Genomic DNA, 113,190 nt, shown 5'->3' on the forward strand with positions numbered 1-113,190 from the left:
CGTGAAGTCGCGGAGTTGGCGATCACGCATGAGCGGGCGGTCCGCACGATGGGGTCGATCGGTCTGCGACGCATCCTCGACGTCAGCGATCGTGACGCGCACACGTCGGTGCAGTGCTCGACGCTCACACACTTCGTCGCTGAACGCTTACGATTGCCGAATCCCAAGCGGCGGTTGAAGCAGGTGCTCGCACTGTCAGAGATGCACTCTGTGACCGGCGAGAAGTTGCCCGCGAAGTGCCCGGAGACCGCGGCGGCGATGGCCGATGGTGACCTCACCCACGAGCATGTGGATGCGGTGCTCGGCGTGATGGACAAGGTCCCGGCTGCGACGTCACCGGAGGTGCGGGAGAAGGCCGAGGAACAACTCGCCGACATCGCCCGCCATCATTCACCGAAGGACATCCACCGCGCGGGTGCGCGGCTGCTCGCCCACATCGACCCCGACGGTGCCGAACCGTCGGATCGTGATCGGGCCCGGCAGCGATCACTGTCCTTGGGCAACCAGGACCCGCAGCTCATGTCCAAGCTGCGCGGGAATCTGGATCCGGTTACCCGAGCCCTGTTCGAGGTGGTGTTGGCGAAGTGGGCCAAGCCCGGCATGAACAATCCTGACGACGAGGCCTCACCGCGCGGCGGGGTGGGCGACGACGGCATCGACACCGACGCACTCACCGCGGCCGCAGAACGGGATTCGCGGACCCAGCAACAGCGCAACCATGACGCGCTGAACGCGCTGCTGCGTGCAGCGGCCGACGGCGGGCTGCTCGGGAAGTCGCATCGTGGACTGCCGCCGCACCTGATCATCTCCATCACCGACACCCAACTCCGCGAACGCGCGGGGATCGGGCACACCGCAACCGGGACCGATCTCCCCATGAGCGAGATCATCAAACTTGCCGCGCAGGCTCAGATGCATCTGGCCGTGTTCGACGACATCACCGGCGAAGCCCTGTTCTACGGACGGTCACGCCGACTCGCGTCGGAGGCGCAACGGTTCGTGTCGTTCGCCCAGTACGGCGGCTGCTCGATGCCCGGCTGCCCGGCACCGTTCTCCCACACCGAAGCTCACCACGCCGAACAGGACTGGGCGCAGGGCGGATCGACAGACATCAGCGACCTCGCCCCCGCGTGCGGGCCGCACAACCGGGCCGTCCACGACAGGCCCGGCGGCTGGCAAACGCAGAAGATCCGATCCGGCCCCGACCGCGGGACATTCGGGTGGACCGCCAACGGCACCACCGACCCACCCAGAACCAACCACCTGCACCGACCGGATCAGATCCTGGCCGACCACGCACCACCCGACCCGGACGCCTCGCCGGTCGAGAACCTCCTGGCAGAGGTCGTCGCCCGGCAGCTGCCCCACGTGGACATCCGCTGGTGGCCGGACCGCGCTGCGTAGAGTCGCGCCCGTGACCCCGGACGAGATCGACTGCGTCGTCATCGGCGGCGGGCAGGCCGGACTGTCGGCGGGCCACTTCCTCCAGAGGTTCGGACTCGACGGCCGATTCGTCATCCTCGACCACGCTCCGGCCCCTGGCGGCGCCTGGCAGTTCCGTTGGCCCACACTCACACTCGCCGGCGCCAACCATGTCCACGACCTCCCCGGCTGGGGCCTCACCGAGGCACTCGGAACCGAGTGCGACGCGTGGCCCGCGGCGAGCGCCGTCGCCGACTACTTCCGGCGATACGAGGAACGCTTCGACCTGCCCGTCCGTCGACCTGTGCACGTGCGATCGGTCCGCCGAGCCGACGCCGAGACGTTCGAGGTCGCCGCGGTGAGCGCCGACGGCCCCTGCGTCCTCCGGACACGCACGGTGGTGAACGCGACAGGCACCTGGGACCGGCCGTTCATCCCCCACGTCCCCGGCATCGACACCTTCGCCGGACGCCAACTCCACACCCACGACTACCAGGACCCCCACGACTTCGACGGTGAGCGCGTGCTCATCGTCGGCGCGGGGATCTCCGCGGTGCAGCTGCTCATCGAGATCGCGCGCACCGCGGAGGACGTCACCACCTTCTGGTGCAGTCGACGGGAGCCGGAGTTCTCCGACGCACCGTTCACGCCCGAGGGCGGCCGCGAGGCCGTCTCGCGGGTGGAACGCCGCGTCCGCGCGGGCCTTCCGCCCACCTCGGTGGTGTCGGTGACCGGACTGTTCCGCACGCCGGCGATCGCTGCGGCACAGACCGACGGGATCCTCGAGTGGATGCCGATGATGGACTCCGTGACCGAGTCTGGGGTTTCCTGGACCGATCCCGACCGGCCCGACCTCGCGGTCGACACCATCTTCTGGAACACCGGGTTCCGCAGCGCGCTCGACCACCTCGCACCCCTGCGCCTCCGCGCCCCCGGCGGCGGCATCACCATGACCGGGCGCCTCGCCACGGTGGTCGCCGACGAGCCCCGCATCCAGTTGCTGGGCTACGGGCCGTCGGCCTCCACCATCGGTGCGAACCGCGCGGGTCGGGAGGCGGCGCGCGTCGTCGTCGACCTGTTGTCGAACTCCTGAACAGTACTAATCCGTCAGTCCACTGCTGGACAGTATGTTCAGTTGCCGGTACCGTCGTACACAGTGATCAGGGTCGAAACGACGGCTCACCCGCGGCGACTTGTGGGGCAGACAGCCACCGCCGGGCACCGGTCACGTCGGGGGCGTACGCGGTCCACTGGGTCGCGCGCGCATGGCACGGAAGCGAGCGGGCGTTCTGTGACTGCACTGTTCGACGACAACATCTATCCACCGGTCGAGGACGCCATCGACCCGGGCGTGGTCGCGTCCCTGCAGTTCGCGGGCGTCATCCGACAGCTCGCCTGCGCCGACGGCGACGACCGCGTCGCGTTGCAAGCCCTGATCGACGCCGCCCGCGAAGCGGTCCCTGCGGCCGACCACGTCTCGGTGTCGACGGTTCTCCACGGACGGCGCCGGCGTATCGACCTCGTCCCGATCATCGGGTCGGATGAGGCCGCCGACGACGTCGCCGTCATCGAATCGCAGACCCACGGCCCGGCGCACGACGCAGCGCGCACGCGACGTCCCGTCCTCATCTCCGACCTGACGTCCGACGTCCGCTGGCCGCTCCCGGTCAGCCAGTTGACGATGACCGGCATCCGGAGCGCCCTGATCGTGCCCCTCGGCGAGCCCCACCGCGGCGAGGCGATGGCCACGCTGCACTTCTCGGCCGACACCCCCTCCGCGCTGGACGCGTCGATGCCGGCCGCGTCCGTCGTCGGCGCGTTCGCCGCCATCGGGCTCGGTGCCGCGCGCCAACACGCCCAATACCAGGACGCCATCGCCTCGCGCGACCTGATCGGGCAGGCGAAGGGGATGATCATGGAGCGCTTCGGGATCTGCTCCGATCAGGCGTTCGCCCTGCTCACCCAGCTCTCGCAGGATTCGAACAAGGCCCTCACCCGCGTGGCACAGGACCTCATCGACGCCGAGGGCCTCGCCACCGAGAAGTGACCGGAGGGCGCTCGAGGTCAGCCGATGCGCTCGTACACCGTTGCGTTGGCGAGACCACCGGCCTCACACATGGTCTGGAGCAGGTAACGCCCACCGCGCTGCTCCAGTGCCGCCAGACCTGTGGTCGCCAGGCGCGCACCGCTGGCGCCCAGCGGATGGCCGATGGCGATCGCACCGCCGTGGACGTTGACCCGCTCGGGGTCCACACCGAGCTCCTGTTCCCAGGCCAGCACGACGGGCGCGAACGCCTCGTTCACCTCGAACAGGTCGATGTCCGACAGCGACAACCCGCTGCGCGCGAGCACCTTTCGGGTGGCCGGGATGATCGCCGTGAGCATCAGCAGCGGATCGTCGCCGGCCACGGCCACCGTGTGCACCCGAGCCCGTGCGCGCAGGCCGAGGTCGCGCGCCTTCTCCTCCGACATGAGCATGAGGGCCGACGACCCGTCGCTGATCTGGCTCGCCGCCGCGGCGGTGACGCGCCAGTCGATCTCGGGGAAGCGCCGCGCGATGCCCTCGTCGTAGAAGGCGGCTCGCAGGCCGCCGAGCTGCTCCAGCGTGCTCCCGGTCCGGATGCCCTCGTCCGCGGTCAGCCCGGCGATCGGAGCCAGCTCCGCGTCGAACAGGCCGTTCTTCGTCGCCGTGGCCGCCAGCTCGTGCGAGCGCAGCGCGAACTCGTCGATGGCGTGCCGTGAGATGCCGAAGCGGGCCGCGATGAGTTCGGCCGAGATGCCCTGCGCGACCAGTCCGTCCGGATACCGCGCGTCGAATGCGGACCCGTTCAGGTTCGTCGCGCCCACCGCCGCGGACCCCATGGGGACGCGGGACATGGACTCCACGCCCGCCGCCACGATCACGTCCGCCGACCCCGAGGCGATCGCCTGCGCGGCGAACGCGATGGCCTGCTGCCCACTGCCGCACTGCCGGTCGACACTGACCCCGGGGACCGACTCCGGATACCCCGCCGCCAGCAGCCCCCGCCGGGCGATGTTGAGGCTCTGTTCCCCGCTCTGGGTGACGACGCCGGTGATGACGTCGTCGATCTCGGCGGGATCGATCCCCGTCCGGTCGACGACGGCGCGCAGGCTGTGTGCCAGCAGGTCCACGGGATGGACGTCGTGCAACGCCCCGGTGGGCTTCCCCTTCCCGACAGGAGTGCGTACCGCGTCGACGATGACTGCGTTGGCCATGACGTCCCTCTTCCGGAGCTCACCCACTTCTGGGTGATGTTGTCGTTACCCAGACAGGTCTACGCCTCGCTGCTGACTAACGCAATCATGATCCAGGGGATGTGACCGGACAGACACGCCAGGTCAGCGGGTGCGACCACGAGCGCCGGGGCCGGGTGCGACGACGATCGCGTCGGCCGGGAGCGCCTGGTCCGCGTCGGCCGCCGTCACCACCGCGCGCACCTCCCGCCCGGACGCGCCGTCCGTGAACGTCAGCGGCCCCTCACCACCCCGCAGATGCGCATCACCCCACTGCGCGAGCGCGATCACCAACGGGAGCAGCTCCTCACCCGCCCGGGTGAGGACGTATTCGATCCGGGTCCGCGCCCCGGGCTCGCGATACGGCGCGCCGGCGACGATGCCGGCGTCCTCGAGTCGCTTCAGCGCGCGCGACACCGCGGGCGCGGACATGTCGACCCGGTCGACGAAGTCGTCGAAGCGACGGGTGCCGTAGAAGCACTCGCGAACGACCAGAAATGCCGCCTTGGTGTTCAACACGTCGAGGACCGCAGCGATGGAACATCTCTCGGTCGTCCACCGCGAGCGATCGGACAGTGCGGGCGCGAGGACCATCGCCGCCGGGTGGTCGGTGGCGGCTGCGGTCTGACCGTGCTCGCCCATGGGATCCAGACTACATAACCGCAACGTTAGTCAGACGTCTGCGGCCGCCGTGGTGAACATCTGTCCGTCGGAAACTGTTGACAATCTGTTGTGTTTTCCTAACACTGTGTTGCGTGAGTCCAGTCCGCCGGGGAGCGCTCCCCATCTACAACCGCATCGGCGTCCTGCGCGCCGAACGGCGGATGTCACGCGCCGAGCTCGCCGAGGCCGTCGGGATCAACGTCCAGTCGGTCGGTGCGCTCGAACGCGGCGACAACTACCCGAGCCTCGATCTCGCGTTCCGCATCTGCGCCGTCTTCGACCTCCCGGTCGAGGCCGTGTTCAGCCGCACCGAGTTCACGGCCATGTCCACCGAGCTCTACGCCCAGCGCAACGGGAGTACCCCATGACCGATCCGAACTCCGCCATCCCGGACCACCTCAAGCCCGCCATCTGGGTGCGCTACGAGGCCTGGCGTGTCCGGTACTACGAGAAGTCCCAGGCCAAGAACGCCCATCGACTCCCCCGGCTGCGCAACCGCCGCGGTGCCCGTCTGCTCGCCGGGGGTGTGATGGCGTCGCTGCTGCTGCTGCTCGTGGCCACGGCGCTCTCCTTCGTGACCCGGGGATGGTTCTTCGTCCCGTTCGTCCTCGGACTGATCGGCACGGTCACGTTCCTGCGCATGCTCGGCATCGTGACGGGGAACCTGGCCGAGGCGCCGGTCGCCTCGCTCGACGAACTCCAGCTGGCGAAACGGAACTCCGCGCGGTCCATCGGCTACATCGTGGTCTTCGCCCTGATGTTCGTGCCCTACCTCGGGCTGATCCTCGTCGGGTCCGCCGTCGACTCGGTCAGCGGGGGCACCGTGTACGGCTTCGGGATCCTGCTCATCACGTTCCTGCTCATCGGGACCTGCAGTCCCACACTGCTGCTCGCCTGGTGGGCCGACGACCCCGACCCCGAGGACTTCGCCGACCAGTTCCCTTCGTCCACGACCCACGACCTCGAGAGGAAGAGCTGACATGGGTGACCCCCTGATCATCGACGGTCTCACCAAGAGATTCGGCGACCTGACCGCACTGCGCGACATGACCTTCACCGTCGAGCCCGGCGAGATCTTCGGTTTCGTCGGCAGCAACGGCGCCGGCAAGTCCACCACCATGCGCATCGTCCTCGGTGTCCTCACCGCCGACTCCGGGACGGTGGCGCTCGGATCCCGGCCCATCGACCTCGCACTCCGCCGGCGCATCGGCTACATGCCGGAGGAACGCGGGCTGTACCCCAAGATGAAGGTGGGCGAGCAACTCCGCTATCTCGCCGAGCTGCACGGCTTCTCGCGCGCCGACGCGGCCTCCACCGTGCAGGACTGGCTCACCCGCCTCGGCATCGCCGAGCGCGTCGACGAGCCGGTCGAGAACCTCAGCCTGGGCAACCAGCAACGCGCACAGCTCGCCGCCGCCCTCGTCCACGACCCCGCCGTCCTCGTCCTCGACGAACCGTTCTCGGGTCTCGACCCGGTCGCGGTCGACGTGATGAGCGACGTGCTCAAGGAGAAGGCGGCACAGGGTGTCCCCGTCGTCTTCTCCAGCCATCAGCTCGAACTGGTGCAGCGGCTCTGCGATCGCGTGGGCATCATCGCGAAGGGCGAGATGCGCGCGCTCGGCGGTGTGGACGAACTCCGCTCGCGCGGCGGGTCGCAGATCGAGATCACCGGTCCCTCGACGGTCGACCCGTGGGCCGACGGACTGCCCGGCGTCACGGCGTCACGTCACACCGGGCCCGACACCACCGTCGTCGATCTCGCCCCCGGTGCCGACGATCAACTGATCCTCCGCGCGGCACTCGACCACGGCCCCGTCCGTCGGTTCACCCCGCGCACCCCCGACCTGACCGAACTGTTCCGAGAGGTGGTCTCGTCATGACCAGCACACTCACCGACACCCGCCGACCGAACTCCCCCGATCCCGGAGCGGACACCGGCGCGGCACACTCGATCGCCCTCGTCGCGCGGCGCGAGATCACGACCCGCGTGGCGACGAAATCGTTCAAGATCATCAACGTCCTGCTGCTCGCCCTCGTCATCGGCGGTCTGATCGTCGCGGCGCAGTTCGTCGGCAAGGGCGGCGACGACGCCCCGAAGATCGGTGTCGTCGCCGGTGCGGACTCGACGGTGGGCCAGGTGCTCCAGCAAGCCGGCCAGGCGACCGGCACCGGGGTGCGCGTCGTCCCGATCGCGACAGCGCAGGAGGCCCGCACCCAGGTCGAGTCCGGCGACGTGTCGGCGGCACTCGTCGCGAACGGACCCGGGTCGGGCACGGCGTTCACCGCCGTGACGAAGGACGGCCTGTCGGGCAGTGCCGAGACGCTCATCCGCACCGCGGTGGCCCAGTCCGGTCTGCGGACGGCGATCTCGGCGAGCGGCGCGAACCCGGCGGCGGTCACCTCCGCCGCCGCGGCCTCGTCGACGCTGTCGGTGACCGAGACGAAGGTGACCAAACCCGATGAGGGACAACGTCTCGCGATCGCCTACATCGGCGTGGTGCTGCTGCTCATCGTCATCATGCAGGGCGGCGGCATGATCTCCGTCGGCGTGGTCGAGGAGAAATCGTCGCGGATCGTCGAGATCCTGCTGGCCACGATCAAGCCGCTGCACCTGCTGTGGGGCAAGATCCTCGGCATCGGCGCCATCCTGCTGGGCCAGCTGGTCGTCATCGCCGGCGCCGGGTTGATCACCGGGTCGGCGACAGGACTGCTCACCGTGCCCACGACGGCCGTCTCCATGTTCGTCGCCGTCATCGTCTGGTTCCTGCTCGGCTTCCTCTTCTTCGCCACCCTCTACGCCGCCGCGGGGGCGATGGTCTCCCGCCAGGAGGAGGCGGCGTCGGCGACGTTGCCGCTGACGTTCCTCGCGCTCGGCGTGCTCTACGCCGGCATCTTCGGGATCAACGCCATCACCTCCACGCCGATGACGATCCTGTCCTGGATCCCGCCGTTCTCGGCGTCGCTGATGCCCATGCGGATCGCCACCGGCGACGCGAGCGTGGTGCAGGTCATCGGGACCGTGCTCATCATGATGGCCGCGTGCGCGGCGTCCACCTGGGTCGCGTCGCGGATCTACCAGCGGTCGATCCTGCGCACCGGGTCGCGGGTCAAGTGGTCCGAGGCCCTGTTCGGCGGATCGCACGAGTCGGCACCGAAGGAGCCGACGCCGGCGCGCTGACGCTGCGCGCCACGCGTAATCGCGGTGTAACGCAGCAGCAACGCGATGCTCCTACCGTCCCCGACATGACGCAGGAGCCCGCCACGACGACACCGGTGCCACAGCGGGTCCCACCCGCAGGCACCGGTGTCGACGTGTCGGGGCTGTCGAAGACGTTCGGTGGCCGGGGGTCGGCGGTCACCGCGCTCGAGGACGTCACGCTCGCCACCTCCGAGGGGTCGTTCCTGTCCCTGCTGGGTCCGTCGGGGTGCGGCAAGTCCACCGTGCTGCGCATCCTCGCCGGCCTCGAGACCCCCACCACGGGGACGGCGCTGATGAACGGCCGGTCCCCCCGCGACCTCCAACGCGACCACGGCCTCGGCATCGCGTTCCAGGACTCCGCCCTGCTGCCGTGGCGCAGCGTCGAGTCGAACATCCGGCTGCCGCTGCAGGTCGCCCGGATGCCCGCCGACGACGATCTCGTCGCCGAACTCATCGACCTCGTCGGCCTGACCGGTTTCGAGAAGGCCAAGCCGGCGACACTGTCCGGCGGCATGCGCCAGCGGGTCTCGATCGCCCGCGCGCTCGTCGTGCGGCCCACCGCCCTCCTCCTCGACGAGCCGTTCGGGGCCCTCGACGACATGACGCGCCAGCGGCTCAACATGGAGCTGCTGCGCATCTGGACGGAGAAGCCCGCCACCACGCTGATGGTGACGCACGGGATCGCCGAGGCGGTGTTCCTCTCCGACGAGGTCGCCGTGATGAGCCCCCGACCCGGTCGGATCATCGAGGTGCTCCCGATCGACCTGCCGCGTCCACGGGTGCCGGACATGATGCGCACACCCGAGTTCCACGCTCTGCACGACCATCTCAGCGGACTGCTCTTCGGGCACGGGTCCGAGCACACCCCGGCGCCCGCCACGCACGCATGACGTCGATCGCAGAACCCGGACTCGCCGGGCCGCAGCTGCCGGACACGCCCGGGGCTCTGTCATCTGGTGCGCGTGCTGCCGGTTCGCGGTGGGGCGCAGGCGCGGTCGGGATCGTCGCGGTGATCGCCCTGTGGACCGTCGCCGGTGTGTTCCAGTGGTTCCGCGGGACCATCCCGACCCCGCTCGCGGTCCTGCGAGCCGTCGGTGATCAGGGCACGGACTTCTACACGACCAACGTCATCCCGACGGCCGAGCTCGCGCTGCGCGGCTTCCTGTGGGGCAACGCGCTCGCCATCGTCGTTGCGCTGATCGTGGTGATCGTGCCGCTGATCGAAGGCCTCGCGACGCAGCTGGCGATCATCAGCTACTGCACCCCGCTGATCGCGGTGGCCCCCATCATCCAGGTCGCGTTCAGCGAGGTGCAGACGATGATCGTCTTCCTCGCCGCGATCTCGGTGTTCTTCACGACGATGATCGCCACGCTCACCGGATTGCGGTCCCCGAAGCAGGCCGACCTCGACCTGATCCGCGTCCACGGCGGCGGCGCCGTCGCGCAATTGGTGCGCATCCGCCTCATCGCAGCGCTCCCGTCGGTGATGGGCGCCCTGGCGATCGCCGCACCCGCCGCGGTGCTCGGCGCGGTCCTCGGCGAGTTCCTGTCGATGCCCGAGCAGGGCATCGGCCCGTCGATGATCCTCGCCCAGCAGTCGGCGCAGATCCCGCAGGTGTGGGCGATCGCGCTCATCGCCGGCGCCATCGCCGGTGTCGCCTACGGCATCATCGCGATCGTGGCCCGGTTCGTGGGACGCTGGGCCCGCGGCGAGGCGGTGTTCTCGTGAGCGCGACGGCACCCCGATTCCCCCACGCCGGCCCGACAGTCCGCTTCCTCGGCTCGCTGCTGGGGTCCCTGGTCCTGATCGTGGTGATCTGGATCGGGTTCCTCCTCGCGTTCCCCGACGTCGGACCGATCATCGGGCGCACGCCGATCGACGTCGTCGAGTACCTGTTCACCGCCTCGGGCGCCGGCGCGAACCGCGCCGACATCCTCGACCGTCTGTGGATCACGCTGGGCGACACAGGCATCGGGTTCGCCACCGGGATGGTCGCTGCTCTCCTCGTCGCGGGGGTGTTCACGCTGTCGCGCCCGACAGCACAGACGTTCATGCCGTTGGCCCTGCTGATGCGGTCGGTGCCACTGGTCGCCATCACGCCCCTGATCACGATGATCGTGGGGCGGGGCCCCGCCTGCGTCGCGGTCATGGGCGGGATCATCGTCTTCTTCCCGGCGCTGGTGTTGATCATGACCGGCCTCGCCGGGGCGCCCCGCCAGATCTCCGACGTCATCACCGCCTACGGCGGCTCACCGGCCACGACGCTGCGGATGGCGTCGCTGCCCGCCGCCGTGCCGGCGGTGTTCGCCGCCGCGAAGGTCTCCGTCCCCGGCGCGATGATCGGCGCCACCGTCGCCGAGTGGCTCGGCACCAACAAGGGCCTCGGGGCCAGCCTGCAGCAGGCACTCCCGGCCGCCGCCTACGACGAACTGTGGGCGTCGGTCGTCGTCATCACCGTCAGCTCGATCGTCCTCTACGCCGTCGTCGGGGTCGTCGAGAAGCTCGTGCTCACCCGCATGGGTTCCGTCGCCTAGTACGTACCGCCATCCGATCCGACACAGGAGTTCCCATGTCCCACAGCGTCGACCGTCGTTCTTTCCTCCGGTACTCCCTCATGGCCGGTGGTGCGACCGGCGCACTCGGTGTCTCGGGCCTGCTCGCTGCCTGCAGCTCGTCCTCGTCGTCGTCGGCGTCGGGCGCGGAGAAGGTCCAGCTGTCGTGGATCAAGAACATCGAGTTCGCCGGTGAGTACCACGCGCTGAGCAAGGGCTACTACAAGGCGGCGGGCTTCACCCCCGACCCCGAGCTGATCACCGGCGGCGGCGCCGGCACCGGCGTCGAGACGGGTCTGACGTCGAAGAAGGTGTGGACCGGCACCACCGCACCGCAGCTGACCGCACCGGTCATCCTGCAGGGCGCGAAGCTCAAGACCGTCGCCGCCACGTTCCAGAAGAACCCGTTCTGCATCATGTCGTCGGAGTCGAAGCCCATCACCACCCCCGCGGAGATGAAGGGCAAGAAGATCGGGGTGCAGGCGTCCAACGAGAACGTCTTCAAGGCCCTGCTGACCGCGAACGGCCTCACCGAGGACGACATCCAGAAGATCACCGTCCAGTACGACCCGACGCCGTTGACCAAGGGCGAGGTGGACGGGTGGGTCGCCTACACCACCAACGAGCCGATCACCCTGGCGGCGCAGGGGTTCGCGACCGCCACCCTGCCGTTCGCCGACCACAACCTGCCCCTGGTCGCCGAGACGTTCGTGGTGCGCCAGGAGACGATCGACACCGAGCGCGACAAGCTCAAGCGATTCCTCAAGGCCGAGGTCATGGGGTGGAACGACGCGGTCGCCGACCCGCAGAAGTCCGCGGAACTCGCCGTGAACGTCTACGGGAAGTCCCTCGGTCTGAAGATGGACGACCAACTCAAGCAGGCACAGGCGCAGAACCTCCTCGTCGCCTCCGCGGACACGAAGGCCAACGGGTTGCTCACCATGACCGAGGAACTGATCGACGCCAACATCGAGGCCCTGGCGAAGGCCGGCTATTCGATCAAGGCCGCCGACATCTTCGACATGTCGCTGATCAACGAGGTGCACCAGGAGAACCCGGACCTCAAGAAGGCCTGACGGGCAGGTCAGCCCAGACCTGTCACCGTCAGGACGATCAGCGCGACGTTGAGGAGGACGACCACCGCGGCGATCGCCGTCGCGGCCAGGCGGAGGGCACCGGAGTCGGCGAAGGAGCCCATCACCGACGGGTCGCGGGTGAGCCGACCGAGCGGGATGATCGCGAACGGGATGCCGAAGCTGAGCACGACCTGCGAGATCACCAGTGCCCAGGTCGGGTCGACACCGCTGCCGAGGACGATCAGCGCGGGGACGAGCGTCACGAGACGCCGGATCCACACGGGCACGCGGACCTTCAGCAGACCCGCCATGATCGACGCGCCGGCGTAACACCCGACAGACGTCGACGCGAGGCCCGACGCGAGCAGGCCCACGGCGAACACGATGGCCATGACGGGGCCCATCGCGTCACCGACGGCGCGCTGTGCGCCCTCGATGGTGTCGGTGCCGTCCCGCCCCTGCAGGTTCTGTGCGGCGAGCAGCAGGAGCGCGATGTTCACCGCACCCGCGATCATCAACGCACACACCACGTCCCAGCGTGTGGCCCGCACTAGTCGACGGCGGCGGGCGTCGTCGCGGGCGACCCCGTGGCGATCGATGACCAGGCTGGAGTGCAGGTAGATGGCGTGCGGCATCACCGTCGCACCGAGCATGCTCGCGGCCAGCAGGACGGTGTCGGTGCCCTGCAGTCGCGGGACCAGACCGCCGAGCACGTCGCCCGCTGACGGTGGGCCCACGACGAGCCCGGCGAGGAACCCCACGACGATGACCAGCAGCAGGGCGGCGATCACCGACTCGAAGGCGCGCTGTCGTTGCCGGGACTGGAAACCCAACAGTGCCAGCGAGATCACGCCGACGATGAGGCCGCCGACGACGAGCGGCAGGTCGAAGAGGAGTTGCAGGGCGATGGCGCCGCCGACGACCTCGGCGATGTCGGTGGCGGCGGCGACGACCTCGGCCTGGACCCAGAACGCGAGGCGCCGACGCCGCGGCAACCGTTCACCCAGCAGACCGGGGAAGGTCTTGCCGGTCACGATGCCCAGCTTGGCCGACTGGTACTGGATGACGACGGCCATCGCACACGCCACCACGAGGACCCACACCAGCAGGAAGCCGTACCGGGCTCCGGCGGTGACGTTCGCAGCGACGTTGCCCGGGTCGACGTAGGCGATCGCTGCGACGAACGCGGGGCCGAGCAGCGCTGCACCGGCGAACCGCGACCGCCGCGACCTCGACGGGGCGGGGTCGGTCACCTGCGTGTCGGTCACCGGCGGCATCGGTCCAGAGTGGCACAGGCACGGCCCGGTTTCAAACTGGGCGAAGAATAAGTTTCGGCTCCCCTAACTCAGGGAACCCGCAGGTCAGCCCTTCACCTTCTGGTAGCGGGCAAGAGCTTCCTCGCGTTCCGCCTTGTGGTCGACCATCGGCTCGGGATAGTCGTCGGGGCGGGCGTCCCCCGGCTGGTGGACGGCCTTGCCGGCGATGTCGGCGAGCTCGGGCACCCACCGGCGGACGAAGTCGCCGTCGGGATCGAACTTCTCGCCCTGGGTGGTCGGGTTGAACACGCGGAAGTAGGGCGAGGCGTCGGTGCCGCACCCCGCGGTCCACTGCCACCCGTGCTGGTTGTTGGACATGTCGCCGTCGGTGAGCTGCTGCAGGAAGTGTTTCGCACCCCACTGCCACGGCAGGTGGAGGTCCTTGACGAGGAACGACGCCGCGATCATCCGCAACCGGTTGTGCATCCAGCCGGACTCGTTCAGCTGACGCATCGCCGCGTCGACGATGGGGAAGCCGGTGCGGCCGTCCCGCCACGCCTCGAAGGCCTTCTCCGCCTCGGCACCGGTGTCGACGTCGATCTTGTCGAAGGCCTGGTTCCAGTTCCACCAGGAGCTCCGCGGCCAGTGATGCATGATCGTCGCGTAGAAGTCGCGGAAGCAGATCTCGCGGATGTAGCCGGTCGCACCGTCTTTCGTCGCCTGCTTCTTCTCCAGGTCGACGAGGTCGGCGAGCATCGTGCGGGGGTGGATGGTGCCGAACTTCAGATGCGCCGACATCCGGCTGGTCGCGTCGAGGTCGGGGCGGTTGCGGACGTCGTCGTAGTCGGCGACGGAGTGCTCGGCGAACTCCTTCGTGCCCTCGACGAACTGCTTCCACCGCGCGAGCGCCGCCGTCTCGCCCGCAGGCTGCGGCAGGTCCACCCCGGGGTCGGGGATGTCGGCGGCCGTCAACTGCGAGGACGTGACGTCGGACGGGTCGACCCATGTCGCCGACGACGTCCCGGTGTCGGCGGGTGAGTGCCACCCGTGGTCACGCCACGCCCGGAAGTACGGCGTGTAGACCTTGTACGGTTCCCCGTCGTTCTTGGTGAGTCGGCCGGGGGTGACCGCGTACGGCGACCCCTGCGACGCCAGCTCGATGTCACCGAGAGCCTCGGCGACGCGCTCGTCGCGCGCCCTGCCGTACGGCGTGTGATCGCTGGAGATGTGCACGCTGGTCGCGTCGACCGCCTTCGCGATCTGCGGGATCCTGTTCTCCGGCTTGCCCTTCACCACCAGCAGCCGCCCGTCGAGCTGCTCCGACAGGTCGCGCAGGGAGTCACCGAGGAACTGCACACGGCGCTCCCCCGCCGACGAGAGCAGCGTCTGGTCGAGCACGAAACACGCGAGGACCCGGTCGGCCGCGGCCGCGGCGTCGAGCAGGGACGGCAGGTCCGCGAGGCGCAGGTCGCGCCGGAACCAGAGGACTGCGGTGGTCGTCATCACCCCATCCTGCCGGAACGGTTCGGCACAATGGCCGCCATGACGCCACCGCCGAGCACCGACGCTGACGGCCGTGTCCGCGGCGATGTCCCCGTCGACGTCCTCGTCGTGGACGACGACCTCGACGTGCTGCACTCGCTCGAGCGCGGGCTGCGACTGGCCGGGTTCGGTGTGCAGACGGCCACCGGGGGCGCACAGGCCCTGCGCTCCATCACCGAGCACCGCCCCTCCCTGCTGGTGCTCGACATCAACATGCCCGACCTCGACGGCGTCGCCGTGGTCACGGCCCTGCGTGCACTCGGCGACGACATCCCCGTCTGCGTGCTCTCCGCACGCACCTCCGTCGACGACCGCATCGCGGGACTCGAGGCCGGCGCCGACGACTACCTGACGAAGCCGTTCGACCTCGGTGAGCTGGTCGCCCGGATCCGCGCGCTGCTCCGTCGGCGACCCGCGCCGTCGGAGGCACAGCCGGAGACGGTGGGCCGGCGCCTGACCGTCGAGCACGTGTCGGTCGACATCGACGCCCGGCAGGTCAGCAGCGACGGCCACGCCGTGGACCTCACCCGGCGCGAGTTCGAACTGCTCGTCGCCCTCGCCGAACACCCCGGCATGGTCCTGAGCCGGACACAACTGCTCAGCCAGGTGTGGGGGTACGACTTCGCCGCCGACACCAACGTCGTCGACGTCTTCATCGGCTACCTGCGGCGCAAGCTCGAGGCGCAGGGCCAACCGCGCGTGGTGCAGACCGTGCGCGGGGTGGGTTTCGTGCTGCGGTCGCGGCCGTGACCACCCCGTCCGCGACCAGGCGCCGCTCGCCGTCGCTGCGCACCCGCGTCACCGCGGCGGCCGCGCTGGTCACCGTGCTCATCGTCCTGGCCGTCGGCGCGATCGCCTGGGTGCAGGTGCGCGACAGCGCGTTCCGTGAACTCGACGCCCGCGTCGACACCCTCTCGGCGGCGTTCCAGCCGAGCCTGTCGGCCTCGAACACGAGCACCATCACGACGGGTGTGTCGGACGGCGCGCTGGCCACCGCCCGGATCGGGGGCATCGTGCTGCAGTCCACCGGGACCCAGATCCCCGCCCGCGGAACAGGAGTGGGCGACACGACGATCGACGGCACGCGGTACCGGGTGAAGACGGTGTCGGCGGTGAACTCCGGCCTGCTCAACGGCCTCGTCGTGTCCTCGGTCGCGGTCCCCGTGCAGTCCACCGTCGACCGCGTCGCGTCGCAGCGACGCGCACTGCTCTACATCGGCCTGGCCGCCGTCGCCGCGTCGGCCCTGCTGGCGTGGCTGCTCGGCGGCCTCGCGATCCGGCCGCTGCGACGTCTCGCCCGGCACACCGAGGTGATCCCCGTGGACGCCGGACCCGAGGCCCCCGAACGCGCCGCGCTCGTCGACATCCGGGGTGCGCGGGAGGCCGAGGATCTCGCGTCGGCGATGGAGTCGCTGCTGCGCCGGGTCGACGTCGAACGCGGGCGCACCCACGAGGCCCTCGTCACCGCCCGCGACTTCGCCTCGGTCTCGGCCCACGAGCTGCGCACCCCGCTGACCGCGATGCGCACCGACCTCGAGGTGCTCGACACCTTCACCCCCGACCCCGAGGCGCGCGCCGAGATCGTGCGAGATCTCCGTCGCGCGCACGCGCGGATCCAGGAGACGCTCGCGGCGCTGGAGAGCCTCGCCCAGGGCGATCTCGGCGGACGCGACCGCGTCGAGGTCGACCTCGCCGACCTTCTCGACCGCGTGGTCACCGAGGCGAGATCGCACCACCGCGGTGTCGAGGTGGAGCTCGTCTCCCCGCCGTCGGTCCCCGTCGTCGCCATCGAGACCGGGCTGCGGATGGCCGTCGGCAACGCGATCACCAACGCCGTCCGCCACGGCGAGGCCCGTCGGGTGCGGGTGTCGGTGGACGCCGCGGGCGACGGTGTCGCGATCATCGTCGACGACGACGGACGGGGTGTCCCGCCGGCCGATCGGGACCGGCTGTTCCGACGGTTCGAACGCGGCACCACCCGCCAGTCGGGATCCGGTCTGGGACTTGCGCTCATCGCGCAACAGGCCGCACTCCACGGCGGCTCCGCGACACTCTCGGAGAGCCCCTGGGGCGGGGCGCGCCTGACCGTCACGATCGCGCCGACACCGGCACATCGGTACGGTTAGGTCAGGCCGCACGGCCTCAGACCCAGGCACGACGCGTGCGGCCCACTCCCCCTCCGAGAGGAACCACCGATGACCGCACGGTCCGACTCCCGCCCGTCCTCGCTGCACCGCACCATCGCCCTGGGTGCCGCCGCGCTCGGCACCGCGGCCGCCCTCGCGTTCCCCGTCGCATCCGCGTCCGCCGCGCCCGAGGACCCGGCACCGCGTGTCCCCGGCACCACCTGCACCACCGATCAGCTCGAACGCGCGGTCCGCGCGACGTCGCCCGAGGTCGCCGGGTACCTCGACAACCCCCGGGTCCGCGCGACCTTCGAGCGGGTGGCGCTCCTTCCCGAGCCGGCACGCTCGGCGCAGATCAGCGCGCTCGTCGCCGAGGAGCCGCGGGTCAAGGTCGTCTACGACCGTTTCCGGCCGCTGATCGACCAGCGGATCGCGATCGCCCTGGGGTCCTGCGCCCGCTTCTGACCGCCAGGCTGTGAGACGCCGGGATCAGGCGGACTGCTCGCGCGCCAGCGCGGCCGCCCCCACGATCCCGGCGTCGTCACCGAGTGCCGACGCCACGAACCGCCGGTCCGGGTCCTCCTGGAGGACCCACGGCGCCGTGGCCGTGGCGACACGATCCGCCAGATCCTGACCCAGCTTCTCGACGAGTCCGCCACCGAGGACGACCAGCGGCACGTCGAGGACGTTCAGCGTCGACCCGATCGCCACACCCAGCGCGTCGATCGCCGTCGAGAACAGCTCCGTCGCAACCGGATCCTCGTCCTCGAGCGCCTTCTTCCACACCTTCGACGTGACACTCGCCTTGCCCAGTTCGTCGCGGATCGCGAACAGCCGGGTGGTGCGACCCGCCGCCTGCAACGCGGTCGCCGTCACCTCCATCTGCCGACGTCCCGCATAGGCCTCGACACACCCTCGTCGCCCGCAGCCACACAACGCGCCGCGCTCCTGGACCACCACGTGACCGATCTCGCCCGCCGCGCCGCGCGAGCCGCCGTACAACTGCCCGCCGATCACCAGCGCGCCGCCGATCCCGGTCCCCATCCAGACCCCCAGGGCACCGTCCGCACCGCGGGCGGCGCCGGCCACGTGCTCGCCGAGCAGCCCGACGTTCGCGTCGTTGCCCAGGGACACGGGCAGTCGCAGACGTCGGCCGAGTTCGTCCCCGATCTCGACCCGCTCGGTCCAGTGGGACAGATTCGGCACCGTCAGGACCTCGCCGCGGTGCACCACCCCGGGGATGCCGACACCGAGGGCGACGGGGTCCTCGTCCAGCGACGACACCAGATCGGCGATGGTGGACAACACGGCGTCGGGGCCGTCGGTCGGCGTGGGGGCCTTCGCCCGCGCGACCACCGAGTGGTCCGGGGCCACGACCCCCACCTCGATGTTGGTGCCGCCGACGTCGACGCCCGCCACCAGTCTCGCGCGCTTGGTCATCATCGCAGTCTGTCACGGGTGCGACATCCGCGGTGGCGGTCGATGTTTGAGCCGGGCCCGTCCCGGCCATCCGCCCCCGCATGACCGTCGAACCCGAACAGCATCTCCCCGTCGACTCCGAGACCACCGACCTCTGCGAGCAGCTGGCGGAGGTGGCGCAGCGCACCGGGCGGTCGATCGCGACGTGCGAGTCGTTGACCGCGGGCAATCTGGCCGCGCAACTGGGCCGCGCGCCGTCGTCGGGTGAGTGGTACGCGGGCGGGATCGTCGCCTACAGCCCCTCGGTCAAGCACTCGTTGCTGCATGTGCCGGACGGGCCCGTCGTCAGCGAGGACTCCGCCCGCGCGATGGCCCACTCCACCGCGACGATGTTCGGTGCCGACCTCACCATCGCCCTGACCGGCGAGGCGGGTCCGGACACCGACGAGGACGTCCCGGCGGGCACCGTGTGGATCGGGATCGTCGACCGGGGGCAGTCCTCGACGGAGCGGACCGAGTTCGACGGCGACCCCGCCGACGTCCTCGCCGCCACCGTCCACGCCGCCGTGCAGTTGCTGCTGCGCCACACGCAGGGCTGAGGATCCGGGAGCAACCGCCCGTCGGTACGACACCGGCGAGCCGAATACCCCTGCTCGGCGGTGTCGAGCCTGCGGTTGTGTTGTGATCTGGGGTGTGGACGACGACGAGTGGAACGAGCGGGCGCGGGGCGAGACACCCGTCGAACGTCTCGACCGCAACTGGTCGTCGCTGCTGCAGGAACTACGGGTCATCCAGACGGGGATCCAGCTGCTCACCGGGTTCCTGCTGACGCTGCCCTTCCAGGCCCGGTTCGCGGGGATATCGCAGCGGGACACCGCGATCTACCTGACGACCACCACCGCATCGGTACTGGCGACCGTGCTGCTGGTCGCGCCCGTCGCGATCCACCGGGTGCTGTTCCGTCAACATGCGGTGCACATCCTCGTCCGCTGGGCGAACCGCCTCGCGCTCTGCGGGTTCGGCCTGCTCGGCGTGGCGGTCGTCGGCGTGATCACCCTCATCATGGACGTCGTCGTCGATCAGGAGACGGGTCTCGCCGTCGGCACCGTGGTGGCTGTCGCCGCCCTCACCCTGTGGGTGGCGCTGCCCCTGTTCCTGCGGAGCCGGACACCGTGACGTCGCCGTCGACCGATCCCTCCGGACACGACCGTCCCGAGGACGCGACAGCGGGACGTTTCGTACCCCGCGGCAACCGGGTACACACCCACAATGATCTCGGATCCCCTGTGCGCGCAGCACGCTCGCGCAGCGTCGGGTCCATGACCGACCCCGACAGCCACGGCCCACCCCGCCGCCGCGACGTGCTCTTCAGCGGCATCCGTGAACTCTGTGAGACCGCGACGCGGTTGACGGGCGTCGACGGCGCCGCGATCGCCGTGTTCGGGTCCGCCGGCGACAACCGCGAGTTGATCTACGCCACCGACGCCACCGCGGCCCACCTCGACGACCTGCAGTTCACCCTCGGCGAGGGGCCCTGCATCGGGGCGTTCGCGACGCAGTCGAGCGTCCTGGTCGGTTCCCTGGACACCGACGAGGCGACGACGCACTGGCCCGTCTTCCGGTCCGAGGTCCTCCTGATGGGCGTCGGCGCGGTGTTCGCGGTCCCCGTGACCGTCGACGACTTCGCCGTCGGGGTCCTCGAGCTGTACCGCCGCCGACCGGGGGATCTGACGCGCGACGAGGCGCAGTCGGCCCAGGTCAGCGCGCGCCTGGCCGCGGCGACGATCCGGCGCAACGCCGACGACGTCGCGCGCAGCCCCCGCGACGTCGAGCACATCGTCGTCGACGAACCCGGCGGGCCGTTCGCCCGGGACGACGTACACGTGGCGACCGGCATCATCGCCGTACAGCTCGACATCGGCACCGAGGAGGCACTCGACCGGCTCCGCGCCGTCGCCTTCTCCCAGGGACGCCCGATCGGTTCCGTCGCGGGTGAGATCGTCGCGCGCACGGCGACTTTCACCGACATCGCGAGTCGGGACATCGAGGGCAGAGACATCGAGAGCAGGGACGACCAATGACCGACGACACCCCCGAGCGGCTGGACGGACTGCTCACGGGCACCGCGGTGGTCGCGGTCGCCGACATCGTGCACACCATGACCGGACCGTTCGACGTGGCCGCGGTGTTGGACGCCGTGGCCGACGCCGCGCGACGGGGTTTCGGCGCGTACTCGTCGAGTGTCGTCGTCCTCGACCGGTCGGGGCCGTCGCCGAGTGCGCATGCCGTCGCCGTCGCCGGCGACATCGATCCAGCGCTCTCCACCTGGGGCCCGGGACTGACCGCGGCCGGCGACGGGGCGGTCGCGGTGATCGGCGACCTCGGTGTGGAGAACGACCGCTGGCCGCGCTATCGCGCCGACGCCCACGACGCCGGGCTCCGGTCGGTCCACGCGTTCCCCATCCGGGTGCTCGCACAGCCGGTGGGGTCGGTCGTCGTGTACACCACCGAACCGTGGGGTGACCATCGGCCGGTGGTGCTGGGGCAGATGCTCGCCGATCTCGCGGCGCTCGCGTTGACCTCGGACGCGACGGGGTCGCGGGACGCGGTCGTCGAGACCGTGGTGGGTCGCCTGCTGCGGGACACGCGCACGGTGGGACTCGCCGTGGGCATCGCCGCGGAGGTGCTCGAACTCGATCCGGGCGCCGCCCGCAGGGAGTTGGCGCATCTCGCCGCGAGCCACCGGACGCCGTTCGCGATGCACGCCCGCGCCGTCGTCGACGCGCACGACCGGCGCGTGCCCGATCACGGGGGACTGCTGCGCGACCCGTACACCCGCTGAGCGGTGGGTGAGGTCTAGCCGACGCCGAGCAGGTCGATGACGAACACGAGGGTCTTGCCCGACAGGCGGTGTCCGGCGCCGGCGGCACCGTAGGCCTTCTCGGGCGGGACGATCAGCTTCCGGCGACCACCCGTCTTCATGCCGGGGATCCCCTCCTGCCACCCCACGATGAGCCGGTCGAGGGGGAAGTTCGCGGATTGTCCACGGTCCCAGGACGAGTCGAACTCCTCGCCGGTCTCGTACTCGACACCGACGTAGTGCACGTCGACCATGCCGTGCGGCACGGCCTCCTCGCCGTCACCGACGACGATGTCCTCGGTGACCAACTCGGTGGGTGCGGGACCCTCGGGGAAATCCACCTCTGGCTTGGTCACCTGACGTCTCCTGCGTTCATCTCGTCGTCGAACACACGGTGCGTTCTGTGACCGACTCTACGGCGTGCCGCTCACCCGATCGGTGCGGGCATCGCAACCGTGCGGTAGGCGCACGTGAGGACCTCACCGGTGACCGGGTCCGACATCTCGACCCGCCAGGACCCCGCGAACTGGTCCACCCCGCTGCGCATGGGGATGGTCCCCGAGACCAGGACGGTCCCCCGACGCAGGAGGCCGCGCTCACGCAGCACGTCGAGCCAGTACTGCGGCGCGAGCAGGTCACCCAGCGACCCCGACTGGATGAGGACGTCGTCGGCCCATGCACGCAGGACGATGCCGTCGAGGCGTCCGGCCACGTCCGCGAGGCGCCAGGCACCCCGGCCGACGACGTCCGGGGCCGCGTTCTTGCTCCAGGCGACGCTGTGGACCTCGAGGTCGCGATCGGTGTGATCGCACGCCACGGTGAGCAACACGTCGTCGTCGGTGTCGCCGAGGACCACCAGCGCCCACTCCGCCTCCCCCGACGTGCGCCCGTGTTGGACGAAGACCTCGTCGGTCTGCTGGGCGAGGTAGGGCGCGATCGGATAGAGCGCGGGGGTGACCGTCGGCGCGGGGACCCCGAGGTCCGCGAGTTCGGCGATGTGGGCGGCGACGCCCTCCTGGTCACGTCCGGCGTATCCGGCGTTGAGCACAGCGACGGGTTCCACGGACTCGGTGGACCCGTCGGGGAGTGTGAACGTGAGCATCGTGGGAGGCCCTCCTGGTTACTTTCTCGTTGCCGATAGGCCGAAACGCTTGCGCATACGACTTGTATACATCAAGTATGGGGACCGGACAACGGGCGAGAGCCGCACGGACGTCGAAGGAGCTGTGATGACCACACATGTCGCGGGGGACAGGAAAGGCCTGGCCAAGGCGTTCGCGGCCAGCCTCACGGGGACCGCGCTGGAGTGGTACGACTTCGCCGTCTACTCGGCCGCCGCGGCACTGGTCTTCCCGGACATCTTCTTCCCCGACAACGACCCGCTGACCGGGACGCTGCTCGCGTTCTCGACCTACGCGGTCGGCTACGTGGCACGTCCCATCGGCGGCTTCGTGTTCGGTCGGCTCGGCGACGTGATCGGCCGCAAACAGCTGCTCGTCATCACGCTGCTCCTCATCGGCGTCACCACCTTCGCGATCGGGCTCATCCCCTCCTACGCGAGCATCGGCGTCGCCGCCCCGATCATCCTGGTGGCGATGCGCTTCGCCCAGGGTGTGGCCGTCGGCGGCGAGTGGGGTGGGGCCGTCCTGCTCTCGAGCGAGTACGGCGACCCCCGGCGTCGCGGGTTCTGGTCGTCGGCGGCCCAGATCGGCCCGCCGGCCGGCAACCTGCTGGCCAACGGCGCACTCGCCCTGCTCACCGTCTCGATGACGGACGCACAGTTCGAGTCGTGGGGATGGCGCGTCGCATTCCTGTTCTCGGCGATCCTCGTCGGGTTCGGACTGTGGATCCGGTTGAAGCTGGAGGACACCCCGGTGTTTCAGGCGCTGCAGGAGAGCGGGGACCGCTCCGCGGCCCCGATCAGCGAGGTGTTCCGCACCCAGCTCCGCCCGCTCGTCGCGGGGATCCTCTCCCGCATCGCCCCCGACGTCATCTACGCGCTGTTCACCGTCTTCTCGATCACGTACGGCACCGAGCACCTCGACTTCGACCGCGGCGAGGTCCTCACCGCGATCCTCGTCGGCTCGGCGTGTCAGCTGGGGCTCATCCCCCTGGCCGGCGCCGTCTCCGACCGGGTCAACCGTCGGCTGGTCTACGCCGTCGCGGCCGTCGGCGGCGTGGTGTGGTGTGCCGTCTTCTTCCTCGTGATCGGCGGCAACTCGCTACCGCTGCTCATCCTCGGCGTGGTGGTGGGACTGGCGTTCCACTCGTTCATGTACGGCCCGCAGGCCGCGTTCGTCACCGAACAGTTCAGCGTGCGACTGCGGTCGACGGGCAGCTCGCTGGCCTACACGATCGCGGGTGTGTTCGGCGGCGCGATGGCACCGCTGATCTTCGTGTACCTGCTCGACCGGACCGACAGCTGGTTACCGATCGCCGGGTACATCGCCGTGGTCGGTGTGCTCACGCTGATCGGGTTGGCGTTCGGCCGCGACCCCGACCCGTCGGAGGACGAGCACTACGTGGCGATCCACGCCGAGACGACCCACACGGGGGCCGAGACCGTCACGCCCGCAGCAGGACTCCGAGCGTGACCTCCAGATGATCGTCGATCGCCGCGTGCGCCGACGCCTCGTCGCCCGCGGCGAGCGCGTCGACGATCGTCCGGTGTTCGGCGCACACGCGGTGCTGCCGGTCGGAGGCGCTGAACAGGGCGCTCACACCGACGCGGAGCTGCCGGGCACGCAGGCCGGCGTAGGTGCGGGAGAGCAGTTCGCTGCCGGCCGAGTCGACGAGTGTCTGATGGAAGCGGCCGTCGATCTCGATGAAGCGGGTCGCCGCGTCCGTCTCTCGCGAGTCGGCGAGCGCCTCCTGCTCGGCGAGCGCGACGGACATCGCGTCGACGGGTGCGCTGTCGTGCGCGAGGGCCGTGGTCGCGGCGTGCCGTTCGAGGACGCCGCGCAGGTCCATCAGCTCACCGATCTGACGCCCCGACATCGCCGGGACGTGGGCACCCCGCTTGGGGACCATCTCCACGAGGCCCTCCGACTGCAGCATGAGCAGCGCCTCGCGGACCGGGGTGCGCGAGACGCCGATCCGGGTGGCCAGGTCCTGCTCGTTGAGGAACGTCCCGGTGGCGGCCGGCGACGTGAGGACCTCGTCGCGCACGAACAGGTACGCCTTCTCCCGACCCGACATCGCTTGCATACGACATGTATATCCGTCTCCCACCGACCACACCAGGAGTGACACCGTGACGACAACCATCCGCGTCGGCCTCGCCCAGGTCTGCAGCAGCGACGACCCCGACGCGAACCTCGCCGTCATCGACGCCCACACGACCCGCGCCGCCGAGTCCGGGGCCGCGATGGTCGTCTTCCCCGAGGCGATGATGCGGTGCTTCGGCGGACCCCTGGCCGACGTCGACGAACCGCTCGACGGGCCCTGGGCGGACGCGGTCCGCGCGATCGCGGCCCGCGTCGGCATCACGATCGTCGCGGGGATGTTCACCCCCGCGGACGCGGGACGGGTGCGCAACACACTGCTCGTCACCGGCGGCGGTGTGGACGCGCACTACGACAAGATCCACCTGTTCGACGCGTTCGGGTTCCTCGAATCAGACACCGTCGCACCGGGTTCGGACCCGCTGGTCGTCGACGTCGCCGGCGTCCGGGTCGGGTTCGCGTCGTGCTACGACATTCGCTTCCCGGCCCTGTTCACGCGGCTGGCCGATCTCGGCGCCTCGGTGATCGTGGTCGCGGCGTCCTGGGGCGCCGGCGAGGGCAAGGTCGACCAGTGGACCCTGCTCGCCCGGGCGCGGGCCCTGGACTCCACCTCTCACCTGGTGGCGTGCGATCAGGCCGAACCCCGCGACGTCGTCGACTCCCCCGCACCGCGCGGGGTCGGCCACTCGCTGGTGGTCTCACCCACCGGAGCCGTCACCGATCACCTCGGGGAGGGATCGAAGATGCTCGTCGTCGACCTCGACACCGCCGACGTCGACGCGGTGCGCACCGCACTACCTGTCCTGCGGAACCGCCGATCCCTGTGATCGGCGGCTCGGCGGGACCGGGTCAGGACGACCGGGTCAGCGGTCGCCCATCCCGGTGAAGTCACGCTCGGTGTACCCGGTGTAGATCTGGCGCGGGCGGCCGATCTTCGTCGTCGGGTCGGTGTTCATCTCCTGCCAGTGCGCGATCCAGCCGGGCAGGCGGCCGAGCGCGAACAGCACCGTGAACATGCGGGTGGGGAAGCCCATCGCGCGGTAGATCAGGCCCGTGTAGAAGTCGACGTTGGGGTACAGCTTCCGCTCGATGAAGTAGTCGTCGGAGAGCGCGACCTCCTCGAGCCCCTTCGCGATGTCGAGCAGATCGTCGGTGACACCGAGGGTCTCGAGGATCTGGTCGGCCGTCTTCTTCACGATCGCGGCGCGGGGGTCGTAGTTCTTGTAGACGCGGTGCCCGAAGCCCATGAGCTTCACGCCGGGCTCCTTGTTCTTCACGCGCTTCATGAAGTCCGTGGTGTCGCCACCGCCGGCCTTGATGTCGTCGAGCATCTCGAGCACGGCCTGGTTGGCGCCACCGTGCAACGGACCCCAGAGGGCGTTGATGCCACCGGAGATCGAGGTGAACAGGTTGGCCTGCGACGAGCCGACGAGGCGCACGGTCGACGTCGAGCAGTTCTGCTCGTGGTCGGCGTGGAGGATGAACAGCATGTCGAGCGCCTTGACGATGGCCGGGTCGACCTCGTAGGGCTCGGCCGGAAAGCCGAAGGTCATCCGCAGGAAGTTCTCCACCAGCGACAGCGAGTTGTCGGGGTAGAGGAACGGCTGGCCGACCGACTTCTTGTAGGCGTAGGCCGCGATCGTCGGCAGCTTCGCCAGCAGACGGATCGTGGAGAGCTCGACCTGCTCGGGATCCTTGGGATCCAGCGAGTCCTGGTAGTAGGCGCTCAGCGCGTTGACCGCGCTCGACAGCACCGGCATGGGGTGCGCGTTGCGGGGGAACCCGTCGAAGAACCGCTTGAGGTCCTCGTGCAGCAGCGTGTGGCGCTGGATGCGGGTCGTGAACTCCTCCAGCTGCGACGCGGTCGGGAGCTCCCCGTAGATCAGCAGGTAGCTGACCTCGATGAAGGTCGACTTCTCCGCCAACTGGTCGATCGGGTACCCGCGATACCGCAGGATCCCGGCCTCACCGTCGATGTAGGTGATGGCCGACTTCGTCGACGACGTGTTGACGAAACCACCGTCGAACGTCGTCATCCCCGTCTCGGAGAGGAACTTGCCCAACGCGACGCCGGGGGCCCCCTCGGTGGCCTCGACTATCGGGAGGTCGAGTGCCCCACCCGGGTACTCGAACTTCGCGGATCGGGTCTCGGACCCGGCAGACACTGCTTCGGCGGACACTCGGGCCCCTTTTCGACTGGCTGGAACCGTCTTGTGAACGGTGGTCCAGGTGTGCGTATCCCTGCCTTCACGCTAGTCGCTGGACAGCTCACCCGCCCACGGAGGGTCGGCACCTGCCCGGGACACGGTGACCGCGGCGGCCCGGGCGGCGAACGACGCCGCACCGCGCCAGTCGTCGTCGGTCATCGACCGCACCGCCTCGACACCGAGGAGATCGTGCTCGTCGAGCCAGGCCAGCAGGGCTCCGACGACGGTGTCACCGGCACCGATCGTGTCGACGGTCTCGACCTGCGGCGCGGTCACCTCGACGGTCCCCACGCTCGTGGTCACGGAGATGCCGTCGGGCCCGCGGGTCGAGACCACCGCCGCCACACCGTGATCCAGCCAGTCCGCCGGGGTGGAGCCGGCCGGACCGTCCGCGAGCCACGCGGCGTCGTCGTCGGAGACCTTCAGGACGTCGACCGCCGACAGCCATCCGACGAAGCGTCGCCGGTAACCGTCCGGGTCGTCGATGACCGCGCTGCGGATGTTCGGGTCCAGCAGGACGAGCCGCCCGCGCGCGTGGTTCTCCGTCATCATCGCGGCGTACACCGACGCGCCGGGTTCCAGGACCAGGGACAACGTCCCGAACGCCAACGCGCCCACCGTCTCCGGGAGCGGACCCGGATCGGTCACCCGGCGATCCGCCGTGCCCTCGACGTAGAAGCTGTACTGCGCGGACCCGTCGGTGCCGATGGTGGCCAGGGCCAACGACGTGGGTGCGTCGTCGCGTTGGACGAGTCCGGTGTCGACGCCGGCAGCGGTCAACGAGTCGACGATCGCGTCACCGAAGTGGTCGGTGGACACGCGGGAACAGAACGCCACCGACGATCCCAGGCGACCGACGGCGACCGCGGCGTTGAACGGCCCACCACCGAGTGCGGGCTGCAAGGGCGCCAACCCGGACGTGTCGCCGGCCGCGGCAGCGCGCGCGTCGAGCACGAGGTCCACCAGGGACTCCCCGCAGACGACGATGCGTGTCACGCCGGCGCCCCGCGGTGTGCCAGACCCCACTGCCCGGACCATCGCTGGCCCGGCTCGAGGACGATGAGGTCGTCGCCGGAGGCCAGCGCGTTGGGCGGCGCGGTCATCGGCTCGACCGCCACCGCGCGTCCGCGACCGGGGAACCCCTGCCCGTGGTCGGGGTCGGCGGTGAACACCTGCGCCCACCGGAATCCCGTGTCCGTCCACAGCACCGTCGTGTCACCGTCGGGATCGGCCAGGGTCGACTCGTGCCGACCGTCGACCGCGGTCATGTCGGTGAAGGGGGTGTCCAGCCAGACACCGGCGAGCCCGCGGCCGGCCCGGAAGTCACGATCGGTGCCGGCGACGGGCGTCGGATCACCCTGCGGCAGCTGACGTTCGGGGTCCAGCGGGAGCGTCGACGCGGCGGGCAGCGTGAGGACGCAGTCGTCCACGGGGGCGTCGCCGGCGCGGACGAAGGTGTGGAAGCCGAGCGCGAACGGAGCCCGCTCCCGCCCGGCGTTGGTGACGGTCGCGGTGACGGTGAGTCCGGTGTCCTCGTCGAGCGCGTACTCGACGACCAGGGTGAGGTCGAACGGCCACCCGGCGTGGCGGCCGATCGGGACGCCGAGGGTCACGGCCCGCTCCGACGCGTCGTACAGCGCCCACTCGACGGTCCGCACGAAGCCGTGGTTGGCGTTGTTGCGCTCGGTCTCGGTGATCTCGAGCTGGTGGGAGACGCCGTCGAACGTGAACCGGCCGTCGGCGGTGCGGTTGGGCCAGGGGGCGAGGACGAGACCCGCGGACAGCGGGGGCTTCTCGTCGAGGGCGACCGACGGCGCCTCGGTCAGGAGCCGACCGCGATGGCGGACCTCGCGCAGACCTGCGCCCCGCGACACCACGACGGCCGAGTAGTCACCGGCGGAGACAGCGAACTCACCCACCCGTCGAGTCTGGCACATCCGTGGTGGACGCCCGCCCGGATACGGGCCGGGTGATTACGGTGGGCCCGTGCGCGAGACACCGGCCGGCCACGACGCACTGCTGCTCGATTTCGGCGACGACGACACCCCCTGGCGTGCGGCGCTGCGCGCCGGACGCCTGCTGCGGGCCGCCGCGCGGGACGGTCGCCTCCCCGACGTCGTCGACGTCGTGCCCACCGAGCAGGCCGTGATGGTGCAGTCGCGTCCCGGGCGGGGGATCGACCGGCTCGGCGTGCGAAGGGTGCTTCGGGACAGCCGCACCGACACGGAGGTCGACACCCGTCCCGGGGACGTGGCCGACGAGACGCGGATCGAGGTCCGGTACGACGGGCCGGATCTGCCCGACGTCGCTCGACGGCTCGGTGTCGACGTCGAGACGCTGGTGCAGACGCACACGTCGATCGTGTGGCGTGTGCAGTTCATGGGGTTCGCGCCGGGCTTCGGGTATCTCGTCCCGCACGAGCCACCGTCCACCGACCTCGAGCGGGCGCTGTGCGCGGTGCCGCGGCGTGCGCAGTCGCGGCCGTCGGTTCCCGCCGGGGCCGTCGCCGTCGCCGCCGGCTACTCCGCGGTCTATCCCCGGTCGTCGCCGGGTGGGTGGAACCTGCTGGGCCACACCGACGTCGTGCTGTGGGACCTCGAGCGCGACCCGCCCGGCCTGCTCGAACCCGGCCGCCTCGTCCGCTTCTGCGCCGCATGAGAGGTCGATGGCTGCGTGTGGTCTCCGCGGGCCCGCAGACGACGGTGCAGGACCTCGGTCGGACGGGGTGGGCGCACCTCGGCGTCCCGCTCGCCGGCGCCGCCGACCGGTCGTCGGCCGCGACCGCCAACCGACTCGTCGGGAACGACCCGCAGGCGGCGGTGCTGGAGGTGACCCTCGGCGGGTTCGTCGCCGTGGCGGAGGGTCCGGTGACGATCGCGCTCGCGGGGGCGCGCTGCGACGCGAGCGTCGACGGGACCGCTGTCGGGCACGCGAGCACGGTCTCCGTCCCGGATGGCGCGACGATCGCGCTCGGCACGGCCCGTTCGGGACTGCGCTGCTACCTCGCGGTGCGCGGCGGTATCGACGCGCCGGAGGTGTTGGGGTCGCGGTCCACCGACACCCTGTCCGGTCTCGGGCCACCGCCCGTCGCCGACGGTGATCGGGTCGCGGTCGGCGACCTCGCCGGTCCGTGGCCGTCGGAGACGACGGCTTTCGGTGACGTCGGGGACGGCGCCGGCGACGTCGTCCTGCACGCCGTCGCCGGCCCGCGCGACGACGCCGTCGTCGACCTCGCCGCACTCGCCGCCGGGGAGTGGGTCGTCGACCCCCGTAGCGACCGGATCGGTGTCCGACTCGGTCGCGACCCGGACACCGACGACCCGGCCGTCCGGTTGCTGCCCGGACGCGACGAGGTGCCGTCCGAGGGGGTCGCGCTGGGATCGGTGCAGATCCCGCCGAGCGGTGAGCCGGTGCTCTTCCTCGCCGACCATCCCGTCACCGGTGGCTATCCCGTGGTCGCGGTCCTCACGGCCTCGTCGACCGATCGCGCTGCGCAACTCGTCCCCGGACAGCGCATCCGCCTCCGACTCTGACCCGGACGCACCTCACCCACCACGTCGAGTGGGCGGTTGACGGCGTCGAGTGGGCGGTTGGCGACGTCGAGTGGGCGGTTGACGACAGGACCGTTGACGCCATCTTGAGACGAGAATACGGTTTCGTCTCATGACGTCATCGTCCGTGCGGCCGGCCATCGACGTCCCGTTCGGTCCGGGCTCGGCCAGCTGGCGCTTCTTCGGCGGCTGGCACGGCATGCTCATGGGGCTGTGGTCCGGGTCCATGCAGAACATGCACCCGAAACTCGGCGAGGCCGTCTGGGAGCACTCGGACTTCTTCGGCGAGCGGTGGCAACGCCTGATGCGCTCGCTCTACCCGATCATCGGCGTCGTGTTCGACCCCGACGGGGAGCAGACCGGGCACGAGATCCGCGACTACCACCGGGACATCAAGGGCGTCATGCCCGACGGGTCGCGCTATCACGCGCTCGATCCCGACGTCTTCTACTGGGCCCACGCCACCTTCTGGTTCGGCGCCGTGCGGTGCGCCGAGTACTTCGGCCCGCCGATCACCGAGGCCGACAAGCGCGTCATGTTCGACGAGTCCCGGGCCTGGTACGCCAGATACGGCGTCAGCATGCGTCCGTGCCCGGAGACCTACGAGGACTTCCTGGCCTACTGGGATCACGTGTGCCGCCACGTCCTGCGCGACCACCCGGCCGTACGCACCGTCCTGGACATCTCCGAACTCCCGCCACCCCCGTTCCTGCGCGGGCTCCCGGACGTGGTCTGGCGGCAGCTCGCGAAGCCCGTCGGACGCGGATTCCTCTGGGTCACGACCGGCCTCTACGACGAACCCGTCCGCGAGATGCTCGGCCTCACATGGACCGACCGCGACGAGAAGGTGCTGCGCCTCGCGGGTCGATGGTTCGACCGCGCCTTCCGACTGCTCCCCCACCGACTGCGGATGCATCCGCGTGCCCGCGACGGATGGGACAGGGCCACGGGACGACTCGCTCCGGGGACGTCACCGGTCGAGACACCGGTACGCAACCTGCCGCCCCGCGAGCAGTGGGGGTCGTCGATGCACTACTGCCCCGTGACCGCTGCCCGACGAGCGAATCTGCCGTGGGACCGCAGCGCCGAAAACTGAGGTAAGGGTTGCCTTTTCGGCATCGATGTCCGATTCGAAGGGTTGCCTGACCTTGCTGGTGCGATTCCGGCATCTCTCCTATCGTCACCGTCAGACACGCGGTTCGACGACCCGCATCGCGTGATCGCCAGCCCGATCGACCGCGACACCCGGAGGTTCTGATGGCCACTCTCGAGATGCCCAGCGTCAGCGAATGCAGCGTCAGCAGCTGCTCGTACAACCACGACGGCTGCCACGCCTTCGCCATCAACGTCAGCGGTGAGAACGGGACCGCCGACTGCGCGACCTTCATCCCGCTGTCGGTCAAGGGCGGCCTCGACGTCGTCTCCCCGCAGGTGGGCGCATGCCAGCGGTCGGACTGCGAGCACAACGCGAACCTCGAGTGCACCGCGGCCGCCGTCCGCATCGGCGCCGGCGAGAGCTCGGACACCGCGAACTGTCTCACCTACAGCAAGGGCTGATCGGGACACACGTCGCACGTCATCGCAGAACGCCCCGCCCTCACCGGCGGGGCGTTCTCGCGTCTGCGGTCCGACCGACTCCTCAGCGGCGCAACCGCGAGGGCGCGCGCCTGTCGTCCACCGGCCACGCCTGCGGCTCGGTCACCGGCCCGGTGCGCGTGGGCCCGAGCGTCAGGGCGGCGAACACGAGCGACGCCACGACGCCGATCGCCGCGACGATCGCGTGGCCGGTGTAGGCCGACCACAGCACGGGGCCGACCATCCCGACGACGGCGACAGTCGCGGCGGTGACCGGGCCCCACCCCGACTCGCGGGTCGACGTCGGCACCAGGACGAGCAGCGCACCCACCATGAACAGCGACCCGATCACGTCGCTCGGGCGGTGCGCACCGACCTCCATCAGCCCCTGCCCCACCAGCGTGACCCAGAAGGCCCCGACGACCGCGCCGAGCGGGGCGAGCGGACGCGGCGCCGCGCGGATCGCGGCCGCGACACATCCCGCCGCCGCCGCGGTGTGGCCGCTGGGGAACGTGTTGTAGGCGGCACGGATGATGTCGATCAATTCCGGCCGCGGCAGGATGACCGTCCGCAGGGCCCGCGCGACGACCACGCCCACCACCGGCAGGATCAGCAACGGGATGATGCTCGCGCGTCGACGGGACAGCAGGCCCAGCGCGACGACGACGATCCCGGCGACCACCCACAGGCGGGGGTCGGTGACGCGCTCGAACCCGATGCGATGCACCAGTTCCCGCCACGAGTCGGCGCCGTTCATCTCTTCGTACAGGCGCTGGTCGACGCGCTGGCCGGGCCGGGTCCAGACGGCGACGACGTAGACAGCGGCCATCGCCGCGAGCAGCAGCACGCTGCCCGTGATCCGCGCCGCCATCTCCTTCATCCGGGCAAGGCTACCGGCGGATCAGCGCGTGATCCGGTAGCGGACGAAGGCCGGCACCGCGAGCGCCGCGACCACCGTGAGCATCACCACAGCCAGACCACCCCCGGCCGTCGTGACCGCCACCCCGGCGACCGCCGCGACCCCGCCGTGCGCCACGTCGGCGATCCGCGGCCCCCCGGCGACGACGACGGTGAACACACCCTGCAGACGTCCGCGGACGTCGTCGTTGGCCGCCGACTGCAGCATCGACTGCCGGAACGCCGCCGAGGCCATGTCCGCCGCCCCGCCCACCATGAGCAGTGCGATCACGATCGGCAGCACGGGCAGCGCGTTGCCGTGGGCGAAGGCGACCGCCACCCCGGACCCGGCGATGGCCAGACCCCAGACGACGATGCAGATGATCACGGCGAGACCCTGCCGCTCGACCCGGGACACCCACCCCGAGAACACACCACCGACCACCGCGCCGGCACCGATCGCGGCGAACAGCAGCGCGAAGGCGATGCCGCCGTCCTCGGGTCCGCCGAAGTTCTCGTGGGCCATCTGCGGGAACAGCGCCCGGGGCATGCCGAAGATCATCGCGATGAGGTCGACGACGAAGGACATGAGCAGCACCTTGTGGCCCCGCAGGTAGCGGAACCCGTCGATGACCGACCTCAGGCCGGCCACCCGCGGCGAGGACGCGTCACGCTCCGGCTTCAGCGACGGCAACGCCACGACGGCCCACAGCGTGGCGAACAGGAAGATCGTGTCGACGAGATAGAGCGTCGAGTACCCGAGCTGCGGGATGAGCGCCCCGCCCACCACGGGCCCGACGATCGCGCCCGCCTGCATCACCGTCATGTTGAGCGAGTTGGCCGCGGGCAGGTCCGCGATCGGGACGATCTTGGGCAGGATCGCCGACTTCGTCGGCTGGTTGACCGCGAAGAACGCCTGTTGCACGGCGAACAGCGACAGGATGATCCACACGTTGTTCAGTCCGACCGCGGCTTGCAGCCAGAACAGCGCACTGCACCCGATGAGGCCGATGGTCGTGATGATGAGCAGCACACGACGATCGACGACGTCGGCGACGGCCCCACCCCAGAGGCCGAACACGACGAGCGGGACGAGACCGAACAACCCGGCGAGCCCGACGTACGCGGAACTGCCGGTGACGGAGTAGATCTGGGCCGGGACGGCGACGACCGTCAGCTGGGCACCGATGACCGTGACGATGTTGGCGGTCCACAGGCGTCGGAACTGCGGACTGCGCAGCGGCGCGGTGTCGGCGAGAAGACCCGCCATCAGGGCTGGAGCCGCGCGACGGTCCAGCCGTCGTCGGTGCGTGTCGCGCGCACGCGGTTGTGCAGCCGGTTGGCGCGACCCTGCCAGAACTCGACGACGCGTGGTTCGATCCGGAATCCGCCCCACCCGTCGGGCAGCGGGATCGGGCCGTCGTCCTCGGATGCGCCGAACCGTCGCTCGGCCTCATCGGCCCGCTGCGCCAGCGCTTCCCGCGACTCGATCGGTCGGGACTGGTCGGAGGCGACCGCACCCAACCGCGACCCTCGCGGCCGGCTGTCCCAATAGGCGGCGGTCTCGTCACGGTCGACGCGCACGACCGCGCCGCGCACATGGACCTGGCGTTCCATCGCCACCCACGGGAAGGTCGCCGACGCGACGGGGTTCGCGTCGAGATGACGGCCCTTGTCGGAGCCGAAGTTCGTGTAGAAGACGATCCCCCGGGCGTCGACCGCCTTGCAGAGCACGGTGCGGGTGGCGGGCGCGCCGTCGGGGTCGACGGTCGCCACGACCATGGCGTTGGGCTCGGGGACCTGCGCCGCGACCGCCTCGGCGAGCCACCGCTCGAACAGGTCGAGCCAGATCGGTTCGCCGGTGAGCCAGTCCGGCTCGAGGTCGTCGTCACCACCCGACCGATACCCGACCCGCATCGCCGAGACGTCCACCGCTTCGCCAGTCACGCGCATCGACGGTACTCCCGGTGGGGGACCTCCACCGGGACCGGTACTGCCTCCGCCCACGCGTTCTGTTCGGAACGCGCCCGTGGGGGTACCCCTGGATGCATGACATCACTGACAGACACCCCGACCGTCGACTCCGCCCGCCAGAACCTGCCCCGCGCACTCGGCGCGGCGACCGCCCTCTACAGCGCCGCGCTGCTGGTCCGGCCGTCGCTCCTGGCCAAGCCCTGCGGATTCACCACGACGAACGACGTCCCCCGCTCGGTGGCGGTGCTCATCCGCGGGATCGCCGTCCGCGATCTGGCGAGCGGTGCGGCGATGGTCGCCGCGCCGCACGGAGCGCCGCTGCGGACCGCGATCGCCGCGCGCGCCGCTTCCGACCTCGGCGACGCCGTCGTCTTCGGGACCGGACTGACCGGCCGACGCGCACCCAAGGTCGCGGCCTTCGCCGCGGCCTGGGGTGCGCTGTGCGCGGCGAGTGCGGTCGTCGCCCGCACCTGAGGATCCCTCAGCGCGCCACGACGACGTGCTCGTCGGGGACGCAGTGCGTCATCGTCAGACCGGTGACGTCGCGCGGACCGTTGTCGCCCAGTCCCTTCCGGCGCATCTCCTCCTCGTCGGAGAGGGTCTGGGACGGCAGCGGCTCCAGGTCACGGACGTCGTCGGCGGAGAGGCCGAGGCCCTGACCGACGCGGGCGCCGAGCTCGTCGTCGGCCATGAAGAAGTGCCACACCATTCGCTGCTGGACCTCCGGGACGGCCTCGCCGATGTTCGCGACCAGATTCGCGACGAGGTCGTCCTTCTCCCACTGCTCCAGCAGTTGGTAGCGCTCGCCGGCCTGCTGGTAGTCGTTGGTCAACGGGATGCGGGACCGCGTCACCCGACCGTGGATCTCGGAGCCAGTCTCGTCGGTCGACGGTGCCTGCGCCTCGCGCAGTCCCCCGGTGACCGACGGCTCGTAGTTCACGTGGGGGTTGGTGCCGCTGTCGTCGACGGAGTACATCATCGGTCCGCCCTGCTGGTTCGTCGCGACGTGGGCGTTCTTCGCCTGGTTCACCGGTAGCTGCAGGTAGTTCGGCCCGACGCGGTAGCGCTGGGTGTCGGAGTACGAGAACGTCCGCCCGACGAGCATCTTGTCGTCGGAGAACTCGAGCCCGTCGACCAGCACGCCGGTGCCGAACGCGATCTGCTCGTTCTCGGCGAAGTGGTGGGCGACGTTGGCGGTCAACGTCATCCGCCCGACGAGCTGCGGCGGGAAGTCGTTCTCGGGCCACACCTTGGTGTCGTCGAGGGGGTCGAAGTCGAGCTCGGGGTGATCGGTGTCGTCCATGAGCTGCACCAGCAGATCCCACGACGGGTGGTCGCCGGCCTCGATCCTGTCGTACAGGTCCTTGCTCGCGTGCCCCAGGTCGTTCGCCTGGATCGCGGCGGCGTCGGCCTCGGTCAGGCTGGCCACTCCGACCGTGGGGATCCAATGGTACTTCACCAGTTTCGTGTCACCGTCGGTGTTGACCCAGCGATAGGTGTTGACCCCGAAGCCCTGCATCGTGCGGTAGTTCGCCGGGATCCCCCGCGGCGAGAAAAGGTTCACCAGCATGTGGGTCGCCTCGGGCGTCTGCGACATGAAGTCGAAGATGCGCGCGGGTTCCTGCCGGAACGTGACGGGGTCGGGCTTGAGAGCGTGGATGACGTCGGGGAACTTCACCGCGTCCCGGATGAAGAAGACACCCAGGTTGTTGCCGACGAGGTCCCAGTTGCCGTCCTCGGTGTAGAACTTCACCGCGAACCCGCGGGGATCCCGCGCCGCCTCCGACGAGTCGCGGCCGCCGATGACGGTCGAGAAGCGGATGGCGACGTCGGTGCGCTTGCCCTCCTCGGCGAACAGCTTCGCGCGGGTGAACTGGGCAATGGGCTCGTCGCCCCACCGGCCGGTGGCCTCGAAGTGCCCGTACGCCACGGCGCCACGGGCGTGCACGACGCGTTCGGGGATCCGCTCGCGGTCGAAGTGACTGACCTTCTCGAGGAAGTGGTAGTTCTCCAGCGTCGCCGGGCCGCGGGCGCCCACGGTCCGCTGGTTCTGGTTGTCGTGGACCGGGTGGCCCTGGCGGGTGGTCAACACCTCGCGGTCGTCGCCGGGCGTCGGTCCCTGTGCTGCCGTGTCTGTCATGGGCGTCGGATGCCCACCCGGACGGGGCCCGAACCGTACGCGGGGGCGAGCACTACAGTCGCGGTGACAGCGTGGGGTTCCCGACGAAGGAGTCGAACCATGGCAGAGACCGCGACGACGACGCCGGCAGGCGTCCCCGACGACTTCGTCCCCGGACTCGAGGGCGTCACCGCCTTCACCACCGAGATCGCCGAGCCCGACAAGGCCGGCGGCAACCTACGCTACCGCGGCGTCGACATCGAGGACCTGGTCGAGAACAGGGTGACGTTCTCCGACGTCTGGGCCCTGCTCGTCGACGGTCGCTTCGGTGACGGGCTGCCCCCGGCCGAGCCGTTCCCGCTGCCCGTGCACACCGGCGACGTCCGCGTCGACGTGCAGGCGGCGCTGGCGATGCTCGCGCCCATCTGGGGCTACCGGCCCCTGCTCGACATCGACGACGCCACCGCCCGCGACAACCTCGCCCGCGCCTCGGTGATGGCGCTGTCCTACGTCGCACAGTCGGCACGCGGGATCCATCAGCCGGCCGTCCCGCAGACCGAGATCGACGGGTGCGACACGGTCACCGCCCGGTTCATGACCCGCTGGAAGGGCGACCCGGACCCCAAGCACGTCCGCGCCATCGACGCCTACTGGGTGAGCGCGGCCGAGCACGGCCTCAACGCGTCGACCTTCACCGCCCGCGTGATCGCATCCACCGGGGCCGACGTCGCCGCGTCGCTCTCGGGTGCGATCGGCGCGATGAGCGGCCCCCTGCACGGCGGAGCTCCGGCGCGGGTGCTGCCGATGATCGAGGAGGTCGAGCGCACGGGTGACGCCCGCGGGCTGGTCAAGGGCATCCTCGACCGCAAGGAGAAGCTCATGGGCTTCGGGCACCGGGTGTACCGGGCAGAGGACCCCCGCGCGCGCGTGCTGCGACGGACCGCCCAGGAGCTCGACGTCCCGCGTTTCGAGGTGGCCTCGGCACTCGAACAGGCCGCACTCACCGAGCTGCGGGAACGTCGCCCGGACCGTGCCATCGAAACCAACGTCGAGTTCTGGGCAGCGGTCATCCTCGACTTCGCCGAGGTGCCGCCGCACATGATGCCCGCGATGTTCACGTGCGGCCGGACCGCCGGCTGGTGTGCGCACATCCTCGAGCAGAAGCGCCTGTCGAAGCTGGTGCGCCCCGCCGCGCTGTACGTCGGCCCGGCCCCGCGTCGGCCCGAGGACGTCGAGGGCTGGGACTCGGTCACCACGCACTGAGCTCGCCTGCCCGTCGGGGCGGCGGGGCACGCCCACTACGATCGGCCCCATGAGCGACACCACGACGGCACAGATCACCATCCCCGCCGACCTCCTGCCCGCCGACGGTCGATTCGGGTGCGGCCCGTCGAAAGTCCGCCCGGAACAGCTGCAGTCCCTCGTCGACACCGGCGCCTCGGTCTTCGGCACCAGCCACCGCCAGAAGCCGGTGAAGAACGTCGTCGGACGGATCCGCGCCGGCCTCGCCGAGCTGTTCTCGCTGCCGGAGGGCTACGAGGTCGTGCTGTCCAACGGCGGCACCACCGCGTTCTGGGACGCCGCGGCGCTCGGCCTGGTGGAGAAGAAGTCGCTGCACCTGACCTACGGCGAGTTCTCGTCGAAGTTCGCGTCGGTGACGAAGAAGGCGCCGTTCCTCGACGACCCGACGGTCATCTCGACCGACCCCGGGACCGCGCCGAGCCCGTCGGACATCACCGCCGATCAGACCGCGGACGTCGACCTCATCGGCTGGGCACACAACGAGACCTCGACCGGTGTCGCCGTGCCCGTGTCGCGGCCGTCCGCCGCGGGTGACGCGCTCATCGCGATCGACGCCACGTCCGGCGCCGGCGGCCTGCCGGTGACCGTCGCCGACACCGACGCCTACTACTTCGCGCCGCAGAAGTGCTTCGCCTCCGACGGCGGCATCTGGGTCGCCCTGCTGAGCCCAGCCGCGCTGGACCGCGTCGCGCGCATCGGCGCCACCGACCGGTGGGTGCCCGAGTTCCTGTCGCTGCCGACCGCCGTCGACAACAGCAGCAAGGACCAGACCTACAACACCCCCGCCGTCGGGTCGCTGCTGCTCTTCGCCGACCAGATCGAGTGGATGCTGGCCCAGGGCGGACTGGACTGGTGCGTGAGGCGCACCGCCGACAGCAGCTCGCGCCTGTACGACTGGGCCGAGAAGAGCGAGTTCGCGCGGCCGTTCGTCACCGACCCGGCGCTGCGGAGCCAGGTCGTCGGGACCATCGACTTCGACGACTCGGTCGACGCCGCAGCGGTCGCGAAGACGTTGCGCGCCAACGGCGTCGTCGACACCGAGCCCTACCGCAAGCTCGGCCGCAACCAGCTGCGCATCGGCATGTTCCCGGCCATCGAGCCGGACGACGTGACCGCGCTGACCCAGTGCATCGACCACGTGGTCGCCGCACTCTGACGTCCCCCTCGGCCCGGCGTCGCGGGTCGCGGACCTGCGTGTCGGGCCCCTGCGGCCTCCCCACTGCACTAGGGTCGACAGAACCCCGAACTCTGGTGTGGTGAGGAGGGCAGATGCGCGAACTGCGTGTCATCGGCATCGATGCCGAGAGTGGTTCGGTGATCTGCCGCGACCCCGACTCCGGTGACGAGTTCTCCGTCCCCGCGGACGATCGCCTCCGCGCGGCACTGCGCGGCGACATCTCCCGGATCGGTCAGATCGAGATCGAGATGGAGAGCGCGCTGCGCCCGCGGGAGATCCAATCCCGCATCCGTGCCGGCGCCTCGGTCGCCCAGGTGGCGGCCGCGGCCGGTGTCTCGGTCGACAAGATCGAACGTTTCGCCCATCCCGTCCTGCTCGAGCGGTCCCGCGCCACTGAGCTCGCCGCGTCGTCGCACCCCCTGCGGATCGACGGTCCCGCGGTGTCGACCCTCGGCGAGGTCGTCGCGGCCGCGCTCGGCGCCCGCGGACACGACCCGGACGCCACCGAGTGGGACGCGTGGAAGGGCGACGACGGTCGCTGGGTGGTCCAGGTGGCCTGGCGTGCCGGGCGCTCGGAGAACCGGGCGCATTGGCGTTATCTGCCGGGGTCGAGTGGCGGGACGACCGACCCCCTCGACGAGATGGCCGACGAACTGACCGACGCGGACCTGTCGCGGCCGCTGAGCGGGACGGGATCGGTCGTCGCGCTGTCGACGCCGCCGTCCGCGCGTCCGGTACGCCCCGCACGCACGTCCGGACCCGGCGAGATCACCCTCGCGGCCGACGAGGTGATCCACGCCCAGCGCGCACGCTCACGACACTCCGACGACGACGGACACATTCAGCCGCCCGTCCCCGAGATCGCCCAGCCCACAACGGCGTTCGACGAACCCCGGCGCACCCGCCCCGTCGATGACATCGACGACCTCGACCCCGACGACGTCCCCACCCGTGACACCCCGCTGCGCGAGGAGCCCACCCCCGCAGCGGAACAGCCCACATCTGACGACCCGTCCGCGCGTCGGCCGCGCAAGGCCTCCCGGAAGCCGAGCGTCCCCGCGTGGGAAGATGTGCTCCTGGGAGTGCGCAGCAACGGCAATCAGTAGTACCCGAGGAGGGGCTCAGTGGGAGCGAACACAGGCATGCTGTGGTTCGTCGACAGCGAGGATCCCGTCGCCGACCTGCGATTCGGTGTCCGCAACGACGGCTCCGCCGCATCGCAGTTGGCCCAGGCCGCTGTCGGGGACGCCGTCCTGGTCCCCCGCGGCGAGACCACCCTCGACCGTGTCGCCGACGTCGCCCTGGACGAGATCGCTGTCGGATCCTTCGGTCGCATCGCGGTGATCGTCGGCGGACCTGTCGCCGTCGACCGCCCGTCGGGACTGTCGGAGACGGTGATCGGCGTCCGACCGGCGCGCACGGCCCATCTGATCGTCACCGACCTCGACCGGTCGTTCGGTGCGTTCGCCACCTGGGAGGACGGCACCCTGCGCCGCTCCTTCGCCTCCGATCCCGTCGACATCGTCGAGAACATCGGCCTGCCGTTCGTGTTCGAGCGGGAGTTCTGGGCGGGCGAACGCCCACTGCGCTACAACGAGGGCGTCATGCCCGATCCGCAGGCACTTCCGTTCCACCCCACCGAGTTCGCGGATCACGCGGCGTCGCAGTGGGTGGGTCTCCGTCTCACGCAACCGCATCCGGGTGATCCGCTCTCCCCCGCGCAGATTCCCGTGTCGCGCTTCGCAATCCGGCCCCCGGGTCACCAGCCCACGGCGCAGGACCACGAGACCGCCCGCGCGGGTCACGACGACCACCACGAGGCCCCGCCCGCAGCGGAGGCACCGGAACCCGACGTGTCCGCGCCGACGAAGGTCGCGCGGTGGTTCGGGTTCGGTCGCCGCTGACCGTCGGCCATCGCTGATCGTCGGACGGCGAAAATTCACGCTGAGGTCGTCGCACCCCACGAGTCCTGCGACGACATCAGCGATGAACAGATCATACGTTGTGGAAATTAGGGATCGTCAACTGTCGTCGCCGGTCTGAACTGTCACACCGCTGCGGCCAGTGTGGTCGCCGCCACCAGTCCGACGGCCAGACCGACCAGCGCACCCCCGCCGATCCAGCGGAGCGTCGGGCGTCGCCGCCAGACCCACGCCGACGGTCCGATGCCGCCGCACACCACCACCACGGCGACCACGCCCAGGAGACGATCCGTCTGGGCGACGACGCCGTACACCCCGGTCACGACCCCCGCGGCGATGACCGCCGCCACCGCCGCCAGCACCAGACCGGGGCCCCACGGGGTCGGTTCAGGCGACGACATGGTTCATTCTCTCCCCCGGCCGGGACTCGGTAGCGTCGAGGACATGGGTGTCGTGGTCGCGTCGAGGGGTGTCGTCCTGTGACGACGGCGGTGGTCGTCGGGTCCGGACCGAACGGGCTCGCCGGAGCCGTGCACCTCGCGAGGAGCGGGGTGCAGGTGACGGTCCTGGAGGCCGCCGACACCATCGGGGGCGGCACGCGCTCCGCAGAGCTGACCCTGCCCGGGCTGACGCACGATCACTGCTCGGCGTTCCATCCGCTCGGCGTGGGCTCACCGTTCCTCGCGACCCTCGACCTGCAGCGGTACGGCCTGCAGTGGGACCACTCCCCGATCGACTGTGCGCATCCCCTCGACGACGGCACCGCGGCCCTCCTCCACCGGTCCATCGACGCCACCGCCGACGGTCTCGGCCGCGACGGCCGTCGGTGGCGCGCACTGGTGGGACCTCTGGCGACACGGTTCGACGACCTCGCCGCCGAGGTCATGCAACCGATCGCCCACGTCCCCCGCCATCTGCTCGCCCTGGCGACGTTGGGGCCGCGCGCGCTGCCGCCGGCCACGGTCACCGCCCGTCTGTTCACCACGCCGCAGGGTCGTGCGGCGTTCGCCGGCGCGGCCGCGCACGCCTACACACGCCTCGACCGGCCCCTGACGTCGGCGGTGGGGCTGATGCTGGCCGCATCGGGCCACCGCTTCGGATGGCCTGTCGCGCGTGGCGGGTCCGCCGCGATCACCACGGCACTCGCGGCGATGCTCGTCGACCTCGGCGGAACCGTCGAGACGGGGCACCACGTCCGCAGCACCACCGACCTCCCCCCGGCCGACATCGTGCTGCTCGACACCTCCCCACAGGTGGCGGCCGACATCTACGGCGACGCGCTCCCCCGCCGAGTCGAGCGCGCCTACCGACGATTCCGCCGCGCACCCGGGGCGTTCAAGGTCGACTACGCCGTCGACGGCCCGGTGCCGTGGACCGCGCCGGGCGTCGCCTCGGCGGGCACCGTGCACGTCTGTGGCGACGCCGACGAGGTGTTCGCCGCCGAGAAGCTCGTCGCCCGGGGACAGATGCCCGAGCGGCCATTCCTCATCGTCGGCCAGCAGTATGTCGCCGACCCCTCCCGATCGGCCGGCGACCTGAACCCGCTGTACGCGTACGCCCATGTACCGCATGGCTTCTCCGGCGACGCGACCGAAGCGATCACTGCGCAGATCGAGCGGTTCGCACCCGGCTTCCGGTCCCGGATCCGCGCCACCACGGTGACGACGACCGCCGACTTCGCCTCCGGCAACCCGAACCTCGCCGGCGGCGACGTCATCGGCGGGTCGAACGGCGGACTGCAGGTGCTGCTGCGTCCTCGTCCGGCGATCGACCCGTACGCGACGGGCATCGAGGGGGTCTACCTCTGTTCGGCCTCGACTCCGCCGGGCGCCGGCGCGCACGGCATGGGTGGGTACAACGCGGCACGCTCCGCCCTGCGGAACCTCTGAGCGGTCACCGGGCGACGCGGGCGTAGAACGAGATCGCCGCGGCGGTGGCGACGTTGAGCGAATCGGTCCCGCGGGCCATCGGGATGCGTGCGCGGACGTCGCCGGCGCGCATCGCCGTCTCCGTGAGCCCTGGACCCTCGGCGCCCACCATGAACGCGACGCGGTCGGCGCCGACAGCCTCGGCGAGCGGGACCGCGTCGGCGTCCGGCGTCAGCGAGACGACGGTAAACCCGCGATCCCGTAGTCGGTGGAGATCGCCGGGCCAGTCCTCGGCGGCGGCGAACGGGACGAGCAACGCGTGTCCCATGGAGACCCGGACGGAGCGGCGGTAGAGCGGGTCCGCGCACCCTCGGCCGAAGACCACCGCGTCGACCCCCAACCCGGCGGCGTTGCGGAAGATGCTGCCGATGTTCTCGTGGTCGTTGACGCCCTCGAGCACGACGACGGTGTGGGCGTCGTCGACGACGTCCTCGACGGACAGTCGCTCGGAGCGACGCGCGACACCGAGCACGCCCCGGTTCAGGTGGAAGCCGACGACCTCGGCCATCACCTCGGCCGTGGCGCGGTAGAACGGGAGTCCGTCGACCGAGGGCTCCTCGAGGTCGACGGCGAGTTCGGTGAGGCGCTTGTCGACGCCGAGGAACGCGTGCGGGGTGAAGCGCGACGCGATCATCCGCTGCACCACCAGGACGCCCTCGGCGACGACGAGACCGCGCCCGGGGCGACCACCGGGGAGCACGGGCAGATCGGGGCGACGATCGACGGAGTTCAGGTCGCGGAAGTCGTCGACCCGCGGATCGTCCGGATCGACGATGTCGATGACGTCGACAGGCATCGCGTCAGTCTGCCCGACGCGGTCCGACCGCCCACCAGATGGTTCCTGCCGCCCGACAGACGGTTCAGTGGGCGGACGTGGAGGCCTTCTCGTCGGCGTCGATGCGGGCCTGCTCGCGCCAGGCGAGGACGCCGGCGGTCAGGGCGAGCACCGACACGACACAGGCGAAGACGATCCCGGCGGTGCGGACACCGACAGCGCGCGACAGCAGGCCCTCGGCGACCACCGGGATGCTGATCGCGATGTAGGTGATGACGAAGTACGCGGAGGTGGTCGCGGCCTTGCGGTCGGCCGGGGCGCCGGTCGCGATGCCCGACAGGCCGCGGGCGAACGCGACACCCTGCCCGAACCCGCCGACGAGACCGGCGGCGGCCAGCAGCTCCCAGTGTCCGGCGAGCAGCGTCGCCACCAGCAGACCCATGCCCGCGATCATCATCGCGATGGCGACGATCTCCGAGACGCGGTCGTCGAGTGTGCGGCCGGCGATCTGTCCCGCCAGTGAGCCGCCCATCACCGCGGCCACCAGCAGCGCCTGCCCGATCACCGAGTCGACGCCGGCGAACCGCGACGCGATGGTCGGTGCGAGCGCCGTGAACAGACCCATCACCGCGAACCCGGCGAACCCGAGGATCGCCGCCCGGATGAAGAACGCCCGGATCTCCGCGGGCACCGTCAGCGGCATGAAGCCCAGCCGCTCGTCACGGTGGCGACCGCGCGTCTCGGGCACCGCGAGCACGATCAGCGCGGCGACGACCATCAACCCGAGATGCACCCAGTACGTGGTGCGCAGGGGGTTCGGCGCCCAGGTGACCAGCAGAGCAGCGACGATCGGGCCGAGACCGAGACCGCCGATGGTCGCGAGGCTCGCCAGCAACGGGGCGCGCCTCTCCAGCCGGCCGCGCGCCATCTCGATGATCGCGACGGACGCCGTCCCGACGAAGACACCCGCCGACAGGCCCGACACCACCCTCGCCACGAGGAGGACGGCGGTGTCGTCGGCGAGCAGGAACACGACGTCACTGGCCGCGGCGAACGCGACACCGAGTGCGAGGACGGGGCGGCGACCCAGCACGTCCGACCAGGTGCCGAACGAGAGGAGAGCACCCAGGACGCCCACGGCGTACATGGCGTAGACGACGGTGACGGTCAGCAACGAGAACCCGAAGGTGCGCTCGTAGTCGGAGTAGAGCGGCGTCGGCATGGTGGTGCCGATCATCACCGTGGCCAGCACGATCATCAGCCCGGCGGTCTGTGGTGCCCGGCTGCCTGCGGTCGCGGTCGGGGCCGAGGAGGTGGTGGCGGTGGACATGTCCACATACAAGCCCACGGAGGTCGCCTCCATTCCGGACGGTTCGGGTACGACCCCCGCCACCCGATAGGTTGGGACGGTGACCGACTCCGAACTCGAACTGCGGCGGGCCACCGACGACGACTGGCCGGCGATCATCGCCGCGGATGCGCGTGCGTTCGCATTCATCCATCCGCTCGACGCCGAGGCGCAGGCCGACCTCCGGAGCAAGCTGCGCGACGACGACGTCGTCGTCATCTACGACCACTCGGGGCCCGTCGGTCCGGTGCTCGCCGGCGTCGCGATGTTCTACCGGATGACGCTGACCCTCCCGGGTGGCGCGCGGGTGGACCTGCCCGGCCTGTCGTGGGTGTCGGTGGCGGCCACGCACCGCCGTCGCGGGATCCTGCGCCGCATGATCACCGAGCTGTTCGACCAGTGGGAGCGGGAGAAGAGCGTGTTCTCCATCCTCACGGCCAGCGAGGCGACGATCTACGAGCGCTTCGGGTACGGACCCGCGTGTTTCGAGCAGCGGGCCGAGATCGACCTGAGGACCGCCGAGCTGCGGGAGCCGGCGCCGGCGTGGACGCCGGTGCGGTTCGCGACGGCCGACCAGGTCCGTGACCTCGTCCCGGACCTCCACGACCGCTGGGCGTCGATGAACCCCGGTGCGATCGTGCGGTCGCGGGTCTGGTGGAACATGATCTTCGCCGACCGGGAGATGTTGCGCGACGGACAGAGTGCGCTGCACTATCTCGTCCACCCCGACGGCTACGCCAGCTATCGCATCGCGCACGAGGGCGACAGGGCACTCGCGCGCGTGTCGGAGTTCTTCGCTGTCACCGACGCCGCGCACACCGACCTCTGGCGGGTGCTGCTCGGTCTCGACCTCATCCCGACCATCCACGTGTCGATGCCCGTCGACGACCCGCTGCCGATGAAGCTGACGAACCTGCGGTCCCCCAAGATGACCGCGCTCTCGGACTCGATGTGGTTGCGCATCATCGACATCCCCCGCGCGCTGACGGCACGCACCTACTCCGAGGACGTCGACGCCGTCCTCGAGATCACCGACGAGTTCCGCGGCAACGGTGGGCGTTTCGCCTTCACCGTGCGCGACGGTGTGGCCACCGTGTCGGTCACCGACGACCCCGCCACCGTGCGGATGGACGTGTCGGTGCTCTCCAGCATCTACCTCGGCGGCTACCGCGCGACGGAGTTCGCCGCCGCGAACCGGTTGTGGGCGTCCGACCACGCGACGCTCTGCGAACTCGACCAGGCGTTCCTCACCGACCGGAAACCGTTCTCGGGCACGTTCTTCTAGGAGGCACGTCGATGGACGACAGTCAGGCGTTCGCCGCGATCGCCGACGAACGACGGGTGCTCGCCGACGTCCTCGACGGCCTCGACGAGGGGCAATGGGCGACGCAGTCGCTCTGCAGCGCGTGGGACGTCCGGGGCGTGGCCGCGCATCTGCTGGGCCCGACCGTCACCGGCATCCCCGAGGTCATCTGGCTGGTCCTGCGCGCACGCGGGGACTTCGAACGGTCGAACATGGCGCTGACCGACCGGGTGGTCCGTCGGTACGGCGACGAACTCCCACAGATGCTGCGCGCGAACGCCGATCACCGGTTCACGCCTCCCGGGGGCGGGCCCCTCGCACCGCTGACGGACCTCCTGGTGCACGGGCAGGACATCCGCCGGCCGCTCGGGATCGGTCGCACGTTCGACCCCGACAGGATCTGCGCGGCACTCGACTTCCTCATGTCCCCCGCGGCCCGTCGAGGCTTCGCGCCGCTGCGCGCCGGTGTCCGGTGGGTCGCCGACGACGTCGACTGGGCGTCGTCGCCCGACGACCGCTCCCGTCCGTCGGTGCACGGGACCGCGGAGACGGTGCTGCTCACGCTCACCCGACGCGTCGGTGCCGTCGACGGCCTGTCGGGGGACGGCGTCGGCGTCGTCCACACCGCGCTGGCCTGAGACGCTCCTAGCGCACGCTCGGTGAGGGCACCTGCACGCCCGTCGGGAGCTCGCTGACGTCGCGGGCCCGACGGCGCGCCGCCGCCCCGAACACCACCGCGGCGACGACGGCCGACACCGCGCTGATCGCGCCGCCCACGACGAGCGGCGCGCGGGGGTCGGTGATCTCGGCGAGCCAGCCGAGCAACGGACTGCCCAGCGGTGTGCCGCCGAGGAAACACAGCATGTAGACACCCATGACACGACCGCGCATCGTCGAGTCCACCGACAGCTGCACGATGTTCATCGCCGACGTGCTGAAGGTGAGCTGCGCGGCGCCGAGCGGGATGAGGACGACGGCGACGAGCGCGAACGTCGGCATGAGTCCGGCGACGACCTCCAGCACACCGAACACCCCCGCGGCGAGCATCAGGTGGCGGACCCGGGACGGACGGCGTCGCCGGGCGGCCATCGTCGCGCCCGCCAGCGTCCCGACGGCGAGCACCGTCGACAGCAGGCCGTACCCGCCCGCCGACCCGGCGAAGGTGTTCTTCGTCAGCAACGCGAGCGACAGCGGGAAGTTGAGGCCGAAGGTGGACACGAAGAACACGGTGACGAACAGCGCGACGAGATGCGGGCGACCGCGGATGTAGTGCAGCCCCTCCACCACCGATGTCCGCCCGCGGGGGCGGTCGCTGCGCAGGAGGTCGTCGGTGCGCATCATCGCCAGGCCGACGAGGACGGCGACGAACGAGACCACGTTGACCAGGAACACCGGCCCGGTGCCGATCACGGTGATGAGCACGCCGGCCAGCGCGGGCCCGATGATGCGGGCGAGGTTGAACGTCATCGAGTTCAGCGCCACCGCGTTCGGCAGGTGCTCCGGGCCGACCATCTCGACGGTGAAGGACTGACGGATCGGGGCATCGACCGCGGAGATGCACCCGAGCGCGAACGACAGGATGTAGACCTGCGCCAGCGTCGCGACCCCGAGCGTGTCGGTGACACCGAGGACGAGCGCGCACGCCGCTATCGCGATCTGGGTGGCCATGAGCAGGCGACGCTTGTCGAAACGATCGGCCAGGGCGCCCGCGGGCATCGACAGCACCGCCGTCGGACCGAACTGGAGGGCCATCACGATGCCGATGGCCAGACCGCTGTTGCCGGACAGGTGCAGCACCAGCCAGTCCTGGGCGATGCGCTGCATCCAGGTGCCCACCAACGACACCACCTGGCCGCCGGCCCACAGGCGATAGTTGCGTACCCCGAGGGACGAGAACATCGTGGGCAGCGGCACTCGATCGATGATAACCGCCGCTAACGAGGGACGCCGACGCGTCCGCCGCGGTCAGTCGGTGGCGGCGACGATGCCGGACATGATCGTCACGGCGTCACGCAGGGTGGTGAGCTCGTCGGCGCCGAGCTTCTCGAGCTGACCGCGCAGCCACGCCTCCCGGGCGTTGGTCTCGTCGGTGATCACCTTCTGCCCCAGATCGGACAGGGTGACGATGATCTGGCGGCCGTCGGTGGGGTGCGGATCCCGCTTCACCATGCCGAGGTCGGCGAGGGAGGCGATCACGCGAGTCATGGACGGCGGCTGCACCCGCTCCTGGGCCGCCATCGCGCCCGGGGTCATCGGACCCATCTGCGACAGGGTGTTGAGCGCGGAGAGCTGGGTCAACGACACCGTCGAGCTGGCGCGACGACCCCGCAGGTGCCTGGCCAGTCGAACGACGGCCAACGACAGGTCACTGGCCAGATTGTCGTCTTTCCCACTCACGGGCCTAACAATAGGACACTGCAACTGGAATGCACGACGAACTACCGAGGTGAACACGCCGGGTATCGCGCCCGGTTCGCCCGTGTCCCCTGCACGGGGGACACGTCAGCCGTCGATCAGCGATTCGATCGGGCCCTTGGCGAAGTAGAGGACGAACAGGACGGCCACCACCCACAGGAGCGGGTGCACCGTCCGGATCTTCCCCCGCGCCGTCGCGAGGACCACCCAGCTGATGAAGCCGACACCGATCCCGTTCGCGATCGAGTACGTGAACGGCATGACGACGATGGTCAGGAAGCACGGCAGCGCCACCTCGAACCGGGTCAGATCGATGTGGCGGATCTGGGCGATCATCAGCGCGCCCACGACGACCAGTGCCGGTGCCGCGGCCTCGAGCGGCACGATCGAGTAGAGCGGCGTGAAGAACATGGCCACGAGGAACAGGACGCCGGTGACGATGTTGGCCAACCCCGTCCGCGCGCCCTCCGCGATCCCCGAGGCGGACTCGACGAAGACCGTGTTCGACGACGACGACGCGGCGCCACCGACGATCGCTCCGGCGCCCTCGACCGCGAGCGCCCGACCGATGTTCGGCAGGTTGCCGTCGGAGTCGGCAAGCCCGGCCTCGCGGCCCAACCCCGTCATCGTCCCCATCGCGTCGAAGAAGTTCGACAGCACCAGGGTGAAGACGAACACCGACGCCGACAGCACGCCGATGCGGACGAAGGCACCGAACAGGTCGACGTCGCCGACGAGCGACAGGTCGGGCAGGTCGCCGACGGCCTTCGGCCACTCGGGGATGTTCAGGCTCCAGCCCGACTTCCCGTTGCCGGATGCGGGCAGATCGGCGAACGCCTGCACGATGACGGCGATGACCGTCGTGACGACGATGCCGATGAGCAGGCCGCCGCGGACCTTGCGGACCACCAGCACACCCATGATGAGGACGCCGAGCACGAAGATCAGGGTGGGCAGGGTGGTGATCGAGTTGCCGTTGCCGAGGCCCACCGGGACGGTGGTGCCCGCCGCGTCGGGGACCCGGGTGACGAAACCGGCGTCGACGAGCCCGATGAACGCGATGAAACAGCCGATGCCGGCGGCGATGGACGCCTTGAGCTCGGTGGGGATGGCGGTGAACACCCGCGTCCGCAGACCCGTGACGGCCAGCAGCACGATGATGATGCCGTCGATGACCACGAGGCCCATCGCCTCGGGCCAGGTCACCTGCGGCGCGATGCTCACGGCCAGCAGGCTGTTGATGCCCAGGCCGGTGGCGATGGCGAACGGGTAGTTGGCGATCGCCCCGAACAGGATGGACATGATCCCGGCGACGAGTGCGGTGACCGCGGCGACGGCGGCGATCGGCAGGACGTTGCCGAGGACGTCGGCGTTGCGCCCGCTCCCGGCGACCCCGCCGATGATGATCGGGTTCAACACCACGATGTAGGCCATCGTGAAGAACGTGACCAGTCCGCCGCGGACCTCCTGGCCCACCGACGAACTGCGTTCGGTGATCTTGAAATACCGGTCGACACGACCACGGACGCCCTGCGGAGGGTCGGTGTGGGTGACCTCGGTGCTCGTCGCCGTCTTGTCGAGTTCCCCAGAGTGGAGCTCCTCCGACACGCCTACCTCCTCGCCTCCGTGGCGGAGGCACCCGGGGGCGGACGTTGTCCACCCGTCGCGGGGGACCTTACGCTGGCCGATGTGAGCACTAGCGACGGTCCGCAGCCCTCCGGTGCGCCCGGCCCGGACGAGCTGCCCCGGTTGCCGCACTGGCTCGCCGAGCCGGCGAACGTCGTCTACGTCGGGATGGCCTGCTGGCTGGTCGCGACGGTCGTCGTCGCGGCCACCGGCATCGGCAGCACGTCGACCCTCGTCAGTTGCCTGGTCGGCCTGGCGGTCGGCCTGTTCGGCACCACCGTGTTCACGGTGCAGCGTCGCGCGAGTCGTCGAGGCGACCGTTCCGCGCAGCGCGGCCTCGACTGAGCGCACCCGCCACACCCAGCGACAGCGCGACCCACGCCGCCCCGAAGGCCCAGCCGGCCACCACATCCGTGGTCCAGTGCACGCCGAGGTAGACGCGGCTCGCGCCGATCAGCAGTGAGGCGATCGGGGCGAGCAGGAGCACCGCCCGGTGTGCGCGCACCCACGTCGACGTCCGCCAGGCCGCGACGGCGACGAGACCGAGCACGATCGCGGACATCATCGCGTGGCCCGACGGGAACGAGTACGTGTCGATGGCGAGGACACGGAACCGCTCCGGCGGACGCGGCCGGCCGACGCCGTACTTCAGCGCCTGCATCAGGAGCCACCCGCTCGCCGATCCGAGCAGGACGGTGAGGGCGAGTGCGCGGTGTCGTCGCCACAGGACGATCGTCGCCAGCACCGCGATCAGGGTCATGGCGGCCGTGTTGCCGACCGTCGTGATCACGCGGAACGCGGTGGTCAGCCACGCGATGCGATGGTCGGCGACCCACTCGGTGATGTCGAGGTCGACCCCGGGCGTCATCGCGTGGCTCCCCCGCCCGACCGTGTGAGGTGGTGGACGCCGGCGTCGTCGACCCACCAGTCGGCGTCCACGACGGTGCGTTCGCCGTCCCGCTCCACGTCCAGTCGGAGCCGGTCGTGCACACGCACCTCGCCGGTGCGCGGGCTCTCGTCGCGGCCGACCGCGAACGCGACGGCGGTCGGATCGGCGTCCCAGGTGGTCGCGGTCCCCGGGTCGACCGGTGTCACCGTCACGGCCTCACCGGCGGTGGGGATGTCGAGCACCGTCGCCAGTCGCACGGCGTCGTCGGGCGTGGTCGGCGGTGTCGCGACGACGGCCTCGTCGCCGGACACGACCGCGAGGAACCAGGGTCGGTCGACGACGACCGCCGTGGACGTCGCGACGCCGGACAGGGTCCGGACACGGGTCGGCGGGTCGAGGCGGTCGAGGTCGAGATCACCGCGACGGTGCGCACGGACCAGCGCGGCGTGCGCCGCCGCGGCGACGCCGGGCCGGACGGGACGGTCGGGGTCGGCGAGGTGGTCGAGCACGACGGCGGCCAGATCGGTCGACCCGATCTCCGTGCCGGCCAGCGCGGGTGCGAACGCGGCGGCGTCGGGGTGGGCGGCGGGGTCGAGGACGCCGTCGAGGACGAGATCGTCGGGCGCACGCAGATGACCCAGCGGCACGCCGTCGAGCTCGGCGAACGTCCGCAGCCACCACGCGGTGTACCCGTCCCGGTCGGACAGCGCGGCCCGGCAGTCCTTGTCGGCGACGAGGAGGCTCAGCGCCTCCGGCCACCGGTCGGGGTCGACGAGGTCGAGGTCACGCACCGCGACCACCCGCTGGGGCTCGTCGGAGCGTGAGTCCCACCAGCGTTCCTCGTCGGGCAGGTCGTGGTCGGGGCCGATCGGCAGGTCGTCGGTGAGGACGGTGAAACCCCATCCGACCCCGACGCGCCGCAGCACGTCGGCACCCCAGGTCGCGACGACGCTGTCGGCGACGACCCCGAACGGCGCGTCCTCGACGAGCACGGCCGCGAACGGGCTGCCGGGGAGGAGGAGTTCGTCGGCGGGGCGGTCCTCGCCGTCGGCGTCGGGCAGCATCAGGCCGCCGAGCCACGACGGCGCGGTCGCATCGGGGTCGGCGGCCAGGAGTCCGAGAACGGCTGTCACGACGGAACTCTCGACGTCACCGTCGCCGACCATGGCCTCGAGGGCGGGGTCGGTGAGGACCTCGGACACCCCCACCCGCCGGGCACCGAGGCGGTCCAGCAGGGGGTGTTGCGCCTCGGGGTGCACGGTCGCGATCCAGTCGACGCTGATGTCGGACAGGGCGTCGGTGACGGGTCCCGCGGGTGCGTCGATCATCACCAGACCCCGCGCCCCGACCGACATCCGGCCGTCCGAGCGCGGGACGGGGACGGTCGCGATCGCCTCACGGACGTGATCGTCCCCGGCGACCTCGGCGAGCGCCTGATAGAGATCCCGCCACCACGTCGGCGGCTGCTGCACCCCGATCAGCATGTCGCACAAGGACTCCCAGGACAGCTCCTGCACACCCACCGACCGCAGCAGCGCGAGGCTCTCGCGGTCGCCGAGGGAGGGATGGCCGAGGTCGGCGTGGAGGAGACCGTCGACGATCTCCGCCAGCAGGTCGGTGACCGCGCGGGTGGCACCGGCCAGCACGACGGCGCGCGACGGCAGGACGTCGACCCCGGATGCAGTGGGCACCCACGGCGCAGCCGTGAGATCGGCGACGACGGCCTCGCGGAGCGCGGCGTCGATCGGCCCGGCGGGCAGGCCGGGGACGGGTACCGCGGCGAGCCTGACGTCGACGGCGAGGGCCGAGGCCAGCAGGTGGTATCCCACTGCGGCGGAATCGATCCGGGCCTCCGGGTGCAGCGTGCGACGGTCCGGGGTGAGGTCGACGTCGGCGACGCAGATCGCCGGGAGGGTGAGTGCGACGTCCGTCGTCGTCGGGGCGCGGAGGTGTTCGCGGCGCACAGGACGGGGTGCGGCGGGGGTCCCCGGCATCAGCCACCGGGCCCGCTCCCCCACCACCTGCACCCAGTGGCGGGTGCCGACGGTCACCACCTGGTGCAGTGGGTCGTCGACGTCGGTCACCGCGCGCTCGGAGACGTCCCCCGACACCGTGATCGACTGCAGCGCGGTGAGTTCCAGGAGCAGGGTCGTCGCCTGCTCGCGGGCGGTCTCGACGATCGACGTCCCGTCACCGCGCGGGGTGAGGACGATCTCGGTGTCCCATCCGTCGGCGGGCGGGGTCGGATCCGGCCAGGGCAGTCGGAGCATGGGCGCGCGCTCGACCGCGAGATCGGTGTCGGCGAGCGCCGCGTCGGTCCGGGCACGGCTGAACACCACCCCGCCGTGACGGGATCGGACCGCGACCTCGTCGGCGACGGCGGCGACCGCGCTGAACCCGACACCGAACCGGCCCACCGCGTCGGCGGTGTCCCGTTTGGCCGAGACCCGCAGTGCCGACAGCGATCTGACACCGTCCGCCGTCAGCGGTGCGCCGGTGTTGGCGACACGGACCGTGCCGTCCGGCTCCGATCGGACGTCCACCGAGCCGACGATCCCCGCCGCCGCGGCGGCATCGGCCGCGTTGGCGATCAGTTCGGTGACGACGCGATCGCGGTAACCGATGTCGACGAGATCGGCCTCGGCCGCCGCGTCCTCGGCGAGACGGGTCGGCGACGCCGCCCAGGACGCGAGCACGGCGGACCGCAGCGAGGCGGTGTCGAACGGGTCGGACGGACCGGACGGATCGGGCGGGGCGTCGCGCGGACCGTCCACCGCGGCGTCGATCAGGCGGGGTTCGCGGACGGGGAGTCGGCGCGTGCGGTGTCCGAGGGTGCGGACGCCACGACCTCGATGGCGCCGTCGTCGTACGCGTCGTACGCCGGGGAGCCCTCACCGGACGGCGCGACCGCGTCGGAGTGCGCACCGCACCCGTACTCGGCCGCGACGACCTGGCCGTCGGCGGCGTACTGGTTCGCGCACACCCCGAACGCGACCCGCAGTGCCCCGGCCAGCGGCAGGTAGAACCCGCAGGTGCCGCAGCTCATCCGGGTGGAGGACGCCATCTCGCTGTCGGGGCCGCGCTCGCCGGACCACCAGCGGTCGGCCGCGTCGTCGCGACCCTCACGGCTGAGCACCCGGCGGCGGCCCAGCCCCAGCGCGAGGTGGACGTCGGTGGCCTCGTCGAGCAGGCCGGTCGACTCCAGTTCGGCGACGTCGAGGTGGTTGGGCACGAGGCGCGGGTCGTCGGCGGGGGCGGCCAGCACGTCGCCCGGGCCGAGGTCGCCGGCGACGATCCGTTCCGACCACGGGATCCACTCGGGAGCGGTCAACGCCTCGGCGCCCGGCAGCAGCGCCACCTCGCTGACGGTGATCACCGCGTCCTCGACGGCGTCGGTCTCACCGGGACAGGTGGCCAGGACCGCGCACCACACCCAGCCGCGGTAGCCCGGCAGGTCGGCGGCGAAGTAGTGGGTGACCGAGCACTCGCCCTCGACGACAGCGTCGAGATGGTCACCCACCGACGCCTCGCCGACGGCCACAGCGGCGTCCCGGGCGGCGTCGACGGCAGCCGTCAACCGCTCCTCGAGGCGCGCGCGGATCTCGGGATCGACGGCGATCTCCGGGGCGGCGTCCCGGGCGGTGTCCTCCACGGTCGGGACGTCGGCCGACGCGGGTGCGTCGGTGTCGGTCACTGGGGTGTCGGTCACGTCGGTCTCCACCCCCTCAGTCTGCCGTATCCGGTCGCCGTCGTACCCCCGTGGGTCCCACGCGCCGGGGACATCCCGTGGCGCGTGGCGTGTTGGACGGCCTGCGGCGATGAGGAACAATGGAACGGATGAACCGGCCTCACGACCGACGCGCGGACGCGACCCGTCGTGTGCGCGGGGGCGACGAGACCCGGCGGATGCCCGGGGCGCCACAGCGTCCCGAGGAGCACCCGGGATCGGTCAACTACCCCGTCGACGAAGCGCAGCCGGGCGGCCCCCGCCGGAGCGGGCGCGTGCCACCGCCGCCCGTCCCGCCGCGCCCCGCACCACCGCACCGCGGTCCGTCGAAGGCCGACGCCTACCGTCCGCCACCGACGCGCAACCCCCATCTCGACCCGATCGACCCGGGCCAGGGTGACCCTGGCCACGACGAGCCCACCGACGACGCCCGCGAGCGGCGGGATCCGGTGGCCGGCGGCCGCGCGATGCCGCGCAAGCTCACCGTCACCCGGGTGGCCGCCCTGCGGGGGCGGGAGCTCACGTCGAAGGGTGTGGGCCGGGTGCGCCGCGCCGCCACCGCCGACGGGGCCGACCGCTCCGGTCTCACGGCGCTGACCCTGCCGGTGATCCTCAACTACGCCGTCGACGCCGCGATGATGGTCGCGCTGGCCAACACCCTGTTCTTCGCCGCGGCGAGCGCGGAGAGCAAGGGCAAGGTGGCGCTGTACCTCGCGTTGACCATCGCGCCGTTCGCGCTCATCGCGCCGCTCATCGGACCCATGCTCGACCGGTTGCAGCGCGGTCGCCGCATCGCGATGGCCACCACGTTCGGGATCCGTGGGCTGCTCGCGTTGCTGATCATGACCAACTCGGGGTGGGACGCCGCGTCGAACCAACTCACCTACGACCCGTGGGTCCTCTATCCCTGTGCGCTGGGCCTGCTGGTGCTGTCGAAGTCGTTCGGCGTGCTCAAGTCGGCGGTGACACCGCGGGTGCTGCCGCCCAGCATCGACCTCGTCCGCGTGAACTCGCGGCTGACGACGTGGGGTCTCGTGGCCGGCACGATCGTCGGCGGCGCCATGGCGGCCCTGTTCGAGACGGCGCTGGGACGTGTACTGCCACTGCACCTCCCGGGCGCGATGGTCCTGCTGCTGATCCTCGCGGCGGTCGCGTCGTACGCCTGCATGCGCATCCCGGCGTGGGTCGAGGTCACCGAGGGCGAGATCCCGACGACCCTGACCTATCACGGGGAACCCGCCGCACCCCGATCCGCGACCAAGGCGTTCACGCCGTCGGCGCTCGCCGCCACGATGCGCCAACCACTCGGCCGCTTCGTGCTCACCGGACTGTGGGGCAACGGGACGATCCGCGTGCTCACCGGCTTCCTCACGCTCTACATCGCGTTCTACGCGAAGTCGAACCAGGACAACCACTCCGGCTGGGTCCAGCTCGCGCTCATCGGATCGGTGGGTGCCGCGGCGGGTATCGGCAACTTCGTCGGCAACGCCGCCGGCACCCGACTGCAGTTGAAGAACCCCCAGCGGATCGTCGTCGCGTCGACGGTCGCGAGCCTCGTCGTCTGCGTGCTGGCCGCCGTGTTCGGGTCCATCGTGGTGGCGGCCCTGGCGGCACTCGTCGCGTCGGGCACGAGCGCGATCGGCAAGGTCTGCCTCGACTCGTCGATCCAGAACGACCTCCCCGACGAGTCCCGGGCATCGGCCTTCGGCCGGTCGGAGTCGGTGCTGCAGATGTGCTGGGTCGTCGGTGCCGCGCTCGGCGTGCTGCTGCCGCCCACCCTGTGGATCGGCTTCACCGTGGTGGCGGTCATCCTCGCCGTCGGTACGGTGCAGACGATCGCGACCGACCGTGGCGCGACGCTGGTGCCCGGGTTCGGCGGACGCCGACCGGGTCAGGCGCTGCCGACCGGGGCGATCGAGATCGACACGCAGGGTGGACGAGAGGAACGTACGTGGGCTCGCTGACGCGGGGCGAGAAGAAGTTCGGGCTCGTCGCGGGGGTCGTCCTGCTGGTGACCGCGGCGATCGTCGTGACGTCGGTGTGGTTGCTCACCCGCGACGGCGACGAGGAGTCGCCGTACATCCAGGCCACCACCGGCAGCGACCTCGTGCGCGTCGAGCCGACCATCTACTGCGGCATCGACCTCTCCGACTGCCGGCAGGGCACACCGGGCACGTTCGCCCAGCGCCTGTCGGTGCCGGTGGGCCGTTCCGTCCTGGTGTCGGTGGGCAAGGAGATCGCCACGGCGCCGTGGGTGCTGACGCTGGAGTACCTCACCCCGCGCGGGTTCGAACAGCGGTCGCAGCTGTTCACCCCGGATCAGAAGTACTCGTTCTCCGCGCGGTCCACCCCGGACGCGATGCTCAGCACCATCGAGGTGCGTCTGCCCTCGAGCCGGATCGACGAGTCGGGGGCACCGATCACCCGGGCGTTCTGGTCGGTGAACACCCTCCCGCCGGGCACCCGCGTGCCGCAGCGCTGACGCCGTCGGAGCGGGAGGTCAGTGGTCGAGCTCGCGGGCGACCGCCCGGACGACCTCGGAGATGCGTTGCGCGGTCTTGCGATCGGGGTAGCGACCCTTGCGCAGGTCGGGCTGCACCTTCGCCTCCAGCAGGGTGATCAGGTCGGCCACCATGCCGTGCAGCTCGTCGGGCGTGTGCCGCTTGGACGCCTCACGCGCGGCCTCACGGTGGTTCTTCGCCACGCTGGGCGCGGGGTCGAGCACGGTCACCGACAGCGCCTGCGGTCCGCGACGGCCCGCGGCCATGCCGAACTCGACGCGCTGGCCCGGCTTGAGCGCCTCCACCCCGTTGGGCAGCGCGCTCGACCGGACGTAGACGTCCTCGCCGTCGTCCTGGGAGAGGAAGCCGAAGCCCTTCTCCGCGTCGTACCACTTCACCTTGCCGGTCGGCACCGTGTCACCTGCACATCTCGTCGAGGTCGATTCATGACGAATGCGCCCACCTGTCGGGCCGGAAGGCCCGTCGGGGGACGCATCGATGTCCCATTCTACCGCGCGGGACGAGAAAGTCCGCAGTCGTCACGGGGTCGACCGCCGCGACGCCCGCCCGCGGTTGGCACGGCCGATCGTCGCCCGACTACCGTCGATGCATGCGAGATCAGACCGGCGACCGGCTCCTGTACGTCGCACTCGCCTTCTTCGCGGTCGGCCTCGTCGCGATCGTCACGATGTTCGCGGTCCCGGCGCTCGACGACGGCGTCCGTGCGCCGGTCTGGGTGTACGCGTTGACCCTGGGCCTGCCGATCGGCTTCGTGCTGGCGATCGCGTTCGCCCTCCGGTCGGGACGACGTCGTCGCGACCTCCTCGACGACGCTCACGACGGCGTCGACACCCGCGACGACAAGGGACCCCGATGACCGCCCGCACGTCCGTCACCCTCCAACCCGCCGACGACGGGGCCGCGCTGCGTCGCGCGTACAGCTGCTTCCCGTCCGGTGTGGTCGGGGTGTGCGCCGAGATCGACGGCACGCCCGTGGGGATGGCCGCGAGCTCGTTCGCCACCGTGTCGCTCGAACCCGCGCTCGTGTCGCTGTGTGTGCAGCACACGTCGAGCACCTGGCCGAAGCTGCGGTCGGCGCCGACGCTGGGTCTGAGTGTCTTCGCGGCCGACCAGGTCGCGCTGTGCAAGCAGCTCGCCGGCCCCTCCGAGCACCGCTTCGACGGGTTCGAGCCCCGCGTCGCCGACAGCGGCTCCGTGTTCGTCCCGGACGCGGCCGCCGTCCTCGACTGCACCGTCTACAACGAGGTGCCCGCGGGCGACCACGTCCTGGTGCTGCTGCGCATCGACGCACTCGACGCCGACCCGTCCGTCGAGCCGCTCGTCTTCCATGCGAGCACCTTCCGTGCCCTGGAGACCCGCGCCTGACGTCTACCCTGGTGGTATGACCTCGATCGGCCTCGGCATCCCGCTCGCGATGCCCCCGGGTGCGCCCGCCGCGCCGGCCGATCGCACGGAGATGCCGTCGGTGGGGCCGATGCTCGACACCCACGGCCGGACGACCCGCGACCTGCGCGTCTCCGTGACCGATCGCTGCAATCTGCGCTGCACCTACTGCATGCCCGCCGACGGCCTCGACTGGCTGCCCGCCGCCGATCTCCTGAGCGCCGACGAGATGGTCCGCCTCATCCGACTGGCCGTCGACGAACTGGGCATCACGGCGGTCCGCTTCACCGGCGGTGAACCGCTGGTCCGGCGGGACCTCGTCGACATCGTCGCCGCCGTGACAGCCCTGCCCGGTGCACCCGAGGTGTCGCTGACGACCAACGGCCTGTCGCTGCGGCGGCACGCCCGCGCACTCGCCGACGCCGGTGTGGCCCGCGTGAACGTCTCCCTCGACACGCTCGACCGCGAGCGGTTCGCCGCGATCACCCGACGCGATCGCCTGCACGATGTCCTCGACGGGCTCGCCGCCGCCCACGAGGCCGGGCTGCGCCCGGTCAAGGTCAACGCCGTGCTGCACCCCGACGGCGGACTCGACGACGCCCCGGAACTGCTCCGGATGTCTCTGCGCGAGGGCTACTCGCTGCGGATCATCGAGCAGATGCCGCTCGACGCCGAGCACCGGTGGTCGCGCGCCGCGATGATCACCGCCGACCAGGTGCACGAGCGCCTCTCCCGCGAGTTCGACCTCGTCCCCGACCCCGCTCCCCGGGGCGCCTCGCCGGCCCAGACGTGGCTCGTCGACGGGCACTGGGCGGTCGACGGCACAGGGCGTCGTGTGCCGGCGAAGGTCGGGATCATCGCGTCGGTGACGCGGCCGTTCTGCGGCGACTGCGACCGCACCCGTCTCACCGCCGACGGCCAGGCCCGGACGTGCCTGTTCTCGACCGTCGAGACCGACCTTCGCGGCCTGCTGCGGTCCGGCGCCGACGACGCGGCCGTCGCCGACGCCTGGCGCGTCGCGACCTGGGGGAAACTCCCCGGCCACGCCATCGACGACCCCGGTTTCCTCCAGCCCGACCGACCCATGTCGGCGATCGGCGGATGACCGCGGGCACCGACGCCCACGACGTCCGCGTCGAGGTGCGCTATTTCGCCGCGGCCGAGGCGGCAGCGGGCCGCGCGGGCGAGACCGTCGTGCTGCCCTCGTCGGCGACCCTGGCCGATCTCCGGGCGCAGCTCGGTGCCGACAACCCCGCCCTCGCCCGCGTCCTCACCCGGTGCTCGTTCCTCCGCGACGCCGTGGTGGTCCGCGACCACGACACCCCCCTCGCCGGCGCGACCGTGATCGAGGTGCTGCCGCCGTTCGCCGGCGGCTGACCGTCGTCGCAGCGCACGCCCGCGTCCGACTCGTCCGATGCATCGAGATCGTGTGCGACACAGCCCTTGTGACCACGCTCCGACGAGCACACGGGATTTCTTCCCGCAGCGTGTCGCAGACAGTGTGAGGTTCTTCACATCACGGTCCGGTCACGGATGGGACACGGGATGGGTATCGACGCTGTCACCAGCATGGACGCCGTCACACGTCCGACACATGGCCCACACAGGCGTGATCGTTTGTCACGCGAAGGTATGACGTCGCCGGGCAGAACACGTAGCGTCCATCTCGGCCGCACCTGTGGCCACACCACAAGCACACAGGCTCTTGTCCTTCGCGCCGAACCTCGTTCCACGGACAGGGCCTCGACAGACCAGCTTCAGGAACGAGGACGGGGGACCCACCTCGTCGACGGACACCAGACGGTGCACGGGGTCGACGAGGATCGGGGCCGGCCACAGGTCGGATCCCTTGGGGTGAAGCTCCGCGCATGCGGAGCCGGGCAACCTCTCAGCCCGAACCCGACAGCTCACTTCGCAGGCGCGTGGAGAGAGGAAGAACAACACCCATGTCCGGACGTCATCGCAAGCAGTCCTCCGCAACCCGCACCGCCGCCAAGGTCGTGCTCACCTCCGCCGTCATCGGCGGCGGCGCCAGCGCGTTCTTCGGTGTCGGGACCGCCTCCGCGGCCACCGACGACCAGTGGAACCAGGTCGCCCAGTGTGAGTCGGGTGGCAACTGGGCCATCAACACCGGCAACGGCTACCAGGGCGGACTGCAGTTCAGCCAGAGCACCTGGGCCGGCAACGGCGGCACCGAGTACGCGCCGACCGCCAACCAGGCCACCAAGGAGCAGCAGATCGCCGTCGCCGAGCGCGTGCTCGCCGGCCAGGGCAAGGGCGCATGGCCCGTCTGCGGCACCGGCCTCGGCGCCGCGACGCCGCGCTCCGCCCCGACCGACCTGCCGAAGGCGCCGTCGCTGCCCTCCGTCCAGGACGTGAAGGACCAGGCCGCGAAGACCACCGCGGACGTCAAGAAGCAGGTCGACGAGATCGTGAAGAACGCCCAGCAGAAGGGCAAGATCGATCCCGCGGTCGCCGGGCTCTGGGAGCAGGCCAAGAAGAGCGGCATCAACCTCTCGGCCGAGCAGATCGCCCTGTTCAACCAGAACAAGGGACTGATCCCCTTCCAGTGATCACCTCGGTGATCGGGTAGGCACCCTCAGACGAAGGGCCCCGCATGTGACCTCTGGTCCGTGCGGGGCCCTTTTCCATTCCCGACCACCCGCCCCTGCCACCCCGTCGAGTGGGCGGTTACAGACGTCGAGTGGGCGGTTACGGACGTCCGTTGGGCAGTCGACGTCCGCAAACGCCCAGTCGACGTCTCCAAAAGCCCAGTCGACGTCCGGTGAGGGGGGTCGGTCAGGCGGAGCCGACCCATTCGTCGGTGCCGTCGGCGAACATCTGGTGCTTCCACACCGGCAACGCCGCCTTCACGTCGTCGACGACGCGCGAACACACCTCGAACGCCGCCCGACGATGGTCCGCCGACACCGCGACGACGAACGCGATGTCCCCGATGGCGAGGTCGCCGACGCGGTGCGAGACCGCGATGGCCCGGGCGCCGTCGGACTCGGCGGCGATCCCCGTGACGACGTCGGCGAGGACCTGTTCCGCGGTCGGATGGGCGCTGTAGTGCAGGGCACGCACCGATCGTGCGCTGTCGTGGTCGCGCACAGCCCCGGTGAAGCACACGACGGCACCGGCGGCGTCGTCGTGGACAGCGCGCTGGTGGTCGTCGGGGTCGAGGACGTCGGCGGTGACGACGGCGCGCGTGACCCGCGCGCCGCTCACCGGTGATCGCCTCCGCGGATCTGGTCGAGCGCGTGGTCCAGCACCGGCTCCAGCACCGACAGGCCGTCGCGAACGCCGCCGGTGGACCCGGGGAGGTTGACGATCAGCGTCGTGCCCGCGATGCCGGCGACACCCCGAGACAGGACCGCGGTGGGCACGGCGTCCGACCCGGCGGCGCGCACGGCGTCCGCGAGACCGGGGATCTCCCTGTCGAGGAGGGGGCGCGTCTGTTCGGGCGTCGTGTCGGTCGGTGTGAGGCCCGTCCCACCGGTGGTGAGGACCAGCGCCGCGCCGGCGGCGACAGCGGCCCGCAACGACACCCCGACGGCGTCACCGTCGGCGACCACGTCGAGCGCCTCGACGACGAACCCGCGCTCGGTCAGCCACGCCTCGATGACGGGCCCGGTGCGGTCGGGGTAGGTGCCGGAGGCGGCACGCGTGGAGGCGACGACGATCCGTGCGATCCGCGCGTCAGTCACGCGTCCACCGACCGTGCTTGCCGCCGCGCTTCTCGACGAGCCGGATGTCGGTCATGCTCCCGCGGGGATCGAGGGCCTTGCACATGTCGTGCAGGGTGAGGCCGGCCACCGCGACGGCGGTGAGCGCCTCCATCTCCACCCCGGTGCGATCGGCCGTCGCGGCGGTGGCCGTCACCTCGACGGTCGAGTCGGCGACGTGCAGGTCCACCGACACCGACGACAACGCGACCTGGTGGCACAGCGGGATGAGGTCGGGTGTGCGTTTGGCACCCATGATCGCGGCGATGCGTGCCGTGGCGAGCACGTCACCCTTGGCGACGGTGCCGTCGGAGATGGCCGCGACGACCTCGGGGGTGGTGCGGAAGGTGCCCGCTGCCACCGCGATCCGGTGGGTCACGGGCTTGCCGCCGACGTCGACCATGCGGGCTGCGCCGTCGGCGTCGACGTGCGACAGCCGACGGGGCGCCGGGTCGGTCATGCGGTCAGCGATTGACCGTGGTCTTGGCGTGTGTGTACGGGAGCTGATCGACCGGGAGGGGGAACTCGGTCTCACCGAACGGAGAGAGAGCTCCGGAGATCGACGCCGCGAACTCCGAGACGGCGTGCTCGTGATCGCCCTCGTCGCTCTGGGGCCACCCGTTGTCGACGTAACGCTTCTTGCTGCTCTTATCGGCCACGGCGTCATTCTGCCATGAGGGGTCTCCCTATCATCGGTGAGATGACCTCGTCGGATCGTGCGTCCCGTCGCGCCGCGGCGGCCCCCGAGACCCCGACGACCCCGGTCACCCTCGCCGACGACCTGACCGCCCGCTCCGACGAGCAGCTGGTCGCACTGTTGGCGGCCCGCCCCGATCTCGCCAGTCCCCCGCCGGCCGGGACCGCGGTGCTGGCGCAGCGCGCGCTCGCCGCGCCGTCGATCAACCTCGTCGCCGACGACCTCGACCTGCTCGGCGTCGCGGTGCTGGAGCAGATCATCCGACTCTGCTCGGCCGCCGCGGGCCGGGGCGGCGCCGACGCACCCGACGTGGGGACGACCTCCGCCGACGACGTGCGGGCGGCGTTGACCGGTCGTGCCGACGACGACGCCATCACCGCCCGCGTCGACCTGCTGCGGGATCGCGCCCTGATCTGGGGCCCCGACACGGCGCTGCGCACCGCCGCGCACGCACCCGCTGCCCTGCCCGGGCGTGGCCTGCACCTCACGGGCCCGCTCGCCGGGGTCGACACCGCCGACCTGCGATCCCGCCTCGACGGTCTCGACGACCGCGAACGCGAACTCATCGAGACCCTGGCGCAGGGGTCGCCGCTGGGACGCACCCGCGATGCCGCCCCCGACGCCGACCCGAGCCGACCGGTCCCCCGCCTCATCGCGATGGACCTGCTGACCCGCGTGGACGACCAGACCGTGGAGCTGGCACCCGTCGTCGGCGCGATGGTGCGCGGCGAACGGACGTCGGGTCCCCGGGATCTGCGCGAGCCGCGCCTGCAGGCCGCCACCGACGCCGCGTCGGTCGCACCCGGGGGACGTCGGTCAGGGGCGAAGGACGTCGACGCCGCCGCCGGCGGTGAGGCGTTGGAGCTGCTGCGCCACCTCTCCGAGACCCTCGACGTCCTCGGCGCCACCCCCGCCGCCGTCCTGCGGTCCGGCGGGCTGGGCGTGCGGGAGATGCGTCGCGTCGCGAAGGCCACCGGCCTCGACCCGGCCCGTCAGTCGTTCGTCGTCGAGATCGCCTCGGCGGCCCGTCTCCTCGACAGCGGCTTCCCCGATCCCCCGATCGGTGCCGGGGAGGCGGTCTGGGCCCCGACCACCGCGCTGGACACCTACACCCACCAGCCCGCCGAACGCCGCTGGCAGACCGTCGTCGAGGCGTGGTGGACCATGCCGCGACGCGCCTGGCTCATCGGCGAGCCCGGATCCGAGGGCTCCCCCGTGCCCGCTCTCGCCGGCGATCTCCACGACGTCGCCGCACCGATGGAACGTCGGATGATCGTCGACGCGCTGGCCACCGCCGATCCCGGCACCTCCGTCGACGTCGACTCCCTCATGGAACTGCTGGCGTGGCGTCATCCGCGGTGGCAGCGCCGCCTGCACCGGCGGTCCGTCGACGCGACCCTCGACGAGGCACGGATGCTCGGGGTGGTCGCCCGGGGCGCGGTCTCGTCCGTGGGACGCGCACTGCTCGACATCACGACCGACCGCGACCCCCGGCCCACCGCACCGGAGTCCGACGTCGACAAGACGCTGCGCCTGGCGATGGCCGCGGCTCTTCCCGAGCCGATCGACTTCTTCCTCACCCAGGCCGATCTCACGATCACCGTGCCGGGACCGCTGACGCCCGAGCTCGCGGCGGAGCTGTCGGTGCTGGCCGATCTCGAATCCGGCGGCGCCGCATCGGTGTACCGCGTCACCGAGGACTCGGTGCGCCGTGCGCTCGACACCGGCCGCACGGGCACCGAGATCACCGGGTTCGTCGCCGCCCACTCCCGGACCCCGGTGCCGCAGTCGCTGGAGTACCTCGTGACCGACGTCGCCCGCCGCCACGGGCAGCTGCGGGTGGGTGTCGCGGCGTCGTTCGTCCGATGCGAGGACGCGACCACCCTGGCCGCGGTCCTCTCGTCGCCGGTGGCCGAGTCACTGGCGCTGCGGGCGTTGGCGCCCACCGTCGCGGTGTCGCAGGCACCGCTGCGACAGGTGCTCGACGAACTGCGCGGCGCCGGGTTCGCCCCGGCCGGTGAGGATTCCAGCGGCGCCCTCGTCGACATGCGCGAACACGGGGTGCGGCTGCCCGGTGGCCGTGGCCCGCGCCGCGCCCCGACACGTCGGCCCACCCAGATCGGGCCGGAGCGGCTCGCCGCGGTCGTGGACCGGATGCGGTCGCACGACGCCGCCGAGTCCGCGGTCCCCGCGCGGGGTGTCGCCTCCGTCCGGTCGGGCGGGGGCGAGTCCGCGACGGCGCTCCTGCAGATGGCCGTGCGGACCGGTCGGCGGGTGCGCATCGGCTACGTCGACGCCCACGGGTCGGCGAGCAAACACGTCGTCCTGCCCACGACGGTCGGCGCGGGCCAGCTGGTGACCGGACCGGCCGACACCGCCGACGAGGCCGCACAGCGTTACCAGTTGCACCGCATCACCTCGGTGGAACTGCTCGAGAACTGACCTGACCTGCGGCGACGTGGCCGCGACCGGCCCGCGCGCAGCGGGTGTGGACAATGGATGGGTGACCGAAGGCCCGCTGATCGTCCAGTCCGACAAGACCCTCCTGCTCGAGGTCGACCACCCGCAGGCCGGGGAGGCCCGCGCGGCCATCGCACCGTTCGCCGAACTCGAGCGCGCACCGGAGCACATCCACACCTACCGCGTCACCCCGCTGGCCCTGTGGAACGCCCGCGCCGCCGGCCACGACGCCGAGCAGGTGGTCGACGCACTCGTCTCGTTCTCCCGGTACGCGGTCCCGCAACCGCTGCTGATGGACATCGTCGACACCATGGGTCGCTTCGGCCGCCTGCAGCTGGTGAAGAGCCCGGTGCACGGCCTCACCCTGAACAGCCTCGACCGCGCCGTGCTCGAGGAGGTGATGCGCAACAAGAAGATCGCCCCGATGCTCGGTGCCCGCATCGACGACGACACCGTGATCGTGCATCCGTCCCAGCGTGGCCACATCAAGCAGCTCCTGCTGAAGATCGGTTGGCCCGCCGAGGATCTCGCCGGATACGTCGACGGCGAGGCGCATCCGATCGAGCTGGCGCAGGACGACTGGGAGCTGCGTGACTACCAGCAGATGGCGGCCGACTCCTTCTGGGACGGCGGCTCGGGCGTCGTCGTGCTGCCGTGTGGCGCGGGCAAGACTATGGTCGGCGCCGCGGCGATGGCGAAAGCCGGTGCCACGACGCTGATCATGGTGACCAACACCGTCGCCGGTCGACAGTGGAAGCGGGAGCTCATCGCGCGAACCTCGCTCACCGAGGAGGAGATCGGTGAGTACTCCGGTGAGCGCAAGGAGATCCGGCCGGTCACCATCGCGACGTACCAGGTGATGACACGGAAGTCGAAGGGCGAGTACCGCAACCTCGAACTGTTCGACTCCCGCGACTGGGGCCTCATCATCTACGACGAGGTCCACCTGCTGCCCGCACCGGTCTTCCGCATGACCGCCGACCTGCAGTCCCGCCGACGCCTCGGCCTGACCGCGACGCTCGTGCGCGAGGACGGCCGCGAGGGCGACGTGTTCAGCCTCATCGGACCCAAGCGCTACGACGCCCCCTGGAAGGACATCGAGTCGCAGGGCTGGATCGCTCCCGCCGACTGCGTCGAGGTGCGCGTCACCCTCACCGAGAACGAACGCCTGCAGTACGCGGTGGCCGAGGCGGAGGAGAAGTACAAGCTCTGCTCGACCGCCCACACCAAGGTCAACGTGGTGAAGTCCATCCTGGCCCGGCACGAGGGGGCGCCGACGCTGATCATCGGCGCCTACATCGACCAGCTCGAGGAGCTCGGCGAGGCTCTCGACGCCCCGGTGATCCAGGGGTCGACGAAGAACAAGGACCGCGAGATCCTCTTCGACCGGTTCCGCAACGGTGAGATCTCGACGCTGGTGGTGAGCAAGGTCGCCAACTTCTCCATCGACCTGCCCGAGGCGTCGGTGGCCGTGCAGGTGTCGGGCACCTTCGGCTCGCGGCAGGAGGAGGCGCAGCGCCTCGGACGGTTGCTGCGACCGAAGAAGGACGGCGGACAGGCGCACTTCTACTCGGTCGTCTCCCGCGACACCCTCGACGCCGACTACGCCGCACACCGCCAGCGGTTCCTCGCCGAGCAGGGCTACGCGTACCGCATCACCGACGCCGACGACCTCCTCGGCCCGGCCATCGGCTGAGCGTCAGCCCGACGTGAGGACGTCGGCGCAGTAGGTGACCGGGTTGGGGCGGCGGTAGCTGAGCTGCTCACCGGCGGTGCAGACGTCCGACGCCGACGACTCGACCCGCTGGGCCACCTTGATCACCGTCTTCGAGAAGGCGAGATCGGTGGCGGAGCAGTCGACCTCGGCGAAGTCGGTCACCGATCCCGACTGCCCGGGCAGCGAGTAGCACTTGCCCTCGCGGAGGTTCGGCGTGAGGCACAGCCGACCCTTGCCGCGCTGTGTGAGGTGCAGGGCGAACTCGTCCGCGCACTGCGCGTTCTCGTCGACCTTCTGGCCGATGTAGAAGCTGAAATCGTCGGACCCGCAGTCCGCCCTGTGAGGCGTCGCCTCGGAGCTGGTGCCCGACACGGTGATGCAGCTGCCGGTCGTCGCGTCGTCGATGTCGTTGATCTCGTGGGACTGGACGACGATCCCCGCGATCACCACGGCGATCAACAGCACGACGGAGATGACCGAGGCGACCACGACCCACTTCAGCCACGATCGTTTCCGCGGTGGCACCGGTGCACCCCAGGGCGGCGGACCACCGGGGAACTGACCGGCCGGGTTCTGGCCATAGGGGTTCTGTCCGTACGGGTTCTGGCCATAGGGGTTCTGTCCGTACGGGTTCTGTCCGTACGGCGGCGGGAACGACTGCGGCGGCTGACCCTGGTACGGCGGCGGATACGACGGGGGCTGGCCGAGCGGCGGATAGGACTGCGGCTCGGTGGGGCCGTTCCCGGGATCGGGCGCGCCGTAGCGGGGTTCGGACCCCTCGGGGCCGTCCTGGGGACCGGTCATGACCTCACCCTAGACCGGGCTCCGCGCACTCACCTCGCGGTCGTCGGCGCCAGACAGTAGGCGATGGGCCGCGGCCGCGTGGTGCCCCAGGCCACCTCGCCGGCGGCGCACCGCAGCACCGAGGTCCCGTCGGCGCGTCGGGTCACCGCGTAGATCGGGGAGTCCGACGCACCCGACACCGTCGAGCACCCCTTGCGTTCGTACCGCGCGACATGGCCGGCGGACGGCGCCGCCGTCGGGGTGGGCAGCAGATAGCACCGGCCGGCGCGCAGATCGGGGACCAGACAGAGCGTGGCGTCACCGACGGAGATCCGCACCGACGTCGCGACGATCGATGCGCCGGTCCCGCCCGGGCAGCTCGAGCGCCGCTCGGTGCGCGACGCGACGTAGAACGTCATGCCCTCACCGGTGCACCCCACCGTGTCCACGGCGACGGCACCGTTGCCGCGGTCCTGCACCACCACGCAGCCGCCGACGGCAGCGTCCCCGGACGCCCCCGCGGTCCCGCGCGCACCCACCGCGGCCACCACCGCGATCGCGACCAGCAGCGCGACGATGACGCCCACGGCGACGACCAACGGCCGGGTCGCCACCGACCGCCGGCGGCGCTCAGAGGTGGGCGCATCGGTGGGCACCGACCGACCCTACGGCCGGTGTCGCGCCTGTGACAGCCTGGACAGATGAGCACCGTCGCGCGTCTGGCGCCGTTCGCCACCACCGTGTTCGCCGAGATGTCCCAGCTCGCGCTCGCCCACGACGCGATCAACCTGGGCCAGGGATTCCCCGACACCGACGGTCCGCAGTCCCTGCTCGACACTGCCTGCACCGCGATCAGGTCCGGCGCCAACCAGTACCCGCCCGGCCCCGGCGTCCCGGCGCTGCGCGCGGCGATCGCGGCGCAGCAGTCGCGGCACGTCGGCCTCGAGTACGACCCCGACACCGAGGTGCTCGTCACGGTCGGCGCCACCGAGGCGATCGCCGCCGCGGTCGTGGGGTTGGTGGAGCCCGGCGCCGAGGTCGTGCTCATCGAGCCCTTCTACGACGCCTACGCCGCGGCCGTCGCCATGTCGGGAGGGTTCCGACGGTCGGTGCCGCTCGTCGCCGACGGAGACGGCTTCACCCTCGACCGCGACGCCCTGGCCGAGACCATCACCGACAAGACCGCGGCGGTCGTCGTCAACAGTCCGCACAACCCCACGGGGTCGGTCCTGTCCGACGAGGACCTCGCCGCGATCGCCGCCGAGTGCATCGACCACGACGTGATCGCCATCAGCGACGAGGTCTACGAGTACCTCGTCTTCGATGACCGCGTGCACCGGTCCATCGCGTCGGTGCCGGGGATGCGTGAGCGCACCGTGCGGATCTCCAGCGCGGCGAAGACCTTCAACGTGACGGGATGGAAGGTCGGATGGCTCAGCGGCCCCGCACATCTCGTCGCCGCCGCACGCACCGCGAAACAGTTCATGACGTTCGTCGGCAGCGGCCCGTTCCAGCCCGCGGTCGCCGGTGCCCTGGACACCGAGATGGACTGGGTCGACGCCAATCGCAAGGACCTGCAACGCAAGCGGGACCTCGTCTCCGACGCCCTCGCCGACATCGGGTTCGCCGTGCACCGCACCGAGGGCACTTTCTTCGTCTGCGCCGACCCGCGTCCCCTCGGCATCGACGACGGTGAGGCGCTGTGTCGGTCACTGCCCGGGACCCACGGGGTGGCCGCGGTGCCGGTCAGTGCCTTCGTGGACCGTCGCGAGCCGTGGCAGCACCTCATCCGGTTCGCGTTCGCCAAACGGGACGACGTCCTGCAGGAGGGCATCGAGCGACTGCGTCGCCTCGCGCCCTGATCACTCGCACACACGTTCGATCGGGGCGTAGACTGGCGGCATGACCTCCGCAGGCACCCAGGGGTCGTTGTTCGCCGCCGACGACGGCGAACCGACCGTCACCGCACTCGGCTCCGCTGTGCGTCGGCGGGTCCTCACCGCCGGGGCCTGGGTCGATGTCCGCCCCGGGTTCATCGACGGCGCCGACGCCCTCTTCGACCACCTGCGCGACGAGGTGCCGTGGCGTGCCGAACGGCGGCAGATGTACGACCGCGTCGTCGACGTGCCGCGGCTGCTGTGCACGTACCACGAGGACGACCCGCTGCCCCACCCTGTCCTCGACGCCGCCCGAGACGCACTGACCAGGCACTATCGCGCCGAACTCCCCGAGGGGTTCGCGACCGCCGGGATGTGTTGCTACCGAGACGGTTCCGACAGCGTCACGTGGCACGGCGACACGATCGGCCGTGGCAGCACCGAGGACACCATGGTCGCGATCGTGTCGCTGGGATCTCCTCGGCCGCTCATGCTGCGCCCCCGCGGAGGCGGGCAGTCACTCCGGTTCGTCGTCTCGCACGGTGACCTGCTGGTGATGGGTGGCAGCTGCCAGCGCACGTGGGAGCACGCCGTACCCAAGGTGACCGGCGTGGGACCGCGCATCAGCGTGCAGTTCCGCCCGTCCGGGGTGTTCTGACCTCAGATGTCGTAGGTGACGCCGGTCAGCTTCTCCGACGCGATCCACAGCGCCTGTGATACCGACTCGTCGCGTGCCTTCGAGAACGGCTTGGTCAGCGTCGGCGCGCCACGCAGGCCACCGAGGTCCTTCGGACCGTAGAACGCCCCCGAGGCCGCGTCGGGTGATGTCGCGGCATACAACTCGGGCAGCGCGCCGTTCGACGCCGACTGCCCCACGAGCCGGTTGGTCAACGACATGATGCGGTCGTACACCGACTCCGTGTGCGACTGCAGGTTGGTGCTGGCGTACCCGGGGTGTGCAGCCATCGAGGAGACGGTCGACCCCGACCGTCCCAGGCGGCGGGCCAGCTCGAACGCGAAGTGCAGGTTGGCCAGCTTCGACTGCCCGTAGGCGGTCCACCGCTCGTAGCGGCGACGGTCGTAGTTGAGGTCGTCGAGGTCGATCTTGCCTGTGGCGTGCGCGAACGACGACACCGTGACGACGCGGTCGGCGATCTTCGGCAGCAGCAGTCCGGTGAGGGCGAAGTGACCGAGATGGTTGGTGCCGAACTGCATCTCGAACCCGTCGGCGGTGCGGCCCTTGGGCACAGCCATCACACCGGCGTTGTTGACGAGGACGTCGACCTTCTCGACGGTGTCGGCGAACTCCCGCACCGACGACAGGTCGGCGAGGTCGAGACGCGCCACGGTGGCGTTCGCGCCGATCTCCCGGGCGACGGGCTGCGCCTTCTCGGTCGAGCGGCAGGCCAGGATCACCGACCCACCCGCGGCGCCGATCGCCTTCGCGGCCTCGGCGCCGAGCCCGCTGTTGGCGCCGGTGATCACGAACGTCCGGCCGGTCTGATCAGGGATGTCCTTCGCGGTCCACGTCACGACCGCGATCCTATGCTGCGTGCATGGACCGGGCACCCAGCTACGACTCCGTCGCGGCAGCGGCGGCGACCCTCGACGGCGTCGCGCACCGCACACCCGTGGTGACGTCACGGCTGCTCGACGAGATCGTCGGTGCCCGTCTGTTCCTCAAGTGCGAGAACCTGCAGCGCGCCGGTGCGTTCAAGTTCCGCGGGGCCTACACCGCCGTGTCGCGACTGCCCGCCGAGCGTCGCCGCGCCGGGGTGCTCGCCTACTCGTCGGGCAACCACGCGCAGGGTCTCAGCCTGGCCGCGCAGCTACACGACGTCCCCGCGACCATCGTCATGCCGCACGACGCCCCACCCCCGAAGGTGGCGGCGACGCAGGCCTACGGCGCGACCGTCGTCCGCTACGACCGGTACTCACAGGACCGGGTCGCGGTCGCCGCCGAGATCGCCGAACGGACCGGCGCGTCGATCATCCCGCCGTTCGACCACCCGGACGTCATCGCCGGGCAGGGCACCGCGGTCGCCGAGCTGCTCATCGACGTCGACGATCTCGACGTCCTGCTGGTCCCGCTGGGCGGGGGTGGGCTGCTCAGCGGGTCACTGCTGTCGGTCGGGGCGCTGTCGCCGAGCACCGAGGTGTTCGGTGTCGAACCCGCCGCCGGCGACGACGCGCTGCAGTCGTTGCGGGCGGGGCACATCGTCGAGATCCCGACGCCGCGGACCATCGCCGACGGCGCGCAGACCACACGCCTCGGCGACCGCACGTTCCCGATCATCCGCGAGCACGTCACCGACATCCTCACCGCCGACGACGACGCGCTGCGCCACGCGATGGGCCTGCTCGCCACCCGCGCGAAGCTCGTCGTCGAACCGACGGGTGCCCTCAGTCTCGCCGCGGCGATCGGCCATCGCGACCGCTTCGCCGGGGCACGGGTGGGCGTCGTGGTCTCCGGCGGGAACGTCGACACGGCCCTGTTCGCGACAGCGGGCTGACCTGCGACTGGAATACAAACGGACCGCGGTCCATTATAGGGACATGAAGAACATCGGTTTCCTGTCGTTCGGGCACTGGACGCCCTCTCCGCAGTCTGCGACGCGGTCCGCGGCCGATGTGCTGACCCAGTCCATCGACCTCGCCGTCGCGGCCGAGGAGCTCGGTGCCGACGGCGCGTACTTCCGCGTGCACCACTTCGCGCGTCAGCTCGCGTCGCCGTTCCCGCTGCTCGCCGCGGTCGGAGCGCGCACGTCGCGCATCGAGATCGGCACGGGCGTCATCGACATGCGCTACGAGAACCCGCTCTACATGGTGGAGGACGCGAGCGCGGCGGACCTGATCTCCGGGGGCAGGCTGCAGCTCGGCATCAGCCGGGGATCCCCCGAGCAGGTGATCGAGGGCTACAAGTACTTCGGGTACGCACCCGCCGAGGGTGAGACGGACGCCGACATGGCCCGTCGCCACACCGCGGTGTTCCTGCAGGGGCTCGAAGGTGAGGGCTTCGCCCAGCCCAACCCGCGTCCGATGTTCCCCAACCCGCCCGGCCTGCTACGCCTGGAGCCGCACTCGGAGGGTCTACGCGAGCGGATCTGGTGGGGTGCCGGGACGCGTGCGACCGCGGAGTGGACCGCTCAGCAGGGCATGAACCTGATGAGTTCGACCCTGCTCACCGAGGACACCGGCGTGCCGTTCCACGAACTGCAGGCCGAGCAGATCCGCGTGTTCCGCAAGGAGTGGCAGAACGCCGGCCATGTGTTCACGCCGCGGGTGTCGGTGAGCCGCAGCATCTTCGCGATCGCCGACGACCGCGACCGTGCGTACTTCGGCCGCGGCGGCCAGGAGTCCGACCAGGTCGGGCACATCGACGGCGGCATCGCGCGCTTCGGTCGGTCCTACGCCGACGAGCCCGACCGGCTGATCGAGCAACTCGCCGAGGACACCGCGATCGCCGAGGCCGACACGCTGCTGCTCACCGTGCCGAACCAGCTCGGCGTCGACTACAACGCCCACGTGATCGACTCGATCCTGACCCACGTCGCGCCCGCCCTCGGCTGGCGCTGACCGGAGTCGGCGCGGCCGTCAGCTCAGGCGGCCGCGCAGCACCGAGAGCGGCCGGCGGATCAGTCCGTCGACGAGGTCGGTGATGCTCATGTCGGAGTCGGACACGAGCTCGACGGGCGCGTGGATCCGGGTGGGTGTCGCACGACCCCGCAGGGTCACCGAGCCGACCGTCGTCCACTCCCAGCACTCGTCGTGCTCGACGGTCGTCGTCTCCTCGCCGTCGTCGTCGCGGTCGACCGACACGAGGCTGTCGAGTGCAGCCCCGCTGGCCAGGACATTGGACCGGCTCTGCTTGGCGACGTCGGCGAGGCGGGCGCACTCGTTCACCGGGTCACCGATGACCGTGTACTCGTAGCGGGTCTCGGCACCGATGTTGCCGGCGAACACACGCCCGCCGGACACACCGATCCCGACCCGCAGCGGGTGGATCTCCTCGAGTTCGGCGCCGAGCTCCCGGGCCGCGGCCAGGGCGGCGGCCACCGGGTCGGCGACGGCGTTGGGCGCCCCGAAGACGGCGAGAGCGGCGTCACCCTCGAACTTGTTGATGAACCCGTCGTGACGGGCGACGACGTCGGCGACGATCGTGAAGAAGCGGTTCAGGGCCGCGGCCACCGTCTCCGGGTCGGTCGACTGCGCGAAGCGCGTGGACCCCTCGATGTCGACGAAGAGGACGCCCACGTCGGTCTTGGAGCCGTGCATCCCGATGTCGGTGCGCAGCGCTCGCGCGGCGACCTCGGTGCCGACGTGGCGGGCGAAGAGGTCGCGCAGCCGCTCGCGCTCGGCGAGGCCGTCGACCATGGTGTTGAAGCCATCCTGCAGGACACCGAGCTCCGACGAGTCGTAGACGTCGACGCGGGTCCCGAAGTCACCCGCGGACACACGCTCGACGGCCTGCCGGATGTCGCGGAGCGGGTCGGTGATGGACCTGGTGACGAGCGCGATCGCGCGCACACCGCTGGCGAGACAGATGATGGCGAGCACGACGGTCGGGATGTCGAAGACTGTGTCGTTCGGGGGGACCCACCCGATCGCACGGCCGATGTTGAGCAGGACGATGCCGCCGAGCGGGACGCCGCTCACCGCCAGCCACAGGACGATCATGCGTTCGCGGACACCGAGGACCGCCCTCGAGGGCGGGGAATCGCGCATGGCGGTGGCCACGAGGGGGCGTCCCACGCGTTCGAGGATCATGTAGGTCGCCGCGCCGCAGGATGCCCCGCCGAGGGCGAATGCGGCCGCGATGACGAGGAGGTCGATCGCCCCGAGTGCCTCGCCCGCCACGGCGGCGTACGCGACGATCCCGGCGACCCACCCCACCCCGGTGACGACGACACCGGCCATCGGCATGCGCTGCAGGGCCGTGCGGCGGCGGGCGTCGGCCGGAGTCCCGGACAGGAACCACCGGATGTGCGGCCGCAGGACGGCGATGGTGGTCACGAGGTCGACGGTGGCGCCCACCACGAGTCCCCAGACGAGACCCGACACGCTCTGACTCCCGGCACCGAGGGTGAGGTGGCCGCCCGAGGTGACGAGGCCGACGAGCAGTGCGGTCTCCAGGGCGACGGCGAGGTTCGCGGCGATGATGCCGACGGTCGCCAGCGCCATCATGCGCGAGGCGTCGACGCGCCTGTCCCGCGCTATCTCGTGTCCGGTCATGGATCTGCTCGTTTCGGTCGGCGTGCGGTCGGGTGGACCCAACGCAAGTCGAGTTGCGAAAAGCCTACAGAACGCAACCACTGTTGCGTTAGGGTCATTCCGTGTCGTCAGCCACATCGGGTCACCGCCGCGGCAAGGCTGTCCGCGACGGGGTTCTCACCGCAGCACTGAACGAGCTGCTCAGCGTAGGTGTCGACGGTGTCACCGTCGCCTCGGTCGCCGAGGCCGCCGGCGTACATGTGACATCCATCTACCGACGGTGGAAGACGCGCGAGCAGCTCATCACCGACGCGGTGCTGAGTCATCTGGACCCGTTGTCGATCGAGGTGCCGGACACCGGCTCGGTCCGGTCCGACCTCGTCGCCCTGCTGTCCGCTCTCGACGAGTCCATGTCGTCCCCGCAGAACTGGGCGCTGTTGCGTCTGGCGACGATGCCGGTGGAGATCGACCGCCTCGAGGAGGCCCGCCGGCGGATGACCGCCGAACGCATGGACAACGTGGCGGTCATCCTCGAACGCGGCGTCGAGCGCGGGGAGATCGCACCCGGCGTCGATCACCGACTGGCGCTCGAGGCGATGTACGGGCCGGTGTACGCCCGCCGCCTCCTCACACACGAACAGGTCGACGAGGCCTATCTGGAGGGCCTCGTCGACCTGTTCTTGAACGGTATCCGAGCTCGCTGACTCACCGTCGCACGCCGAGACAGACCATCGCCATCTCGCTGCGCAGCGTCCGACGTTCCCGCTCGAGGCGTTCACGCCGGATGCGGTGATGTCGTTCCCGCTCGGCTCGACCTGTCACGCGCCGCGGTTGTCTCAGTGACGAGACGATGTGCGCGAGAACAGATCTGGGTGACACACGACCGGAGACGGCCGGCGCCGGGATGCGTGTCGTGATGACCATGGCTGCCTCCTCGATGGCGGTGTTCTGCTGACACCGAGGACGGTAGATCGGTCGAGATCACGCTGTCATCCGAATTATTCGGCGCTCAGGCGCTTTTGGTGGCCTCGATCTCGAGGGAGATGGTCACCTTGTCGCCGACGACGGTCCCGCCGGTCTCCAGCGGCATGTCGATGCTGATGCCGAAGTCCTTGCGGTTCAGCTCGATCGACGCCTCGAAGCCCGCGACCTCGCCGTGGCCCATGCCCGGGTTGACGCCGTTGAACTCCAGCGGCATCGACACCGACTGGGTGACGCCACGCAGGGTGAAGTCACCGGTCAACACGTAGTCGCCGTTGTCGCCGGTGACCGACGTCGAGACGAAGGTGGCGGTGGGGTGGTTGTCGGCGTCGAAGAAGTCGGCCGAGCGGATGTGGCCGTCGCGCTGCTCGTTCTTGGTGTTGATCGAGCGCACGTCGATCTCGGCGCGCACGGACGGGGTGCCGTCCTCGGCGATGGTGATCGCGCCGCTGAACGTGTCGAACGTGCCGCGGACCTTGCTGACCATGAGGTGACGGACCGAGAAACCGATCGCCGAGTGGGTCGGGTCGATGGTCCAGGTTCCGGCGCTGAGCCCGGCTGCGGTGGCGGTGGTCATGGTGACTCCTCGAGATGGGTGGGGCCGGCCTGCCCGGTCCGACAGGGAGCATAAGCGGACCACGGTCCGATTCATTCCACCACGTGACCGGGATCACAGTCGAGCACCTCGCGCACCCTGCGGGGCGGTCGTCCGAGCAGCTGCGACAGGAGAGGGTCGACCCCGGCGAAGTATCCCTGCTCCGCCGCCTGGAACATCCCCAGCGTGAAGCGCGCCTGCGGTTCGGGCATGCCTGCTGCCACCTTGTCGGCCACCCATCGCTCGGGTTCGACGACCTCGACGCGGATCGGGCGCCCGACGACCTCGGACGCGATCGATGCGACCTCGGCGAAGGTGTGCGCCTGCGCCGCGGTGAGGGTGACCGCGCCGTCGTGGGATCCCTCGTCGAGGAGGACGGCAGCAGCCGCCTCCGCGGAGTCCTCGCGCCATGTCCATGACACGGGGCCGTCCGCCGGGACGACGATGACGCCGGTCTCGCGCCAGGGCCCGGCGAGCAGGTCGAGACTGTGGGCGTAGAAGCCGTTGCGCAGCGACGTCCAGGGCAGCCCGCTCTCGGCGAGCAGGCTCTCCGTCGCCGCGTGATCGCGCGCCGGACCGAACGGACTGTCGGGCGCGGCGCCCTGATGACTCGTGTAGAGGACGCGACCCACCCGGGCCGCCACCGCCGCGTCGACGGCGGCACCGTGCAGCGCCACCGCGTCGGCGAACGGGTCGTTGGACGACACGAGCAGCAGCTGGTCGGCACCGTCGAACGCCGCAGGCAGCGACGAGGGATCGGCGTAGTCGCCGCGACGGACCTCGACCCCGCGGTCGGAGAACTCACGGGCCCGGTCGGGGTCACGCGTGACGACGGCGAGGGATGACGCCGGCACACGGTCGAGTAGATGCCGGACGGTGGCGCCGTTGAGAGCGCCGGTCGCCCCGGTGATGACGATCATGGTTCTCCTATCGATGACAACACATCGGCGATATCACCGATAACATCGACGGTAACAGAGAACCGTTATCGTTGGATCGTGACCTCCACCGACGACGCAGGCGCCCGGGACACCACCCGCGACCGGATCATCGGCGCCGCCGCCGAACTCCTCGCCGAGCACGGTCCGGCCGCCGTGACCACCCGTGGTGTGGCGCACGCGGCCGCGGTGCAGCCGCCGACGATCTACCGACTCTTCGGCGACAAGGACGGGCTGCTCGAGGCGGTCGCCGAGCACGTCATGGCGGACTTCGTGGCACGCAAGGCGGCGGCGGTGGCCGCCGACGACCGGATCGACCCGGTGGTCGACCTCCGCGACGGGTGGTTCCGGCAGGTCGAGTTCGGGCTCGCGCACCCCGCGCTGTACCACCTGTTCAGCGACCCCGACCGCGTCGCACGGTCGCCGGCCACCCGCGAGGGGTACAGGGTCCTCGCCGAGCGCGTTCGGCGGGTGGCGGCCGCAGGACGACTGCGCGTCGACGAGTCACGGGCCGCGGACATGCTGTCGGCGACCGGCAACGGCGCCATCCGGATCCTGCTGTCCACGCCGGACGCCTCCGCGCACTCCACCCTGGCCGACGACCTCTGGGACGCGGTGGCCGCCGCGATCCTGACCGAGGCGCCCGACGACACGACGGACGCCGTGACCGCGGCCGTCATCGCATTTCGCACGGTCGCACCCCACGTCACCGGTCTGAGCGACGCCGAGCGACTGCTGTTGACCGACTGGCTGGACCGCATCATCGCCACCGGGGGCGCCGCCGACGTCGGGTGATGCTCAGCGCCAGGCGAACACCGGCTGCTCGAGGTCGGCCACGCGCGTCTGACGACCCGCCACCACCTCGGCGAACTGGTAGATCACGGCCGCGGTCGGCGCGTGGATGAGCGCGTCGAGCATCGGCAACTGGATCACCGGACGCGGCGACTCCGGGATGGACACGAAGCGTGGTGCCACCGAGATCGCGTCCATCGACGCGAAGAAGAGCTGGGCGACCTCGTCGGGGTTGGGGGTGACCTCGCGGTCCGCTCCGGCCCAGCACACGATCGGGGTGATCACGAACCCCGACCGGGTGGCGTAGTCGTCGAGTCGCCCGAGGACGGCGTCTCGTCCGACGACGACGCCGATCTCCTCGTCCATCTCCCGCAGGGCGGCGTCCACCGCGTCCTCACCGGGGTCGATGCTGCCGCCGGGCAGCGCGTACTGGCCGGGGTGGGCACGCATGCGGTCCGGGCGCTTCATCACCCATATGCCGCACTCCCCCGCCACGCTCGTGACGGCGACGGCCACCGCGGCACGGCGCGCGTCCGGCAGATCGATGTGGTGGACGTCGAGTGCCGCCAGTCGTGCGGCGATGTCGTCGGGGGTCACCCGGTCACTGTGCACCCTGCGGCGTCGAGGCCCTCGGACCCCTCCCGTGCGGGATGGTCGATGTCGACGAGCCGACGGGCGACCACGGCGACGGGGGTGTTCGTCTCCTGTGACAGGCGGGCCAGGATGGCGAATGCGCGGTCGGCGTCGACGTCGAAGCGCTCCATCACCATCCCCTTGGCCTGCCCGATCACGTCGCGCGACGCCAGCGCCTGCGTGAACTGGTCCGCGCGACGGGCCGTGGACACCGCGACCGCGGCGTGCACACCGAGCAGCGACGCCAGCTCGGCGTCCGCGCGACGGAACGCGTGGCGACGTTCGGAGTGCAGCACCAGGATCCCGAGGTCGCGGTCGGCCAACGCGATGCGGACACACAGCATGGACTTGATCGGCGTCCTCGCGCGGACCAGCGCCATGAGGTCGGGCCAGCGGGGTTCGGTGTCGACGTCGTCGACGAGGACTTCCCTCCCGCCGACCACCGCATCGATGCCGGGTCCCGAGCCGGAGTCCCACTGGGTGTCGGCGAACAGCTGCGAGAGCTCCCCGCCGGCCACCGTCCGTTCGCGCCGCACGCGCCCGAACCGATCCCGGTGCACGAGCGAGAGGGACACGTGGTCGACCTGGGGGAGGATCGTCCGCGCCGACGCGGTGATGGAGTCCAGGACCTCGTCCATCGACGGTGTCGGACCACCCGCCCCCTGCGCCGCCGCCGACATCCGCGCGATCTCGGCGTGCGCGTGCACGGCCGGCGTCATCGCTGACAGCTCCTCGAACAGGTTGATCGAGTCGGTACTCACCACATCACCACCAGGGTTCGCGTCCGCCCCATTGTGTCAGCGCACGAACACAGCGGTCCAGCGTTTGACCGTATCCAAAGAATCACGCGTGCAACATGTCTGCGTCAGAGAACGGCGATGTGACCGTCGACCGTGCGTTCCAGGAGGCCGTCGTCCTCGAACGCCGACAACCATCCCTCCATCGGCCACCGGCCCCAACGCCTGTGGAAGATCGACGAATTCGCCACGATGTCGTCGAGGTGCTCGACCGGGGGGCGCGACACCGGGTGGTGTTGGTGGTACGCGTGCGCACCGCCCACCCACCGGATGCCGGTGCCATCCCGCACCGCCGTCGCGGCGAAATCGGTGTCCTCACAGCCGTATCCCGCGTACTCGGCGCAGAATCCCCCGACGTCGTCGAAGACCGACGGCGCCACCGCGAACGACAGCGACCAGAACAGGTCGGGATTCTCGGCGGGGACCAACTCCCCTGCAGCCGGCGCAGGGCGCGCCGGGTGCGGGTGGGTGTGTGCGGTCCAGTCGGCGGGCCAGTCGGCACCCGGGACACCCGGGGGCAGGTAGGTGACCGGGCCGCAGAGGATCTCGCCCGGGACACGCGCAGCGGCGTCCGCATATCGGGCGATCAGGTCCGGGCCGGGGATGCAGTCCACGTCCAGGAAGACCAGCAGCGTGGCACCCATCGCACCGGCCGCGGCCGCGCCGACGTTGCGGGCGCGTGCCAGGGGCAGGCGGCCGTCCGCATCGGGCCGGCAGGCGACGACAACCGAGGGCAGCGGGTTCTCCGCGACGACGGCATCGATGTCGGGGTCGTCCATGGCCACCACGACGTGGACGAACGGCGGCACGGTCGACGCGGCGAGACCCCGCCTCTGCGCCCGCAGGTGTTGGTGGCGACCGCGGACCACGGTCACCACGACGATCCGGGAGGCGCCGGTCATCCGGCCACACCGGCGATCGCTGCGGCGGCACGGGTCGCCGCACCCGACGTCCGCAGATCGGACCAGCGCGACGCACCGATCGCCAACGCGTCGTCGAGGGCGTCCGAGATCGCTGACGGGGCAGGCCAGTCGTCGCGCACCGCAGCGACACGGTGCTCCGCGAGTGCCGTGGCGGTCCGGGACTGCTCGGCGAACGGTCGCTCACGGGGCACCACCACGGCCGGTCGGCCGGATGCGGCCACGTCGGCGACAGCGTTCTGTCCTGCGTGGGTCACCACCACGGCGGCCTCGGTCAGCACCGGCCAGACGTCGTCGGTCCACGGCGCGCCGGTGGCCCCGACGGCGCGGAACGCGAACCGGGAGTCGGCTCGGGCCCACTGCTCGACCGCCTGCAGCGTCATCGCCCCGCCGCCGGCGCCGCCCAGGACGGCCACGGTCGGTGTGGTCGACAGCGGTCGTGCGGACGGCGCGCGGCCGTCGAAACGACTGATGCTGCCGACCCAGGTGGTCTTGTCCGCCCGTGCGGCCAGCCACTGCGGGTCGTACACGTCCCTCGACCACGGGGCGACGATCGCGGTGGCCATGTCGTAGGCCAGCGCATGCGCGGTGTCGTCGCGATCGCCGGGCATGGCCATCACCACCACCGGGACACCCATGAGCCGGACGAAGGCGGCGACCTCGACCGACACGTCGACGACCACGAGCGACGGCTGTGTGCGGTCGATCCAGTCGGCGATCGCCGCCATCCGCGCGGTCATGCCCGGAGTCCGTAGGGGCGCCCAGTGGACGACACCGCCGGCGGTGGGATCGGCCGCGTCGGGGCCGGTGTCCATCGGCAGCGTCACCCACACGGCCGCCGCGTGTCCTGTGGGACGGGCGCGGGACGACAGCACCGTGACGGGCTCGTCGAGTGCGCGGGCGATCGAGTCGGCGCGGTGTGCGTGACCCATCCCCTGGTGGTGGACGTACCAGCCGATCACGCGATCGACCTCACGTCGGCGGTGTCGGCCAGGCGCGCTCGGCGCAGGACCCGCCGGTAGAGCGCCTCATACGCGTCCACCATGCGCGTCGACGAGCAGCACGTCTCGGCCCGCCGGCGGGCAGCCGATCGCGACAGTCGCGCGGCCCGCGGGATGGCGGCGGCGAGGGCGTCGACGTCGTCGGCGGGGGCCAGCACCCCGCACTCGTCGTCGACGATCTCGGGGATCCCGCCGCGGCTGAACGCGGCGACGGGCGTGCCGCACGCCAGCGCTTCGGCGACGACCAGGCCGTACGGCTCGGCCCACACCGGGGTGACCAGGGCCACCGACGACGACCCGACCAACCGCGCGAGGTCGGCGCGGCCGAGGTGACCGACGTACTCGACACTGTCGCCGAGCCGCGGGGCGACCTGGGCGTCGAAGTACTCGGGGTCGTACACGGGACCGGCGACCCGCAGGTGGATCCCCGCACGGCGCGCTGCGTCGATGGCGAGGTGGGTGCCCTTCTCGGGGGTGATGCGCCCCGACCAGACGGCCGAGTCGCCCCCCGGACCCTCCGGCCAGTCCTCGAGCGGGATCCCGTTGCGGATCACGGCGGCGTCGGGCACCACCGTCGCCCACTCGCGCGCATTGAACGCGCTGACGGCGGCGAACGTGTTGACGTCCCGCGGCGCCAGTGCGATGGCGGACTCCAGCCACGGGACGGGCGGTGTGTGCAGGGTGGTGATCATCGGCATCGGCAGCGTCGCCGACATCGCCGGCGGCAGGTAGTGCAGCGAGTGGTTGTGGATGATGTCGAAGGACTCGCCCAGCTCGCCGGCGAGATCCATCATCACGCCGAGGTAGGCGTGGTGCTCGCGGATCGCGGTCGGGGTCATCACCGGGTCGACGAGGGACGCCGGACTCAGATCCAGTGTGTGCACGGGCAGCACATCCGTGTCGCGGTCGAGCGAGGATCCCGGGGCGGCGAACAGGCTGACCTGGTGGCCACGGTCACGCAACGCACGCGAGAGGTTGTAGACGTGCGCCTCGAGCCCACCCGCGAAGGGTTGCTCGATCGGGAAGCTGGACGAGGCGAGGACGGCGATCCTCAACGGGGTGGCCATCATCGGGCACCGACCAGGGCGCGCCGATAGATCGCATGATGTGCCCGGGCGACCTCGTCGCGTTCCCGCAGGCGATCGGCGGTAGCAGCGACCGACGGGTCGCCCGCTCCGGCGATCACGGCTGCGAGAGCCGCGTCCATCGATGCGGCATCGACACCGTCGCCGTCGAATCCGTATGTGGCACAGCGACGCTGCTCGTCGTAGAAGCCGCATCGCGGTGCGATCACAGGGGTGCCGACGTCGTGGCAGGCCTCGAGCCACCCCGAGTGGGTCCCGAAGCGGTACGGCAGCACCGAGACGTCGATCTCCCGCAGATACCGCCACAGGGCGTCGTCGTCGAAACGCGGGTGCACCCGCAGTTCCACGCACTCGTCCCGCGCCATCCGCCGGAGCTCGTCGACGACGTCGGGTGCGTACCAATGACTGTCGGGATCGGTCACCGCGTCGTCGAGGTCCACGCGGAGCACGGCGTCGCCGCGTCGCATGACGATGTCCCGCAGCACCCGGGCCACCGGGAGCGGATCGATGTTCGCGCGCAGATGCTTCGCGTGCAGACCGACGACGAACCGACCGGCCCGATCGCGCGTGTCACGCTCTACTCCGAGCTCCTCGAGGGGGACCACATGCGGATGCGGGACCACGGTCACCGCGACTCCCCAGCGATCGGCGATGGCCCGGGCCGCACCCGGTGTCACCGTGATCACCTCCACCGCGGCGGGGATCAGGACGTCGAGACGGGCGAGGTGGTCGGTGTTGTCGGCGGCGTGCGGGTTGTGCAGGTCGTGGACGGTGAGCACCAGCGGCACGTGATGACGGGCGAGGATCTCGACGGTCTGCGACAATTCGGCAGGCGTGTAGGACTCGAACCCGAAATGCACGTGCAGCACGTCGATCTCGATGGCGTGCTCGGCGATCCAGTCCGGCCGCAACATGACCGGCGGCCACCACTGCCCGGGTGCCGTCGCCGTGGCGGGCGTCGGGTCCGGCGGGCGGATGACGCGGTCCTCCTCGGGCACCGCGCCGACAGGCTGCAGGTGCTGCACGTACACGTGCGCGGATGGGACCGAACCGACTGTGAGCAATGCGTCCTCTCGAGGCGGTGGGTGATGGCACGGGCACGAGATCACTCGTACGAGATCCGATGTGTCCGTGCGGATCACAGATGAACGACCGGTCCACCGGGTGGCGCGGACGACGACGTCGCGCTACGTTGGCGCCGATGACGACAGATGGGCGGACACGTCACTACGGCGACTTCTACGGCGTAGGGGACGAGGACGCGATGGCCGCAGGCTCGACCGAGGACCCGGCGGTGCTCGTGTGGGGCAACTGCCAGGCAGAAGCGCTCCGGGTCGTACTGAACTCTCTGAACACTACCCCCCTCCGGACCGTCCGGGTACCTCCGGTGCACGAACTCACCCCCTCCGACCTCCCCCACCTCGAACGCCTCCTCCGACGCACGCGTGCGGTTCTTTCCCAACCCGTCCGCGCCGGATATCGCGACCTGCCGATCGGCCTCGACGACCTGCGCGAACGCCTGGCGTCGGACGCCGTCGTGGTGCGTTGGCCCGTCGTCCGCTGGGCTGCGCTGCACCCGTTCCAGGTGATCGTGCGCCACCCCGACGACCCCTCGATGGACCCCGACGGCGTCGCCTACCACGACCTGCGCACCATCGCGGCGGCCCGCGACGGTCGCGGCGCCGACGCCTCCTGGGATGTCGACGTCGCACCCGCTGCGTTCCGCGAGGCCGCGCGGATGAGCGCGGACGAGCTCCGTCGCCGCGAGCAGCGGGACACCGACGTCGCCGTGTCCGACATCCTCGAGGCGGTCGGGGCGCAGGCCACCCACACGATCAACCACCCGCAGAACGCCGTTCTGCTCCGACTGGGTCAGCGCATCGCCGACGAACTCGGGCTGTCCGGCACTGTGGCCGACCCCGGACGCGCCCTGCTCGGTGGTGTCCGTGCTCCGGTCGAACACCGCGTGCTGTCCGCGCTCGGCCTGCAGGGTGACGGTCGACGGGACTGGCTCGTCGACGGTCGCACGGTCAGCGCCGACGAGATCCACCGCACCCAGATCGCCTTCTACGCGCGGCATCCCGGGTTCGTCGAGGCCGCGACGACACGCCACGCGGATCTGATCGACGTGCTGGGTCTGAGCCGGGCGACCGCATGACCGACGTCGTCCACGTCCTCGTCGGCCCGCCGACGCACGGGGTGGTCCGTTGGGCTCGTGACATCGCCTGTGCGCTCGACGCACCGACCGTCACCGTCGGCCATCCGCGCGAGCTCACCGCCGATCGCGTGGCGGGCGCAGCCGCGGTCCACATCCACGTCACCGACCGCCTGTTCGGCCCGGACGCTCCCACGGCCGCGACCGAGTTCGTCGCGGCGGTGCGGCGGCTCGGCGTGGAGGTCGGCGTGACGTTCCACGACATCCCCCAGCCTTCGGACGGCACCGGCGCGTTCGGACGGCGCGCGCAGGCCTATCGCGACATGGCCGCCGTGACGCGCGGGGTGATCGTGTCGAGCCGTCACGAACGCAGCCTCCTCGACGAGATGGGGTGGTCCGCGCCCCCACCCGAGGTCATCCCCCTCGCCCTGACAGCCCCGCCTGCGCCGGGACACGACCCGACGGAGGGCACGGCACCGGAGGTCGCCGTCTTCGGCTACCTGTACCCCGGCAAGGGGCACGCCGAGGTCCTCGATGCGCTCGACGTGCTCGATCCCCGGTTCGGTCTCGTGGCGATCGGTGCCGTCTCACCCGGACACGACGACCTCGTCGACGGCCTCCGGCGTCGTGCCGACCACCTCGGCCGCCGCTTCCGGGTCACCGGGTTCATCGACGACGACGCCCTCACCGCGACGTTGCGGGCCGTCGCCGTGCCGGTGGCGCATCACCGACACCTGTCGGCGTCGGGGTCGATCCCCACCTGGATCGCCGCGGGTCGCCGCCCACTCGTACCGCGGGGCCGCTACATCGACGAGCTCGCACACCGGTCGCCCGGTGTCGTCGCCGTCCACCCCGACAGCGGTGACGCATTGCGAGAGGCGTTGTGCACGGCCGTCTTCGAACCATCCACCACCTGGCTGGCACCCGACGTCGACGTCCGCCCGTCGTGGGATGACGTCGTGACGATGCACCGCGACGTGTTCGCCCGGTGGGCGACACCGTGACCGGTCGCGGCCCCGACGGCCGGTGGACGCTGCCCGACGGTCGGACGGTCCTCCCCGGCAATCGATGGGACCTCCTGACCGAGCCTGCGGCACCTGCAGCGGTGTCGGTGGTGGTCCCGTACTTCCGGCAGCAGGATCAGCTCGACCTGATGCTGACGGCGTTGTCGATGCAGACCCACCCCGCCGACCTGCTGCAGGTGATCGTCGCCGACGACGGCTCCCCCACCCCGCCGGACACCGGCGCCTACGACGGCCCGGCGCGCCCGACGGTCGTCCGCCAGGACGATCGCGGTTTCCGTGCCGCCGCCGCCCGCAATCTCGGCGCCGCGGCAGCGGACGGCGAGGTGGTGTGCTTCCTCGACGCCGACACGATCCCCGAACCGTCCTACATCGCAGAGGCGGTACGGCTCCCGTCGGCGGGCCCCGATGTCCTCGCGGTGGGGAGACGACGGCACGCCGACCTCGACGGGTGGACGCCTGCGCGCCTACGTGCGTGGTTCGAGGGCGGTCCCGCACCGACCGAACTCACGGAGCCGGGGTGGCTGCGCGACGCCTATCGCGGATCCGGTGATCTGCTCGACGCCGACCACCGCTCCTACCGCCACATCATCAGCGCGGTCATGACGTGCTCACGGGAGCTGTTCACCGCGGTGGGCGGTTTCGACGGCACCTTCGTCGGCTACGGCGGCGAGGACTGGGAGTTCGCGGCCCGCGCATGGGAACGCGGCGCCGTCCTCGCACATGTGCCCGACGCGGTCGCGTGGCACGACGGCCCCGACTGGGCGGAGCGCTCGACGTCGGATCGCGTCGGCAAGAACCGGGAGGCCATGGCATTGGCCCGGCGCATCACCGACCCGGCCGCACGCCGGCACGGTGTCCGCTATGCGCTCCCCGATGTTCGTTCCGTCGTCCACACCGACGGTCGTTCCGCGGCATCGGTTCTCGTGACCGCCGGGGCCCTGTTGCGTGACCTCGACGGCGTGGTTCATCTCGTCGGCGACACCGCCGAGGAGATCCGCGACGAGTGGGGTGATGCCGATTCGCGGGTCGTCGTCGGGATGCCCTCGCCCGACGCGCGGTCTCGGATCACCGTCATCGTCCGTGCGGCCGTCGACCCAGATCCGGGCGCACTGCGTGCGATCGTGAACGTGCTCGACGACCACCGCGCCGGCCGGCTCGACGTCGAGCACGACGGCCAGACCGTCATCGAGATCCGTTCCGCACGAGCCGATGCCCGCGCCCAGCGCTGGGCGGGCCTGCTACATGCCGACGCCGCGACGCTGGCCGAGGAGTTGTTCCCCGTCCTGCGCCGCGACGCCGAGACCGTCGGGCTCACACCGTCGACCGAGGAACCCCGGCTCGACTGGTGAGCGACCCCGTCAGGGCTTGAGGATCACCTTGACCGCACCGTCCTGCTTCTTCTGGAAGATCTCGTAGGCGTGCGGCGCGTCCTCGAGCGGCAGCTCGTGGGTCGCGAAGGTGTCGACGCCCAGCGGGTCGTCGTCGGTGAGCAGCGGCGTGATCTCCGGCGCCCACTTCTTCACGTTGGCCTGGCCCATGCGCAGCTGGATCTGCTTGTCGAACAGGGTGAGCATCGGCAGCGGATCGGCCATGCCGCCGTAGACGCCGGTCAACGAGATGGTGCCGCCACGCCGGACGATGTCGATCGCCGAGTAGAGCGCGGCGAGACGGTCGACGCCGGCGTGCTCCATCATCGGTCCCGAGATGGCGTCGGGCAGAAGCCCGGCGATCTGTTGGATCGCCTTGGTCGCGACGGAACCGTGCGCCTCCATGCCGACACAGTCCAAGACCGAATCTGTGCCCCGACCGCCGGTGCGCGAACGGATCTCGGCACCGAGGTCATCGACCTCGTCGAGGTTCACGACCTCGATACCCCGGGCTCGTGCACGCTCGAGTCGCTCTGGGACACGGTCGACGCCGATCACCCGATAACCGAAGTGGGCGCCGATACGGGCTGCCATGTCCCCGATGGGTCCGAGCCCCAGGACGGTGAGGGATCCGCCGTCGGGCACGCCGGCATACTTCACACCCTGCCACGCGGTCGGGAGCACGTCGGACAGGTAGACGAACCGCGAGTCCGCCGGGCCCTCGGGCACCTTCATGTGCGTGAACTGCGCCTGCGGGACACGCAGGTACTCGGCCTGACCGCCGGGAACCGCGCCGTACAGCGACGAGTAGCCGAAGAGTGCGGCGCCCATGCCCTGGTCGCGGACCTGGGTGGTCTCACACTGGGTGTAGAGCGTGTCCGAACACATGTGACACGACCCGCACGAGATCTGGAACGGGATGACCACGCGGTCGCCGACCTTGAGGTCACCGGTCTCGGCGCCCACCTCCTCCACTACACCCATCGGCTCGTGTCCGAGGATGTCGCCCGGGGTCATGAACGGGCCGAGCACCTCGTAGAGGTGGAGGTCTGACCCACAGATGTTCGTCGACGTGACGCGGATGATCGCGTCACTCGGCTTCTCGATCTTCGGATCGGGCACCTCGTCGACGCTGACGTTCCGTTTTCCTTGCCATGTGACTGCACGCATGTGAGTCGCATGCCCGCATCGGCATGTGTTCAAACCTGTGCTGGGCGGATCATGTCCAGTAGAGGAGCTGCGCGTCCGGGAGGACGCGGTCGAGTTCGTCGGTGAACCATGACTTCATCTCTGCCATGGTGTCCCGTGGGTAGACGTACTTCACCCCGCCGAACTTGTTCCGCTTGGCGGTGCGGGCGTCCTCGTCCATCTCGAGTTTGGTGGCCGGGTACCAGCTGAGCAGGACGTCCTTGCTGGACTCGGTGAACCGGTGGGTGATGATCTCGACGGTCAGGTCGAGATCGGGCACGTCGCTCACCGCATCGCGGACGTCGGCCAGCATCTGTCCGTACTGCTCCCGCCACCCCGGGATCGGCATGACGGGGGCGATGGTCAGCCCCACCCGATACCCGGCGAGTGCCAGACGGCAGAGCGCTTGTACCCGCGCGGGCATGCGCGCCGTCCCACCCTCGAACCGGTTGGCGACGTCCTCGGCGTTGACCGACAGACGCACCCGTGTCCGACGGCCGTGGTCGATGGTGAGCAGCTCGTCGACGTCGTCGAACTTGGTGGTGAACCGGAGCGACACCCCGTCGCCGTAGTCGCCGGAACCGACGCGGGCGACGGCCTCGGCGAGGGACCCTGTCACGTGCTCGATCCCCAACGGGTCGGTGTAGCAGGACAGTTCGAATGTGGTTCCCTCGTGGCCCCGCTCGTCCGTCCCGGATGTGATGGTGCCGCGACCGGCGTGCGTCCTGATGCCGTCGAGCACCTCGTCGAGGTTGGCGTAGACGCGGGTGACCGGCGGACCCGACAACGACCCCGCGAGGTAGCAGTACTGACAGTGCGCGGGGCAGCCCTTCGCGAGGTCGATGCGCCAGTCCGCGCTGGGCGGGATCGGTTGTGGCTTGCGGGCGCTCGGTGGCGCGACGACGACGGCGAGGGTCTCCTTGGCCATCGCGTAGGTCTGTCGCTCTGATTCGCCGCGGAGGCCGGTGAGCCGATCGCCGGAGAGGATGTCGATGTCGGAGACACCCGCCGCCTCGCAGCGTCGGATGATCTCCGCAGTGTGCGGGAGGTCGGCCGCGGACCGGGTGACGAGGACCCGCGACGGGGTCCACACGCGTGTCGGGGCGACGAGGAGATCGTTCACCCACGGGTAACGCTCGGCCGATCCGCCCGCTTCCCATCACGCGTGCCCTACGCTTCGGATTTCCTCCGCCTCGGACCAGGTGGTCAGCGCGCCAGCGGCTCGATCGTCTCGAACGGCTTCTGGTAGCGGATGCCGACACCGGTACCAGCTTTGCGCCGCAACAGTTCCCGGCTGGCGCCGAAGTTGTCGATGATGCGCGGCAGGGGACGCAGCGGGCGCGTCAGCGGCCGACCGAAGTTGTCCCAGTGCACCGGCAGGATCAGCCTCGGACGGGTCGCCTCGACCACGTGCTGCCAGTACTCGTCCTGGAAATCGCGTGGTTGCGAGCCGAGCCCGCCGATACCCAGGTACAGCGCGTCCACGTCGAGCCCGCCGAAGGCGTGAGGCACATGGTTGGCGCTGGGGTGGATGAGGATCGATCCCTGCGGATGCGTGACGAGGAACGAGTAGCACGCGCCGGTGCGATAGTCCTTGGCCTTGCACGGCGGCGTCAGTGGGGCGTCGATGGTCCCAGGAGCGAAGTCCCCCGGGCTGTGCAGACCCTCGAACACCCGCACGCGGAACGCCCCGACGGCGATCTCGTCGTCGTGAGCGATCAGCTGCATCTGCTGCTCGTCGAGTCCCCACCCGCGGCCGACGTTCACGGTCGACTCCGATCCGTGGACCGTCGCGCCCGTGCGTCGTGCGACCTCGGGGGCATCCATCGCGTGGTCGACGTGGGAGTGGGCGACGAGGATCGCGTCCAGGGAATCGATCCGCGCCCGCTCGAGGGTGTCGGTGATGCGGGCGAGGTCGGGGGCGACGCGCCCGAACCGGATGCGCAGCAGCGACGGCCGGGAGAAGAACGCGTCGGTCATCACCGACGACGTGCCGTCGGTGAGCAGGATCGACGACGAACCGAAGAAGGTCGCCCGCACGGTTGTGGTCACCGGTGCATTCTGACGGCATGCCCTCGGTCCCCGATCCCCGCACCGACGACCCCGGCCCGACTGGGCGCGTCTATGGCGCGCCGATGGTCGACGGAGTGCGCCGGGCGCTCGAGCTCGGCCTGTGCGGCATGTCTGCCGCCGACGAGCGCGGGGTGCGGCGTGTCGAGCGGTTCGCGCAGGTCCCCGACGGCTCCTTCGTCTGGACCCGCACGTCCGACGGCGACCACTTTCTCGGTCGGCTCAGTGGACCTCTGCGAGACGACCTCGGCGACGAGGCTGTCGCATCCGGGCTCGTGCATGTCCGGTCGTGCACATGGACTGACGACCCGGTCCCCGAGCGCGAGGTGCCCCCGGCGACGCTCGCGACGTTCGCGCGCGGCGGTCGCAACTTCCAACAGACCCATGACCCGGCGGTGTGGGCGCAGTCGGCGGAGATCTGGCGGCGTCGAGGACCTGCCGGCCGATAGGCATCGTCTACCCATGCCCGACTGGACATACGTACCGCTGGAGCCCGTGGCGTCGCGCGTCCTCGGCACCCGCCGCACCCACCGGTGGGCACTGGCGATCCTCGCCACCCTCGTCCGGGCGGGCGGCCGCCGATGGATACCCGTGATGTTCGCCCATCCTGCGGTGCCGGATGACCTGCGCGGCCGATTGGGCGCACGCGTCCCTGTGTCGGTCGCACGGAACGCGATCGACGCGTTGCCGGTGCAGGGTGCCTCGCTGATCGAGGTGGGGCCGGTGGGCGTCGACGACGCGGAGGCGACTGCCGCGGCCGCTGCCCGGCGACGGTGCCGCGTCGTCGCGGTGTGCGACTCGGCCGAGAGCGCCTCCGCAGTCGCGCCGTACGTCGACGACACCTGTGTCGGCGACAGCGGCTCGACGGTGCTGTCCGACCCCGATGTCGGCGTCGCCGTCGCGGCGCTGGCGTCACCGGGGGCGGTGGTCATCGCGGACCATCGCCTGCTCGTGTCGGCCGGTCCGGGGTGGTTCCACCGCGTGATCGAAGCCGCGGCAGGCGACACCCCACCGCCCGACCCCGTCGGCCCCCTGGGAGGGCCCTGCTCCGCTTCTGGTCCTGGCCGGGCTGGATGTAGGCACTGGTGACCGGGATCGGCCTCGTCGTCGCCGGGCTCGGCGCAGCCGTCATCACCGTCGGACCGGTGTTGCTCGGGTACGACCGCGACTATCTGGGGTTGACCGTCGCGGGACTCGACGGCATCGACGCTCACCTCGTCGGGTTCCTGCAGCACGACCGGATCACCATGGCCGGGAACATGATCGGGCTGGGGATCCTCTACTGCGGTCTGGCGTGGGGTGGCATCAGGCACGGCCGGCGCTGGGCGCGCGACGCGCACCTGGTGTCCGGGATCGTCGCGTTCGGGACATGGTTCCATTTCCTCGCGACCGGGTTCGTCGAACCCCTGCACACCACCGTCGTGATCGCCCTGCTGCCGATGGTGGTGATCGCCGTCGTCCGAGCACCTGTGGCGACGGTCCGCCGCGAGTCCCCGACGGACCGCCACGCGAGCGTGTCGCAGCGCTGTGGGGGCAGCTCATGATGATCGGGGTCGGCGGCGGGCTCACTGTCGCGGGCATCGTCATATCCACCGTCGGCCTCACCGCCGTGTTCGTGCCGACGGATCTCGGCTACCTCGAGATGGACTCGGCCGCGCTGCGATCGGCCGACCCCCAGCTCCTGCCGTTCATCGCCCACGATCGCGCCGGTTTCGGCGGGGCACTCGTGGGTTCGGGTCTGGCGGTGTTGCTGATCTCGATGTGGGGATGGCGCCGAGGCGAGCGGTGGGTCTGGTGGTCACTGCTGGGCGGTTGCGCGGCCGGGACCGTCCCGGCTCTCGCGATCCATCTCGAGATCGGCTACACGACCCTCAGCCACCTGCTGCCGCTCTATGTGCTCGTGGCCGTGGTCGCGACCGCGCTCTGGCTGTCGCGGCCGTACCTGACCGCCGCCGCGACACCCCCACGACGTCGGGTGCCGACGACGACGCCGTCAGCGATCAGTCGCGCAGCGGGAGCGTCGACGACCAGATCGTCTTGACCGGCGGCTGGGCGACGATCTCGCGCAGGCGGCTCGCACCTTCCGGGGTCGTGCGCCACTCGGCGTAGGCCGCGTGGTCCTCGGTGGTCGCCCACTGCTCGACGATCATGACGTGATCGGGGTCGGCGTCGTCAATGCGGACCTCGATGCCCTGGTTGCCCGACCAGTTGCGGGTCGCCACCAGCGTCTCGTCGATGATCGCCGGCGCGGTGTCGCGCTGAGCCGGGTCGAGGTGCAGTTCCAGGAGGACCAGGGTTGTCATGCCACCATCGTGCCTCCCCGGGCCCTGGCACGATGGGAGGCATGAAGATCCTCATGGTCCTGACATCCCACGACACGCTCGGCGACACCGGGAAGAAGACGGGGTTCTGGCTCGAGGAGTTCGCCGCCCCCTACTTCCGCTTCGCGGACGCCGGCGCCGACATCGTCGTCGCCTCGCCCGCCGGTGGGCAGCCCCCGCTGGATCCGAAGAGCAACGAGCCCGACTTCCAGACCGACGACACCCACCGCTTCGAGGCCGACGAGGACGCGAAAGCCCAACTGGCCGCGACCGTCCGGCTCGACTCCGTCGACCTCGGTGACTTCGACGCCGTGTTCTACCCGGGCGGCCACGGCCCCCTGTGGGACCTGGCGGAGGATCGCGACTCCATCAGCCTCATCGAGAACGCCATCGCGGCCGAGACCCCCGTCGCACTCGTCTGCCACGCGCCCGGAGTCCTCCGGCACGTCACCGGCTCCGATGGCGAGCCGCTGGTGAAGGGCCGCAAGGTGACCGGCTTCACCAACGGCGAGGAGGAGGGCGTCGGACTGACCGACGTCGTCCCGTTCCTGGTCGAGGACGAACTGATCAAGCTCGGTGGCGACTACAGCAAGGGACCCGACTGGGGTTCCTACGTCGTCACCGACGGCATCCTCATCACCGGCCAGAACCCCAGTTCGTCCGCCGAGGCGGCGACCGCGCTCATCGATCTGCTCCAGAAGGGGTAGTTCACCGCTGACCGCGCTCCGCGGAGCGCGGTCAGGCGGCGACGGGGGTCTGCTTCTGGCCCTCACGCCATTCCCACGCCGCGTACAGCACCTCGAGTGTGTAGCCGAGGTCGAGTCGACCCCCTCCGACGGGTTCGATCGCGTCCGCCGCGACACCGCTGTCGGGTCGCCAGTTCGTGGGTGCTGCGAGCAGGGGCGCGACGTCGATCAGCGATCCGTCGGCGCGGTGGAACGTGAACTGCTGACCACCGGACGCGCGAATCGTGAACTCGCCCTGGTGCAGTGCCCTGTGGTGAGTGGAGCAGAGCATGATCAGGTTGTCGGGATCGGTGGTGCCGCCGTCGCGCCAGAACGTCACGTGGTGGGCGTGGAGGTGGCGTGTTCGCCCGCATCCCGGGTGCCGACATCCGCGGTCCCGTTCGAACACGAGCCGGAGCAGCGCGCGCGTCGGTAGCCGGCGTCTGCGACCCCACCGCAGTACGACGCCAGGTCGGCCCTTGCGCCTCCCGACTGTGCGGGTCGACCCACCGCACGATGCCTCGTCGACATCGGCCTCGGACACGGCGGGCCCGCCGTCGAGATGCGGTTCGGTGGAGGTGTCGTCGGCGTCGGTGTGGATCACGACCTCGGCGCCGGGCGCGAACTCCGGCATGGCGACCACCGTGGCCATGGTGTCGGCCATCGCGACCACCGCGTCGGCGATGTTCGAGGGAACGTGCCGCCACAGGTCGACAGTCCCCTGCGCGCTCCGCGGAGCGTCGTCGCCTGTCTCGTGACCGGCATCGGGGGGCGGAACGTCCGGGTCGTCGGCCGTCCGGGTGCGTTCGTATTCGCTGCGCACGACGCCCGCCAGGAACCGCGCGCCGTCGACCGGCGCGAGGCGCATCGTCACCGACAACGTCCCGTCGTCGTTCCACCGCCATCGCGCGGTGGATTCGGCACGACCGGCGTCGGATTCGTTCTCGCGGCGGTCGATGTCGCTGACCGAGCGCACGATGCGCTCGACCTGAGCTGCGGTGGCCGACAACGCCACGGACACCAGCTCCTCCTCGCGGTCGGGTGTGGCCACCCGGGTCAGCGCGCGGACCTTCGAATACGACAACCGGCCCTCGGCGAACGCGGCGTGCATCTGCGGGAGATCGTCCAGCGCGTGGGCGATACGGAGGTGATCCTGTGCGGCGCGCAGCGACAACCCGGTGCGCCACGACAACCAGTGCGCGCACGACCGGATGCCCTCGCCGTTCCAGACTCCGCGCTTGTCGAACTCGCGCAGCAGGTCGACGAACCGTGCGGTCAACACCGCGATCTGGGTCGCGTGCCCCACGACCCGCTCGGTCAAGGCCGCGTCCGACAGTCCGACCGAACTCGTCCGGTCGAAGATGTCGGCCTGTGCACGAGCCGATTCAATGTCGACGACTGTCATGGTCCCCCCGGACGGATCGCAGCTCTGAACTGCCGCGATGCTATCGACGGGGTCCGACAGTTCTCGCCGACCGCGTTCCGCGGAGCGCGGTGTCCGGGCCGGATTCCGACGGAGCGCCTCACTAGAGTGGATCGCTGACGAGCACAGGCATGAAAGGAGCGGACGATGACCTCGGCGATCGACCAGTATCTGCGCGAGTTCGGTCGGTTCCAGGACGTCACCACGCGAATGGAGCGGGCTGTGACGGCGCGGCTCACGGAGAGCTTCATCGCCGTCCACGCGGTGCAGTCCCGCACGAAGGAGCCGGACTCGGCCGCGGGCAAGTTCGCCCGCCTCGACGAGTCCGGTGCCCCGATGTTCACCGATCCGCTGCACGAGGTGACCGACCTCGTGGGCGTCCGCGTCATCACGTATCTCACGTCGGACATCGCCCGCGTCGAGGAGGCGCTGATGTCGGCGTTCGAGGTGCGGCAACGCGTCGACAGGACCTCGGCCACCCAGAGCGCCGGCACGTTCGGCTACGCCGGTACCCATCTGATCCTCCGCGCCGACGACGATCTGCACTTTGAGGTGCAGATCCGCACCGTCCTCCAGCACGCCTGGGCCGAGATCGAACACGGCATCCGCTACAAGGGGTCCCGGACGACGCCGTCGGCACCGATCGACCGCGCCTTCACACTCGCGGCCGGATTGATCGAGTTGGCCGACGCGCAGTTCGCCGAGGTCGACACACTCCACAAGAGCGACCTGGCCCACGCCCGCGCCACCGCGGAGATCGAGATCGGCACCCTGCAGGAGGTGCTGACGACGGCGCTGCCCGAGATCAACCCGGCCCGCGCCAACGCGTACGAGTGGCTGGTCACGCTGCTCGCCGCCAACGGGATCGTCGTGCGCGAGGACCTCGACGAGTTCCTCGCCGCCTGCGACGTCGACGCCGTCATCGATGCGATGGACTACAAGTACGCGCCCACGCATGTCCGACTCGTCGACGATCTGTTGTTGGCCCGCTTCGGCGAGGACCATATCGCGCGGACTGCCGCGATGACGACGGACAGGGATCGCGAACCGAAACTCCGCTACCGGCTGGGGAGACTCACCGACGCGTGAGAGGACGCGGTCAGGATGGGCGAGAAGTGTGGCCAGAGTCGGGATCGAACCGACGACCTTCCGCTTTTCAGGCGGACGCTCGTACCAACTGAGCTACCTGGCCGGATGGTGCCGTTGCACCGACTTCCGGGTGATCACCAGAAATCTGGCGACCCTGACGGGACTCGAACCCGCGACCTCCGCCGTGACAGGGCGGCGCGCTAACCAACTGCGCCACAGGGCCTTGCATGTACAACACGCTTCTCCGGCGCTTTCGAGATGTCACCTCGAACGCCGGATGGCGTACCCCCTACGGGATTCGAACCCGCGCTACCGCCTTGAAAGGGCGGCGTCCTAGGCCGCTAAACGAAGGGGGCCAGTCTCTCCGTGGGGAGCTAGACGAGCTTAGGACATGGGTCGGAAATTTCTCAAATCCGCTGACCGGAGGACCCGGGGCCGCCGTGGCGACCCCGGGTCCTCGCAGGTCAGGTCATGCGTGGACGACTGCGGCACCCTCAGGGGTGTCCGGCAGCTTGCCCGGCCGCACCACGACGGCGGCCAGCACACCGCCGACGAGGAAGATGCTGGCAGCCCACCAGAACGACGTCGTGTAGCTGTGCACCGCCGCGGTCTGGGCCAGCTCCATGGCGTTGGTCCGCCCTGTCGCCGGGTGATCGACCAGGTACCCGGTCAGCGCGCTCGAGGCGATGGTGCTCAGGAGCGCCGTTCCGACCGATCCACCGACCTGCTGCATGGTGTTCACCGTCGCCGACGCGACACCCGCGTCGTCGGAGGAGACACCCGAGATCGCACCCTGCATGGCGGGCGCCATCGCGGCACCGATGCCCAGACCGGTCACGACGAGCCCCGGCAGGATGTCGGTGACATACGTGCTGTCGGTCGACAGCTGCGTCAGCAGGCCGATCCCGACGGCGGCGGTCACCATGCCGCCGGCCATGAGCCAGCGCGGACCGAATCGGGGCAGGATCACCGACGTCGATGTTGTCGCCGTCAGCACCAGGCCACCGATCATGGGCAGGAACGCGAGACCGGTCTTGATCGGCGTGAAGCCCAGGTTCTGCTGCAGGTAGTAGGTGAGGAACAGGAAGATCCCGAACATCCCGATACCGGCGATGAACACGATCAGATAGGACCCACCGCGGGTGCGGTCGAGGATGATCCGCAGCGGCAGCAGCGCGTGCGCGGTCCGTGCCTGCAGGCGGAGGAACACGGCGAGCAGAACCGCACCGGCGGCCAGCCAGGTGATCGTCGCCCAGTCGCCCCATCCGTTGGTCTCGGCGTTGGAGAAGCCGTAGACGATCGAGAACAGCGCCGCGGAGACGGTGATCACGCCGGGCATGTCGAGACGCGGGCGGTGCTCACTGCGCTGCTTGCCGATGAAGGCGAGGGCGCCGACGAGAGCGATCGCGGCGATCACGAGGTTGACGTAGAGGCACCAGCGCCAGTCGACCCACTCGGTGAGCACGCCACCGAGCAGCAGACCCAGCGCGCCACCGCCACCGGCGATCGCACCGAAGATGCCGAACGCACGGCCGCGCTCCTCGGGGTCGGTGAAGGTCGTGGTCAGCAGGGACAGCGCTGCGGGCGCGAGCAGCGCACCGAAGACGCCCTGCCCGGCGCGTGCCATCACGAGCATCTCGAAGTTGACCGCGGCACCGCCGATCGCCGACATGACGGCGAATCCGACGAGGCCGATGGTGAACGTCGTGCGACGTCCCCACAGGTCGGAGAGCCGGCCGCCGAGCAGCAGCAGGCTGCCGAAGGCGAGGGCGTAGGCGGTGACCACCCACTGGCGATCGGCATCACCGAAGCCGAGCGACTGCTGGGCGTGGGGCAGCGCGATGTTCACGATGGTGGCGTCGAGCACGACCATCAGCTGCGCGAGGGCGAGGACACCCAACACCAGCCACCGCAGGCGGTGGTGCCGTTCCTGCCCGCTCTCCGGGGCGCCTGCGCGGGCCTCGGCCACAGAACTCGTTGTCATGGGATTCCTACGATTCTCTGGAGTACCTATGCGGAGGCGATTCCTCCGCTTGGTGAGAACGGTAACACCAACCGGAGAGGTTGTCTCCACTTGTTAGACTGTGAGCATGACCACGGTTGATCCACGGGCGGCAACGGCGCCGTTCGCCGACCCCTCCGCCAAGCCGTTGCGCGCCGACGCCGAGCGCAACCGCCTGCGGATACTCGACGCAGCGCGAGAACTGTTCGCGCAGAGGGGACCTGACGTCACCCTCGATGACATCGCCGCACACGCCGGCGTCGGGGTCGGCACCGTCTACCGACGTTTCGCCAACCGCGACGAGCTGCTCGAGGCGATCGTGACCGAGCATTTCGGCCATGTGCACGCGCGCGTCCAGCAAGCCCTCGATTCCGACGACGCGTGGGAGGGAATCGTCGACCTGGTGACCTTCGTCAGCGAGTCGATGGCGACCGATCGCGGGCTGGCGGCGGTGATGATGCGCGTCGATCCCTGCGCGGCGTCGGTGGAACGCGCGAAGGAGTCGCTGACCGCACTGGTGGACGAGGTGTTCGAGCGGGGGCGCCGCACCGGCGTCCTGCGCGAGGACATCGTCGAAAGCGACTTCTTCGCGATCTTCTGCATGGTGCGGTCCATCGCCGATCTCACGGAGACGTCGGTACCGGGTACCTGGCGCCGCTACCTGTCGCTGCTGCTGGACTCCATCCGCGCCGACGGGATCCGCCTGCCACTCACCGTCCCCGCGCTCACCAAGGATCAGATCCACGCCGCGAAACACGGCAGGAGCGGGGACTGTTCAGGCACTCGGGGTCTGTAGACTCCTGCGATCAGTGGCCCTCTCGAGGCGCCCGCCCCTATAGCTCAGTTGGTAGAGCTACGGACTTTTAATCCGCAGGTCGTAGGTTCGAGCCCTACTGGGGGCACCGCTGCGGTCAGCCCCCTCCCGCGACCGTTCCCTGCATCAGCGACCGTTGCGACGGTCGCGGATGGACGAATCGGTCTCGGGAACACGAAACCGCCCGATGTCGCGTGGGGTGCGACACCGGGCGGTGAGGTGGATGTGGGGTCAGCGGCGGCCGAGGAACGATCCGAGCTGGGTGAGCGCGTTGGTGCCGGCGGTGCCGAGCTGCGAGCCCGCGTTGGTGCCCGCGGTGCCCAGCTGCGTCTGGCCGTTGGTCCCGGCGGTCCCGAGCTGGGTCTGGGCGTTGGTGCCGGCGGTGCCCAGCTGCGAACCCGCGTTCGTGCCGGCGGTGCCCAGCTGCGTCTGGCCGTTGGTCCCGGCAGTGCCGAGCTGGGTCTGGGCGTCGGTGCCCGCGGTGCCCAGCTGCTGGGAGCCGTTGGTCAGGACCGTCCCGAGGGAGTCGGCGGATGCGGGGGAAGCGACCAGGACAGCAGCGAAAGCGCCTGCGGCGAGCGCAGATCCGGTGAGAGCGGTGATGCGTGCGGTGCGTGTGGTGAAGGTCATGGGGAAGACAGAACACTGCCGAGACCCGGGTCACCAGCATTTCGATCCCCTACCCGGTAACCCGTAGGAATCTTCCCCCGATCCCCTAACGACCCCCCTGCCCCATCCCCCACCCCCTACGCAGAGTTCACGATCTTGTATTCCTGCTTGGGGCGGCCCGTCGCTCCGTACCGGAGGGCCATCTCGAGTCGGCCGTCCGCCACGAGGGCGGCGAGATGACGTCGTGCTGTGGGCGGCGAGATGCCGACGGCCGCGGCGATCTGGTCGGCGACCATGGACCCGTCGTGGTCGGCGACGGCCGTGAGGATCGCCTTCTCCGTCTGCGACACCTCCGCGGTGCGTGACGCCTGAGGGCGCTCGCCGCGCACCGCGGACACAGCGGAGTCGACGACGGACTGCGTCACGGTCGGCACCGCGACGATGCGTCGGTACTGCGCGTAGCCGGCCAGCCGGCGGGCCAGCTCGGTGTTCTCGAACGGCTTGATCAGGTAGGCCATGGCCCCCGCGGTGACGGCGTGCCGCAGTGCGGTCGCGCTGTCCTCGGCGGTGACGACGATGCTGTCGCAGCGCAGTTCGCGGATCAGTTCGATCCCCGAGCCGTCGGGCAGGTGGACGTCGACGAGGGCCAGGTCGATGTCGGGGATCTCGGTGACGGCTCGTCGGGCCTCGGCGATGCTGCCGACGCGCGCGACCGTCTCGAACCCGATGATCGCGTCGACGATGGACGCGTGCAGCGCCGCGACGCGGAAGTCGTCGTCGACGACGAGCACCCGGAGAGTCCCGCGACTCATGACCCACCACCTCGCAGCACACCGGGGATACGCGCGACCATGATCGCACCGCCGAGCGGGTTCTCCGGTCCGACGGCCCCGCCCGGGTCGCCGATCACCACGTCCCCGCCGTGCCCGCGCGCGGACTGCCGGGACAGCGCCAGGCCCATCCCCCGACCGCCCGGCACCGTGGGGTCGGCGTGGGACGTCACACCCTCGGTGAACACCGACTGCGGGTCGTCGGCGATCACGGCATCCTGTCCCAGTCGCAGGCCGCCGATGCCGTCGCCGCTGTCGGCCACGGTGATCAGCACGGTGTCCCCCTCGGCGACGATCTCGACCTCGACGACCCGCGGCTCGCGGGTACCGATCCGCGCCGCGTCGATCGCGTTGTCGACCAGGTTCCCCAGGATGGTGATGACGTCGACCGGGCTGATGAGATCGCCGTCGATCCACGTCTGCGGCCCGAGGGTCAGCGTCACACCATGCTCCCGCGCGGCAGCGGCCTTCGCGTCGAGGAACGCGTGCAGATGCGGCTCGGACACGTTGTCGAGCCCGGGGAGCGCGATCGCGAAACGCCCTGTGCCCGAGACCTCGTCGAGGTAGTCGAGGGCGGCGTCCGCCCGGCCCTGGCGGATCAGGCCGGACACCACGTGGATCCGATTGGCCGACTCGTGCCGCTGCGCACGCAACGCGTCGGTCATCGCCTTGATCGACGCGACCTCGCGCGTCAGACCCTCGACGTCCGTGCGGTCGACGACGGACACCACCAGGCCGAGGTCACGGCCGTCGCGCCGCACCGGTCGCGACGAGACCAGGACGATGCGATCGCCGACGGCGGCGGCGCGAGCGGCCTCGACCGGCTCGCGCGCGACCTCCAACACACGCGGGGTCAGACCGATCTCCTCCACGCGGTCACCGACACCGCCGCGCAAGGCCAGCAGTTCGCGCGCCCGGTCGTTGACGACGCGGACCACGCCGCGGGGGTCTACACCCAGCACGCCGTCGCCGACCGAGTGCAGCACCGCCTCCTGCTCGCGGACCAGCTCCGAGAGCTGGTCCGGCTCGAGACCGAGGGTGAGCCGACGCCACCGTCGGGCCAACAGGACCGAGCCGATCACCCCGACCGCCAGGGCGCCCACGGCGATACCTGTCGTCGTCAACAGATCGTCCCGGATGTCGCGGCGGACCCGTTCGGTCGAGATGCCGACGCTGACGAGTCCGACGACCCGACCGTCGTCGGCATAGATCGGGGTCTTGGCCCGCACCGACTCCCCCAGGGTGCCGCGTTCGGTCGCGAGATCCTCACGGCCGCCCAGTGCCTGGCGCGGATCCGTGCTGAGCCTGCCCCCGATCTGGTCCGGCTCGGGATGGGCCAGTCGGATGCCCCGGTCGTTGGCGACGACGACGAACAGTGCACCGGTCCGGGCGGCGATGGTCTGCGACTGGCGTTGCAACGCAGAGGTTTCGAGCGCGGCACGTGTCGGCACCAGGGGCGACGCCGCATCCGCCGAGTACCGCGTGGTCTCCTCGCGGACCTGCGGATCGCTCGCCACCGATCGGGCGATGGCGAGCGCGCGTTGCGCGTACTCGTCACGCAGGCGCTCACCGGATCCGGCGACGAGGACACCGAAACCGACACCGAGGCTGAGCAGGATGACGACGATCTGCAGGAGGAGGACCTGGGTGCGCAGCTTCATCCGCGTCGACCAGGGATGACGCGATCGGCGACCACCCGACAACAGTAGGCATCCGCCGGACCGCGATGTCGCGATCCGGCGGATGCCGTGTGGGGCTGCGTCGGTCACCGACCGGTCAGAACGGGATCGATCCGACGAGGACACCGACACCGAGCATGGCCACCGAGACCAGGCACGCCCGCCAGAGGACCTTCTTGTGGTGATCCGCCAGGGACACCCCGGCGAGCGCGACCAGCAGCAGGATCGCGGGCACCAGCGGGCTCTGCATGTGCACCGGCTGACCGGTGATGGATGCCCGCGCCACCTCGGCCGGGTCGATGCCGTACTTCTGGGCGGTCTCCGAGAGCACCGGCAGCATGCCGAAGTAGAAGGCGTCGTTGGTCATGAAGAACGTGAACGGGATCGACAACAGGCCGATCACGATGGCCAGGTGCGGGCCGAGGAAGGTCGGCAGGATGCTGGTGAGCCAGTCCGCGATCGCCTCGACCATGCCGCTGCCGGACAGCACCCCGGTCAGCACCGCGGCGGCCAGGACCATGGACACGACGGCCACGATCGACGACGAGTGCCGGGTGATGGCGGCCGACTGCTCGCTGACCTTGGGGAAGTTGACCACCAGGGCGATTCCCGCCGCGATCATGAACAGCACGGGGATCGCGACGACGTCCATCCCGAGCACCGCCAGCAGGCCGATGGTGAGAGCGGCGTTGAACCACAGCAGCTTCGGGCGCAACGTGGGGCGGTTCGGGTCGAGCGCACCGTCGGTGAAGGTCGGACGGGGCTTCTCGTCGGTCGAGTCGTCCGAGTCGTCGAGGGAGATGTCGGCCGATCCCGACGGACGGCGCGGCGGGACGGTACCGGTGCCCGGCCCGTCGAGAACGGCGACACCGGAACCGGATCCACCACCGACACCGGCGAGCACAGACTCGCGGATCTCGATCTTGCCGATGCGACGACGCTCCAGCACACCGAGGTGGTAGGCGAACAGCAGCACGATCACCAGGCCGACGACGAGCGACGGGATCATCGGGACGAAGACGTCCGACGGCGACACCTTGAGCGCCGCGGCGGCGCGGGCGGTGGGGCCGCCCCACGGGAGGATGTTCATCGTCGCGTTCGACAGGCCGGCGACGACCGTGAGGACGATCGGGCTGACACCCAGCTTGAGGTAGAGCGGCAGCAACGCCGACGTCGTGATGATGAACGTCGTCGACCCGTCGCCGTCGAGGGAGACGATCATCGCGAGCACCGCGGTGCCGACGACGAGCTTCGCGGGATCGTCGCGGACGAGTTTGACGACGCCGCGGACCACCGGGTCGAAGAGCCCGACGTCGATCATGATCCCGAAGAACACGATGGCGAAGAAGAGCATCGCCGCCGTCGGGGCCAGGTCCTTGATCCCGTCGGTCACCATGTCGCTGATGCCCAGCCCGGCGCCGGCGAAGAGGCCGAAGGCCACCGGGACCAGGATGAGCGCGACCACGGGGGTCGCGCGCTTGGTGATGATGAGGAACATGAAGGTGACCACCATCAGGAGGCCGAGTGCCACAAACATGTCGTTACCGTCGCTTCCGTGAACTGCCGGAGTGATCTCCGCTACTCACGCAGCCTCGGGGTAACCGGCATCACAGTCACGCTTGAGCGCGTAACCGCCATTTCTGCGCGTTTTGCTCACCGCGAGCGGGTTCTGCGCACCCGACGCGTCACCGGTCCTGGCGGGCGATCGCGTCGGGGGCGACCGGCGTGAACAGGTTCACCAGCGTGCCGTCGGGGTCGCGGATGAGCAGCGACCGGTTTCCCCACGGCATCGTCGTCGGGGTCTGCACGACGTCGTCGACGACCGGGGACAGCCGCTCCCACTCGGCGTCGACGTCGTCGACGCGGAACTCGACGATCGCGCTGTGGTTGTCCGCAGGTCGTGCCGAGCCGGCGCCGAACAGCGGCACGGTCGCGACGTCACCGATCGCGAGCACGCCTCCTGACGTGACGATCTCGGCGAACACCGGTGCCGGCCGGTCCGCGGTGGTCCGGGTGACCGTCTCGTAGAACGAGACGAGGCGGTCGACGTCTGCGGTGATGAGGCGGATCGAGGCGAGCTGCATGGCGGGTCTCCTGAGCGGGCGCGAGGTGGGACGTCGCCGACGGTAGGGACGATTTCGGACAGCCGTGTTCCGCAATCGTCTGTGACGACGTCGTGGACCGCGCTCTGCGCGGTTCCCGATCGATCGCTCGGTAGCACCTGGGATAGTGGATGCGTGATCGACATCGACCGTCCACAGATCGAGGGGTCCATCGCGGTGGGCCAGGGCCGACGGATGGGGTTCGCCGAGTTCGGGGATCCGCAGGGCCGCGCGGTCTTCTGGCTGCACGGGACGCCCGGCGCACGACGACAGATACCCCTCGAGGCCCGACGCTGGGCCGGCGAGAACGGTGTCCGGCTGCTCGGACTCGACCGACCCGGCGTCGGATCGTCGACCCCCTACCGCTACTCGAATGTCCTCGGGTTCGCGTCCGACCTGAGGATCGTGGCCGACAACCTGGGTATCAACCGGTTCGCCGTCGTGGGACTGTCCGGCGGCGGGCCCTACACGCTCGCCGTCGCGCGCGCGATGCCCGAACGGGTCGTGGTCGCCGGGGTGCTGGGCGGCGTGGCGCCGACGGTCGGACCCGACGCAATCGACGGCGGTGCCATGGAACTAGGCAAGCTCCTCGCCGGCACCCTCGACATCGCGGGCGCACCGATCGGCCGGGTGGTGAGCGCGTTCGTGCGGGTGGCGCGTCCGATCGCCGATCCGGCCATCGCCACGTTCGGTCTGATCTCGCCGCGGGCGGATCGAAAGCTGTTGGCCCGCCCGGAGTTCAAGGCGATGTTCCTCGACGACCTGCTCAACGGCGGTCGGCACCGCATGGAGGCACCGTTCGCCGACGTCGTGGTGTTCGCCCGCGACTGGGGCTTTCGCCTGTCTGAGGTGAGTGTCCCGGTGCACGTCTGGCACGGCGACGCCGACTGGATCATCCCGCACGGCCACGGCGAACACATCGCCGCGCGACTGCCGAACGCGACGTTCTCGACCCTGCCCGGCGACAGCCATCTCAGCGGCCTGGAGATGGCCACCGACATCATCGCCGAGCTGCTCCGCGAGTGGGACGCCGCCACCGCATGACCGTGCGGGCGGTCCGCCTCGTGTCCGCGCTCGCCCTGATCTGCTGTGCCGCCGCATGTTCGACGGGGCCGTCGGACGACGCGACACCCGGTTCCTCGGCGCCCCATTTCTCGACGCCCCATTCCTCGACGCCCGTGGGGTCGCGCGTCCTGCCGGCCGGCACCTTCGACTACCAGCTCGGCGGCGCCTCGCCGCTCCCCGCCGGGGCGGGCGTCGTCGTGCGGGATGCGACCGCGTCGCCGGCGCCGGGGGTGTTCTCCATCTGCTACGTCAACGCCTTCCAGACGCAACCGGGTGACCGATGGCCCGCCGATCTGCTGGTCCGAGGCGGCGACGGTCGACCGATCGTCGATCCCGACTGGCCCGACGAGAACATCGTCGACATCTCCACGGCGGCACGACGTGACGCTGCGGCCGTCCGCGTCGGGACCGTGATCGAGGAGTGCGCGCGGGCGGGATATCGGGCCGTCGAGCTCGACAACCTCGACTCGTGGACGCGATCAGGCGGCGCGTTCGACGCCGACGCGGCGCTGGCGTTCGCGCGGCTGCTCACCCACCGCGCGCACCGTGTCGGCCTGACGGTCGCACAGAAGAACGCCGTCGACGTGGCGCGGCGCGGCCACGACGAGGCCGGCTTCGACTTCGCGATCACCGAGGAATGCGATCGGTACGACGAATGCGCCGAGGCCGCCGCGGTGTACGGCGGGTCGGTGCTCGACATCGAGTACACCGACAACCTGCGCGGGTCGTTCGGCCAGGTCTGCGCCCGCACCCCGGTGCGCGCGATCCTGCGCGACCGCGGGTTGGTCCCGGCCGGCTCGAGGGGCCACGTCTACGCCCACTGCTGACCGCGCGATGCTTGGATCAGGCATGGCTTCCGTCCTCCGCGCGAGCGGCCGCGTCTGTCTCGCCGTGCTCGCGGTCCTTCTCGCGATGGTGGCGCTCCCCGTCGCAACCCCCACCGCCCATGCGGCACCGTCGTTGCCGACGGTCGAACCAGGTGTTCTCACCGTCGGGACGGAGGGGACGTACACGCCCTTCAGCTACCACGACTCGACAGGCAAACTCACGGGCTTCGACGTCGACGTCATCACCGACGTCGCGAACAAGCTCGGCCTCCGGGTGAAGTTCGTCGAGGTGCCGTTCGACGGCATCTTCTCGCTGCTCGACAGCCGCCGTATCGACATTGTCGCCAACCAGGTGTCGCGGACGCCGGAGCGGGCGGCGAAGTACGACCTCAGCGACACATATGTGTCTTCGGCCGGGGTCGTCGTCGCGCGAACTGACGACTCGTCCATCAAGTCCGTCGGCGATCTCCGCGGTAAGACGGCGGCACAGTCGCTCACGAGCAATTTCGCCGAGATCGCCCGCGACGCCGGCGCGAACATCGTGTCGGTGGAGGGCTTCGCCCAGGCAATCACTCTGCTGGACCAGGGGCGGGTGCAGGCCACCGTCAACGATGAGCTGACGGTGAAGAGCTACCTCACGAGCACTGGCAACAAGCGCCTGCATGTCGCCGCGACGACCGACGACAAGAGCGACCAGGTCCTGGCCATGCGCAAGGACTCCGGGCTGTTGTCGGCGGTGAACGTCGCGGTGACGCAGTTGAAGGACGACGGGACGCTGCAGCGGACCTACCAGCGGTATTTCGACGCGACCGAGCGCGCACCCAGCTCGTGGGACGTCATCCGCGACAACCTCCCGTCGATGCTCGGCGCCACGCTCACCGGGACCATCCCGCTCACCGCGATCAGCTTCGTCATCGGGCTTGCGCTGGCGCTCGTCGTGGCCCTCGCGCGCATGTCGCCGCGAGTCCTGGTCTCGTCGATCGCCCGTCTGTACATCTCGATCATCCGCGGCACCCCGCTGCTCGTGCAGTTGTTCATCATCTTCTACGCGCTGCCGAAGCTCGGGATCGTCGTCAACCCGTTCCCTGCGGCGGTGGTCGCGTTCAGCCTGAACGTCGGTGGCTACGCGGCCGAGATCATCCGCGCCGCGATCGGATCCATCGATCGCGGTCAATGGGAGGCATCGGAGTCGCTGGGACTCTCGCCGTTCGAGACCCTGCGTTCGGTGATCCTTCCGCAGGCAGCCCGCACCGCGGTCCCACCGCTGTCGAACACGCTCATCTCGCTGGTGAAGGACACCTCGCTCGCATCCGGGATCCTCGTCGTCGAGCTGTTCCGAAAGACGCAGGAGGCCGCGGCGCCCACGTTCGCGTTCCTCCCGCTCTACGTCACCGCGGCTGTCATCTACTGGGTGATCTGCCTGGTGCTCTCGTTCGTCCAGGATCGGGCGGAGACCCGGCTCAGTCGCTTCGTCGCCCGCTGAGCCGCAGTTTCGGCACGGTCGGCGGATGATTTCGGCACGGTCGGCGCGGTTGACCAAGCGTTTGCTTAGTATCGGTCCATGTCCGAGTTCACGGCCGCGGAGCTGTCGGCGGCGTTCGCACGGTTCGAGGCGACCACCGAGTCGTGCGCGGCGACCGGCGACTGGGACCCCTGGGCGGAACAGTTCACCGTCGACGCCGACTACATCGAGCACGCGATGGGGACGATGAAGGGTCGCGAGGAGATCCGGCCGTGGATCGCGACCACCATGGGCACGTTCCCGGGCAACCACATGGTCGCGTTCCCGTCGCTGTGGCACGTCACCGACCCGGCCACGTCGCGCGTCATCTGCGAGATCGACAACCCGATGCGCGATCCCGGGGACGGCTCGGTGGTGTCGGCGACGAACATCACCATCCTCACCTACGCCGGCGACGGGCTGTGGTCGTGCGAGGAAGACGTCTACAACCCCATGGAATTCGGTCGCGCGTCGATGAACTGGTGCGTTCGTGCCGAGGCGGCCGGCGGTCTCACCGAGGAGGCCCGTCTGTGGATGGAGACAACGGGCAGGTATTTCCGCTGATCGCGTCTCCCGACGACTTGGGCGGCACTGTCGCCTCCCGTACGCTGGGCCACTGTTCGCGCACGTCGTCGAGGAGGGTGGACCCATGGCACGCGAGATGACACAACTCGAGCTCCTGCAGGAGCTGTCGCCTGCCGCGGAGGAGAACGTCAACCGCCACCTCTCGGTGGCGAAGGACTGGAACCCCCACGACTACATCCCGTGGGACGAGGGCACCAACTTCGCCGCGCTCGGCGGGCAGGACTGGAGCGAGGAGCAGTCGGAGCTCGGCGACGTCGCCAAGGCCGCGATGATCACCAACCTCCTCACCGAGGACAACCTCCCCTCGTACCACCGCGAGATCGCCAACAACTTCTCCACCGACGACGCGTGGGGCCACTGGGTCGGTCGCTGGACCGCCGAGGAGAACCGTCACGGTCTGGCCATGCGCGACTACCTCGTCGTGACGCGCGGTGTCGATCCCGTCGCGCTCGAAGAGGCGCGGATGATCCACATGACCAACGGGTTCACCTCCGTCGGTGTCGGTGGCGACCGTGCCGACGAGGTCGAGGCCCACGGCGGCGAGCTCGGCCTGCTGTACACCGTCGCCTACGTGACCTTCCAGGAGCTCGCGACCCGCGTCAGCCACCGCAACACCGGCCGGGCCTGCAACGACCCGATCGCCGACAAGCTGCTGCAGCGCATCGCGGCCGACGAGAACCTGCACATGATCTTCTACCGGAACATCGTGGGCGCGGCGATGGACCTGACGCCGGACCAGACCCTGCGGGCCATCACCGACGTCATCTGCAACTTCCAGATGCCCGGCGCCGGCATGCCGAACTTCCGTCGCCACGGCGTCCTCATGGCCAAGCACGGCATCTACGACCTGCGTCAGCACCACGAGGAGGTCGTCATGCCGATCCTCCGCAAGCTCAACGTCTTCGACCGCGACGACTTCGGCCCCGACGGCGAGAAGGACCGTGAGCGGCTGCACGCCTTCACCGAGAAGCTCGGCGAGGACACCCTGAAGTTCGAGGAGATGCGCGACCGCGCGCTGGCGCGTGAAGCGGCCAAGCGCGAGGCCCGCGCGTCCTAGGAGCCACCCTGACCACCGTTCTCGATCCCGCCACCGCCGCCCCCGACACCTCGGGTGCGGCGGTTTCGGCATCGACGCCGGCGCTGTCCATCGGTCCGTTCGACCTGGCGAGCCCGGTGATCCTGGCGCCGATGGCGGGTGTCACCAACGTCGCGTTCCGCACACTGTGCCGCGAGCTCGAGATGGAACGCACGGGCACCGTCTCCGGCCTCTACGTGTGCGAGATGGTGACAGCGCGCGCCCTCGTCGAACGCCACCCGACGACGATGCACATGACGACGTTCGGGCCGACCGAGAACCCGCGGTCGATGCAGCTGTACACCGTCGACCCCGAGTACACCTACGCCGCCGCGAAGATGATCGTCGACGAGGACCTCGCCGACCACATCGACATGAACTTCGGCTGCCCGGTGCCGAAGGTGACCCGCAAGGGTGGCGGCTCGGCCATCCCCTACAAGCGGCGGCTCTTCCAGAACATCGTGGCCGCAGCCGTGCGCGCGGTGGAGGGCACCGACATCCCGGTGACCGTGAAGTTCCGCATCGGCATCGACGACGACCACCACACCCACCTCGACGCCGGCCGGATCGCTGCTGCCGAGGGCGCGAAAGCCGTTGCGCTGCACGCGCGTACCGCGTCCCAGAGGTACTCCGGCGAGGCCGACTGGTCGCAGATCGCGGCGCTCAAGGAGCACGTCACCGACGTCCCGGTGCTGGGCAACGGCGACATCTTCGAACCGGCCGACGCTGTGGCGATGATGGACCGGACCGGCTGCGACGGTGTGGTGATCGGGCGCGGATGCCTCGGTCGACCGTGGCTGTTCGCCGAACTGAGCGCCTACCTCAACGGACGGCCCATCCCCACCCCGCCCACGCTCGGCGAGGTGGCCGACATCATCGTCCGCCACGGCCGACTCCTCGCCGACCACCACGGCGAGGACAAGGGCATGCGCGAGATCCGCAAGCACGTCGCCTGGTACCTCCGGGGCTTCCCCGTGGGCTCCGATCTCCGCCGCGACCTCGCTCTGGTCACCACCGTCGAGCAGCTGCGCGACCTCGTCGGTCGCTTGGACCCGGACGTGCCGTTCCCCCGCGACGGCCACGGCCCCCGGGGCCGTCAGGGCTCGCCTGCAGCGGTCGCACTGCCCGACGGCTGGCTCGACGACCCCGATGACGACCGCGTGCCCGACGGCGCCGAGGTCATGCATTCGGGCGGCTGACCGGCAGGTTCTGTGCCGATCGCCCCGTAGCATGGCGGCACATCCCCCCTTCTGAGGAGTTCAGTGAGCGACGAGCGACCACCCGGGTCCCCGGGTCCGGGTGACGACTCGCGCCGTGACGACCCCTCGTCCGGTCGCTCCGGCCGCCTCAGTCGCGACGAGATCCTCCGCCGGCTCGAGCGTCCGTCGGACGACGTCCTGCGGGAGCCGCCGACCCGCAAGCGCATCGCCGGTGACGGTCGTCGGCGCACCGTCGCCGACCTGCTCCGTGAGATCGAGCAGCGTGAGGCCCAAGAACGTGAGGCCCAGGAACGTGAGGCGGCGGGCGCGCCTCGCGTCGACGACGCGGACCGCACCGAGACCATCCGCCCTGTGGTCGACACCCCGTCGCCGTTCCGTCCTGTCGACGAGGACTCGTCGGACACGGCAGACGACGCACCCACCGCCGTCACGCCGGTGGTGCCGGCACCCGCCACCACGCCTCCGAGCCCGGCATCATCCCCGGCCCCCGCGCCCACCCCGACTCGGCGCCGCAAGTCGGACCCCGCCGTGCTGCCCGCGAGCGGTTCGCGGCTCGCCCAGGCCGACCGGCGTGCCCGTCGCCGTCGCACCGCCACCACCACCGGTCGCGTCGTGCTCGCGCTGGCGTGCGTCCTGTCGCTGGTGGGAACGGGCTTCGTCTGGGGCTACCTGAAGACCACGAACGGCGGCTTCCGCACCATCGCCGCAGTCAACGGTGACGACAAGAACATCCGCAACAAGGGTGCCCAGACGGGCGATCAGACCTATCTGATCGTCGGCACCGACACCCGTGCCGGCCAGAACGGACGCGTCGGGGCCGGCACCATCGCCGAGGCGGGGGGCGCCCGTTCGGACACCGTCATCCTGGTCAACATCCCGGCCAACCGCAGCCGCGTGGTCGCGGTCTCGTTCCCCCGCGACCTCGCCGTCGACAGACCCGAGTGCCGCAGCTGGGACAACAACACCGGCACCTACGGCACCGACCTGGTCCCCGCCGAGACCGGGGCGAAGCTCAACACCGCCTACGGCGACGGCGGCCCCGAGTGCGCGGTGAAGGTCGTCCAGCAGCTGTCGGGGCTGAGCATCAACCACTTCATCGCGATGGACTTCTTCGGCTTCGAGCAGGTCGTGAACAAGATCGGCGGGGTGCAGGTGTGCTCCCCCACCCCGCTCTACGACTACGAGCTCGGCCAGATCCTCTCGCGCCCGGGCAAGCAGACCGTCCGCGGCTCCCGCGCGCTGAACTACGTCCGCGCCCGCACCATCGAGAGCGAGGGCAACGGCGACTACGGCCGCATCAAGCGCCAGCAGCTGTTCATGTCGTCGCTGCTGCGCGGGATGCTGTCGGGACAGGTGCTGTCGAACCCGGCGAAGCTGAACGGCATCATCAACACCTTCACCAAGTACAGCCTCGTCGACGGGATCGACACCGACAGCCTGGTCAACCTCGCCCAGTCGTTGGAGGGCCTGCAGGCGGGTCGCGTCACCTTCCTCACCATCCCGACGGCGGGGACCACGACCGACGGCTCGAACAACGAGATCCCCCGCACGGACGACATCAACGCCATCTTCGACGCGATCATCAACGACGACCCGCTCCCCGGTGAGCAGCGGGCCGCGACGCCTCCGACGTCGTCGAGCTCGCGATCGTCGACACCGTCGACCTCGGCCACCCCCAGCGGTTCGCCCACGCCCGTCACCGCGACCGCGCAGTCGCCGGAGACCGTCGGGGTGCGGGTGCTGAACGCCACCGGCACATCGGGATTGGCCACACGGGTCTCGGACGAGATGTCCGCGAAGGGTTTCGACGTGCGCGGTGTCGCCGACGCGTCGCAGAACCAGTCCTCGACCGTCGTCCGGTTCGGCCCGGGTCAGCAGGCGGCGGCGGCCACCGTCGCCTCTCTCATCCCCGGCGCGGTGATCCAGCCCGACCGCACGGTCAAATCCGGTGTCGAGGTGTTGCTCGGCGGCGACTTCGCCGGCTCGGTGGGCGACGTGCCCGCGCAGGGATCGTCGTTGACCGTGACCCAGAATCCGCAATCCGACGAGACCGTCGAACTACCCAACG

General features: G+C 70.5%; 115 protein-coding genes, 4 tRNA genes, 1 pseudogene and 1 riboswitch (2 of these 121 cut by a window edge). Of the genes and pseudogenes, 64 read left to right on the plus strand and 56 right to left on the minus strand.

Annotation, left to right across the window (positions count from 1 at the left end):
* Positions 1 to 102 carry the 5' portion of a hypothetical protein gene (locus LX14_RS02375; protein WP_253648036.1) on the minus strand. It extends 285 nt beyond the left edge of the window, so 102 of the gene's 387 nt are visible here — the first part of the coding sequence; it begins with the start codon at positions 100 to 102; its stop codon lies beyond the left edge, outside the window.
* Between LX14_RS02375 and LX14_RS02380 the strand changes: the two genes are divergently transcribed.
* From LX14_RS02380 to LX14_RS02390, 3 genes are all read left to right on the plus strand, one after another.
* Complete coding sequence (locus tag LX14_RS02380) at positions 49 to 1,404, plus strand: HNH endonuclease signature motif containing protein (RefSeq protein ID WP_253647856.1); 1,356 nt, start codon at positions 49 to 51, stop codon at positions 1,402 to 1,404. The two genes, LX14_RS02375 and LX14_RS02380, sit on opposite strands and share 54 nt — an antisense overlap.
* Positions 1,405 to 1,414: 10 nt before the next feature.
* Complete coding sequence (locus LX14_RS02385; RefSeq protein WP_253645682.1) at positions 1,415 to 2,515, plus strand: NAD(P)-binding domain-containing protein; 1,101 nt, start codon at positions 1,415 to 1,417, stop codon at positions 2,513 to 2,515.
* A gap of 198 nt (positions 2,516 to 2,713) precedes the next feature.
* A complete protein-coding gene (locus LX14_RS02390; RefSeq protein ID WP_253645683.1) occupies positions 2,714 to 3,469 on the plus strand; it encodes a GAF and ANTAR domain-containing protein in 756 nt (251 codons plus the stop codon).
* A 17-nt stretch (positions 3,470 to 3,486) separates the two neighbouring features.
* Here the strand turns inward: LX14_RS02390 and LX14_RS02395 are convergent, their stop codons facing one another.
* Together LX14_RS02395 and LX14_RS02400 are read right to left on the minus strand one after the other, a co-directional pair.
* The gene (locus tag LX14_RS02395; RefSeq protein ID WP_253645684.1) at positions 3,487 to 4,659 is read right to left on the minus strand and encodes a thiolase family protein; all 1,173 of its coding nucleotides are present in this window, start codon (positions 4,657 to 4,659) and stop codon (positions 3,487 to 3,489) included.
* A gap of 123 nt (positions 4,660 to 4,782) precedes the next feature.
* The gene (locus LX14_RS02400; protein ID WP_308214112.1) at positions 4,783 to 5,271 is read right to left on the minus strand and encodes a winged helix-turn-helix transcriptional regulator; all 489 of its coding nucleotides are present in this window, start codon (positions 5,269 to 5,271) and stop codon (positions 4,783 to 4,785) included.
* A 161-nt stretch (positions 5,272 to 5,432) separates the two neighbouring features.
* Between LX14_RS02400 and LX14_RS02405 the strand changes: the two genes are divergently transcribed.
* From LX14_RS02405 to LX14_RS02440, 8 genes are all read left to right on the plus strand, one after another.
* Positions 5,433 to 5,708 carry a helix-turn-helix transcriptional regulator gene (locus tag LX14_RS02405; protein WP_253645686.1) on the plus strand — a complete coding sequence of 92 codons (276 nt, stop codon included), beginning with the start codon at positions 5,433 to 5,435 and terminating at the stop codon, positions 5,706 to 5,708.
* Positions 5,705 to 6,319 carry a hypothetical protein gene (locus LX14_RS02410; protein WP_253645687.1) on the plus strand — a complete coding sequence of 205 codons (615 nt, stop codon included), beginning with the start codon at positions 5,705 to 5,707 and terminating at the stop codon, positions 6,317 to 6,319. The genes LX14_RS02405 and LX14_RS02410 overlap by 4 nt, the downstream gene beginning before the upstream one ends.
* A 1-nt stretch (position 6,320) precedes the next feature.
* Positions 6,321 to 7,220, plus strand: a complete 900-nt coding sequence (locus LX14_RS02415) for an ABC transporter ATP-binding protein (protein ID WP_253645688.1) — start codon at positions 6,321 to 6,323, stop codon at positions 7,218 to 7,220.
* Positions 7,217 to 8,518, plus strand: coding sequence for an ABC transporter permease (locus LX14_RS02420; protein ID WP_253645689.1), 1,302 nt, complete (start codon positions 7,217 to 7,219; stop codon positions 8,516 to 8,518). The genes LX14_RS02415 and LX14_RS02420 overlap by 4 nt, the downstream gene beginning before the upstream one ends.
* 65 nt (positions 8,519 to 8,583) lie before the next feature.
* Positions 8,584 to 9,429, plus strand: a complete 846-nt coding sequence (locus LX14_RS02425; protein WP_253645690.1) for an ABC transporter ATP-binding protein — start codon at positions 8,584 to 8,586, stop codon at positions 9,427 to 9,429.
* Entirely contained in the window at positions 9,426 to 10,268 is an 843-nt protein-coding gene (locus LX14_RS02430) for an ABC transporter permease (RefSeq protein WP_253645691.1), read from the plus strand. Before LX14_RS02425 ends, LX14_RS02430 begins: the two co-directional genes overlap by 4 nt.
* A complete protein-coding gene (locus LX14_RS02435) occupies positions 10,265 to 11,074 on the plus strand; it encodes an ABC transporter permease (protein ID WP_253645692.1) in 810 nt (269 codons plus the stop codon). Before LX14_RS02430 ends, LX14_RS02435 begins: the two co-directional genes overlap by 4 nt.
* A gap of 35 nt (positions 11,075 to 11,109) precedes the next feature.
* Complete coding sequence (locus LX14_RS02440) at positions 11,110 to 12,168, plus strand: ABC transporter substrate-binding protein (RefSeq protein ID WP_253645693.1); 1,059 nt, start codon at positions 11,110 to 11,112, stop codon at positions 12,166 to 12,168.
* An 8-nt stretch (positions 12,169 to 12,176) separates the two neighbouring features.
* Here the strand turns inward: LX14_RS02440 and LX14_RS02445 are convergent, their stop codons facing one another.
* Both LX14_RS02445 and LX14_RS02450 read right to left on the minus strand, forming a co-directional pair.
* Entirely contained in the window at positions 12,177 to 13,445 is a 1,269-nt protein-coding gene (locus LX14_RS02445) for an Nramp family divalent metal transporter (protein ID WP_343996589.1), read from the minus strand.
* 84 nt (positions 13,446 to 13,529) lie between these two features.
* On the minus strand, positions 13,530 to 14,927 hold the full coding sequence (locus LX14_RS02450; RefSeq protein WP_253645694.1) for a cryptochrome/photolyase family protein: 1,398 nt from the start codon (positions 14,925 to 14,927) through the stop codon (positions 13,530 to 13,532).
* Between the two features lie 39 nt (positions 14,928 to 14,966).
* Between LX14_RS02450 and LX14_RS02455 the strand changes: the two genes are divergently transcribed.
* The 3 genes from LX14_RS02455 to LX14_RS02465 all read left to right on the plus strand — a co-directional run bounded on the left by LX14_RS02455 (position 14,967) and on the right by LX14_RS02465 (position 17,557).
* A complete protein-coding gene (locus tag LX14_RS02455) occupies positions 14,967 to 15,716 on the plus strand; it encodes a response regulator transcription factor (RefSeq protein WP_253645695.1) in 750 nt (249 codons plus the stop codon).
* Positions 15,713 to 17,092 carry an ATP-binding protein gene (locus LX14_RS20840; RefSeq protein ID WP_253645696.1) on the plus strand — a complete coding sequence of 460 codons (1,380 nt, stop codon included), beginning with the start codon at positions 15,713 to 15,715 and terminating at the stop codon, positions 17,090 to 17,092. The genes LX14_RS02455 and LX14_RS20840 overlap by 4 nt, the downstream gene beginning before the upstream one ends.
* A gap of 69 nt (positions 17,093 to 17,161) precedes the next feature.
* Positions 17,162 to 17,557, plus strand: a complete 396-nt coding sequence (locus LX14_RS02465; RefSeq protein ID WP_253645697.1) for a hemophore-related protein — start codon at positions 17,162 to 17,164, stop codon at positions 17,555 to 17,557.
* Positions 17,558 to 17,581: 24 nt separating this feature from the next.
* Here LX14_RS02465 and LX14_RS02470 read toward each other — a convergent pair whose 3' ends face one another.
* Positions 17,582 to 18,532: an ROK family protein gene (locus LX14_RS02470; RefSeq protein ID WP_253645698.1), complete on the minus strand. Its 951-nt coding sequence runs from the start codon at positions 18,530 to 18,532 to the stop codon at positions 17,582 to 17,584.
* A gap of 80 nt (positions 18,533 to 18,612) precedes the next feature.
* Here LX14_RS02470 and LX14_RS02475 point away from each other — a divergent pair, with 80 nt between their 5' ends.
* The 4 genes from LX14_RS02475 (at position 18,613) to LX14_RS02490 (ending at position 21,353) form a co-directional block, all read left to right on the plus strand.
* Entirely contained in the window at positions 18,613 to 19,110 is a 498-nt protein-coding gene (locus LX14_RS02475) for a CinA family protein (protein WP_253645699.1), read from the plus strand.
* A gap of 94 nt (positions 19,111 to 19,204) precedes the next feature.
* Positions 19,205 to 19,687, plus strand: a complete 483-nt coding sequence (locus tag LX14_RS02480) for a DUF6328 family protein (RefSeq protein WP_253645700.1) — start codon at positions 19,205 to 19,207, stop codon at positions 19,685 to 19,687.
* Between the two features lie 143 nt (positions 19,688 to 19,830).
* Entirely contained in the window at positions 19,831 to 20,592 is a 762-nt protein-coding gene (locus tag LX14_RS02485) for a GAF and ANTAR domain-containing protein (RefSeq protein WP_253645701.1), read from the plus strand.
* Positions 20,589 to 21,353 carry a GAF domain-containing protein gene (locus tag LX14_RS02490; RefSeq protein WP_253645702.1) on the plus strand — a complete coding sequence of 255 codons (765 nt, stop codon included), beginning with the start codon at positions 20,589 to 20,591 and terminating at the stop codon, positions 21,351 to 21,353. Before LX14_RS02485 ends, LX14_RS02490 begins: the two co-directional genes overlap by 4 nt.
* 14 nt (positions 21,354 to 21,367) lie before the next feature.
* Here the strand turns inward: LX14_RS02490 and LX14_RS02495 are convergent, their stop codons facing one another.
* Together LX14_RS02495 and LX14_RS02500 are read right to left on the minus strand one after the other, a co-directional pair.
* Positions 21,368 to 21,727, minus strand: coding sequence for an FKBP-type peptidyl-prolyl cis-trans isomerase (locus tag LX14_RS02495; RefSeq protein WP_253645703.1), 360 nt, complete (start codon positions 21,725 to 21,727; stop codon positions 21,368 to 21,370).
* Positions 21,728 to 21,798: 71 nt separating this feature from the next.
* A complete protein-coding gene (locus LX14_RS02500; RefSeq protein ID WP_253645704.1) occupies positions 21,799 to 22,473 on the minus strand; it encodes a DUF2848 domain-containing protein in 675 nt (224 codons plus the stop codon).
* A 127-nt stretch (positions 22,474 to 22,600) separates the two neighbouring features.
* Between LX14_RS02500 and LX14_RS02505 the strand changes: the two genes are divergently transcribed.
* Positions 22,601 to 23,965 (plus strand): MFS transporter, encoded by a 1,365-nt coding sequence (locus LX14_RS02505; RefSeq protein ID WP_253645705.1) that lies wholly within the window; start codon positions 22,601 to 22,603, stop codon positions 23,963 to 23,965.
* Here LX14_RS02505 and LX14_RS02510 read toward each other — a convergent pair.
* Positions 23,937 to 24,578: a GntR family transcriptional regulator gene (locus tag LX14_RS02510; protein ID WP_253645706.1), complete on the minus strand. Its 642-nt coding sequence runs from the start codon at positions 24,576 to 24,578 to the stop codon at positions 23,937 to 23,939. The two genes, LX14_RS02505 and LX14_RS02510, sit on opposite strands and share 29 nt — an antisense overlap.
* Before the next feature lie 58 nt (positions 24,579 to 24,636).
* Between LX14_RS02510 and LX14_RS02515 the strand changes: the two genes are divergently transcribed.
* Positions 24,637 to 25,422 carry a carbon-nitrogen hydrolase family protein gene (locus tag LX14_RS02515; protein WP_253647858.1) on the plus strand — a complete coding sequence of 262 codons (786 nt, stop codon included), beginning with the start codon at positions 24,637 to 24,639 and terminating at the stop codon, positions 25,420 to 25,422.
* A gap of 36 nt (positions 25,423 to 25,458) precedes the next feature.
* On the opposite strand, the gene LX14_RS02520 is transcribed toward LX14_RS02515, so the two are convergent.
* From LX14_RS02520 to LX14_RS02530, 3 genes are all read right to left on the minus strand, one after another.
* On the minus strand, positions 25,459 to 26,775 hold the full coding sequence (locus tag LX14_RS02520; protein ID WP_253645707.1) for a citrate synthase: 1,317 nt from the start codon (positions 26,773 to 26,775) through the stop codon (positions 25,459 to 25,461).
* A 72-nt stretch (positions 26,776 to 26,847) separates the two neighbouring features.
* Positions 26,848 to 27,798 (minus strand): carbohydrate kinase family protein, encoded by a 951-nt coding sequence (locus LX14_RS02525; RefSeq protein WP_253645708.1) that lies wholly within the window; start codon positions 27,796 to 27,798, stop codon positions 26,848 to 26,850.
* A complete protein-coding gene (locus LX14_RS02530; protein ID WP_372505237.1) occupies positions 27,795 to 28,739 on the minus strand; it encodes an aldose 1-epimerase family protein in 945 nt (314 codons plus the stop codon). Before LX14_RS02530 ends, LX14_RS02525 begins: the two co-directional genes overlap by 4 nt.
* 49 nt (positions 28,740 to 28,788) lie before the next feature.
* On the opposite strand from LX14_RS02530, the gene LX14_RS02535 reads away from it, so the two are divergent.
* The 4 genes from LX14_RS02535 to LX14_RS02550 all read left to right on the plus strand — a co-directional run bounded on the left by LX14_RS02535 (position 28,789) and on the right by LX14_RS02550 (position 31,910).
* Complete coding sequence (locus LX14_RS02535; RefSeq protein ID WP_253645710.1) at positions 28,789 to 29,460, plus strand: 5-oxoprolinase subunit B family protein; 672 nt, start codon at positions 28,789 to 28,791, stop codon at positions 29,458 to 29,460.
* A 17-nt stretch (positions 29,461 to 29,477) separates the two neighbouring features.
* Positions 29,478 to 30,335 carry a 5-oxoprolinase subunit C family protein gene (locus LX14_RS02540; RefSeq protein ID WP_308214061.1) on the plus strand — a complete coding sequence of 286 codons (858 nt, stop codon included), beginning with the start codon at positions 29,478 to 29,480 and terminating at the stop codon, positions 30,333 to 30,335.
* A gap of 130 nt (positions 30,336 to 30,465) precedes the next feature.
* Positions 30,466 to 31,449 (plus strand): oxygenase MpaB family protein, encoded by a 984-nt coding sequence (locus LX14_RS02545; RefSeq protein ID WP_253645712.1) that lies wholly within the window; start codon positions 30,466 to 30,468, stop codon positions 31,447 to 31,449.
* A 161-nt stretch (positions 31,450 to 31,610) separates the two neighbouring features.
* Positions 31,611 to 31,910 carry a DUF1540 domain-containing protein gene (locus LX14_RS02550; RefSeq protein WP_253645713.1) on the plus strand — a complete coding sequence of 100 codons (300 nt, stop codon included), beginning with the start codon at positions 31,611 to 31,613 and terminating at the stop codon, positions 31,908 to 31,910.
* A gap of 82 nt (positions 31,911 to 31,992) precedes the next feature.
* Here LX14_RS02550 and LX14_RS02555 read toward each other — a convergent pair whose 3' ends face one another.
* Genes LX14_RS02555 through pdxH form a run of 3 tightly spaced genes read right to left on the minus strand, consistent with a single transcriptional unit; the run spans position 31,993 to position 34,778 of the window.
* On the minus strand, positions 31,993 to 32,808 hold the full coding sequence (locus LX14_RS02555) for a phosphatase PAP2 family protein (protein WP_253645714.1): 816 nt from the start codon (positions 32,806 to 32,808) through the stop codon (positions 31,993 to 31,995).
* A 21-nt stretch (positions 32,809 to 32,829) separates the two neighbouring features.
* On the minus strand, positions 32,830 to 34,095 hold the full coding sequence (locus LX14_RS02560) for an MFS transporter (RefSeq protein WP_253645715.1): 1,266 nt from the start codon (positions 34,093 to 34,095) through the stop codon (positions 32,830 to 32,832).
* A complete protein-coding gene (pdxH, locus tag LX14_RS02565) occupies positions 34,095 to 34,778 on the minus strand; it encodes a pyridoxamine 5'-phosphate oxidase (protein WP_372505238.1) in 684 nt (227 codons plus the stop codon). Before pdxH ends, LX14_RS02560 begins: the two co-directional genes overlap by 1 nt.
* 96 nt (positions 34,779 to 34,874) lie before the next feature.
* On the opposite strand from pdxH, the gene LX14_RS02570 reads away from it, so the two are divergent.
* Positions 34,875 to 35,273, plus strand: a complete 399-nt coding sequence (locus LX14_RS02570; RefSeq protein ID WP_253645716.1) for a hypothetical protein — start codon at positions 34,875 to 34,877, stop codon at positions 35,271 to 35,273.
* A gap of 7 nt (positions 35,274 to 35,280) precedes the next feature.
* Here LX14_RS02570 and LX14_RS02575 read toward each other — a convergent pair whose 3' ends face one another.
* Positions 35,281 to 36,939, minus strand: a complete 1,659-nt coding sequence (locus LX14_RS02575) for a catalase (RefSeq protein ID WP_253645717.1) — start codon at positions 36,937 to 36,939, stop codon at positions 35,281 to 35,283.
* 99 nt (positions 36,940 to 37,038) lie between these two features.
* Between LX14_RS02575 and LX14_RS02580 the strand changes: the two genes are divergently transcribed.
* From LX14_RS02580 to LX14_RS02595, 4 genes are all read left to right on the plus strand, one after another.
* The gene (locus LX14_RS02580; RefSeq protein WP_253645718.1) at positions 37,039 to 38,181 is read left to right on the plus strand and encodes a citrate synthase 2; all 1,143 of its coding nucleotides are present in this window, start codon (positions 37,039 to 37,041) and stop codon (positions 38,179 to 38,181) included.
* 49 nt (positions 38,182 to 38,230) lie between these two features.
* Entirely contained in the window at positions 38,231 to 39,376 is a 1,146-nt protein-coding gene (gene serC / locus LX14_RS02585; RefSeq protein WP_253645719.1) for a phosphoserine transaminase, read from the plus strand.
* 113 nt (positions 39,377 to 39,489) lie between these two features.
* A complete protein-coding gene (gene sepH, locus LX14_RS02590) occupies positions 39,490 to 40,503 on the plus strand; it encodes a septation protein SepH (protein ID WP_253645720.1) in 1,014 nt (337 codons plus the stop codon).
* Positions 40,504 to 40,521: 18 nt separating this feature from the next.
* Positions 40,522 to 41,301, plus strand: a complete 780-nt coding sequence (locus LX14_RS02595) for a DUF6928 family protein (protein WP_253645721.1) — start codon at positions 40,522 to 40,524, stop codon at positions 41,299 to 41,301.
* 143 nt (positions 41,302 to 41,444) lie between these two features.
* On the opposite strand, the gene LX14_RS02600 is transcribed toward LX14_RS02595, so the two are convergent.
* Positions 41,445 to 41,720, minus strand: a complete 276-nt coding sequence (locus tag LX14_RS02600; protein WP_253645722.1) for a DUF2537 domain-containing protein — start codon at positions 41,718 to 41,720, stop codon at positions 41,445 to 41,447.
* Positions 41,721 to 41,798: 78 nt separating this feature from the next.
* Here LX14_RS02600 and LX14_RS02605 point away from each other — a divergent pair, with 78 nt between their 5' ends.
* A complete protein-coding gene (locus LX14_RS02605; RefSeq protein WP_253645723.1) occupies positions 41,799 to 43,208 on the plus strand; it encodes a phytoene desaturase family protein in 1,410 nt (469 codons plus the stop codon).
* Positions 43,209 to 43,212: 4 nt separating this feature from the next.
* Here LX14_RS02605 and LX14_RS02610 read toward each other — a convergent pair whose 3' ends face one another.
* Positions 43,213 to 44,043, minus strand: coding sequence for a TrmH family RNA methyltransferase (locus tag LX14_RS02610; RefSeq protein ID WP_253645724.1), 831 nt, complete (start codon positions 44,041 to 44,043; stop codon positions 43,213 to 43,215).
* A gap of 64 nt (positions 44,044 to 44,107) precedes the next feature.
* Positions 44,108 to 45,352, minus strand: coding sequence for an MFS transporter (locus LX14_RS02615; protein WP_253645725.1), 1,245 nt, complete (start codon positions 45,350 to 45,352; stop codon positions 44,108 to 44,110).
* Positions 45,353 to 45,431: 79 nt separating this feature from the next.
* Between LX14_RS02615 and LX14_RS02620 the strand changes: the two genes are divergently transcribed.
* Both LX14_RS02620 and LX14_RS02625 read left to right on the plus strand, forming a co-directional pair.
* The gene (locus LX14_RS02620; protein WP_253645726.1) at positions 45,432 to 46,655 is read left to right on the plus strand and encodes a GNAT family N-acetyltransferase; all 1,224 of its coding nucleotides are present in this window, start codon (positions 45,432 to 45,434) and stop codon (positions 46,653 to 46,655) included.
* 11 nt (positions 46,656 to 46,666) lie between these two features.
* Positions 46,667 to 47,311 carry a maleylpyruvate isomerase family mycothiol-dependent enzyme gene (locus LX14_RS02625; RefSeq protein WP_253645727.1) on the plus strand — a complete coding sequence of 215 codons (645 nt, stop codon included), beginning with the start codon at positions 46,667 to 46,669 and terminating at the stop codon, positions 47,309 to 47,311.
* A gap of 7 nt (positions 47,312 to 47,318) precedes the next feature.
* On the opposite strand, the gene LX14_RS02630 is transcribed toward LX14_RS02625, so the two are convergent.
* From LX14_RS02630 to LX14_RS02640, 3 genes are all read right to left on the minus strand, one after another.
* The gene (locus tag LX14_RS02630; RefSeq protein ID WP_253647860.1) at positions 47,319 to 48,572 is read right to left on the minus strand and encodes an MFS transporter; all 1,254 of its coding nucleotides are present in this window, start codon (positions 48,570 to 48,572) and stop codon (positions 47,319 to 47,321) included.
* 66 nt (positions 48,573 to 48,638) lie between these two features.
* Complete coding sequence (locus tag LX14_RS02635) at positions 48,639 to 49,070, minus strand: MarR family winged helix-turn-helix transcriptional regulator (RefSeq protein WP_253645728.1); 432 nt, start codon at positions 49,068 to 49,070, stop codon at positions 48,639 to 48,641.
* A gap of 105 nt (positions 49,071 to 49,175) precedes the next feature.
* The gene (locus LX14_RS02640) at positions 49,176 to 50,696 is read right to left on the minus strand and encodes an NCS2 family permease (RefSeq protein ID WP_253645729.1); all 1,521 of its coding nucleotides are present in this window, start codon (positions 50,694 to 50,696) and stop codon (positions 49,176 to 49,178) included.
* A gap of 81 nt (positions 50,697 to 50,777) precedes the next feature.
* On the opposite strand from LX14_RS02640, the gene LX14_RS02645 reads away from it, so the two are divergent.
* Positions 50,778 to 51,059 carry a DUF2530 domain-containing protein gene (locus LX14_RS02645; protein WP_253645730.1) on the plus strand — a complete coding sequence of 94 codons (282 nt, stop codon included), beginning with the start codon at positions 50,778 to 50,780 and terminating at the stop codon, positions 51,057 to 51,059.
* Here LX14_RS02645 and LX14_RS02650 read toward each other — a convergent pair.
* The 3 genes from LX14_RS02650 to LX14_RS02660 are packed head-to-tail and all read right to left on the minus strand — an operon-like array spanning position 50,998 to position 55,204.
* Complete coding sequence (locus tag LX14_RS02650) at positions 50,998 to 51,582, minus strand: phosphatase PAP2 family protein (protein ID WP_253645731.1); 585 nt, start codon at positions 51,580 to 51,582, stop codon at positions 50,998 to 51,000. The genes LX14_RS02645 and LX14_RS02650 overlap by 62 nt on opposite strands.
* Positions 51,579 to 54,377 (minus strand): sacsin N-terminal ATP-binding-like domain-containing protein, encoded by a 2,799-nt coding sequence (locus LX14_RS02655; RefSeq protein WP_253645732.1) that lies wholly within the window; start codon positions 54,375 to 54,377, stop codon positions 51,579 to 51,581. The genes LX14_RS02650 and LX14_RS02655 overlap by 4 nt, the downstream gene beginning before the upstream one ends.
* Before the next feature lie 11 nt (positions 54,378 to 54,388).
* Positions 54,389 to 55,204: a DUF3027 domain-containing protein gene (locus LX14_RS02660; protein ID WP_253647861.1), complete on the minus strand. Its 816-nt coding sequence runs from the start codon at positions 55,202 to 55,204 to the stop codon at positions 54,389 to 54,391.
* 227 nt (positions 55,205 to 55,431) lie between these two features.
* Between LX14_RS02660 and LX14_RS02665 the strand changes: the two genes are divergently transcribed.
* Both LX14_RS02665 and LX14_RS02670 read left to right on the plus strand, forming a co-directional pair.
* On the plus strand, positions 55,432 to 57,294 hold the full coding sequence (locus LX14_RS02665) for an MFS transporter (protein WP_253645733.1): 1,863 nt from the start codon (positions 55,432 to 55,434) through the stop codon (positions 57,292 to 57,294).
* Positions 57,282 to 57,812: a DUF2771 family protein gene (locus LX14_RS02670; RefSeq protein ID WP_253645734.1), complete on the plus strand. Its 531-nt coding sequence runs from the start codon at positions 57,282 to 57,284 to the stop codon at positions 57,810 to 57,812. Before LX14_RS02665 ends, LX14_RS02670 begins: the two co-directional genes overlap by 13 nt.
* Before the next feature lie 18 nt (positions 57,813 to 57,830).
* Here the strand turns inward: LX14_RS02670 and LX14_RS02675 are convergent, their stop codons facing one another.
* Positions 57,831 to 58,244, minus strand: a complete 414-nt coding sequence (locus LX14_RS02675; protein WP_253645735.1) for a cold-shock protein — start codon at positions 58,242 to 58,244, stop codon at positions 57,831 to 57,833.
* Positions 58,245 to 58,441: 197 nt separating this feature from the next.
* Here LX14_RS02675 and LX14_RS02680 point away from each other — a divergent pair, with 197 nt between their 5' ends.
* From LX14_RS02680 to LX14_RS02700, 5 genes are all read left to right on the plus strand, one after another.
* Positions 58,442 to 58,708 (plus strand): hypothetical protein, encoded by a 267-nt coding sequence (locus LX14_RS02680; protein ID WP_253645736.1) that lies wholly within the window; start codon positions 58,442 to 58,444, stop codon positions 58,706 to 58,708.
* On the plus strand, positions 58,705 to 59,217 hold the full coding sequence (locus tag LX14_RS02685; RefSeq protein ID WP_253645737.1) for a flavin reductase family protein: 513 nt from the start codon (positions 58,705 to 58,707) through the stop codon (positions 59,215 to 59,217). The genes LX14_RS02680 and LX14_RS02685 overlap by 4 nt, the downstream gene beginning before the upstream one ends.
* A 100-nt stretch (positions 59,218 to 59,317) precedes the next feature.
* A complete protein-coding gene (gene moaA, locus LX14_RS02690) occupies positions 59,318 to 60,340 on the plus strand; it encodes a GTP 3',8-cyclase MoaA (RefSeq protein WP_253647862.1) in 1,023 nt (340 codons plus the stop codon).
* Positions 60,337 to 60,612 (plus strand): MoaD/ThiS family protein, encoded by a 276-nt coding sequence (locus LX14_RS02695; protein WP_253645738.1) that lies wholly within the window; start codon positions 60,337 to 60,339, stop codon positions 60,610 to 60,612. Before moaA ends, LX14_RS02695 begins: the two co-directional genes overlap by 4 nt.
* A 366-nt stretch (positions 60,613 to 60,978) precedes the next feature.
* Positions 60,979 to 61,172, plus strand: a riboswitch (cyclic di-AMP (ydaO/yuaA leader).
* Positions 61,173 to 61,181: 9 nt separating this feature from the next.
* A complete protein-coding gene (locus LX14_RS02700; RefSeq protein WP_253645739.1) occupies positions 61,182 to 61,808 on the plus strand; it encodes a transglycosylase family protein in 627 nt (208 codons plus the stop codon).
* Positions 61,809 to 62,034: 226 nt separating this feature from the next.
* Here LX14_RS02700 and LX14_RS02705 read toward each other — a convergent pair whose 3' ends face one another.
* The 4 genes from LX14_RS02705 to LX14_RS02720 are packed head-to-tail and all read right to left on the minus strand — an operon-like array spanning position 62,035 to position 63,622.
* A complete protein-coding gene (locus LX14_RS02705; protein WP_253645740.1) occupies positions 62,035 to 62,466 on the minus strand; it encodes a molybdenum cofactor biosynthesis protein MoaE in 432 nt (143 codons plus the stop codon).
* Positions 62,463 to 62,945, minus strand: coding sequence for a molybdenum cofactor synthesis domain-containing protein (locus LX14_RS02710; RefSeq protein ID WP_253645741.1), 483 nt, complete (start codon positions 62,943 to 62,945; stop codon positions 62,463 to 62,465). Before LX14_RS02710 ends, LX14_RS02705 begins: the two co-directional genes overlap by 4 nt.
* Positions 62,938 to 63,423: a cyclic pyranopterin monophosphate synthase MoaC gene (gene moaC, locus LX14_RS02715; protein WP_253645742.1), complete on the minus strand. Its 486-nt coding sequence runs from the start codon at positions 63,421 to 63,423 to the stop codon at positions 62,938 to 62,940. Before moaC ends, LX14_RS02710 begins: the two co-directional genes overlap by 8 nt.
* Positions 63,424 to 63,427: 4 nt before the next feature.
* A complete protein-coding gene (locus LX14_RS02720; protein WP_253645743.1) occupies positions 63,428 to 63,622 on the minus strand; it encodes a hypothetical protein in 195 nt (64 codons plus the stop codon).
* 41 nt (positions 63,623 to 63,663) lie between these two features.
* On the opposite strand from LX14_RS02720, the gene LX14_RS02725 reads away from it, so the two are divergent.
* Both LX14_RS02725 and LX14_RS02730 read left to right on the plus strand, forming a co-directional pair.
* Positions 63,664 to 66,102 (plus strand): helicase-associated domain-containing protein, encoded by a 2,439-nt coding sequence (locus tag LX14_RS02725; RefSeq protein ID WP_253645744.1) that lies wholly within the window; start codon positions 63,664 to 63,666, stop codon positions 66,100 to 66,102.
* A 61-nt stretch (positions 66,103 to 66,163) separates the two neighbouring features.
* Positions 66,164 to 67,816: a DNA repair helicase XPB gene (locus LX14_RS02730; RefSeq protein WP_253645745.1), complete on the plus strand. Its 1,653-nt coding sequence runs from the start codon at positions 66,164 to 66,166 to the stop codon at positions 67,814 to 67,816.
* A gap of 3 nt (positions 67,817 to 67,819) precedes the next feature.
* On the opposite strand, the gene LX14_RS02735 is transcribed toward LX14_RS02730, so the two are convergent.
* A complete protein-coding gene (locus LX14_RS02735; RefSeq protein ID WP_253645746.1) occupies positions 67,820 to 68,641 on the minus strand; it encodes an LppU/SCO3897 family protein in 822 nt (273 codons plus the stop codon).
* A gap of 29 nt (positions 68,642 to 68,670) precedes the next feature.
* Positions 68,671 to 69,276 (minus strand): hypothetical protein, encoded by a 606-nt coding sequence (locus LX14_RS02740; protein ID WP_253645747.1) that lies wholly within the window; start codon positions 69,274 to 69,276, stop codon positions 68,671 to 68,673.
* A 45-nt stretch (positions 69,277 to 69,321) separates the two neighbouring features.
* Here LX14_RS02740 and LX14_RS02745 point away from each other — a divergent pair, with 45 nt between their 5' ends.
* Positions 69,322 to 70,482 carry a pyridoxal phosphate-dependent aminotransferase gene (locus tag LX14_RS02745; protein ID WP_253645748.1) on the plus strand — a complete coding sequence of 387 codons (1,161 nt, stop codon included), beginning with the start codon at positions 69,322 to 69,324 and terminating at the stop codon, positions 70,480 to 70,482.
* 40 nt (positions 70,483 to 70,522) lie between these two features.
* On the plus strand, positions 70,523 to 71,155 hold the full coding sequence (locus LX14_RS02750) for an alpha-ketoglutarate-dependent dioxygenase AlkB (RefSeq protein WP_253645749.1): 633 nt from the start codon (positions 70,523 to 70,525) through the stop codon (positions 71,153 to 71,155).
* 2 nt (positions 71,156 to 71,157) lie between these two features.
* Here the strand turns inward: LX14_RS02750 and LX14_RS02755 are convergent, their stop codons facing one another.
* A complete protein-coding gene (locus LX14_RS02755) occupies positions 71,158 to 72,039 on the minus strand; it encodes an oxidoreductase (protein WP_253647863.1) in 882 nt (293 codons plus the stop codon).
* Positions 72,040 to 72,053: 14 nt separating this feature from the next.
* Between LX14_RS02755 and LX14_RS02760 the strand changes: the two genes are divergently transcribed.
* Together LX14_RS02760 and LX14_RS02765 are read left to right on the plus strand one after the other, a co-directional pair.
* Complete coding sequence (locus tag LX14_RS02760; protein WP_253645750.1) at positions 72,054 to 73,010, plus strand: threo-3-hydroxy-L-aspartate ammonia-lyase; 957 nt, start codon at positions 72,054 to 72,056, stop codon at positions 73,008 to 73,010.
* A gap of 43 nt (positions 73,011 to 73,053) precedes the next feature.
* Positions 73,054 to 74,073 (plus strand): LLM class flavin-dependent oxidoreductase, encoded by a 1,020-nt coding sequence (locus LX14_RS02765; protein WP_253645751.1) that lies wholly within the window; start codon positions 73,054 to 73,056, stop codon positions 74,071 to 74,073.
* An 18-nt stretch (positions 74,074 to 74,091) separates the two neighbouring features.
* Here the strand turns inward: LX14_RS02765 and LX14_RS02770 are convergent, their stop codons facing one another.
* Positions 74,092 to 75,729 (minus strand): adenylate/guanylate cyclase domain-containing protein, encoded by a 1,638-nt coding sequence (locus LX14_RS02770; protein WP_253645752.1) that lies wholly within the window; start codon positions 75,727 to 75,729, stop codon positions 74,092 to 74,094.
* A gap of 101 nt (positions 75,730 to 75,830) precedes the next feature.
* Between LX14_RS02770 and LX14_RS02775 the strand changes: the two genes are divergently transcribed.
* Positions 75,831 to 76,412, plus strand: coding sequence for a TetR/AcrR family transcriptional regulator (locus tag LX14_RS02775; protein ID WP_253645753.1), 582 nt, complete (start codon positions 75,831 to 75,833; stop codon positions 76,410 to 76,412).
* 305 nt (positions 76,413 to 76,717) lie between these two features.
* Here LX14_RS02775 and LX14_RS02780 read toward each other — a convergent pair whose 3' ends face one another.
* A complete protein-coding gene (locus LX14_RS02780) occupies positions 76,718 to 77,266 on the minus strand; it encodes a YceI family protein (protein ID WP_253645754.1) in 549 nt (182 codons plus the stop codon).
* Positions 77,267 to 77,337: 71 nt separating this feature from the next.
* Positions 77,338 to 78,204, minus strand: a complete 867-nt coding sequence (locus LX14_RS02785) for an SDR family oxidoreductase (protein ID WP_253645755.1) — start codon at positions 78,202 to 78,204, stop codon at positions 77,338 to 77,340.
* 78 nt (positions 78,205 to 78,282) lie between these two features.
* Here LX14_RS02785 and LX14_RS02790 point away from each other — a divergent pair, with 78 nt between their 5' ends.
* The gene (locus LX14_RS02790) at positions 78,283 to 79,017 is read left to right on the plus strand and encodes a TetR/AcrR family transcriptional regulator (protein ID WP_253645756.1); all 735 of its coding nucleotides are present in this window, start codon (positions 78,283 to 78,285) and stop codon (positions 79,015 to 79,017) included.
* Between the two features lie 3 nt (positions 79,018 to 79,020).
* Here the strand turns inward: LX14_RS02790 and LX14_RS02795 are convergent, their stop codons facing one another.
* The 6 genes from LX14_RS02795 to LX14_RS02820 all read right to left on the minus strand — a co-directional run bounded on the left by LX14_RS02795 (position 79,021) and on the right by LX14_RS02820 (position 84,481).
* Entirely contained in the window at positions 79,021 to 79,611 is a 591-nt protein-coding gene (locus LX14_RS02795; protein ID WP_253645757.1) for an NUDIX hydrolase, read from the minus strand.
* A complete protein-coding gene (locus tag LX14_RS02800) occupies positions 79,608 to 80,408 on the minus strand; it encodes a GAF and ANTAR domain-containing protein (RefSeq protein WP_253645758.1) in 801 nt (266 codons plus the stop codon). Before LX14_RS02800 ends, LX14_RS02795 begins: the two co-directional genes overlap by 4 nt.
* Before the next feature lie 104 nt (positions 80,409 to 80,512).
* Positions 80,513 to 81,346, minus strand: coding sequence for a glycosyltransferase family 2 protein (locus LX14_RS02805; protein WP_253645759.1), 834 nt, complete (start codon positions 81,344 to 81,346; stop codon positions 80,513 to 80,515).
* On the minus strand, positions 81,343 to 82,326 hold the full coding sequence (locus LX14_RS02810; protein ID WP_253645760.1) for a glycosyltransferase: 984 nt from the start codon (positions 82,324 to 82,326) through the stop codon (positions 81,343 to 81,345). Before LX14_RS02810 ends, LX14_RS02805 begins: the two co-directional genes overlap by 4 nt.
* A complete protein-coding gene (locus LX14_RS02815; protein ID WP_253645761.1) occupies positions 82,323 to 83,432 on the minus strand; it encodes a glycosyltransferase in 1,110 nt (369 codons plus the stop codon). Before LX14_RS02815 ends, LX14_RS02810 begins: the two co-directional genes overlap by 4 nt.
* Positions 83,432 to 84,481 carry a glycosyltransferase family protein gene (locus LX14_RS02820; RefSeq protein WP_253645762.1) on the minus strand — a complete coding sequence of 350 codons (1,050 nt, stop codon included), beginning with the start codon at positions 84,479 to 84,481 and terminating at the stop codon, positions 83,432 to 83,434. Before LX14_RS02820 ends, LX14_RS02815 begins: the two co-directional genes overlap by 1 nt.
* Positions 84,482 to 84,651: 170 nt before the next feature.
* Between LX14_RS02820 and LX14_RS02825 the strand changes: the two genes are divergently transcribed.
* Genes LX14_RS02825 through LX14_RS02835 form a run of 3 tightly spaced genes read left to right on the plus strand, consistent with a single transcriptional unit; the run spans position 84,652 to position 87,979 of the window.
* A complete protein-coding gene (locus LX14_RS02825) occupies positions 84,652 to 85,608 on the plus strand; it encodes a WcbI family polysaccharide biosynthesis putative acetyltransferase (protein ID WP_253645763.1) in 957 nt (318 codons plus the stop codon).
* On the plus strand, positions 85,605 to 86,609 hold the full coding sequence (locus LX14_RS02830; protein ID WP_253645764.1) for a glycosyltransferase family protein: 1,005 nt from the start codon (positions 85,605 to 85,607) through the stop codon (positions 86,607 to 86,609). Before LX14_RS02825 ends, LX14_RS02830 begins: the two co-directional genes overlap by 4 nt.
* On the plus strand, positions 86,594 to 87,979 hold the full coding sequence (locus LX14_RS02835) for a glycosyltransferase (protein WP_253645765.1): 1,386 nt from the start codon (positions 86,594 to 86,596) through the stop codon (positions 87,977 to 87,979). The genes LX14_RS02830 and LX14_RS02835 overlap by 16 nt, the downstream gene beginning before the upstream one ends.
* 9 nt (positions 87,980 to 87,988) lie before the next feature.
* Here LX14_RS02835 and LX14_RS02840 read toward each other — a convergent pair whose 3' ends face one another.
* From LX14_RS02840 to LX14_RS02850, 3 genes are all read right to left on the minus strand, one after another.
* On the minus strand, positions 87,989 to 89,167 hold the full coding sequence (locus LX14_RS02840) for a zinc-dependent alcohol dehydrogenase (RefSeq protein WP_253645766.1): 1,179 nt from the start codon (positions 89,165 to 89,167) through the stop codon (positions 87,989 to 87,991).
* 49 nt (positions 89,168 to 89,216) lie between these two features.
* Positions 89,217 to 90,308, minus strand: coding sequence for a spore photoproduct lyase family protein (locus LX14_RS02845; protein WP_253645767.1), 1,092 nt, complete (start codon positions 90,306 to 90,308; stop codon positions 89,217 to 89,219).
* 83 nt (positions 90,309 to 90,391) lie between these two features.
* Entirely contained in the window at positions 90,392 to 91,237 is an 846-nt protein-coding gene (locus LX14_RS02850) for an MBL fold metallo-hydrolase (protein WP_253645768.1), read from the minus strand.
* Positions 91,238 to 91,254: 17 nt separating this feature from the next.
* On the opposite strand from LX14_RS02850, the gene LX14_RS02855 reads away from it, so the two are divergent.
* Complete coding sequence (locus LX14_RS02855; RefSeq protein WP_253645769.1) at positions 91,255 to 91,704, plus strand: GAF domain-containing protein; 450 nt, start codon at positions 91,255 to 91,257, stop codon at positions 91,702 to 91,704.
* Between the two features lie 13 nt (positions 91,705 to 91,717).
* Positions 91,718 to 93,296, plus strand: a pseudogene (locus tag LX14_RS20845) (hypothetical protein).
* Here the strand turns inward: LX14_RS20845 and LX14_RS02875 are convergent.
* On the minus strand, positions 93,256 to 93,558 hold the full coding sequence (locus tag LX14_RS02875) for a putative quinol monooxygenase (protein WP_253645773.1): 303 nt from the start codon (positions 93,556 to 93,558) through the stop codon (positions 93,256 to 93,258). The pseudogene LX14_RS20845 and the gene LX14_RS02875 overlap by 41 nt on opposite strands.
* A 41-nt stretch (positions 93,559 to 93,599) precedes the next feature.
* Here LX14_RS02875 and LX14_RS02880 point away from each other — a divergent pair, with 41 nt between their 5' ends.
* Positions 93,600 to 94,283 (plus strand): type 1 glutamine amidotransferase domain-containing protein, encoded by a 684-nt coding sequence (locus LX14_RS02880; protein ID WP_253645774.1) that lies wholly within the window; start codon positions 93,600 to 93,602, stop codon positions 94,281 to 94,283.
* A 31-nt stretch (positions 94,284 to 94,314) separates the two neighbouring features.
* Here LX14_RS02880 and LX14_RS02885 read toward each other — a convergent pair whose 3' ends face one another.
* Positions 94,315 to 95,706, minus strand: a complete 1,392-nt coding sequence (locus LX14_RS02885; RefSeq protein ID WP_253645775.1) for an HNH endonuclease — start codon at positions 95,704 to 95,706, stop codon at positions 94,315 to 94,317.
* A gap of 165 nt (positions 95,707 to 95,871) precedes the next feature.
* Here LX14_RS02885 and LX14_RS02890 point away from each other — a divergent pair, with 165 nt between their 5' ends.
* Positions 95,872 to 96,813 carry a GTP pyrophosphokinase gene (locus tag LX14_RS02890; RefSeq protein ID WP_253645776.1) on the plus strand — a complete coding sequence of 314 codons (942 nt, stop codon included), beginning with the start codon at positions 95,872 to 95,874 and terminating at the stop codon, positions 96,811 to 96,813.
* A gap of 29 nt (positions 96,814 to 96,842) precedes the next feature.
* On the opposite strand, the gene LX14_RS02895 is transcribed toward LX14_RS02890, so the two are convergent.
* The 4 genes from LX14_RS02895 to LX14_RS02910 form a co-directional block, all read right to left on the minus strand.
* Positions 96,843 to 96,916 (minus strand) — tRNA-Phe (locus LX14_RS02895).
* 43 nt (positions 96,917 to 96,959) lie between these two features.
* Positions 96,960 to 97,036: transfer RNA gene (locus LX14_RS02900), tRNA-Asp, on the minus strand.
* Between the two features lie 60 nt (positions 97,037 to 97,096).
* Positions 97,097 to 97,169 (minus strand) — tRNA-Glu (locus tag LX14_RS02905).
* A gap of 113 nt (positions 97,170 to 97,282) precedes the next feature.
* On the minus strand, positions 97,283 to 98,797 hold the full coding sequence (locus LX14_RS02910; protein ID WP_253645777.1) for an MFS transporter: 1,515 nt from the start codon (positions 98,795 to 98,797) through the stop codon (positions 97,283 to 97,285).
* 106 nt (positions 98,798 to 98,903) lie between these two features.
* Between LX14_RS02910 and LX14_RS02915 the strand changes: the two genes are divergently transcribed.
* Complete coding sequence (locus tag LX14_RS02915) at positions 98,904 to 99,611, plus strand: TetR/AcrR family transcriptional regulator (RefSeq protein ID WP_253645778.1); 708 nt, start codon at positions 98,904 to 98,906, stop codon at positions 99,609 to 99,611.
* Positions 99,612 to 99,644: 33 nt separating this feature from the next.
* Positions 99,645 to 99,717, plus strand: a tRNA-Lys gene (locus tag LX14_RS02920).
* 143 nt (positions 99,718 to 99,860) lie between these two features.
* Here the strand turns inward: LX14_RS02920 and LX14_RS02925 are convergent.
* The 5 genes from LX14_RS02925 to LX14_RS02945 all read right to left on the minus strand — a co-directional run bounded on the left by LX14_RS02925 (position 99,861) and on the right by LX14_RS02945 (position 104,831).
* Complete coding sequence (locus LX14_RS02925) at positions 99,861 to 100,259, minus strand: hypothetical protein (protein WP_253645779.1); 399 nt, start codon at positions 100,257 to 100,259, stop codon at positions 99,861 to 99,863.
* 116 nt (positions 100,260 to 100,375) lie between these two features.
* A complete protein-coding gene (locus LX14_RS02930) occupies positions 100,376 to 101,050 on the minus strand; it encodes a response regulator (RefSeq protein WP_253645780.1) in 675 nt (224 codons plus the stop codon).
* Positions 101,047 to 102,729 (minus strand): ATP-binding protein, encoded by a 1,683-nt coding sequence (locus tag LX14_RS02935; protein ID WP_253645781.1) that lies wholly within the window; start codon positions 102,727 to 102,729, stop codon positions 101,047 to 101,049. Before LX14_RS02935 ends, LX14_RS02930 begins: the two co-directional genes overlap by 4 nt.
* Positions 102,730 to 102,844: 115 nt before the next feature.
* Positions 102,845 to 104,284, minus strand: coding sequence for a CitMHS family transporter (locus LX14_RS02940; RefSeq protein WP_253645782.1), 1,440 nt, complete (start codon positions 104,282 to 104,284; stop codon positions 102,845 to 102,847).
* Between the two features lie 148 nt (positions 104,285 to 104,432).
* Positions 104,433 to 104,831 (minus strand): VOC family protein, encoded by a 399-nt coding sequence (locus LX14_RS02945; RefSeq protein WP_253645783.1) that lies wholly within the window; start codon positions 104,829 to 104,831, stop codon positions 104,433 to 104,435.
* 153 nt (positions 104,832 to 104,984) lie between these two features.
* Here LX14_RS02945 and LX14_RS02950 point away from each other — a divergent pair, with 153 nt between their 5' ends.
* From LX14_RS02950 to LX14_RS02980, 7 genes are all read left to right on the plus strand, one after another.
* Positions 104,985 to 105,893: an alpha/beta fold hydrolase gene (locus LX14_RS02950; protein ID WP_253645784.1), complete on the plus strand. Its 909-nt coding sequence runs from the start codon at positions 104,985 to 104,987 to the stop codon at positions 105,891 to 105,893.
* A complete protein-coding gene (locus LX14_RS02955) occupies positions 105,890 to 106,741 on the plus strand; it encodes an endo alpha-1,4 polygalactosaminidase (protein ID WP_253645785.1) in 852 nt (283 codons plus the stop codon). The genes LX14_RS02950 and LX14_RS02955 overlap by 4 nt, the downstream gene beginning before the upstream one ends.
* A 22-nt stretch (positions 106,742 to 106,763) precedes the next feature.
* A complete protein-coding gene (locus LX14_RS02960; protein ID WP_253645786.1) occupies positions 106,764 to 108,224 on the plus strand; it encodes an ABC transporter substrate-binding protein/permease in 1,461 nt (486 codons plus the stop codon).
* Between the two features lie 78 nt (positions 108,225 to 108,302).
* Positions 108,303 to 108,806: a nuclear transport factor 2 family protein gene (locus LX14_RS02965; RefSeq protein WP_253645787.1), complete on the plus strand. Its 504-nt coding sequence runs from the start codon at positions 108,303 to 108,305 to the stop codon at positions 108,804 to 108,806.
* 85 nt (positions 108,807 to 108,891) lie between these two features.
* Positions 108,892 to 109,884 carry an acyl-ACP desaturase gene (locus LX14_RS02970; RefSeq protein ID WP_253645788.1) on the plus strand — a complete coding sequence of 331 codons (993 nt, stop codon included), beginning with the start codon at positions 108,892 to 108,894 and terminating at the stop codon, positions 109,882 to 109,884.
* An 83-nt stretch (positions 109,885 to 109,967) separates the two neighbouring features.
* Positions 109,968 to 111,101 carry a tRNA dihydrouridine synthase DusB gene (gene dusB, locus LX14_RS02975; RefSeq protein ID WP_301283299.1) on the plus strand — a complete coding sequence of 378 codons (1,134 nt, stop codon included), beginning with the start codon at positions 109,968 to 109,970 and terminating at the stop codon, positions 111,099 to 111,101.
* A 63-nt stretch (positions 111,102 to 111,164) separates the two neighbouring features.
* Positions 111,165 to 113,190, plus strand: the 5' portion of a protein-coding gene (locus tag LX14_RS02980) for an LCP family protein (protein ID WP_253645790.1). The gene runs 44 nt beyond the window's last position; only the first 2,026 of its 2,070 coding nucleotides appear in the window; it begins with the start codon at positions 111,165 to 111,167; its stop codon lies off the right edge, out of view.

The sequence above is a fragment of the Williamsia deligens genome (genome assembly GCF_024171765.1).
Classification (GTDB): domain Bacteria; phylum Actinomycetota; class Actinomycetes; order Mycobacteriales; family Mycobacteriaceae; genus Williamsia_A; species Williamsia_A deligens.

Coding starts and splice junctions, on each gene's coding strand:
- LX14_RS02560 (WP_253645715.1), bottom strand. CDS start 34,095: ATGGCGGGTCTTCTCGCCGACACCGCGCCGCTGCGCAGTCCGCAGTTC.
- LX14_RS02765 (WP_253645751.1), top strand. CDS start 73,054: ATGAAGAACATCGGTTTCCTGTCGTTCGGGCACTGGACGCCCTCTCCG.
- LX14_RS02875 (WP_253645773.1), bottom strand. CDS start 93,558: ATGACAACCCTGGTCCTCCTGGAACTGCACCTCGACCCGGCTCAGCGC.
- LX14_RS02410 (WP_253645687.1), top strand. CDS start 5,705: ATGACCGATCCGAACTCCGCCATCCCGGACCACCTCAAGCCCGCCATC.
- pdxH (WP_372505238.1), bottom strand. CDS start 34,778: ATGCGCGTGACTGGCGAAGCGGTGGACGTCTCGGCGATGCGGGTCGGG.
- LX14_RS02745 (WP_253645748.1), top strand. CDS start 69,322: ATGAGCACCGTCGCGCGTCTGGCGCCGTTCGCCACCACCGTGTTCGCC.
- LX14_RS02760 (WP_253645750.1), top strand. CDS start 72,054: ATGGACCGGGCACCCAGCTACGACTCCGTCGCGGCAGCGGCGGCGACC.
- LX14_RS02505 (WP_253645705.1), top strand. CDS start 22,601: ATGACCACACATGTCGCGGGGGACAGGAAAGGCCTGGCCAAGGCGTTC.
- LX14_RS02695 (WP_253645738.1), top strand. CDS start 60,337: ATGACCGCGGGCACCGACGCCCACGACGTCCGCGTCGAGGTGCGCTAT.
- LX14_RS02615 (WP_253645725.1), bottom strand. CDS start 45,352: ATGTCCACCGCCACCACCTCCTCGGCCCCGACCGCGACCGCAGGCAGC.
- LX14_RS02400 (WP_308214112.1), bottom strand. CDS start 5,271: ATGGTCCTCGCGCCCGCACTGTCCGATCGCTCGCGGTGGACGACCGAG.
- LX14_RS02450 (WP_253645694.1), bottom strand. CDS start 14,927: ATGACGACCACCGCAGTCCTCTGGTTCCGGCGCGACCTGCGCCTCGCG.
- LX14_RS02940 (WP_253645782.1), bottom strand. CDS start 104,284: ATGTTTGTGGCACTCGGCCTCCTGATGGTGGTCACCTTCATGTTCCTC.
- LX14_RS02665 (WP_253645733.1), top strand. CDS start 55,432: ATGGAACGGATGAACCGGCCTCACGACCGACGCGCGGACGCGACCCGT.
- LX14_RS02960 (WP_253645786.1), top strand. CDS start 106,764: ATGGCTTCCGTCCTCCGCGCGAGCGGCCGCGTCTGTCTCGCCGTGCTC.
- LX14_RS02925 (WP_253645779.1), bottom strand. CDS start 100,259: ATGACCTTCACCACACGCACCGCACGCATCACCGCTCTCACCGGATCT.
- LX14_RS02945 (WP_253645783.1), bottom strand. CDS start 104,831: ATGCAGCTCGCCTCGATCCGCCTCATCACCGCAGACGTCGACCGCCTC.
- LX14_RS02420 (WP_253645689.1), top strand. CDS start 7,217: ATGACCAGCACACTCACCGACACCCGCCGACCGAACTCCCCCGATCCC.
- LX14_RS02735 (WP_253645746.1), bottom strand. CDS start 68,641: ATGACCGGTCCCCAGGACGGCCCCGAGGGGTCCGAACCCCGCTACGGC.
- LX14_RS02440 (WP_253645693.1), top strand. CDS start 11,110: ATGTCCCACAGCGTCGACCGTCGTTCTTTCCTCCGGTACTCCCTCATG.
- LX14_RS02650 (WP_253645731.1), bottom strand. CDS start 51,582: ATGACGCCCGGGGTCGACCTCGACATCACCGAGTGGGTCGCCGACCAT.
- LX14_RS02935 (WP_253645781.1), bottom strand. CDS start 102,729: ATGAAGCTGCGCACCCAGGTCCTCCTCCTGCAGATCGTCGTCATCCTG.
- LX14_RS02750 (WP_253645749.1), top strand. CDS start 70,523: ATGACCTCCGCAGGCACCCAGGGGTCGTTGTTCGCCGCCGACGACGGC.
- LX14_RS02625 (WP_253645727.1), top strand. CDS start 46,667: ATGGACGACAGTCAGGCGTTCGCCGCGATCGCCGACGAACGACGGGTG.
- LX14_RS02485 (WP_253645701.1), top strand. CDS start 19,831: ATGACCGACCCCGACAGCCACGGCCCACCCCGCCGCCGCGACGTGCTC.
- LX14_RS02725 (WP_253645744.1), top strand. CDS start 63,664: ATGACCTCGTCGGATCGTGCGTCCCGTCGCGCCGCGGCGGCCCCCGAG.
- serC (WP_253645719.1), top strand. CDS start 38,231: ATGAGCGACACCACGACGGCACAGATCACCATCCCCGCCGACCTCCTG.
- moaC (WP_253645742.1), bottom strand. CDS start 63,423: ATGACCGACCCGGCGCCCCGTCGGCTGTCGCACGTCGACGCCGACGGC.
- LX14_RS02550 (WP_253645713.1), top strand. CDS start 31,611: ATGGCCACTCTCGAGATGCCCAGCGTCAGCGAATGCAGCGTCAGCAGC.
- LX14_RS02610 (WP_253645724.1), bottom strand. CDS start 44,043: ATGCCTGTCGACGTCATCGACATCGTCGATCCGGACGATCCGCGGGTC.
- LX14_RS02380 (WP_253647856.1), top strand. CDS start 49: ATGGGGTCGATCGGTCTGCGACGCATCCTCGACGTCAGCGATCGTGAC.
- LX14_RS02840 (WP_253645766.1), bottom strand. CDS start 89,167: ATGCGTGCAGTCACATGGCAAGGAAAACGGAACGTCAGCGTCGACGAG.
- LX14_RS02880 (WP_253645774.1), top strand. CDS start 93,600: ATGAAGATCCTCATGGTCCTGACATCCCACGACACGCTCGGCGACACC.
- LX14_RS02600 (WP_253645722.1), bottom strand. CDS start 41,720: ATGTCGTCGCCTGAACCGACCCCGTGGGGCCCCGGTCTGGTGCTGGCG.
- LX14_RS02430 (WP_253645691.1), top strand. CDS start 9,426: ATGACGTCGATCGCAGAACCCGGACTCGCCGGGCCGCAGCTGCCGGAC.
- LX14_RS02545 (WP_253645712.1), top strand. CDS start 30,466: ATGACGTCATCGTCCGTGCGGCCGGCCATCGACGTCCCGTTCGGTCCG.
- LX14_RS02530 (WP_372505237.1), bottom strand. CDS start 28,739: ATGTGCCAGACTCGACGGGTGGGTGAGTTCGCTGTCTCCGCCGGTGAC.
- LX14_RS02855 (WP_253645769.1), top strand. CDS start 91,255: ATGCCCTCGGTCCCCGATCCCCGCACCGACGACCCCGGCCCGACTGGG.
- LX14_RS02415 (WP_253645688.1), top strand. CDS start 6,321: ATGGGTGACCCCCTGATCATCGACGGTCTCACCAAGAGATTCGGCGAC.
- LX14_RS02510 (WP_253645706.1), bottom strand. CDS start 24,578: ATGCAAGCGATGTCGGGTCGGGAGAAGGCGTACCTGTTCGTGCGCGAC.
- LX14_RS02630 (WP_253647860.1), bottom strand. CDS start 48,572: ATGTTCTCGTCCCTCGGGGTACGCAACTATCGCCTGTGGGCCGGCGGC.
- LX14_RS02575 (WP_253645717.1), bottom strand. CDS start 36,939: ATGACAGACACGGCAGCACAGGGACCGACGCCCGGCGACGACCGCGAG.
- LX14_RS02885 (WP_253645775.1), bottom strand. CDS start 95,706: ATGACAGTCGTCGACATTGAATCGGCTCGTGCACAGGCCGACATCTTC.
- LX14_RS02780 (WP_253645754.1), bottom strand. CDS start 77,266: ATGACCACCGCCACCGCAGCCGGGCTCAGCGCCGGAACCTGGACCATC.
- LX14_RS02570 (WP_253645716.1), top strand. CDS start 34,875: ATGACATCACTGACAGACACCCCGACCGTCGACTCCGCCCGCCAGAAC.
- LX14_RS02455 (WP_253645695.1), top strand. CDS start 14,967: ATGACGCCACCGCCGAGCACCGACGCTGACGGCCGTGTCCGCGGCGAT.
- LX14_RS02785 (WP_253645755.1), bottom strand. CDS start 78,204: ATGATCGTCATCACCGGGGCGACCGGCGCTCTCAACGGCGCCACCGTC.
- LX14_RS02465 (WP_253645697.1), top strand. CDS start 17,162: ATGACCGCACGGTCCGACTCCCGCCCGTCCTCGCTGCACCGCACCATC.
- LX14_RS02965 (WP_253645787.1), top strand. CDS start 108,303: ATGTCCGAGTTCACGGCCGCGGAGCTGTCGGCGGCGTTCGCACGGTTC.
- LX14_RS02915 (WP_253645778.1), top strand. CDS start 98,904: ATGACCACGGTTGATCCACGGGCGGCAACGGCGCCGTTCGCCGACCCC.
- LX14_RS02805 (WP_253645759.1), bottom strand. CDS start 81,346: ATGACCGGCGCCTCCCGGATCGTCGTGGTGACCGTGGTCCGCGGTCGC.
- LX14_RS02770 (WP_253645752.1), bottom strand. CDS start 75,729: ATGACCGGACACGAGATAGCGCGGGACAGGCGCGTCGACGCCTCGCGC.
- LX14_RS02910 (WP_253645777.1), bottom strand. CDS start 98,797: ATGACAACGAGTTCTGTGGCCGAGGCCCGCGCAGGCGCCCCGGAGAGC.
- LX14_RS02445 (WP_343996589.1), bottom strand. CDS start 13,445: ATGCCGCCGGTGACCGACACGCAGGTGACCGACCCCGCCCCGTCGAGG.
- LX14_RS02890 (WP_253645776.1), top strand. CDS start 95,872: ATGACCTCGGCGATCGACCAGTATCTGCGCGAGTTCGGTCGGTTCCAG.
- LX14_RS02970 (WP_253645788.1), top strand. CDS start 108,892: ATGGCACGCGAGATGACACAACTCGAGCTCCTGCAGGAGCTGTCGCCT.
- LX14_RS02500 (WP_253645704.1), bottom strand. CDS start 22,473: ATGCTCACGTTCACACTCCCCGACGGGTCCACCGAGTCCGTGGAACCC.
- LX14_RS02475 (WP_253645699.1), top strand. CDS start 18,613: ATGACCGTCGAACCCGAACAGCATCTCCCCGTCGACTCCGAGACCACC.
- LX14_RS02815 (WP_253645761.1), bottom strand. CDS start 83,432: ATGGCCACCCCGTTGAGGATCGCCGTCCTCGCCTCGTCCAGCTTCCCG.
- LX14_RS02395 (WP_253645684.1), bottom strand. CDS start 4,659: ATGGCCAACGCAGTCATCGTCGACGCGGTACGCACTCCTGTCGGGAAG.
- LX14_RS02580 (WP_253645718.1), top strand. CDS start 37,039: ATGGCAGAGACCGCGACGACGACGCCGGCAGGCGTCCCCGACGACTTC.
- LX14_RS02825 (WP_253645763.1), top strand. CDS start 84,652: ATGACGACAGATGGGCGGACACGTCACTACGGCGACTTCTACGGCGTA.
- LX14_RS02425 (WP_253645690.1), top strand. CDS start 8,584: ATGACGCAGGAGCCCGCCACGACGACACCGGTGCCACAGCGGGTCCCA.
- LX14_RS02930 (WP_253645780.1), bottom strand. CDS start 101,050: ATGAGTCGCGGGACTCTCCGGGTGCTCGTCGTCGACGACGACTTCCGC.
- LX14_RS02555 (WP_253645714.1), bottom strand. CDS start 32,808: ATGAAGGAGATGGCGGCGCGGATCACGGGCAGCGTGCTGCTGCTCGCG.
- LX14_RS02700 (WP_253645739.1), top strand. CDS start 61,182: ATGTCCGGACGTCATCGCAAGCAGTCCTCCGCAACCCGCACCGCCGCC.
- LX14_RS02830 (WP_253645764.1), top strand. CDS start 85,605: ATGACCGACGTCGTCCACGTCCTCGTCGGCCCGCCGACGCACGGGGTG.
- LX14_RS02955 (WP_253645785.1), top strand. CDS start 105,890: ATGACCGTGCGGGCGGTCCGCCTCGTGTCCGCGCTCGCCCTGATCTGC.
- sepH (WP_253645720.1), top strand. CDS start 39,490: ATGCGCGAACTGCGTGTCATCGGCATCGATGCCGAGAGTGGTTCGGTG.
- LX14_RS02490 (WP_253645702.1), top strand. CDS start 20,589: ATGACCGACGACACCCCCGAGCGGCTGGACGGACTGCTCACGGGCACC.
- LX14_RS02680 (WP_253645736.1), top strand. CDS start 58,442: ATGCGAGATCAGACCGGCGACCGGCTCCTGTACGTCGCACTCGCCTTC.
- LX14_RS02685 (WP_253645737.1), top strand. CDS start 58,705: ATGACCGCCCGCACGTCCGTCACCCTCCAACCCGCCGACGACGGGGCC.
- LX14_RS02470 (WP_253645698.1), bottom strand. CDS start 18,532: ATGACCAAGCGCGCGAGACTGGTGGCGGGCGTCGACGTCGGCGGCACC.